Source organism: Rhodobium gokarnense (genome assembly GCF_025961475.1).
Taxonomy (GTDB): domain Bacteria; phylum Pseudomonadota; class Alphaproteobacteria; order Rhizobiales; family Rhodobiaceae; genus Rhodobium; species Rhodobium gokarnense.
This window is the reverse complement of record NZ_JAOQNS010000001.1, coordinates 1-111,197: the sequence shown is the minus strand read 5'-3', so window position 1 is coordinate 111,197 and position 111,197 is coordinate 1. Positions and strand designations below refer to the sequence as shown.

Annotated in this window: 110 protein-coding genes and 1 pseudogene (1 of these 111 running past the window's edge); 63 read left to right on the top strand and 48 right to left on the bottom strand. The window is 66.3% G+C overall.

The features are described 5' to 3' along the window. Window positions 1–715, top strand: the 3' portion of a protein-coding gene (locus M2319_RS00555; RefSeq protein WP_264599481.1) for a PQQ-dependent sugar dehydrogenase. 452 nt of this gene lie to the left of the window's left edge; the window shows 715 of its 1,167 coding nt (coding positions 453–1,167); the start codon falls outside the window, past its left edge; its stop codon occupies window positions 713–715. Window positions 716–1,335: 620 nt separating this feature from the next. Here the strand turns inward: M2319_RS00555 and M2319_RS00550 are convergent. From M2319_RS00550 to M2319_RS00540, 3 genes are all read right to left on the bottom strand, one after another. Continuing rightward, a complete protein-coding gene (locus M2319_RS00550; protein ID WP_264599480.1) occupies window positions 1,336–1,941 on the bottom strand; it encodes a tetratricopeptide repeat protein in 606 nt (201 codons plus the stop codon). A gap of 105 nt (window positions 1,942–2,046) precedes the next feature. Then, on the bottom strand, window positions 2,047–3,276 hold the full coding sequence (locus M2319_RS00545) for a DUF1501 domain-containing protein (protein ID WP_264599479.1): 1,230 nt from the start codon (window positions 3,274–3,276) through the stop codon (window positions 2,047–2,049). Between the two features lie 4 nt (window positions 3,277–3,280). Then, the gene (locus M2319_RS00540; protein WP_264599478.1) at window positions 3,281–4,654 is read right to left on the bottom strand and encodes a DUF1800 domain-containing protein; all 1,374 of its coding nucleotides are present in this window, start codon (window positions 4,652–4,654) and stop codon (window positions 3,281–3,283) included. 485 nt (window positions 4,655–5,139) lie between these two features. On the opposite strand from M2319_RS00540, the gene M2319_RS00535 reads away from it, so the two are divergent. The 5 genes from M2319_RS00535 (at window position 5,140) to M2319_RS00515 (ending at window position 10,315) form a co-directional block, all read left to right on the top strand. Beyond that, window positions 5,140–5,550: a DUF3775 domain-containing protein gene (locus M2319_RS00535; RefSeq protein WP_264599477.1), complete on the top strand. Its 411-nt coding sequence runs from the start codon at window positions 5,140–5,142 to the stop codon at window positions 5,548–5,550. Between the two features lies 1 nt (window position 5,551). Then, complete coding sequence (locus M2319_RS00530) at window positions 5,552–5,902, top strand: hypothetical protein (protein WP_264599476.1); 351 nt, start codon at window positions 5,552–5,554, stop codon at window positions 5,900–5,902. Window positions 5,903–5,911: 9 nt separating this feature from the next. Beyond that, entirely contained in the window at window positions 5,912–6,208 is a 297-nt protein-coding gene (locus tag M2319_RS00525) for a hypothetical protein (protein WP_264599475.1), read from the top strand. A 275-nt stretch (window positions 6,209–6,483) separates the two neighbouring features. Continuing rightward, complete coding sequence (locus M2319_RS00520; protein ID WP_264599474.1) at window positions 6,484–8,706, top strand: transglycosylase domain-containing protein; 2,223 nt, start codon at window positions 6,484–6,486, stop codon at window positions 8,704–8,706. Window positions 8,707–8,818: 112 nt separating this feature from the next. Beyond that, window positions 8,819–10,315, top strand: a complete 1,497-nt coding sequence (locus M2319_RS00515) for a hypothetical protein (RefSeq protein ID WP_264599473.1) — start codon at window positions 8,819–8,821, stop codon at window positions 10,313–10,315. Between the two features lie 6 nt (window positions 10,316–10,321). Here M2319_RS00515 and M2319_RS00510 read toward each other — a convergent pair whose 3' ends face one another. Then, entirely contained in the window at window positions 10,322–11,218 is an 897-nt protein-coding gene (locus tag M2319_RS00510) for a GGDEF domain-containing response regulator (RefSeq protein WP_264599472.1), read from the bottom strand. Window positions 11,219–11,439: 221 nt separating this feature from the next. Between M2319_RS00510 and uvrB the strand changes: the two are divergent. Further along, a pseudogene (gene uvrB, locus M2319_RS00505) lies at window positions 11,440–14,201 on the top strand (excinuclease ABC subunit UvrB). A gap of 677 nt (window positions 14,202–14,878) precedes the next feature. Next, window positions 14,879–15,688 (top strand): hypothetical protein, encoded by an 810-nt coding sequence (locus M2319_RS00500; RefSeq protein ID WP_264599470.1) that lies wholly within the window; start codon window positions 14,879–14,881, stop codon window positions 15,686–15,688. A gap of 78 nt (window positions 15,689–15,766) precedes the next feature. Here the strand turns inward: M2319_RS00500 and M2319_RS00495 are convergent, their stop codons facing one another. Then, on the bottom strand, window positions 15,767–17,059 hold the full coding sequence (locus M2319_RS00495) for an ion transporter (RefSeq protein WP_264599469.1): 1,293 nt from the start codon (window positions 17,057–17,059) through the stop codon (window positions 15,767–15,769). Window positions 17,060–17,437: 378 nt separating this feature from the next. Between M2319_RS00495 and M2319_RS00490 the strand changes: the two genes are divergently transcribed. Next, window positions 17,438–17,809, top strand: coding sequence for a hypothetical protein (locus tag M2319_RS00490; RefSeq protein ID WP_264599468.1), 372 nt, complete (start codon window positions 17,438–17,440; stop codon window positions 17,807–17,809). Between the two features lie 23 nt (window positions 17,810–17,832). Here M2319_RS00490 and M2319_RS00485 read toward each other — a convergent pair whose 3' ends face one another. Further along, window positions 17,833–18,492: a DUF922 domain-containing Zn-dependent protease gene (locus M2319_RS00485; RefSeq protein ID WP_264599467.1), complete on the bottom strand. Its 660-nt coding sequence runs from the start codon at window positions 18,490–18,492 to the stop codon at window positions 17,833–17,835. 154 nt (window positions 18,493–18,646) lie between these two features. Further along, window positions 18,647–19,288, bottom strand: coding sequence for an MBL fold metallo-hydrolase (locus tag M2319_RS00480; RefSeq protein ID WP_319801755.1), 642 nt, complete (start codon window positions 19,286–19,288; stop codon window positions 18,647–18,649). A 248-nt stretch (window positions 19,289–19,536) separates the two neighbouring features. Here M2319_RS00480 and M2319_RS00475 point away from each other — a divergent pair, with 248 nt between their 5' ends. From M2319_RS00475 to M2319_RS00450, 6 genes are all read left to right on the top strand, one after another. Next, window positions 19,537–19,818 carry a cold-shock protein gene (locus M2319_RS00475; RefSeq protein WP_319801754.1) on the top strand — a complete coding sequence of 94 codons (282 nt, stop codon included), beginning with the start codon at window positions 19,537–19,539 and terminating at the stop codon, window positions 19,816–19,818. A 91-nt stretch (window positions 19,819–19,909) separates the two neighbouring features. Next, window positions 19,910–20,758 carry a 23S rRNA (adenine(2030)-N(6))-methyltransferase RlmJ gene (locus tag M2319_RS00470; RefSeq protein WP_264599466.1) on the top strand — a complete coding sequence of 283 codons (849 nt, stop codon included), beginning with the start codon at window positions 19,910–19,912 and terminating at the stop codon, window positions 20,756–20,758. Between the two features lie 109 nt (window positions 20,759–20,867). Then, entirely contained in the window at window positions 20,868–21,305 is a 438-nt protein-coding gene (locus M2319_RS00465; protein ID WP_264599465.1) for a hypothetical protein, read from the top strand. A gap of 8 nt (window positions 21,306–21,313) precedes the next feature. Beyond that, on the top strand, window positions 21,314–21,988 hold the full coding sequence (locus M2319_RS00460; protein WP_264599464.1) for a ribonuclease T2: 675 nt from the start codon (window positions 21,314–21,316) through the stop codon (window positions 21,986–21,988). A 48-nt stretch (window positions 21,989–22,036) separates the two neighbouring features. Next, window positions 22,037–23,089 (top strand): DUF1176 domain-containing protein, encoded by a 1,053-nt coding sequence (locus M2319_RS00455; protein ID WP_264599463.1) that lies wholly within the window; start codon window positions 22,037–22,039, stop codon window positions 23,087–23,089. Window positions 23,090–23,169: 80 nt separating this feature from the next. Further along, window positions 23,170–24,009, top strand: a complete 840-nt coding sequence (locus tag M2319_RS00450; RefSeq protein ID WP_264599462.1) for a polyphosphate kinase 2 family protein — start codon at window positions 23,170–23,172, stop codon at window positions 24,007–24,009. 472 nt (window positions 24,010–24,481) lie between these two features. On the opposite strand, the gene M2319_RS00445 is transcribed toward M2319_RS00450, so the two are convergent. Then, window positions 24,482–25,489: a mitochondrial fission ELM1 family protein gene (locus M2319_RS00445; RefSeq protein WP_264599461.1), complete on the bottom strand. Its 1,008-nt coding sequence runs from the start codon at window positions 25,487–25,489 to the stop codon at window positions 24,482–24,484. A 239-nt stretch (window positions 25,490–25,728) separates the two neighbouring features. On the opposite strand from M2319_RS00445, the gene M2319_RS00440 reads away from it, so the two are divergent. From M2319_RS00440 to M2319_RS00415, 6 genes are all read left to right on the top strand, one after another. After that, window positions 25,729–26,697: a calcium/sodium antiporter gene (locus M2319_RS00440; protein WP_264599460.1), complete on the top strand. Its 969-nt coding sequence runs from the start codon at window positions 25,729–25,731 to the stop codon at window positions 26,695–26,697. 79 nt (window positions 26,698–26,776) lie between these two features. Then, complete coding sequence (locus M2319_RS00435; protein WP_264599459.1) at window positions 26,777–27,562, top strand: SDR family NAD(P)-dependent oxidoreductase; 786 nt, start codon at window positions 26,777–26,779, stop codon at window positions 27,560–27,562. 161 nt (window positions 27,563–27,723) lie between these two features. After that, window positions 27,724–28,089: a dihydroneopterin aldolase gene (locus M2319_RS00430; RefSeq protein ID WP_264599458.1), complete on the top strand. Its 366-nt coding sequence runs from the start codon at window positions 27,724–27,726 to the stop codon at window positions 28,087–28,089. Window positions 28,090–28,342: 253 nt separating this feature from the next. Beyond that, window positions 28,343–30,487, top strand: coding sequence for a methyl-accepting chemotaxis protein (locus M2319_RS00425; protein WP_264599457.1), 2,145 nt, complete (start codon window positions 28,343–28,345; stop codon window positions 30,485–30,487). Between the two features lie 164 nt (window positions 30,488–30,651). Then, complete coding sequence (locus M2319_RS00420) at window positions 30,652–30,873, top strand: hypothetical protein (RefSeq protein WP_264599456.1); 222 nt, start codon at window positions 30,652–30,654, stop codon at window positions 30,871–30,873. Next, the gene (locus M2319_RS00415; protein ID WP_264599455.1) at window positions 30,863–31,150 is read left to right on the top strand and encodes a type II toxin-antitoxin system RelE/ParE family toxin; all 288 of its coding nucleotides are present in this window, start codon (window positions 30,863–30,865) and stop codon (window positions 31,148–31,150) included. Before M2319_RS00420 ends, M2319_RS00415 begins: the two co-directional genes overlap by 11 nt. Before the next feature lie 34 nt (window positions 31,151–31,184). On the opposite strand, the gene M2319_RS00410 is transcribed toward M2319_RS00415, so the two are convergent. Next, window positions 31,185–31,415 carry an addiction module protein gene (locus M2319_RS00410; RefSeq protein ID WP_264599454.1) on the bottom strand — a complete coding sequence of 77 codons (231 nt, stop codon included), beginning with the start codon at window positions 31,413–31,415 and terminating at the stop codon, window positions 31,185–31,187. A 163-nt stretch (window positions 31,416–31,578) separates the two neighbouring features. Here M2319_RS00410 and uvrC point away from each other — a divergent pair, with 163 nt between their 5' ends. The 3 genes from uvrC to M2319_RS00395 are packed head-to-tail and all read left to right on the top strand — an operon-like array spanning window position 31,579 to window position 34,343. After that, a complete protein-coding gene (gene uvrC, locus M2319_RS00405) occupies window positions 31,579–33,504 on the top strand; it encodes an excinuclease ABC subunit UvrC (RefSeq protein WP_264599453.1) in 1,926 nt (641 codons plus the stop codon). 41 nt (window positions 33,505–33,545) lie between these two features. Continuing rightward, a complete protein-coding gene (locus M2319_RS00400) occupies window positions 33,546–33,935 on the top strand; it encodes a hypothetical protein (protein WP_264599452.1) in 390 nt (129 codons plus the stop codon). 21 nt (window positions 33,936–33,956) lie between these two features. Continuing rightward, complete coding sequence (locus tag M2319_RS00395; RefSeq protein WP_264599451.1) at window positions 33,957–34,343, top strand: hypothetical protein; 387 nt, start codon at window positions 33,957–33,959, stop codon at window positions 34,341–34,343. On the opposite strand, the gene M2319_RS00390 is transcribed toward M2319_RS00395, so the two are convergent. Next, entirely contained in the window at window positions 34,330–34,860 is a 531-nt protein-coding gene (locus tag M2319_RS00390) for a GNAT family N-acetyltransferase (RefSeq protein ID WP_264599450.1), read from the bottom strand. The genes M2319_RS00395 and M2319_RS00390 overlap by 14 nt on opposite strands. A 418-nt stretch (window positions 34,861–35,278) precedes the next feature. Between M2319_RS00390 and pgsA the strand changes: the two genes are divergently transcribed. The 3 genes from pgsA to M2319_RS00375 are packed head-to-tail and all read left to right on the top strand — an operon-like array spanning window position 35,279 to window position 36,585. Continuing rightward, window positions 35,279–35,872: a CDP-diacylglycerol--glycerol-3-phosphate 3-phosphatidyltransferase gene (pgsA, locus tag M2319_RS00385; RefSeq protein ID WP_264599449.1), complete on the top strand. Its 594-nt coding sequence runs from the start codon at window positions 35,279–35,281 to the stop codon at window positions 35,870–35,872. Continuing rightward, entirely contained in the window at window positions 35,869–36,120 is a 252-nt protein-coding gene (gene moaD / locus M2319_RS00380) for a molybdopterin converting factor subunit 1 (RefSeq protein WP_264599448.1), read from the top strand. The genes pgsA and moaD overlap by 4 nt, the downstream gene beginning before the upstream one ends. Window positions 36,121–36,126: 6 nt before the next feature. After that, window positions 36,127–36,585: a molybdenum cofactor biosynthesis protein MoaE gene (locus M2319_RS00375; protein ID WP_264599447.1), complete on the top strand. Its 459-nt coding sequence runs from the start codon at window positions 36,127–36,129 to the stop codon at window positions 36,583–36,585. 157 nt (window positions 36,586–36,742) lie between these two features. On the opposite strand, the gene M2319_RS00370 is transcribed toward M2319_RS00375, so the two are convergent. Further along, on the bottom strand, window positions 36,743–37,366 hold the full coding sequence (locus M2319_RS00370; protein WP_264599446.1) for a LysE family translocator: 624 nt from the start codon (window positions 37,364–37,366) through the stop codon (window positions 36,743–36,745). Window positions 37,367–37,445: 79 nt separating this feature from the next. Continuing rightward, window positions 37,446–37,880 (bottom strand): tautomerase family protein, encoded by a 435-nt coding sequence (locus M2319_RS00365; RefSeq protein WP_264599445.1) that lies wholly within the window; start codon window positions 37,878–37,880, stop codon window positions 37,446–37,448. A 107-nt stretch (window positions 37,881–37,987) separates the two neighbouring features. Between M2319_RS00365 and M2319_RS00360 the strand changes: the two genes are divergently transcribed. Continuing rightward, entirely contained in the window at window positions 37,988–38,848 is an 861-nt protein-coding gene (locus tag M2319_RS00360; protein ID WP_264599444.1) for a LysR substrate-binding domain-containing protein, read from the top strand. Between the two features lie 64 nt (window positions 38,849–38,912). Here the strand turns inward: M2319_RS00360 and M2319_RS00355 are convergent, their stop codons facing one another. Continuing rightward, a complete protein-coding gene (locus M2319_RS00355; RefSeq protein WP_264599443.1) occupies window positions 38,913–39,524 on the bottom strand; it encodes a hypothetical protein in 612 nt (203 codons plus the stop codon). 220 nt (window positions 39,525–39,744) lie between these two features. Then, the gene (locus M2319_RS00350) at window positions 39,745–40,647 is read right to left on the bottom strand and encodes a branched-chain amino acid aminotransferase (protein WP_264599442.1); all 903 of its coding nucleotides are present in this window, start codon (window positions 40,645–40,647) and stop codon (window positions 39,745–39,747) included. A gap of 247 nt (window positions 40,648–40,894) precedes the next feature. Here M2319_RS00350 and M2319_RS00345 point away from each other — a divergent pair, with 247 nt between their 5' ends. Genes M2319_RS00345 through M2319_RS00335 form a run of 3 tightly spaced genes read left to right on the top strand, consistent with a single transcriptional unit; the run spans window position 40,895 to window position 43,575 of the window. Further along, the gene (locus M2319_RS00345; RefSeq protein WP_264599441.1) at window positions 40,895–41,428 is read left to right on the top strand and encodes a MarR family winged helix-turn-helix transcriptional regulator; all 534 of its coding nucleotides are present in this window, start codon (window positions 40,895–40,897) and stop codon (window positions 41,426–41,428) included. A 34-nt stretch (window positions 41,429–41,462) separates the two neighbouring features. Continuing rightward, a complete protein-coding gene (locus tag M2319_RS00340) occupies window positions 41,463–42,167 on the top strand; it encodes a response regulator (protein ID WP_264599440.1) in 705 nt (234 codons plus the stop codon). Between the two features lie 10 nt (window positions 42,168–42,177). Beyond that, window positions 42,178–43,575, top strand: coding sequence for an ATP-binding protein (locus M2319_RS00335; protein WP_264599439.1), 1,398 nt, complete (start codon window positions 42,178–42,180; stop codon window positions 43,573–43,575). Window positions 43,576–44,157: 582 nt separating this feature from the next. Here the strand turns inward: M2319_RS00335 and M2319_RS00330 are convergent. The 5 genes from M2319_RS00330 to M2319_RS00310 form a co-directional block, all read right to left on the bottom strand. Next, window positions 44,158–44,514, bottom strand: a complete 357-nt coding sequence (locus tag M2319_RS00330; RefSeq protein WP_264599438.1) for a tRNA-binding protein — start codon at window positions 44,512–44,514, stop codon at window positions 44,158–44,160. A 25-nt stretch (window positions 44,515–44,539) separates the two neighbouring features. Beyond that, window positions 44,540–45,196 carry a TetR/AcrR family transcriptional regulator gene (locus tag M2319_RS00325; protein ID WP_264599437.1) on the bottom strand — a complete coding sequence of 219 codons (657 nt, stop codon included), beginning with the start codon at window positions 45,194–45,196 and terminating at the stop codon, window positions 44,540–44,542. An 83-nt stretch (window positions 45,197–45,279) separates the two neighbouring features. Continuing rightward, entirely contained in the window at window positions 45,280–46,089 is an 810-nt protein-coding gene (gene proC / locus M2319_RS00320; RefSeq protein WP_264599436.1) for a pyrroline-5-carboxylate reductase, read from the bottom strand. Continuing rightward, window positions 46,086–46,586 (bottom strand): type III secretion system chaperone family protein, encoded by a 501-nt coding sequence (locus tag M2319_RS00315; protein ID WP_264599435.1) that lies wholly within the window; start codon window positions 46,584–46,586, stop codon window positions 46,086–46,088. Before M2319_RS00315 ends, proC begins: the two co-directional genes overlap by 4 nt. 353 nt (window positions 46,587–46,939) lie before the next feature. Further along, window positions 46,940–47,260: an accessory factor UbiK family protein gene (locus tag M2319_RS00310; protein ID WP_264599434.1), complete on the bottom strand. Its 321-nt coding sequence runs from the start codon at window positions 47,258–47,260 to the stop codon at window positions 46,940–46,942. A 235-nt stretch (window positions 47,261–47,495) separates the two neighbouring features. On the opposite strand from M2319_RS00310, the gene lgt reads away from it, so the two are divergent. The 5 genes from lgt to M2319_RS00285 all read left to right on the top strand — a co-directional run bounded on the left by lgt (window position 47,496) and on the right by M2319_RS00285 (window position 52,202). Next, a complete protein-coding gene (lgt, locus tag M2319_RS00305; protein WP_264599433.1) occupies window positions 47,496–48,347 on the top strand; it encodes a prolipoprotein diacylglyceryl transferase in 852 nt (283 codons plus the stop codon). Further along, the gene (locus tag M2319_RS00300) at window positions 48,344–49,459 is read left to right on the top strand and encodes a class I SAM-dependent methyltransferase (protein WP_264599432.1); all 1,116 of its coding nucleotides are present in this window, start codon (window positions 48,344–48,346) and stop codon (window positions 49,457–49,459) included. Before lgt ends, M2319_RS00300 begins: the two co-directional genes overlap by 4 nt. A 25-nt stretch (window positions 49,460–49,484) precedes the next feature. Beyond that, window positions 49,485–50,249: a peptidoglycan editing factor PgeF gene (gene pgeF, locus M2319_RS00295; protein WP_264599431.1), complete on the top strand. Its 765-nt coding sequence runs from the start codon at window positions 49,485–49,487 to the stop codon at window positions 50,247–50,249. 73 nt (window positions 50,250–50,322) lie between these two features. After that, window positions 50,323–51,474 carry a M24 family metallopeptidase gene (locus M2319_RS00290; protein ID WP_264599430.1) on the top strand — a complete coding sequence of 384 codons (1,152 nt, stop codon included), beginning with the start codon at window positions 50,323–50,325 and terminating at the stop codon, window positions 51,472–51,474. A gap of 215 nt (window positions 51,475–51,689) precedes the next feature. Then, window positions 51,690–52,202 (top strand): hypothetical protein, encoded by a 513-nt coding sequence (locus M2319_RS00285; RefSeq protein WP_264599429.1) that lies wholly within the window; start codon window positions 51,690–51,692, stop codon window positions 52,200–52,202. 15 nt (window positions 52,203–52,217) lie between these two features. Here M2319_RS00285 and M2319_RS00280 read toward each other — a convergent pair whose 3' ends face one another. After that, window positions 52,218–52,670, bottom strand: coding sequence for an Lrp/AsnC family transcriptional regulator (locus M2319_RS00280; RefSeq protein WP_264599428.1), 453 nt, complete (start codon window positions 52,668–52,670; stop codon window positions 52,218–52,220). Window positions 52,671–52,789: 119 nt separating this feature from the next. Between M2319_RS00280 and M2319_RS00275 the strand changes: the two genes are divergently transcribed. Then, the gene (locus M2319_RS00275) at window positions 52,790–53,767 is read left to right on the top strand and encodes a nucleoside recognition domain-containing protein (protein WP_264599427.1); all 978 of its coding nucleotides are present in this window, start codon (window positions 52,790–52,792) and stop codon (window positions 53,765–53,767) included. 14 nt (window positions 53,768–53,781) lie between these two features. Here M2319_RS00275 and M2319_RS00270 read toward each other — a convergent pair whose 3' ends face one another. Then, window positions 53,782–54,585: an AraC family transcriptional regulator gene (locus tag M2319_RS00270; protein ID WP_264599426.1), complete on the bottom strand. Its 804-nt coding sequence runs from the start codon at window positions 54,583–54,585 to the stop codon at window positions 53,782–53,784. Window positions 54,586–54,662: 77 nt separating this feature from the next. Here M2319_RS00270 and M2319_RS00265 point away from each other — a divergent pair, with 77 nt between their 5' ends. Further along, complete coding sequence (locus tag M2319_RS00265; protein ID WP_264599425.1) at window positions 54,663–55,262, top strand: LysE family translocator; 600 nt, start codon at window positions 54,663–54,665, stop codon at window positions 55,260–55,262. 22 nt (window positions 55,263–55,284) lie between these two features. Here M2319_RS00265 and M2319_RS00260 read toward each other — a convergent pair whose 3' ends face one another. Continuing rightward, a complete protein-coding gene (locus M2319_RS00260) occupies window positions 55,285–56,142 on the bottom strand; it encodes a DMT family transporter (RefSeq protein ID WP_264599424.1) in 858 nt (285 codons plus the stop codon). Between the two features lie 419 nt (window positions 56,143–56,561). Between M2319_RS00260 and M2319_RS00255 the strand changes: the two genes are divergently transcribed. The 6 genes from M2319_RS00255 (at window position 56,562) to M2319_RS00230 (ending at window position 61,458) form a co-directional block, all read left to right on the top strand. Then, on the top strand, window positions 56,562–57,494 hold the full coding sequence (locus tag M2319_RS00255; protein WP_264599423.1) for a ribose-phosphate pyrophosphokinase: 933 nt from the start codon (window positions 56,562–56,564) through the stop codon (window positions 57,492–57,494). 174 nt (window positions 57,495–57,668) lie between these two features. Next, on the top strand, window positions 57,669–58,346 hold the full coding sequence (locus M2319_RS00250; RefSeq protein ID WP_264599422.1) for a 50S ribosomal protein L25/general stress protein Ctc: 678 nt from the start codon (window positions 57,669–57,671) through the stop codon (window positions 58,344–58,346). A 33-nt stretch (window positions 58,347–58,379) separates the two neighbouring features. Beyond that, window positions 58,380–59,144 (top strand): aminoacyl-tRNA hydrolase, encoded by a 765-nt coding sequence (gene pth / locus M2319_RS00245; RefSeq protein WP_264599421.1) that lies wholly within the window; start codon window positions 58,380–58,382, stop codon window positions 59,142–59,144. Between the two features lie 40 nt (window positions 59,145–59,184). After that, window positions 59,185–60,282, top strand: a complete 1,098-nt coding sequence (ychF, locus tag M2319_RS00240) for a redox-regulated ATPase YchF (RefSeq protein ID WP_264599420.1) — start codon at window positions 59,185–59,187, stop codon at window positions 60,280–60,282. 101 nt (window positions 60,283–60,383) lie between these two features. After that, a complete protein-coding gene (locus tag M2319_RS00235; protein WP_264599419.1) occupies window positions 60,384–60,737 on the top strand; it encodes a CidA/LrgA family protein in 354 nt (117 codons plus the stop codon). Window positions 60,738–60,741: 4 nt separating this feature from the next. Further along, window positions 60,742–61,458 carry an LrgB family protein gene (locus M2319_RS00230; RefSeq protein ID WP_264599418.1) on the top strand — a complete coding sequence of 239 codons (717 nt, stop codon included), beginning with the start codon at window positions 60,742–60,744 and terminating at the stop codon, window positions 61,456–61,458. A gap of 4 nt (window positions 61,459–61,462) precedes the next feature. Here M2319_RS00230 and M2319_RS00225 read toward each other — a convergent pair whose 3' ends face one another. Next, window positions 61,463–61,753: a DUF4282 domain-containing protein gene (locus M2319_RS00225; RefSeq protein WP_264599417.1), complete on the bottom strand. Its 291-nt coding sequence runs from the start codon at window positions 61,751–61,753 to the stop codon at window positions 61,463–61,465. A 129-nt stretch (window positions 61,754–61,882) separates the two neighbouring features. Here M2319_RS00225 and M2319_RS00220 point away from each other — a divergent pair, with 129 nt between their 5' ends. Then, the gene (locus M2319_RS00220) at window positions 61,883–62,335 is read left to right on the top strand and encodes a MaoC family dehydratase (RefSeq protein WP_264599416.1); all 453 of its coding nucleotides are present in this window, start codon (window positions 61,883–61,885) and stop codon (window positions 62,333–62,335) included. Then, a complete protein-coding gene (locus M2319_RS00215) occupies window positions 62,332–62,808 on the top strand; it encodes a MaoC family dehydratase (protein WP_264599415.1) in 477 nt (158 codons plus the stop codon). The genes M2319_RS00220 and M2319_RS00215 overlap by 4 nt, the downstream gene beginning before the upstream one ends. 9 nt (window positions 62,809–62,817) lie before the next feature. Here the strand turns inward: M2319_RS00215 and M2319_RS00210 are convergent, their stop codons facing one another. From M2319_RS00210 to M2319_RS00200, 3 genes are read right to left on the bottom strand one after another with little or no spacing between them, the layout of a single operon-like run. After that, the gene (locus M2319_RS00210; RefSeq protein WP_264599414.1) at window positions 62,818–63,165 is read right to left on the bottom strand and encodes a helix-turn-helix domain-containing protein; all 348 of its coding nucleotides are present in this window, start codon (window positions 63,163–63,165) and stop codon (window positions 62,818–62,820) included. 15 nt (window positions 63,166–63,180) lie between these two features. Beyond that, the gene (locus tag M2319_RS00205; protein ID WP_111432288.1) at window positions 63,181–63,732 is read right to left on the bottom strand and encodes an adenine phosphoribosyltransferase; all 552 of its coding nucleotides are present in this window, start codon (window positions 63,730–63,732) and stop codon (window positions 63,181–63,183) included. 10 nt (window positions 63,733–63,742) lie between these two features. Then, complete coding sequence (locus tag M2319_RS00200) at window positions 63,743–64,621, bottom strand: S-methyl-5'-thioadenosine phosphorylase (RefSeq protein ID WP_264599413.1); 879 nt, start codon at window positions 64,619–64,621, stop codon at window positions 63,743–63,745. A 143-nt stretch (window positions 64,622–64,764) separates the two neighbouring features. Between M2319_RS00200 and M2319_RS00195 the strand changes: the two genes are divergently transcribed. After that, window positions 64,765–65,397: a sulfotransferase gene (locus M2319_RS00195; protein WP_264599412.1), complete on the top strand. Its 633-nt coding sequence runs from the start codon at window positions 64,765–64,767 to the stop codon at window positions 65,395–65,397. On the opposite strand, the gene M2319_RS00190 is transcribed toward M2319_RS00195, so the two are convergent. From M2319_RS00190 to petA, 4 genes are all read right to left on the bottom strand, one after another. Continuing rightward, entirely contained in the window at window positions 65,390–66,394 is a 1,005-nt protein-coding gene (locus tag M2319_RS00190) for a lysophospholipid acyltransferase family protein (RefSeq protein ID WP_264599411.1), read from the bottom strand. The two genes, M2319_RS00195 and M2319_RS00190, sit on opposite strands and share 8 nt — an antisense overlap. Window positions 66,395–66,527: 133 nt before the next feature. Beyond that, window positions 66,528–67,418, bottom strand: coding sequence for a cytochrome c1 (locus M2319_RS00185; RefSeq protein WP_264599410.1), 891 nt, complete (start codon window positions 67,416–67,418; stop codon window positions 66,528–66,530). Between the two features lie 26 nt (window positions 67,419–67,444). Continuing rightward, a complete protein-coding gene (locus M2319_RS00180; protein ID WP_264599409.1) occupies window positions 67,445–68,722 on the bottom strand; it encodes a cytochrome b in 1,278 nt (425 codons plus the stop codon). Between the two features lie 77 nt (window positions 68,723–68,799). After that, window positions 68,800–69,360, bottom strand: coding sequence for a ubiquinol-cytochrome c reductase iron-sulfur subunit (gene petA / locus M2319_RS00175; protein ID WP_264599408.1), 561 nt, complete (start codon window positions 69,358–69,360; stop codon window positions 68,800–68,802). Window positions 69,361–69,605: 245 nt separating this feature from the next. On the opposite strand from petA, the gene M2319_RS00170 reads away from it, so the two are divergent. Both M2319_RS00170 and M2319_RS00165 read left to right on the top strand, forming a co-directional pair. After that, entirely contained in the window at window positions 69,606–70,085 is a 480-nt protein-coding gene (locus M2319_RS00170; protein WP_264599407.1) for a tRNA (cytidine(34)-2'-O)-methyltransferase, read from the top strand. Between the two features lie 227 nt (window positions 70,086–70,312). Next, window positions 70,313–71,215: a hypothetical protein gene (locus M2319_RS00165; RefSeq protein WP_264599406.1), complete on the top strand. Its 903-nt coding sequence runs from the start codon at window positions 70,313–70,315 to the stop codon at window positions 71,213–71,215. 66 nt (window positions 71,216–71,281) lie between these two features. Here M2319_RS00165 and M2319_RS00160 read toward each other — a convergent pair whose 3' ends face one another. Then, on the bottom strand, window positions 71,282–73,132 hold the full coding sequence (locus M2319_RS00160; RefSeq protein ID WP_264599405.1) for an ABC transporter ATP-binding protein: 1,851 nt from the start codon (window positions 73,130–73,132) through the stop codon (window positions 71,282–71,284). Continuing rightward, window positions 73,132–74,985, bottom strand: coding sequence for an ABC transporter ATP-binding protein (locus M2319_RS00155; protein WP_264599404.1), 1,854 nt, complete (start codon window positions 74,983–74,985; stop codon window positions 73,132–73,134). Before M2319_RS00155 ends, M2319_RS00160 begins: the two co-directional genes overlap by 1 nt. Before the next feature lie 482 nt (window positions 74,986–75,467). Between M2319_RS00155 and hemF the strand changes: the two genes are divergently transcribed. Beyond that, window positions 75,468–76,364 carry an oxygen-dependent coproporphyrinogen oxidase gene (gene hemF, locus M2319_RS00150; protein ID WP_264599403.1) on the top strand — a complete coding sequence of 299 codons (897 nt, stop codon included), beginning with the start codon at window positions 75,468–75,470 and terminating at the stop codon, window positions 76,362–76,364. A gap of 146 nt (window positions 76,365–76,510) precedes the next feature. On the opposite strand, the gene M2319_RS00145 is transcribed toward hemF, so the two are convergent. From M2319_RS00145 to M2319_RS00135, 3 genes are read right to left on the bottom strand one after another with little or no spacing between them, the layout of a single operon-like run. Then, window positions 76,511–77,749, bottom strand: a complete 1,239-nt coding sequence (locus M2319_RS00145) for a CCA tRNA nucleotidyltransferase (protein WP_264599402.1) — start codon at window positions 77,747–77,749, stop codon at window positions 76,511–76,513. Continuing rightward, window positions 77,733–78,371, bottom strand: a complete 639-nt coding sequence (locus M2319_RS00140) for a CoA pyrophosphatase (RefSeq protein ID WP_264599401.1) — start codon at window positions 78,369–78,371, stop codon at window positions 77,733–77,735. The genes M2319_RS00145 and M2319_RS00140 overlap by 17 nt, the downstream gene beginning before the upstream one ends. Next, a complete protein-coding gene (locus tag M2319_RS00135) occupies window positions 78,368–78,958 on the bottom strand; it encodes a DUF1285 domain-containing protein (protein ID WP_319801753.1) in 591 nt (196 codons plus the stop codon). Before M2319_RS00135 ends, M2319_RS00140 begins: the two co-directional genes overlap by 4 nt. A 206-nt stretch (window positions 78,959–79,164) precedes the next feature. Between M2319_RS00135 and M2319_RS00130 the strand changes: the two genes are divergently transcribed. Genes M2319_RS00130 through M2319_RS00115 form a run of 4 tightly spaced genes read left to right on the top strand, consistent with a single transcriptional unit; the run spans window position 79,165 to window position 86,060 of the window. Then, window positions 79,165–80,166 carry an AAA family ATPase gene (locus tag M2319_RS00130; RefSeq protein WP_264599400.1) on the top strand — a complete coding sequence of 334 codons (1,002 nt, stop codon included), beginning with the start codon at window positions 79,165–79,167 and terminating at the stop codon, window positions 80,164–80,166. 33 nt (window positions 80,167–80,199) lie between these two features. Then, window positions 80,200–81,162 (top strand): DUF58 domain-containing protein, encoded by a 963-nt coding sequence (locus M2319_RS00125; protein WP_264599399.1) that lies wholly within the window; start codon window positions 80,200–80,202, stop codon window positions 81,160–81,162. Continuing rightward, the gene (locus M2319_RS00120; RefSeq protein ID WP_264599398.1) at window positions 81,159–83,978 is read left to right on the top strand and encodes a DUF4159 domain-containing protein; all 2,820 of its coding nucleotides are present in this window, start codon (window positions 81,159–81,161) and stop codon (window positions 83,976–83,978) included. Before M2319_RS00125 ends, M2319_RS00120 begins: the two co-directional genes overlap by 4 nt. Window positions 83,979–83,987: 9 nt before the next feature. Then, window positions 83,988–86,060: a hypothetical protein gene (locus tag M2319_RS00115; protein WP_264599397.1), complete on the top strand. Its 2,073-nt coding sequence runs from the start codon at window positions 83,988–83,990 to the stop codon at window positions 86,058–86,060. 2 nt (window positions 86,061–86,062) lie between these two features. On the opposite strand, the gene M2319_RS00110 is transcribed toward M2319_RS00115, so the two are convergent. Continuing rightward, complete coding sequence (locus M2319_RS00110; RefSeq protein ID WP_264599396.1) at window positions 86,063–86,599, bottom strand: GNAT family N-acetyltransferase; 537 nt, start codon at window positions 86,597–86,599, stop codon at window positions 86,063–86,065. A gap of 653 nt (window positions 86,600–87,252) precedes the next feature. Between M2319_RS00110 and M2319_RS00105 the strand changes: the two genes are divergently transcribed. Further along, on the top strand, window positions 87,253–88,203 hold the full coding sequence (locus M2319_RS00105) for a metallophosphoesterase family protein (RefSeq protein ID WP_264599395.1): 951 nt from the start codon (window positions 87,253–87,255) through the stop codon (window positions 88,201–88,203). Here M2319_RS00105 and M2319_RS00100 read toward each other — a convergent pair. Continuing rightward, window positions 88,143–89,045: a hypothetical protein gene (locus M2319_RS00100; protein WP_264599394.1), complete on the bottom strand. Its 903-nt coding sequence runs from the start codon at window positions 89,043–89,045 to the stop codon at window positions 88,143–88,145. The two genes, M2319_RS00105 and M2319_RS00100, sit on opposite strands and share 61 nt — an antisense overlap. A 191-nt stretch (window positions 89,046–89,236) precedes the next feature. Here M2319_RS00100 and M2319_RS00095 point away from each other — a divergent pair, with 191 nt between their 5' ends. Both M2319_RS00095 and mtnA read left to right on the top strand, forming a co-directional pair. Then, window positions 89,237–89,716: a YbaK/EbsC family protein gene (locus tag M2319_RS00095; protein ID WP_264599393.1), complete on the top strand. Its 480-nt coding sequence runs from the start codon at window positions 89,237–89,239 to the stop codon at window positions 89,714–89,716. A gap of 24 nt (window positions 89,717–89,740) precedes the next feature. Beyond that, complete coding sequence (mtnA, locus tag M2319_RS00090; RefSeq protein ID WP_264599392.1) at window positions 89,741–90,844, top strand: S-methyl-5-thioribose-1-phosphate isomerase; 1,104 nt, start codon at window positions 89,741–89,743, stop codon at window positions 90,842–90,844. 162 nt (window positions 90,845–91,006) lie between these two features. Here mtnA and M2319_RS00085 read toward each other — a convergent pair whose 3' ends face one another. Continuing rightward, window positions 91,007–91,636: a GNAT family N-acetyltransferase gene (locus M2319_RS00085; RefSeq protein ID WP_264599391.1), complete on the bottom strand. Its 630-nt coding sequence runs from the start codon at window positions 91,634–91,636 to the stop codon at window positions 91,007–91,009. A gap of 191 nt (window positions 91,637–91,827) precedes the next feature. Between M2319_RS00085 and M2319_RS00080 the strand changes: the two genes are divergently transcribed. After that, window positions 91,828–92,361 carry a glycine cleavage system protein R gene (locus tag M2319_RS00080; protein WP_264599390.1) on the top strand — a complete coding sequence of 178 codons (534 nt, stop codon included), beginning with the start codon at window positions 91,828–91,830 and terminating at the stop codon, window positions 92,359–92,361. Between the two features lie 247 nt (window positions 92,362–92,608). Here the strand turns inward: M2319_RS00080 and flhA are convergent, their stop codons facing one another. The 9 genes from flhA to M2319_RS00035 form a co-directional block, all read right to left on the bottom strand. Beyond that, window positions 92,609–94,786, bottom strand: a complete 2,178-nt coding sequence (gene flhA, locus M2319_RS00075; RefSeq protein ID WP_406682054.1) for a flagellar biosynthesis protein FlhA — start codon at window positions 94,784–94,786, stop codon at window positions 92,609–92,611. Between the two features lie 138 nt (window positions 94,787–94,924). Next, window positions 94,925–96,286: a sigma-54-dependent transcriptional regulator FlbD gene (gene flbD / locus M2319_RS00070; RefSeq protein ID WP_264599389.1), complete on the bottom strand. Its 1,362-nt coding sequence runs from the start codon at window positions 96,284–96,286 to the stop codon at window positions 94,925–94,927. Window positions 96,287–96,311: 25 nt separating this feature from the next. Then, window positions 96,312–96,614 (bottom strand): flagellar motor switch protein FliN, encoded by a 303-nt coding sequence (fliN, locus tag M2319_RS00065; protein ID WP_264599919.1) that lies wholly within the window; start codon window positions 96,612–96,614, stop codon window positions 96,312–96,314. An 86-nt stretch (window positions 96,615–96,700) separates the two neighbouring features. Continuing rightward, window positions 96,701–97,399 (bottom strand): FliH/SctL family protein, encoded by a 699-nt coding sequence (locus M2319_RS00060; RefSeq protein WP_264599388.1) that lies wholly within the window; start codon window positions 97,397–97,399, stop codon window positions 96,701–96,703. A 28-nt stretch (window positions 97,400–97,427) separates the two neighbouring features. After that, window positions 97,428–98,477 (bottom strand): flagellar motor switch protein FliG, encoded by a 1,050-nt coding sequence (gene fliG / locus M2319_RS00055; protein ID WP_264599387.1) that lies wholly within the window; start codon window positions 98,475–98,477, stop codon window positions 97,428–97,430. A 10-nt stretch (window positions 98,478–98,487) separates the two neighbouring features. Next, a complete protein-coding gene (gene fliF, locus M2319_RS00050; RefSeq protein WP_264599386.1) occupies window positions 98,488–100,119 on the bottom strand; it encodes a flagellar basal-body MS-ring/collar protein FliF in 1,632 nt (543 codons plus the stop codon). A 392-nt stretch (window positions 100,120–100,511) separates the two neighbouring features. Continuing rightward, a complete protein-coding gene (sciP, locus tag M2319_RS00045; RefSeq protein ID WP_111432259.1) occupies window positions 100,512–100,787 on the bottom strand; it encodes a CtrA inhibitor SciP in 276 nt (91 codons plus the stop codon). Window positions 100,788–101,062: 275 nt separating this feature from the next. Then, window positions 101,063–101,752, bottom strand: coding sequence for a flagellar hook assembly protein FlgD (locus tag M2319_RS00040; RefSeq protein WP_264599385.1), 690 nt, complete (start codon window positions 101,750–101,752; stop codon window positions 101,063–101,065). A gap of 15 nt (window positions 101,753–101,767) precedes the next feature. Further along, complete coding sequence (locus M2319_RS00035; protein WP_264599384.1) at window positions 101,768–103,360, bottom strand: flagellar hook-length control protein FliK; 1,593 nt, start codon at window positions 103,358–103,360, stop codon at window positions 101,768–101,770. A 332-nt stretch (window positions 103,361–103,692) separates the two neighbouring features. Here M2319_RS00035 and mnmA point away from each other — a divergent pair, with 332 nt between their 5' ends. The 4 genes from mnmA (at window position 103,693) to M2319_RS00015 (ending at window position 109,576) form a co-directional block, all read left to right on the top strand. Next, window positions 103,693–104,892 carry a tRNA 2-thiouridine(34) synthase MnmA gene (gene mnmA, locus M2319_RS00030; RefSeq protein ID WP_264599383.1) on the top strand — a complete coding sequence of 400 codons (1,200 nt, stop codon included), beginning with the start codon at window positions 103,693–103,695 and terminating at the stop codon, window positions 104,890–104,892. Between the two features lie 178 nt (window positions 104,893–105,070). Further along, the gene (locus tag M2319_RS00025; protein WP_264599382.1) at window positions 105,071–105,886 is read left to right on the top strand and encodes a MipA/OmpV family protein; all 816 of its coding nucleotides are present in this window, start codon (window positions 105,071–105,073) and stop codon (window positions 105,884–105,886) included. A gap of 135 nt (window positions 105,887–106,021) precedes the next feature. Further along, window positions 106,022–107,026, top strand: coding sequence for a GlxA family transcriptional regulator (locus M2319_RS00020; RefSeq protein WP_264599381.1), 1,005 nt, complete (start codon window positions 106,022–106,024; stop codon window positions 107,024–107,026). A gap of 123 nt (window positions 107,027–107,149) precedes the next feature. Further along, window positions 107,150–109,576, top strand: coding sequence for a GcvT family protein (locus tag M2319_RS00015; protein ID WP_264599380.1), 2,427 nt, complete (start codon window positions 107,150–107,152; stop codon window positions 109,574–109,576). A gap of 171 nt (window positions 109,577–109,747) precedes the next feature. Here the strand turns inward: M2319_RS00015 and M2319_RS00010 are convergent. Continuing rightward, a protein-coding gene (locus tag M2319_RS00010) for an IS5 family transposase (protein WP_264599379.1) occupies window positions 109,748–110,505 on the bottom strand; the annotation gives its coding sequence in 2 pieces (ribosomal slippage) (window positions 109,748–110,181 and window positions 110,181–110,505; 759 coding nt in all). 326 nt (window positions 110,506–110,831) lie between these two features. Between M2319_RS00010 and M2319_RS00005 the strand changes: the two genes are divergently transcribed. Beyond that, on the top strand, window positions 110,832–111,197 hold a 366-nt coding region (locus M2319_RS00005), incomplete at its 3' end, for a helix-turn-helix domain-containing protein (RefSeq protein WP_264599378.1).

The window sequence follows — 111,197 nt, the reverse complement described above, 5'->3', positions numbered from 1 at the left end:
CGAAGTGATCTTCCGACAGCAGCCCAAGACCACCACCAGCCGCCACTTCGGCTCGCGCCTCGTCTTTGCGCCCGATGGAATGCTCTTCGTCACCCTCGGCGAGCGCGGCCAGCGCCCGCTCGCCCAGGACCTTTCCACCCATAACGGCAAAGTCGTGCGCATCGTCCCGGACGGCAGCGTGCCGGACGACAATCCGTTTGTCGGGACGGCGGGCGCCCGCCCGGAAATCTGGTCCTACGGCCACCGCAACCCGCAAGGCGCGGCCCTTAACCCCGAGACCGGCGAGCTCTGGACCGTGGCCCATGGTGCCCGCGGCGGCGACGAGGTCAACATCCCCAAGGCGGGCCGCAATTACGGCTGGCCCGTTATCTCCTACGGCCGCCACTATTCCGGCCAGAAAATCGGCGTCGGCACCCACAAGGAGGGGATGGAGCAGCCGGTCTATTACTGGGACCCCTCGATCGCCCCCTCCGGCGCCGCCTTCTACGACGGCGACCTCTTTCCGGAATGGAAGGGCGATCTCTTCGTCGGCGCGCTGAAGTTCCAGTTGCTCTCCCGCCTCGATGTGGAGGACGGCAGGGTCGCCAGCGAGGAGCGCATGTTCGAAGGGGCGTTCGGCCGCATCCGCGACGTCCGCAGCGGCCCCGACGGCGCGATCTGGCTGCTCACCGATGAGGCCAACGGCCAGCTTTTGCGGGTCGCGCCCGCGGAGTAGGGCAGGTTCGAAGTCGCACGGCGTTGCACCCCTTTGACGTGATCTCGGGCGGCAGACGACCAAATGCGGCGTCGAATACCCGGCTCAAAACGGCATCGCGGCGTGAATCCTAAACGCCGAAACTGGATTGCTTCGCTCCGCTCGCAATGACGATGTTTAGGATTTTCCAAATAATTTCAACGTCATTGCGAGGAGGCCGTTAGGCCGACGCGGCAATCCATGCGGCATCGGCGGCACGACGGGCCAATCCGGGAACGCACTTCCGCCCGCCCGATCCTCAGCCGTCACCCCGGCCCCCGAGCCGGGGCCTATTGCCCGTCACCGCACGGTATGCCGTCCGTTGGTGTAGCGAAGAGGCGGCCCGGGGACGGGCCGTGCCGGGACCCGATGTGGGCTACCGTATCGATGCGGGCAATAGGCCCCGGGTCTCCGCTTCGCTGCGCCCGGGGTGACGGGAGAGTGTGATGGCAAAGTGAGTGCGCAAGCCGCGTGCGTCCCACCGACGGATCGCTTCCGCCAATCGAAACGCATCGATCACACCGGGCAATCATGTGAAAAGCACAAACAAAACGGCCGGGCGTCGTGCACCCGGCCGCTTGTCTTTCCGAAAAAGCTCCCGCTCAGCCCTTGGCTGCAAGAGCCCCTTTGATCACCGTGTCGAGCGCGCGGTATTCCTCGCAACCCGTCCCGCAGCTCCGGGCGATATGGCCAAGCTGTTCCCGGGCCAGGTCGACCCGGCCGATCGCCACATAGCCCTCGCCGAGATATTCGCGGGCGAGGTCGAAGGAGGGATCGATGGCGAGCGCGCGCCGATAATAGGCCAGGCCGGTGTCGAAATGGCCGAGCTTGCGGTTGGAATAGCCGAGCATGTTGAGGACCCGCGGATCGCGCTCATAGGCGATCGGGTCGAGCAACGCGATGGCGTCTTCATAACGCCCGTCATAGGCGAAGAACCGCGCCACCTGGTAGCGGGTCTCCGAATCGCCGTTGAAGGCCTTCACCTCGATGCACTTGCCGGTCTTGCGGTCGCGCACCGTGCCGCGCTTGCAGGCGCCCTTGGCCTTGATGCAGACCCGCGAGACCGGATCCCATGCCATGCCGGGCCCGCAGCTCGACGGTCCCGCGGGACCGCCGCCATCGGCGGCCCGCGCCGGGGCGCCGAGCACCATCATTGCCAGGCCGGCCGCAAGGGCTGCGGCCGCCACAAGGCCAAATCGCGCTGTCATCTTAGAACTTCCCCTCGTTGCTCCGGATATCGGATGCCGCCACGTCCGGTTTCTCCGGCTCTGAATGCGGCGACTCCTTCCGATATCGGAACTTCGCAAGCCAATTCAAGCGATGAGGTCGCGCATGGGCCGTACATCGCGGCTTCCCGGGAACACTTTTTCGCCAAGCGCGGCTTCCGAGACCCCCAGATGGTCGCCGATGACGCCCTTCAGGATCGCCCTCAGATCCGTCGTCGGGGCAAGGTCGCGTCCGTCGTAAAGGGCGCGGTCGGAAAGCCCCGGCCAGTCGGCGATCACCCGCCCGCCGTTGACCGCACCGCCGACGAGGATGGCAAGGGTCGCGGTGCCGTGGTCGGTGCCCGACGTTCCGTTCATGCGCGCGGTCCGCCCGAACTCGGTGACGAGCGCGACGACCGTATCCTTCCAGACCGGCGCCATTTCGCTCTTGAGCGCGCCGATCGTGGCATCGAGCGCTTCGAGCTGGCGCCCGAGCCGGCCCTTGAACGGCCGCTCGTTGGCGTGGGTGTCCCAGCCATTGAGGCTGAAGGCGCCGACGCGCGGGCCGTCGGCATCCGACATCACCTTGCCGGCGACGGTGCCGGTCATCCGATAGGAGCGCACCTTGCCGCCGCCGCCCATCTCGCGCGACTGCCGCATCACCTCGCGGGCGGAGTCCTCGCCGCCGACCAGATCGTCGAGCTCCATGCCCTCGGCAATCGCCGCTGCCAGCGTCGGATCGGCGTGGGTGTAGATGTCGAGGAGACGGAGGCGGGTATCGGCGCTCGCCGTTGCAAAGCCCGGCGGCATCCAGGACAGCACCGGCGCCGAGCCGCGCATCACCAGCGGCAACTGCGCGCCCATGGCAAAGCCGCGCCCGTCGATCGTCTTCTTTGCCGCCGCGATTTCCAGCGCCCGGTTGAGCCAGCCGCTGTCGCCGCGGCCGGAGCGTGTCAGGCCGCTTTCCAGCACGTCCTGACCGTCGAAATGGGAGCGCTCGCGATAGGGCGTCGCCACCGCATGGACGAACAGCGCCTCGCCGTTGCGATAGAGTTCGGCAAGCTGCTTCATGTTCGGATTGAGCGCAAAGAAGCCGTCGAGCGGCAGCCCGGAATTCGGGCCGGAGCGCGCAAAGGCAAGGCCCTCGCGCACATTCTGGTAGTCCGGGTCGCCGACCGGAGCGACGACGGCGAGCCCGTCGACGCCGCCGCGCAGGATGCCGGTGAGGAACCGCGGATCACGGCCGGAGGCAGCGGCGATGCCGGGAAGGAACGGCGAGACGGCCAGGCCGCCGCTGACGGCCAGGAACTGGCGCCGGGAAAGATCGCTGATGGCCATGGAACTATCTCCGCTGGAAGCCCGGGGTCATGAGAAGGAGAGCCAGGGCCTGGCCCTTGTTTTCGGCGCGCGCGATGACCTGGCGCGAATGTTCGTCGAGGGCGGGACCCAGAAGATCCTCGGCCACCCGGTCGACTGGCTCGCGCGGTGCCCGGCGCCGGGCGATGCGCTGCGCCCAGTCCAGCCGCTCGAGCATGGCGTCCGGCGAGACCCAGGCGTCGTCCTCGTCCGGCCAGCCGGCCGGCGACGGCGGCGCCCACATCTTGTGGCCGAGCGCGTTCAGCGCCTTCATCATCTGCCGCTCCTCAGGCCGCCAGCCGGTCGCGCGCGCCGTCGCGACGATGAAGTCATAGGGCGGCAGCAGCTTCTCGGCCGGCGCCTCCCAGGCCTCGTCGGAGGCGATCAGGTCGTAGGTCAACTCGCGCAGATCGCCGTCGGTCTCGCGGAAGGTGGCGGCAAGGCGCCGGATCAATGCATCGGACGCGCTGTCGCCGACGAAATGGCGCGCGAATTTGCCGGCGACGAACCGGGCCGTGGCGGGATGGCGCGCCAGGTCCTCCAGCACCGCCTCGCCCTGGTCGACGCCGCGCCCGCCATAGCGCCGGCCGAGAATGGTGAAGGACCCCGGCTCGTGGACCCTGCGGTGGAACACAAAGACGCCGCCGCGCTCCGAATCCACCTTGCCGACGGACCAGCCGGTCAGGACCCGGGCGAAATTGGTCACGTCCTCCTGGGTGTAGCCGCCATGCACGCCGAGCGTATGCAGCTCCATGATTTCGCGGGCGAGATTCTCGTTGAGGCCGCGCTGCCGCCGGCGCCCGACCGGCGAGTTCGGGCCGGTGGATTTCTGATTGTCGAGATAGAGCAGCATCGCCGGATGCTGGGCGCTGGCGAACAGCATGTCGCGGAACCGGCCGAGCACGTAGGGCCGGATGGCCTCGCGCTCATAGGCCCCGGCCATCGCCCGCACCCGGCCGTTCTTGGCGGCCGAGATGCAGAAATGGTTCGACCAGAAGCCGACCAGCCGCTCCACCAGCGGCGCGTCGGTGTTGATGGCGTGACGGGTCCGGGCGTTGATCTCGCCGCTGTAGTAGTCAAGCGCGGGCCGCGGCCCCATCATCTGCTTCAGATCGTCCATCTGCTCCTTGTTTTCGCGATCGAGGCGGCGAAGCTGTCGCTTGCGCTCCTGGCGATAGGCGATGTGGTCGCGCTGCGCCTCAATGGAAGACGGCAGGCCGGCATCGTCGATCCGCGCCGCATCGGGGCGATCGAGCTGCGCCACCAGCCAGTCGCGCGGGCTGGCGAGCCCGGCTGCCTCGCCGCGGCGCGAACCGTAGCCGAATCTTTTCAGTGCCGTGATTGCGTCTTTCGAAATCATCGGTGCTCCAGATCAGTCCTTTTCGCCGGATTGGACCGGCAATCGCGCCGTTGATGCCCGGGGGCCACTGAACCGGCGATGAATGCCGGTGTCGGTTTCGGTTCAGGGCCCTTCGCCGGGGCGGGCCGCCATGCGGTTGCGCCCCCGTCCCCCGTCGCTGTCATATGGCGCATACCGGGCCTTGTCGGCAAAGTCTTCTTCACGATTGGGACGGAATTTCGTCGCGACGTCTGGGCACTTTCAAAAGCCGGGGAAACCGTACTAAAAAACAGGCACAGGAGAGGATTCGCGTTATTCTTGAGACCGCAGGCACGAGAGCGTCGAACCGAACCGAAGCACCGCGGGAGTGAAAGGTGGGAACCGGTTTTCGAAAAGATCCGATGCTTGAGCAAAAAATTAGCGCGGGAGCGGGATTTGCCATCGGCACATCTCACCCTGACGTCGACAGAACAGCCCGCCGAACGAGAAAGATAAGGAGCTGTGAGATGGCCGTTGAGCTGAACATCGATCCGGACACGGTCCGGCTTTTCGCCCAGAAGGCGCGGCTGATCGAGTCCTCCGTCGATGACTCCTTCGAGGACGGCCACGAGCACGACGTCGAGTTCGATCCCGAATCGCTGTCGGACTCCCATGCCCATGAGGGCCTGCAGGAGGAAGAGGCCGACAACATGACGCGCGACGAGCTGAAAGCGCTGATCGAGGACCTCAATGTCGACGAATCTGCCGAACTCGTCGCCATCGCCTGGGTCGGGCGCGGCGATTACGACGTCGCCGACTGGGACAACGCCGTCGACATGGCCCGCGGCCGCGCCGTCGGCTCCACCGCGCGCTATCTCCTCGGCATGTCGATGCTCGCCGATTATCTCGACGAGGGCCTCGAAGCCATCGGCGCCTAGCATGGCGACCGGAGCGCGGCAGCGGTGGATCACGGCCAGTAAGGCCTCCCGCGCGTGCCCCGCCATCTTTGGCGCGCTTGCCCTCTTCCTCGCCCTATCGGGCGCTGCCGCCGCCGATCCGCGCATCGACATCACCACGATGAGCTGCGCCGAGGCGTCCGGCGCCGTTGAGGCCGCCGGCGCCGCCATCGTCTATTACGGTCCCCGGCTCTACAAACGGCTCGTCATCCATCGCGGATATTGCGAGCGCCTGGAAGGGATCGCTCCGGAATACCTGCCGACGCGCGACGAGCCGTCCTGCTTCGTCGGCTATCGCTGCGAGCGCCGCATGCGCTTTCCCGGACGGTTCTAGGAGGACGGGATGCGGAACGGTGTTGCGGTCGCGATCGGGTTTCTCTCGTGCCTTGCCGCGTCAGGCGCCGCCGCCGCGCCGCGCGCCAACACGACGACCATGACCTGCGCCGAAGCGCAGGCGCTCGTCGCCGGCAGCGGCGCCGTGGTGCTCGCCACCTCCACCTTCCTCTACTACCGGTTCGTCTCCAGCCAGGCCCAGTGCCTGCGCGAACAGGTGACGCATCCGGCCTTCGTGCCGACGTCGGACGACCCCGAATGCCCGGTTGGCTATCGCTGCGCCTCCGCGCTCGGCACCGGCCGCTAGAGCGTATTCCCGCAAAGTGGGCACCGGTTTGCGGATAAGAATACGCGTCAAAACAAAAGTTGGAGCGTTCGGCGCGATTCCGTAATCGCGTGAACGGCTCTAGGCCGGCAAAAACCCGTGCCGCGCCGAAAAGCTGCCGCATTTTGCGCCTTATAGGCTGCAAACGCTGAATGCAGGGCGCAATCCTTTACCACCTCTTAAATTGCCGCAATTAGCCTGCAACGAGGGAGTCGGTGCCGGAGAGGACCTCCGGCCGGGACGCGGGTAAGATCACTATGGCCACTCGGCGCGCCAGGCGCATCGAACCGAAATTCGACGATGTCGAGCAGGCGTCGGCGCTCGACCTGCGCCTCGACGAGAGCGACCGCGCGGCCGCCAGCGGCGCGGCGAAACCGCGCTCCCGTCCCAAGAAGAAAGCCGCCAACAGCAACAAGGGCACGAAGGCCAAGGCGCCCGCGGCCCGCGGCACGGCGGCCAAGAAGCCGGCCTCCGGCCGGCGCGGCAAGGGTCGCCGCAAGAGTTCGCGCGGCGGCGGCAACGGCGGCAGCGGAGGCGGCCTCACCCGGTTCCTGCGCCGCGGCGTCTACTGGACCCTCGTTGCCGGCATCTGGGGCTCCATCGCCTTCGTCGGCCTCCTCGGCTACTACGCCGCGCACCTGCCGCCGACCTCCGAATGGGCCGTGCCCCAGCGCCCGCCCAACGTCAAGATCGTCGCCGCCGACGGCAGCCTTCTGGCCAATCGCGGCGACACCGGCGGCGAATCGGTGCGCCTGGAACAATTGCCCCCGCACCTGCCCGAGGCGGTGATGGCGATCGAGGACCGGCGCTTCTACTACCACTTCGGCATCGACCCGATCGGCCTTGCCCGCGCCATCGCCACCAATCTCTATGCCGGCGGCCTCGTCCAGGGTGGCTCGACGCTGACCCAGCAGCTCGCCAAGAACCTCTTCCTGGAGCCGGAGCGCACGTTCCGGCGCAAGATGCAGGAGGTGGTGCTCTCCTTCTGGCTTGAGGCGAAATTCTCCAAGGATCAGATTCTGGAGATGTACCTCAACCGCGTCTATTTCGGCGCCGGCGCCTATGGCGTCGATGCCGCCGCCAGGCGCTATTTCGGCAAGTCGGCGCGCAAGGTGACGCTCGCCGAGGCGGCGATCCTCGCCGGCCTCCTGAAGGCGCCGTCGCGCTACGCCCCGAACCGCCATCCCAAGCGCGCCGAGCGGCGCGCCCACACCGTGCTGATGGCCATGCGCGATGCCGGCTTCATCACCGACCAGGAAGCCAAGGTCGCGATCGCCACGCCGACCGCCGTCGTCAGCCGGCACAATTCGGCGAGCGAGAACTACGTCGCCGACTGGGTCATGGACCAGTTGCCGAGCTATATCGGCTCGCTTGACGAGGACATCGTCGTCGACACCGCCATCGACGTGAACCTGCAGCACGCCGCCGAGGAGTCGTTGCGCCAGACGCTCGCCGAGGACGGCAAGAAATACCGCGTCACGCAAGGAGCGGTCGTGGTGCTCGACGCCTCGGGCGCGGTCAAGGCGCTGGTCGGCGGCCGCGACTACGGCAAGAGCCAGTTCAACCGGGCGATCGCCGCCCATCGCCAGCCCGGCTCCGCCTTCAAGCCCTTCGTCTACCTGACGGCGCTGGAGCGCGGCATGACGCCGGAGACCATCCGCGTCGACGAGCCGGTCTCCATCAAGGGCTGGCGGCCGAAGAACTACTCCAAGGAATATCGCGGCCCGGTGTCGCTGACCCGCGCGCTCTCAAAGTCGCTGAACACGGTCGCCGCCCGCCTCGCCTACGAGGTCGGCCCGAAGCGCGTGGCAAGAACCGCCAACCGGCTCGGCATCACCTCAAAGCTGAAGGCCAACCCGTCGATCGCGCTCGGCACCTCCGAGGTGACGCCGCTGGAGCTGACCGCCGCCTATGTGCCGTTCTCCAATGGCGGCTTCGGCGTCGTGCCCCACGTCATCAAGCGCATCCACACGGCCAGCAACAAGCTGCTCTACGAGCGCAAGGGCTCCGGCCCCGGCCGGGTGATCTCCGATGCGGACGTCGGCATGATGAACCACATGCTGCGCGAGACGGTGCTGAGCGGCACCGGCCGCAAGGCCTCCCTCGGCGACCGGCCGGCCGGCGGCAAGACCGGCACCAGCCAGGATTTCCGCGACGCCTGGTTCATCGGCTACACCAGCTATTTCACCGCCGGCGTCTGGCTCGGCAACGACGACAATTCACCGACCCGGCGCGCCACCGGCGGCAACCTGCCGGCCAGGATCTGGGCCCGCACCATGCAGACCGCCAATGAGGGGCTCGCCGTCGTCGACCTGCCCGGCAACTACCGGCCGGAGCCGGAACCGCTGCCCGAGGCCGTCGCCATGGACGGCAATGGCTGGGGCAACGACGCTCCCCGTCGCCGGCCCGGTGGGCGCGAGGAAGTTCTTCCGCAAAAGCAGCGCGGGCCCGGCCTTCTGGAACAGCTCTTCGGCGGCTGACGCGGCCCCTCGCCTCACGGACACGTGAACGCCCGGGCGAGCGTGCCGGTTGCAGCGCGCAGTCCTGCCTTTAGGCTTTGACGTCCTGCGTTTTGACCCTTGGAGCCCGGCCGTGACCCGTCTGTCGATCGCCCTTGCGCTTGTCGTCGCCCTCGCGGCGCCCCTCGATGCTGCGGCCCAACAGGAGACCGCTCCGGCCGAGCCCGCAGCGCCGGAAGCCCCCGATCCGGGCGTAATCGCCCGGGATTTCTGCCACGCCGTTGCCGCCGCCTCGCGCTGCCGCAAGGCCGTCACCATGCCGGACGGCACGGAAGCACGGCTCACTGACGAGGCCGGCGCCCGGCTGCGCGGCGACGCCTCGCCGACCAAGGCCGCCTGCAGCGCCGGCTATGCAGCGTTCTTCGCCGATTTAGGCCGGCTCGGCCGCGACGAGGCCTGCAACGGCGTTCTGGCCCTCTTCGGCCCGGACGGCGGTCGCCGCGCCGGGCTTCTTGCGCCCCGCGACAAACCGAAGCTGATGCTTCCGGAAGACGAGGTCGCAGCCATCGCCAGCGACCTCTGCTATGCCGATCAGGTCGCAAAAAGCTGCTCCGGCTTCGCCCTGACGGACGGCCTGGACGCCCGCCTGGCCGGCCAGACCGGCGTCGATCTGCGCGCCGAGGGCAGCTACTTCGAGCCCGAATGCAGCGCCGGCACCTTCGCCGCCTCCATGGCGCGCGGCCGCTCGGCGACGGAGACGTTCTGTGCCGACGGCCTTGCCAGGTTCGGCCCCGCCGGCACGGACCGCGCCGGCTTCTTGACCGGCGATGCCCCCGACGTTCCGGCGACGCCGGTCGCCACCAGCCCGGCGGCGGACCCGACGACCGGCCGACCGCGCCAGGCGCTCGTCGTGCTGACCGCGCTGCCGCCGCTGCCGATCGGCAAGACCGCCGAGGACGTTCTCGGCTTTGTCCCCGGCGGATTGCCCGAAGAGGCTTGCGCCGAACGGCTGGCCGCGCGCGCGCAGAACATCGCCGCTCTTGGGGAGGCCAAGACCCTTGGCGAGACCACCCGGCTCGCCGTCCGCATCGCCGCCGACATCAAGCTTACCGAAGCGGTCTGCGGCGGCGCGCCGGCGGAGATGCCCGACGCGGCGGCCGCCGCCGTCGCGGCCTCCGGCCTGGAGGCCTGCCATATCGTCTTTGAGGAGACGGAGGCCCTCGACGGCGCAATCGCCGGCTATCTCAATGACAAGCGCTATCGCGCCATGCTGGCGGTGGAAGAGGCCCGATTCTGGGCCCTTGAGGCATTCGCGCCCGCCTGTTCCACGCTCACCGAGCGCCGCATGACGTCCGCGCAGCGCTTCGCCCGCACGCGCCTCATCCGCGACCAAAAAACCTATCCGTGCCTTGCCTGGCAGAACTTCATCCGCGACGAACAGGAAGCGGTGCGCGCCCTGAAGGCGGACGGCGACTGGATGGCCGCCATCGAGCGTCTCGACAACCGCCTCGCACCGGCGATCCACGGCCTCGACGCCGCCTGCGACAAGCAGAACTATGTGGAATCCAACACCAAATACTGGCTGTTCCAGCGCCGCCAGATCCAGGCGGAAATGGCCGAGGCGGAGTGACGGCCGCTATGCCGTCAAAAGCTGCGGCGGCTTTGCCAGGCGTGTGCTGACCCGGTTGCGGCCGGACTCCTTGGCGTCGTAGAGCGCCTCGTCGGCGCGCCGCGACAGGTCCTCGACCGTATCGCCGGCATGGTGCTGGGCGACCCCGAGGCTGCTGGTGAAACGGATCGGCCCCAGCGGGCTCGGCACCTCGCCGGCCTCGATGGCGAGGCGAACCTCCTCGGCCATGTCGACCGCCAGCGACAGTGGGCAGCCGGGCAACGCCCAGCAGAACTCCTCACCGCCAACCCGCCCGAAAATGCCGGTGCGGCCGGTGAAATGCGCTGCCAGCGCCTGGATCACCTTGTCGCCGATATCGTGGCCGTAGCGGTCGTTGATGCCCTTGAAGCGGTCGATGTCGAGCATGACCAGGGACAGCGGGTCGCCGCTGAGACGCTCGATCTCCTCGCGCAGCAGGCTGAAGAAGCGCCGCCGGTTCGCAACGCCGGTCAGAGAGTCGGTCTGCGACAGCCAGAGCACGTCGCGCTGTGCCTTCAACAGCCGTTCGGCCGAGCGCATGCGCGCGTGCAACTCACCCTCAAGCGGCGGCTTGCGGAAAAAGTCGTTGGCGCCGCTGTCGAGCACCTCCACCAGCATCGAGCGCTCGCGGCTCGACGACATGATGATGATGTAGATGGGTGCCCTCGTCTCGGCCAGGATCCGTGCATCCCAGCACAGTTCCAGGCCGCACACGCCGGGCAGTTCGATGCTCGTCAGCAGCACGTCGATGTCGGGGTTTTCGTGCAGCTCCCGCAACGCCTCGTGGCCGTCGCCGCAGCAATGCACGACGTCACCGCGCCTTTCCAGCATCTCCGCAATCACGCGCCGCCCCAGTCGAGACGTTTCCGCCAGTAGAATTTCCATTTGTCCCTTTCGAATTGCTCGGCTCCCAACGAGCACCTCGTGCAAATACCTTGCGGAACACTATTTGGGGTCCGGGGACCCGAACCCGGACACCGGAGCCGGATTCCCGCCCCTTATAATCGGTCTAAGTGAATAAATCGAATACAGTGCAACCCTCCGTGGACGGGTGCCGTCGACAATGTGACTTGGCCTCCCGACGCGTTTCTTCCATAGTCCGACTCATGCCCCGATCTTCCAAAAAAACCGATAAAACCCGGCAGGATGGCTTTGCCGAGGCCCCCCAGGCGCCGCTGGAAGGCACCCCGCTTTCCGGCTCCGTCAGCGACTGGGCGAAGGAAATCTCAGAGGCCGCCGACGCCGAGACTGCAAAACCTGCGACAAAAAGCCCCAAAAAACGGAAAAAGGCCGAAAAGCCGTCAAAAACCGCCCGCGGCACCTCCATGGGCGGCAAGGCGACGGCGGCCGAGCGCGCCAGGGGCGGCCTCAACCCGGTCGCCGGCCTCGACATCTCGCTGGAAGATGCCGCCGGCCTCACCGACTCGGGCGTCACCGCCACCGTCGACGCGCTCTCAAAGCTGATCGAGCACGGCCGTCCGGAATTCGCCGGCGACGTCTGGACGCCGCACCGCCCGCCGCGGCCGGAGAAATCCGAGGGCGGCATCCCGCTGAAGATCGTCTCCGAGTTCGAGCCGCGCGGCGACCAGCCGGAAGCGATCAAGGAACTGGTCGAGGGCATCAACAACGACGACGACTGCCAGGTGCTGCTCGGCGTCACCGGCTCCGGCAAGACCTTCACCATGGCCAAGGTGATCGAGGCGACCCAGCGGCCGGCGCTGATCCTGGCCCCCAACAAGACGCTGGCGGCCCAGCTCTACGGCGAGTTCCGCTCGTTCTTCCCCGACAACGCGGTGGAGTATTTCGTCTCCTACTACGACTACTACCAGCCGGAGGCCTACGTCCCGCGCACCGACACCTATATCGAGAAGGAATCCTCCATCAACGAGCAGATCGACCGGATGCGCCACTCGGCGACCCGCGCCCTGCTCGAACGCGACGACGTCATCATCGTCGCCTCGGTGTCCTGCATCTACGGTATCGGTTCGGTCGAGACCTATACGGCGATGACCTTCGCCATCGAGATCGGCGACCGGCTCGACCAGCGGCAACTGCTCGCTGATCTGGTCGCCCTGCAATACCGCCGCTCCGACGCCAATTTTGTGCGCGGCACCTTCCGGGTGCGCGGCGACACCATCGAGATCTTTCCGGCCCACCTGGAGGATCGCGCCTGGCGCATTTCCCTCTTCGGCGACGAGGTCGAGGCGATCACCGAGTTCGACCCGCTGACCGGCCGGAAATCCGGCGAGCTGCAGTCGGTCAAGGTCTATGCGAACTCCCACTATGTGACGCCGAAGCCGACGCTGCAGCAGGCGACGAAATCGATCAAGGAAGAGCTGAAGCACCGCCTGGCCGAACTGGAAGCCGCCGGCCGCCTGCTGGAAGCCCAGCGGCTGGAGCAGCGCACCCGCTTCGACCTGGAGATGATCGAGGCGACCGGCTCCTGCGCCGGCATCGAGAACTATTCGCGCTACCTCACCGGCCGCAAGCCGGGCGAGCCGCCGCCGACCCTGTTCGAGTACCTGCCCGACAACGCGCTGGTCTTCGTCGACGAGAGCCACGTCACCATCGGCCAGCTCGGCGCCATGTACCGGGGCGACTTCCGCCGCAAGGCGACATTGGCCGAGTATGGCTTCAGGCTGCCCTCCTGCATGGACAACCGGCCGCTGCGGTTCGAGGAATGGAACGCCATGCGGCCGCAGACCACCTGCGTCTCGGCCACCCCCGGCGGCTGGGAGATGGAGGAGGCCGGCGGCGTCTTCGTCGAACAGGTCATCCGCCCGACCGGCCTCACCGACCCGCCGGTCGAGGTGCGCCCCGCCTCCACCCAGGTCGACGACCTCCTCGGCGAGGTCCGCGAGGTCGCGCAAAAGGGCTACCGTTCCCTGGTCACTGTCCTGACCAAGCGGATGGCCGAGGACCTGACGGAATACCTGCACGAGCAGGGCGTGCGTGTGCGCTACATGCATTCCGACATCGACACGCTGGAGCGGATCGAGATCATCCGCGACCTGCGCCTCGGCGCCTTCGACGTGCTGGTCGGCATCAACCTGTTGCGCGAGGGCCTCGACATCCCGGAATGCGGGCTCGTCGCCATCCTCGATGCCGACAAGGAAGGGTTTTTGCGGTCCGAGACCTCGCTGATCCAGACCATCGGCCGCGCCGCGCGCAACGTCGACGGCCGCGTCATCCTCTATGCCGACCACATCACCGGCTCCATGGAGCGCGCCATCGGCGAGACCGACCGCCGCCGCGCCAAGCAGGTTACTTTCAACGAGGAAAACGGCATCACGCCGGAATCGGTCAGGAAGGCCATCGGCGACATCCTCGACTCCGTCTACGAGCAGGACCACGTCACCGTCGACAAGGGCTTCTCCGAAGACGCCCCCATGGGCCACAACCTCCAGGCCCACATCGCGGACCTGGAAAAGAAAATGCGCGACGCCGCCGCGGACCTGGAATTCGAGACCGCCGCGCGCCTCCGCGACGAAATCAAGCGCCTCCAGGAAACCGAACTCGCCGTCGCCGACGACCCGCTGGCCCGCCAGTCGGACGTCGAAGGCAAGGCCGGCGGCTACAAGGGCGACCGCAAGCACGGCCGCGCGCAAAGGCCCGGCAAGGGATCGGGGTCGCGGGTTCGGAAGAATACGCTGGACGAGATGACCGTGGGCCGGACGGAGAAGCCTCGGAAGTAGGGGCCTTGCCCCCCTCCGGCCTAGGCAGCCACCACCCCGCGGTCATCCCGGGCGGAGCGAAGCGCAGACCCGGGATCTCCTGCCGTCGGACCGCCTCGGCTCGGCGCAATCCGGGAACCGCCGACGCCAATTCAAAGTTGCGCCCGGTTGCCGCAGCCACACTTCCTGATTGACAGGGCGCGCGGCGGGCGGGACGATCGCGAGCCATTTGAAACGGATTAAGCCAAACGGATTGCCTTTCCCGGGGCGGGAGCGCCGTGATCGTTGGCGACATCCGCGCACAATACGCAATCGTTGACTCACTGGGCGAATGATGACCGAGGGATGGATCAGAAAAGTTTCGCTTCTACACTTCGGACGAAAGATCGCATCAAATACCGCGATCATAATGGTCCTAATAATGATTGCACTGAACTTAAATTACGCAGTTTTCGGCGTCGCTCCAAACGATATAGGTGAATCGATAATCTTATATCTCAGTTTTCTGTTCGCGGCCTTGTCGCTTCTGCGGTTCGCATTCGTCTACCCACGTTTGAAACCCCGCCCCCGCATCGTCATCAGCGCGATTTACATCATATTCATTGCCTGCGCGGTGTTAACAAACCTGTTTTTCGACTTCAGCAGATCAAGTTTCTTTCTAGATAATCTGGACTTTTTTGTTTTTTTTGGTGGCGTGATCTACTTCGTATCGCTCGATGAATTTTATTTGGAGAAATGCTGAACAGCGCCGGGACGCCGGTTCGAGGAACAGGGCAATTGACCAACCACGGTAGGGAGCAAGGATGTTACCGGAGAGACGGGCAGTTTTCAGCACCTGCCGGCAGAAGGAATTGTTTGTAAGGGACGACCCATGAATGAAGCGCGAGTCAGCGAGAATTCCCTGCGCTATTTAAGGAAAAGGTTCGGATCAACGACGGGAGGTCTATTTTTTCTCCCGATCTTCTTGGCGATCATCGCCGCTACGACTTTCGCAAAGTCGGCAGACAATTTCTTCGATTCGGTATTTTCGCTTCTTAGTTTGGTATTGCTTGTACTATCTATTGTCCGGTTCATATTGGTATTTTCAGAGCTGCCAAACCTATCCCGAGGATTCGTAATTCTCGGATATTTGACATTTTCCATTTGCATGGTGATTCCATACTATCACTATGATAGTTCGCCCTATTCTTTAAAATGGAGATTCATTGTTTTCGTTGCCGGTGCGTTTCTTTTCGTCTTATTGGATGTATTTTATTTTGAGAAACGGTTCTCTCAGCTTGTATCAAACGACGAGAAACCGAAGCAACCGACCTCCGGGAGCCAGACCCAAGAGCCTCCCCCCATATACACAAGAAAAGAGCTGGTCGAACATAGCGGCATACTGTTTCTCGGTATGTTCGTTATAGGAATGATGTGGCTGTATAAATACGATGATAGTTCGCATTTTTTCTATTTTCAGATGGCGGCAATAGCCCTGTCTCTGTTTCAGTTCACCCTTTCCTACGCGCGGCTTGAATCCTGGCTTCGCGCAACGATGATCTTTATTTATGCGTTCTTTTTGATTTTTCCATTTCTACCTTACGACCGATGGGATATAGCTTTTAACCAGGACTACATCGTTTTTCTTACGAGCATTATGACTTTCCAACAATGCCAGCACGCGTTTTCGGAGAGGTTGTGAGTTCCAACCACCCGGATGTTTTCCGGTCGCGAGGCCGACGCGATCGCACCGTTGGATCCGCAACGCGACAGCCAATCCTCAGGCCGCGCCCCCTAGCTCCACGCCAAGTCGCTTCATGTAGTCGCGCAACGGCGAGATATCCGCATCGATCTGCGCCGTCCGGCTATGCGATATCGGCTGGTCGATATCGCAGATCACGAAATACATGCCGCCAAGCACATAACAGATCAGGATGATGCTGAGAAAACCGAAAAAGCCTGGGATCGAAATGATCACGGCCAAGGCGTAGAAGATCAGAATTCGCTGCAGGAACTCATCGTAAATGCGCGGTGTTTCGGTCTTCATGCGAAAGACGATGTAAGAGACCTTCTGATTGATCGATGCCCGGATCGGCGCCCCGATATTCGCCTCCTGCATCTTCAGGATCAGCCGATCGTGCACATCCCAGAAACCATCTGGGTTTTCACCCGTCCGGAAATAGGTCTCCAACTGCGCGGTCCATTCCCGGATCAAGCTCCTGTCGACGGTCGTCTGGATGCTCTCCAACAGGCCGATGGTTTCGATCAGGCTGTCTTCGAATTTGTGCAGACGGGTCTGCGCAACGCCGAGCTTCGATCCGAGCAGAACCCCTATGGAGAAGCCGACCACGGCGATCACTGTGCCGAGGTTTCCGATCTCCGGAACCCATTGTTGATCCTCGAACGCAAACACGACGATCTTCAAGGCCATGCCGATCGCCATGTAGGGCGCCGTCTGCGCCAGGACGCCCTTCCAGAAGGGATCCTGCTCGCGCCGGAAACGCACGATCTTCAAAATCCGAAACAGGCGAAACAACCGCATGACCCGGAAGAATCCGGCGCTGACAGCCCCACCGAAGGCAAAGATCAATAGGGACGGAAAGACAGCAAGAAAATCGACGGCCCCATAGAAGCTGAAAACGTACTTTCTCGGATTCTCCGCAAGAACGACCCGAAAAATGTATTCGACTGCAAAAATAGCGATGATCACGTAATCCGCCACGTCGACGAACATCGCCATCTGCGGGCCGATATCTTCCTTGTAGCGAACTTCGACGACGAGAAGGAAAATCGAAAGGAATATCAGGAAGAGAAGAACGTAGTTGAAGACGACATATTCCCGGCTTCCTTGCCTGTTGAGAGCCCTGTCGAAAAAACGCAGCATGCCAAAGGCTTCGACCAGAATTAGAACTTTGGCGATAGTGCGTGCGCGCCTGAATTTGTCAATGAGGCGCGCGGTGCCCGATTGCCGGGCGCGCAGGCAGCGCTTTCCCTTCCCGCCATTGCGAGCGCAGCGACTTAGTCGAGCAACAGTCTTCGCGCCCGCCACCGGCACACCGCTTGGCAAGGGCATTGGATGCCGGGTCTTCGCCCGGCATGACGGGAGCAGGAGCTCGGAACGGGGGCGGCACGACCTCTGGCGATGCCACCCTCCCCGGCGTCATTGCCGTGCTTGACACGGCAATCCATGTGGCGGTCGTTCCAATCGCTCCCATTGCAGATGACCGCTAGGCATCATGGACCACCGTGTCGAGCACGGTGGTGATGCGGAGGCTGGGGGACAGCGGAGCCAGAAGCCGCGAGCCCAACCGGAACAGCCGATGCCGGCATGCCGGGAGCGGCAGTTTCATTCCAGCACGGCACAACGGCGACGGCACTGGCCGCCGGATGACTTGCCCATCTCCCCACACGCCCCCTTGACCTCACCTCCCCCACCCCCGATCCTCCTCCCATGTCCGTCCGCCCGCCCTCCCTCTACGCCCCGAGGGGCCTGACCGATCCGCTGACCGCGTCGATCGACCGGGAGGTGATGGAGGAAAAGGCCGGCACGCTCGGGCGGCTGCTGCGCGAGCTGGAAAAGCGCCTGAAGCGACTCAAGGACTTCGAGGCGGAGCTGCCCGCCCCCCACCTTGCCGAGGACGACCCGCGCCGGCAGGAGCATGCGGCGTTGATCGACGCCGCCGGCGAGACGCTCTGGTACACCGTCATCCAGCGAGACCTGTGCGGTTTCACCCGCACCGACCAGTTCCTGAAAGACATGAAGGTGCCGAAATCCGTGCGCCTGCGCATGGGCGTCGTCGCCCGCGCCGCCGCCAGCAAGTAGTCGGGCAGCCACCAAGCAGCCGCCTACTTGTTCTCCATCGCCCTGTTGTGACGGCGCAGCAGCACGGCGGAGGAGGAGAACGCCCCGGCGTCACCGGCAAAGACGTTGATGCGGCCGGTCGACAGCCGCGCGGCCTTCAGCGCCTCGGTGTCGGCGAGTGCCTGGCGCAGCAGCGGCAGCCGCGCCGACTTGGCGTATTCGCGCTTGTCGAAGGCAAGGTTCTCCGCCCGGCAACGCAGGCTCTCCAGCTTGGCGATCCGCGTGATCACCCGCCGCGCGGCCGCGCAGGAGCGCTGCGGCGTCATCTGCCGGACCGAGCGCACGAACCGCTGCATGCATTTCTGGTAGATCGCCCGGTGGGTGAGTTCGTGCTGGCGCGCGTTCTTGACGAAGGAGCGGTAGAGCCGGCGCGTGCGGGGCTTCAGCCGGCGCTCGCCCACATGCCGCGGCAGCGTCACGACATAGGTCGTCTTGACCGAGAAATCCTTGACCCTGCACGTCTTTCCGGACTGCAAGTGGCCGCTCGGCTCGACCGAGGTCTGGATGCTGGCGATGGAAAAGTCGCCGCGATTGACCCGCCGCTGGCGCCAGATGTCGACGATGATCTCCGCCGGCGTCTCGCCGCGCACCGCGTAGTGCTTGTAGACGGTTTTGCCCGCGACCGGGGCCGCACCGGCAGGCATCGCCAGCACTGCGACGGCTGCGATCCCGATTGCGATCCTTTTCGCCCGGCCTGCCATGCCCAGCCCTTTTCGTCCGTTGCCGACAGGTACTATAGCGCCGATCGCCGCCGGCGCCACGCCTAACCGGCCATGCCAAACCACCCCGGGGCGGCCCCTATTGCAGGAACGGGTTGGTCTTGCGCTCCTCGTCGATGGTCGTCATCGGCCCGTGGCCGGGCAGGACGGAAACGTCGTCGCCGAGCGGAAAGAGCTTGTCCTTGATCGAGGAAATCAGCGCCGGATGGTCGCCGCGCGGAAAATCGGTGCGTCCGATCGAGCCCTGGAAGAGAACGTCGCCGGCGATCAGCAGCCGCACGGGTTCCAGGAAGAACACCACATGGCCCGGCGTATGGCCCGGGCAGTGCAGCACCTTGAAGGTCAGCTCGCCGACGCTGACCGTGTCGCCCTCGGCAAGCCAGCGGTCCGGGGTGACGTTGCGCCCTTCCGCCGGCACGCCGAAGTCGCGGCCCTGCGTCGCGAGGCTTTCCAGGAGGAAGGTGTCGTCCACATGCGGCCCCTCGATCGGAACGCCATAGGCTTCGGCCAGCTCCGCCGCACCGCCGGCATGGTCGAGATGTCCGTGGGTGAGGAGCACCTTTTCCGGCGTCACGCCCTTGTCCGCGATCACCTGCTTCAGGCCCTCCACGTCGCCGCCCGGATCGACGATCGCCGCCTTCATCGTCGCGGTACACCACAGGATCGTGCAGTTCTGCTGGAAGGCGGTGACGGGCACGACGATGGCGTTCATGGGCTGCATGACGGGTCCTTTCGGGAGATCAGGCCGGGCGGATCGGAGGCGCCTCGGCGGCGCCACGATACACAATGCGGGGCCGGATGCACCAGCCGCCTGCGGACCGCCCGCCCCAATGACGCCATCAAGGTCTCACCAAACGGTCATAGAGCGCCGTTATCCTTTGAAGTCGCATTGCCCGCGGCAGGAGGCATCCGCGGGAGAGGAAGTCCGGCCGCATCCGGCGGCCGACAGGAAAGACGGCGACAAGCACAATGAGCGACTACGGATTCAGCGAGCGCATGTCGCGCCGCCAGGACGACGGCCCGGAGGAACGCGGCCCGCGGCAATACGGCACGGTGAAATTCTTCAAGGCGGACAAGGGCTTCGGCTTCATCAAGCCGGACATGGGCGAGGCCGACATCTTCGTCCACATCTCCGCGGTGGAGCGCTCCGGCCTCGGCACCATCGATTCCGGCCAGCGCATCTCCTTCGAGACCGAGCCGGACCGGCGCGGCCGCGGCCCCAAGGCCGTCGGGCTGAAGCTGGAAGACTGAGCCGACCGAGAGCGCGGCTTGCATTTGCCGCCGCGGCGCGGCAGGTAGGGGCGGATCGCGGCACCGGAGCGCCGCAGCTAAAGGCCCCTTCATGAACTACCGCCACGCCTTCCACGCCGGCAACTTCGCCGACGTCGTCAAGCACGCAACGCTCGCCCGCATCCTCGACTATCTGAAGAAGAAGCCGGCAGCGTTCAGGGTCATCGACACCCATGCCGGCCTCGGCGTCTACGACCTTTCGTCCGACGAGGCCCTTCGCACCGGCGAATGGCAGGGCGGCATCGGCCGGCTGATCGAAGCCGAGATTCCGGAAAATATCGCCGCGCTGCTGGAGCCCTATTTCGAGACGATCCGCGACCTCAATAGCGACGATGCCGTTGCCGCCTATCCCGGCTCGCCGGAGATCGCCCGGCGCCTCACCCGCCGCAACGACCGCCTCACCCTCGTTGAACTGCACACGCGCGACTACGAGGCGCTGTTTGCGCTCTATTCCGGCGACCGGCGCATCAAAACGGTGGAACTGGACGGCTGGCTGGCGCTGGGCTCCTTCGTGCCGCCGAAGGAAAAGCGCGGCCTCGTCCTGGTCGATCCGGCGTTCGAGGAGACAGACGAGTTCGCAACGCTCGCCGACGGCCTCGCAAAGGCCCACCACCGCTGGTCGACCGGCATCTATTTGCTCTGGTACCCGATCAAGGATGCAACGAAGGTCCGCCATTTCCACGAGGACATCAAAGCCTCCGGCATCCGCCGGATCCTGCGCGTGGAGTTCCAGGTCGCAAGCGGTGACAAGGACGGCCCGCTCACCGGCTGCGGGCTTCTGATCGTCAATCCGCCCTATACGCTCGCCGACGAGTTGAAGCTGCTTCTGCCCTGGCTGCAGAAGACGCTGTCCGCCGGACCCGGTGCCGGCCATCGCCTCGACTGGCTCGTTCCCGAATAGCCACACCATCCGGCCATTTGGCGCCCGCATCCCCCCTTCGGCTTGACGCCGCACGGCCGCTGGCCCATCGTCGCCCCAAACTCTGCAGAAACGTTGCCAGGGGCCCGTCATGAGCCGTATCGCCCGCCTTGTCCTTGCCGCCGCGCTCCTTGCGCTCGGCGCCCTTCCGGCCTCGGCCTTCTTCTGGAACCACTCGGACGATCCCGATCCGGACCGCCACGTGCCGGCCTGCGACAGCCCCGGCGTCTTCCGCTCCATCACCCATCGCTTCGCCCATGCCGACCGCGAGCTCTACAGCAATATCCAGTCGATCGAAGAGATCGACGAGGTGCAGCAGCTCGCCCTCGTTGCCAACCGGCCGAGCCCGCTGGTGCGCCGCTATTGCCGTGCCCGCGTGCGCCTCTCCGACCTCAGTCACCGGAAGATGTACTACATGATCGAGGAGGAGGCCGGCTTCGTCGCTTTGTGGCGCGGCGTGGAGTTCTGCATAAGCGGCCTCGATCCCTGGTACGTGCACGACGCCAAGTGCCGCACGGTGCGGCCATAACGCTTCCCATGTGTCGCGCCCTTTCGGCCGCCATTCTCGCCGCCGTCGCCGTCCTGGCGCTGCGGCCGGCACCGTCGCTCGCCGACGGCCGGCCTGGCGTCTTCGACTACTATGTGCTGTCGCTGTCCTGGTCGCCGAGCTACTGCGAGGCCGAAGGCGCCCGCGCCAACCGCTTCCAGTGCGGCTCCGACCGCCCCTATGCCTTCGTCGTCCACGGCCTCTGGCCGCAATTCGAGCGCGGCTGGCCGGACTACTGCCACATGAGGAATTTCCGGCGCCTGACGGAGCGCGAGGTGACCGGCATGCTCGACATCATGCCGAGCCGCGACCTCGTCCGCCACGAATGGAAGAAGCACGGCACCTGCTCGGGCCTCTCGCCCGTCGGCTACCTGGAGCGCATGCGCGCGGCCGCAAAGCGGGTCGTCGTGCCGCCGGCCCTCACCCATCTGGACGACTACCGCATGGTCGATCCGGATCTGGTGGAAAAGGCCTTTCGCGCCGCCAATCCCGGGCTCCAGGCCGACGCCATCGCCGTGACCTGCGACCGGCGCCGGCTGCGCGAGGTCCGCATCTGCATGACCCGCGAGCTGGACTTCCGGCCCTGCCGTGCCGTCGACCGCCGCGCCTGCCGGCGCGACCGGGTGGTGATGCCGCCCTCGCGGCGGACCGGACGCAACCGTTGAGCCGTCCGGAACGTTGTGCCGGACGCCAAACGAAGGGGAGGACTCCCGATGACCAGGACTTTTTTTGCCGCTGCCGTTGCAGCGCTGATCTACACCGCCGCCTCCCCCGCAAGCGCCGAGGAGCGCGACTTCGACGACTGGTCGGTCGTCTGTGAGGACGAGGACGGCTGCATCGCCTCCAGCCTCGTCGGCAAGGCGAGCGGCGGCTACGACGCCCGCTTCGCCCTCCGGATCGGCCGCACCGCCAAGGCGGAATCGGCCTGGACGATCTCCATCTCCACCATCGCCGTCCTCGCCGACCGCGACCGCCCGGCGGAGGTCCGCGTCGACGACAACCCGCCGCTGACCCTGAAGCCCGAGCGCGGCTATGCGCCCTTCGGCACGGTCAACGACTTCTTCATCGTCGACGACGGGACGCTCAACATCCTGATCGGCCAGATGCTCGCCGGCGAGAGCCTGCGCTTCACGTTCCTCGACGTCTCCGGGACGCCCCATGACGTGGATTTCCCGCTGACCGGCATGTCCGCCGCCCTGGTCTGGATCGACGAGGCGCAAGGGAGGCTCGGCAGTCCGCTCGTTGCCGGTCCGCCGAACCACCTGCAGCCGGCGCCCAAGATCGACAACGCCGCCGCCATCGCCCGCCTCGGCGTGCCGCCGCACCTCCTCGCCCGCCATCGCGCGGCGAGCACCTGCGAGGACCCGAACTCCGAGCATATGAGCGACTTCGACCCGCTCATCGGCGCCGTGTCGAAGACCGCAACCCTCTACGCGCTCGCCTGCACCACCAGCGGCGACAATGTCGGCTACCGGCTTTACATCGTGGAAACCGGCGAGATCGGCGGCATCGAGCCGCTCTACTTCTCGGTCTTCAACCGCGACTACGGCTGGGTCGGCACCGACACGCTCTTCAACATCGCCTTCAACGAACAGACGAAAAGGCTGACCAGCCTCTATGCAGGCCGCGGCGGCAGCGATTGCGGCCATTCCGGCACCTGGGTGTGGAAGAACTACGCCTTCGCCATGGAGCGGTTTTCCGCCCCGGGCCGCTGCACCGGCGGCGGCAGCGCCAAGGACTGGCCCGTGGTTTATCCGGCAAAGTGACGGACGCCCTTGCGCCCCGCGCAAAATGTCCCGATGATTTTGCCGACCACACAGATATCCGGGGGCGAAACGAAGCGACGATGGCGACCAGGAAGAACAGCGGCGGCAAGGGACATCTTGCGTCCCTCGACATGACGAAGACGATCAAGAAGAAGAAATACCACCACAAGCTCGGCAAGCTTCAGGAAGAGCTGCGGCAGATCCAGCAGGCGTACCTGTTTTCCGGCGACGCCGCCGTCATCGTCTTTGAGGGCTGGGACGCCGCCGGCAAGGGCGGCACGATCCGCCGCATGATGGCCCTGCTCGACCCGCGCGGTGTCAAGGTCTGGCCGATCGCCGCGCCGCGCGACTACTACCGCGAGCGCCACTACCTGACCCGCTTCTGGGAACGCTTGCCGCCGAAGGGCACGATCTCGATCTTCGACCGCTCCTGGTACGGCCGGGTGATGGTCGAGCGCATCGAGGGCTTCGCCACCACCACGGAATGGCAGCGCGCCTTCGACGAGATCAACGATTTCGAGCGGCTTCTGGTCGAGGACGGCACCAGGGTGCTGAAATTCTTCCTCCACATCACGCCGGAGGAGCAGCTCCGCCGCTTCGAGGAGCGCCTGCGCGATCCGATCAAGCGCTGGAAGCTCGGCTACGAGGACTTCCGCAACCGCAAGCGCTGGCCGGAATATATCGAGGCCATCGAGGAGATGCTGGATAAGACCTCGACCAAGATAGCGCCCTGGCACCTGGTCCCGGCCAACGACAAGCGCTATGCGCGGATCGAGATCATTTCCACGATCTGCAAGGAGCTCTCCAGGGGCGTCGAACTCGGCCCCCGCCCGCTCGACCAGAAGACGCTGCTGGAAGCCAACAACATCTTCGACCTCGACCCCGACCTCGTCGACAATCTTGCCGGCCGGACGGAGTAGGGGCAGCCACTGTCGCCCTCACTCCGGCCGATGGACCGGCGGACGACGGCAGTCACACACTCGGTCGTCACCCCGGCCCCCGAGCCGGGGCCTATTGCCCCTGTCTAAACGGTACGCCGTTTATTGAGTAAACTATGCTTTCGTGCGCATGTCGGCCGCGCCGCCGAACCTCGACGGCATACCGTGTCGATAAGGGCAATGGATCCCGGGTCTCCGCTTCGCTCCGCCCGGGATGACGACAGAGTGAAACGGCAATAGGTAGAGCGTATTCCCGAAAAGTGGAAACCGGTTTTCGGATAAGAATACGCACAAAAACAACAATCTAGAGCATTTCGGGCGATTCCGTAATCGCATGAAATGCTCAGTGTGAGCAGCAAGCGAGAACCATCGAAGCCGCAAGGCTTCGCAAGGCCGACCGGCCGCCGGCGCTGTTGCGCCGCCCCCGCAGAGCCGTGAGCGACACTCAAACCCATCAAAGCGCCAGCACCGGCCGCAACTTCTCCGCCAGCGCATCGAGCGGATTGTCCGCAAGCGGCTCGGCGGCATGGACCGCGTCCCCGAACCGCGCCCTGTCCGCCTCGGCAATCGGCAGGCGCACCAGGCGCCGCGCGCCTTCAAGGGCATCGATCGCCTCGTCGTCGCGGGTTTTGCCGCGATGCTCCGGCACCAGCGCGATGACCGGCCGGCGCGCCGCCACCGCTTCCATCAGCATGGTTGCCGAATCCTCCGTCACGGCAAGGATATCAGCGCCGAAGAGCTCGTGCGCCGAGCCGGCCCCCGCCGCGCGGATGTCGACGAAGCCGGCAACGGACGGCTCCTCGGCGGCAAGCCGCTGGAGCCTGTCCGATGCCGCATCGGGCGTGCGCCGCGAATTGGTCAGCGTCCAGGAGAGCCCGGCCCTGCCCGTTTCCCGCACGAGGGAGTCCAGCCGCTCCCAGTCGGCCGGCCCCCAGGAATGGCTGCCCGAGGGCCCGCCGACGAACAGCGCCGCCGTGAGCCCGGAGAGATCCGTCCCCTGCGGCCGCGTCGGCGCGGGAAGATCGTCGGGCTCGAAGGGCGGCGGCTTCAGGGTGAGGATGTGGTTCGCCCGCACCGCCTCGCTCGGATAGATGGCGAGCACCGCCGAAAACCGGTCCTCCTTCATCTCCCGAAGCGAGCCGATGAAAATGTTCTTGCAGCCGAAATGGCGGGCGAGCAGCGCATTGGCGGCCATCGTCTCCGCCCCGGCCGAGACGATGATGTCGGGCCGCGCGATCGCGGCAAGGTCGAGCCCGTGGGCGAGCCTGAGGGCAAGCGCTGGCGAAAACGACAGCAATGACACCAGTTGCCGCTGGCGCCGCCCGCGCAGCCAGCCGGGGCTTTTCACCTGAATGCGCTCGACCGAAACCGGCGCCAGCCGCTGCAGCGCCCGGATCGCGCCCTCGCTCTGGTGATAGTGGCCCGGCCGGGAATCGCTGAGGAAAAGAATTCTTGCCGTCATGGCAATGGCGATAGCACAGGCCCGATCGCCGCGACAGCACCGGCGCGCCGCCGACGACGCCCGGCCCCGCTTTGCGGTTGCAGGGCAGTCCGGCACGGGAAACCGAAGCCGGGGTGGTTTCTATCGGCCACCGCGACGCCTATATAGGCCATCAATCAGGCCGCACAGGCCATCCACGCAACGCACCCTCTCCGGCATCCATCAGGACCCGATGCGGGGCGACAGCTCGAACGGGTTTGATGCTCCTCGATCTTGCCAGTCTCTTCGGCGGTCTCGCTATCCTCCTGATCGCCGGCGACGTCCTCGTTCGCGGCTCCGTCAGCCTGGCACAGCGTCTCGGCATTCCATCCCTGATCATCGGCCTGACCATCGTCGCCTTCGGCACCTCGGCGCCGGAATTCGTCATTTCGGTCCGCGCCGCCCTCGACGGCGCCGGCGGCATCGCCATCGGCAACGTGGTCGGCTCCAATGTCGCCAACGTGCTCCTCGTCCTCGGCCTGCCGTCGATCCTCGCCGCCACCTATTGCGGCGACGAGGGCGTCACCCGCAGCGCCGTCTTCATGATCGCGGTGTCGCTGGTGTTCGCGCTGTTCTGCTATTTCGGCGTCATCGACCGGGCAGCCGGCGTCATGCTCCTCGCCCTGCTGGTCGTTTTCCTTACCGCCTCGGTCCGGGTCGCCCGAAAGGCCCGGCGCGACAGGCGCCAGAACGAGATAGATGCCATCGACGACGACGTCGGCGGCGTGCCGAGCCGGCTTGCCATTGCCGCCTTCTTCCTCGTTGCCGGCCTTGCGGCGCTGCCCGTCGGCGCGCAACTGACGATCAACGGCGCCGTCTCCATCGCCCGCGCCTGGCACGTCTCCGACACCGCCATCGCGCTCACCATCGTCGCGCTCGGCACCTCGCTGCCGGAACTCGCCACCACGCTGATGTCGGCCGTGCGCGGCCACACCGGCGTTGCCGTCGGCAACATCGTCGGCTCCAACATCTTCAATCTCCTGGCGATCATCGGCGCCACCGCGCTCATTGCGCCGATCGCCGTGCCGGCCGAGATCGTCAGCTTCGACATCTGGGCGATGCTGGCGACGTCCGTGCTGATCCTCCTGTTCGCCGCCCTGTCGGTCACCATCGGCCGCATCACCGGCATCGCCATGACGGCCGGCTACGCGCTCTACATCTTCATCGTCTTCCAGATCGGCGCCGCCTGAGCGTCCATGCCGGGCGATTGATTAACCCGGCACGCCCCTTATTTTAGAGCCCTCGAACACGAACGGGGGGAACCGCTTGATGGCAGAAGACGCAAGGGCGCCCGGCCATATCCTGATCACCGGCGCCGCCAAGCGCATGGGCCGGGCCTTCGCAAAGACCTTCGCTGCGGCCGGCTGGTTCGTCACCATCCACGTCAACACCTCGCTCGGCGAGGCCGCGGATACGCTGGAAGAGGTGAAGAAGGCCGGCGGCGACGGCCGTATCCTCGCCCTCGACCTCACCGACTTTACCGCCTACGACGCGTTCTTCGAAAAGCTCGTGGCAGACAGCCCGCCGCTCACCGCGCTCATCAACAACGCCTCCATGTTCGAATATGACGAGGCCTGGACGTCGGAGCCGGCAACGCTGGAAAAGCATTTCCACGTCAATGCCGCCGCCCCGATCCTGCTGTCGCGCCGCTTCGCCGAACTGGTCCGCGAGCGCGGCGGCGAAGGCGTCATCGTCAACATGCTGGACAACAAGGTGTTCGCGCCCAACCCGGACTATTTCTCCTATTCGATCTCCAAATACGGGCTGATGGGCGCGACCGAGCTGATGGCCATGGCCCTTGCCCCCCATGTCCGCGTCTGCGGCATCGCCCCGGGCGTCACCTTCGTCTCCGGCGTCCAGAGCGACGACGACTTTGAGGAGACCAGGGCGATGAACCCCTTGAAACGGGCGATCGAGGTGGAGGACATCTGCCGCACCGCGCGCTTCATCGTGGAATCGCGCACCCTCAACGGCGAGATCATCACCGTCGACGGCGGCCAGAAGCTGATGAAGCTGGAGCGCGACGTCGCCTTCATGACCGAGCGGCAGAAATGAGCGCGCCCGAGCCCACGCAGGCCAGCGAGCGAATGCGAGCGCTCGGCCGCGAGCGAAAACCCGAGCCCGAAGGGCTCGCAAGGGCGACCGCCCGCCGGCGCCTTTGCGCCGCCCCGTCGGAGGCCCGAGCGCAAGCGAGGAACAGCCGTGAGACATAACAAATGACCACGCCCCGCGTGATGCTCTTCCTGGAAGACTTCGAGGTCACCATCGACATCGGCATCCACGACCACGAGATCGGCACGCCCCAGCGGGTGCTGATCAACGTCGATATCGAGGTCGACGCCGTCGTCGACGGCACCAGGGGCGACGAGATCGACCACGTGCTCGACTACGACTTCATCCGGGGCGGCATCCACGGCCTCGTCGAGAGCCGTCGCTACAACCTCCAGGAAACGCTCTGCCGGGACATCCTGGCGATGCTGTTCTCGCGGCCCGAGGTGCTGGCCGCCACCGTGTCGACGAGGAAGCTCGACGTCTATCCGGACTGCAAGTCGGTCGGCTGCCGGATGGACGCCCGGCGCTGAGGGATTGGCGTCCATTGCACGCGGCAGGCTCTCGAAGACAAGCTCCCGGGGTTTCAACGCCGTTGCCAGCGCGCGACAGCAAGCGTGCTCGTTAAATAAAGATTCACCAGCCATATTTGTATAAATAGTATAGATTCTGTTTTTCTCAATTTGAATCCGAATAGAAGCGCATTTGAACTGTCTGTTAAAGGGTTCGACAACAATATTGCCGGAAAAAGACGCGCAATCCTGCGTTCGGTCTGGAGTATATGCGTTGATACCGACATCCTTCCAGCGTCTGGCTTTCCGGATTCCCGCCCTCGTTGCGGTCTCTGCCCTCATTCTCACCGTCGCCGTCGGCACGGCGAGCTATTGGGCTGCCTCGACCAACGCCCACGACATGACGATGGAACGGCTCGACGCCGTTGCCGGCTCGCGCAAGGCGGAGCTGACCCACTATCTTGAGGCCGTCGACGAGGATCTGAAGACGCTGGCGGCAAGCCCGATGACGATCGACGCCCTGCAGGCCTTCGCCAAGGGCTGGCAGGAGATCGCTGCGGACCAGACGGCGGCCCTGCAGAAGGCCTATATCGAGGACAATCCGCACCCGACCGGCAAGAAGGACGAATTGGACAGCGCCGGAACGACCTCCTATGACGGCGTCCACGCGGCCTATCACCCCTGGTTCCGCAAGTTCCTGCGCGCCCGCGGCTACTACGACATCTTCCTGTTCGATGCCGAGGGCAATCTCGTCTACACGGTGTTCAAGGAACTCGACTACGCGACCAACCTGAACACCGGCGCCTGGAAGGACACCGACCTCGGAAATGCCTTCCGCAGCGGCTTCGGCGCGCCGGCGGACGGTGTCACCTTCTTCGACTTCCGGCCCTATGCGCCGAGCAATGACGCTCCGGCCGCGTTCCTGTCCGCGCCCATCGTCGCCGACGGCAACACCATCGGCGTCCTCGTTTTCCAGATGCCGATCGACAAGCTCAACGCGATCCTGGGCGACCAGGAAGGCCTCGGCAAGACCGGCGAGACCGTCCTGGTCGGCCCCAACGGCCTGATGCGCAACGATTCCACGCGGACCGCCGACACCAACGACATTCTGACGACCCGGCTTGAGGGTCCGGTCATCAGCGAGGCGGTTGCCGGCGAACGGTCCGAAGGGACGCTCGACGGCTATCGCGACATGGAGTTCCTCGCGGTCGCAACGCCGATCGCCTTCCATGGCACCAAGTGGGCGCTCGCCGCCCTGCAGGGCAGCGGCGAGGCGGCCGCGCCGGTCACCGCGCTTGGCCGCATGCTGCTGATGGTCTGCATTCCCCTGTTCCTCGTCGTCCTTGCGGTCGCGTTCCTGGCCGCGCGCTCCATCACCCGCAAGATCACCCGGATTGCCGGCACCATGCGCCGGCTCGCCGACAACGACCTTGAGGTCGAGGTGCCGGACTACGAGACCAGGGACGAGATCCGGGAGATGTCCGAGGCCGTCGTCGTCTTCAAGGAAAACGCGGTGGAACGCGAACGCAACCGCGCCACGCGCAAGGTCGAGCAGGCCGAGCGCGCCGAACGCCAGGCCCGGATCGAGGGGCTGATCGGCGATTTCCGCGAGCACTCGCAGACGATCCTCGGCGCGCTCTCCGGCCGCATGGGCGACATGCAGGAAACGGCCCGGGTCCTGTCCTCCGTCGCCGAGGAGACGTCCGAGAAGGCGACCGGTGCCGCCGCGTCCTCTGAGGAGGCCTCGGTCAACGTCCAGACGGTGGCCAGCGCCGCCGAGGAGCTCGACGCCTCGATTGCCGAGATCGCCCGCCAGGTCGGCGAGACGACCGCCGTCGTCCAGGAGGCCAGCACCACCACCCGCACCGCCAACGAGCGCATTTCCGGCCTTGCCGATGCGGCCCAGCGGATCGGCGAGGTGGTCAATCTGATCCAGGACATCGCCGCCCAGACCAATCTGCTGGCGCTCAACGCCACCATCGAGGCGGCACGCGCGGGCGAGATGGGCAAGGGCTTTGCGGTCGTCGCCTCCGAGGTGAAGACGCTGGCCTCCCAGACCAGCAAGGCGACCGAGCAGATCGCCCAGCAGATCGGCGAGATCCAGGGCTCCACCGACGAGGCCGTCGGCGCCATCCAGTCGATTTCGGAAATCATGGAGCGGGTCAACGGCTACACCAGCGCCATTGCCGCCGCGGTCGAGCAGCAGGGCGCCGCCACCGGCGACATCTCCCGCAACGTCCAGGAGGCCGCGGCCGGCACCCGCGAGGTCGCCGCCAACGTCTCCGGCGTCACCACAGCCGTCTCCAAGACCTCCGAGTCGGCCGACAGCGTCGCCGACACCTCGCGCAGCGCCGCCGACCAGGCCGAGGAACTGCGCGTCGCCGTCGACCGCTTCCTAGACGGCGTCGCCGCCGCCTGACCGACTTCCGCGGTGTGCCCGCCGCCCGTTCTTCCTCCCGACTGCCCGGCGGAGCCAAAGTGCTCCGCCGTTTTTTTGGGTTTTCGAAACGAGACATCAACGTCAAACAACGCGCCGGCCGCTGCAGACATGTCCCTGTGGGAAAAAACTGCTAGGATGGCGCGATGACGGAGACGTTTCTGAACGGCAGGATCACGGTGTCTTCCCTCGCCGCACCGACGGCGGCGGATCTGGAAAAACTGCGCGCGCTTTCCGAGGAGGACCGCAAGGCGCTCATCGCAGAGGCGATCGAGCGCGGGGCCAAATCACCGCCGAGCGGCAAGACCGCCGACCAGATTTTCGAAAGCGCTCGGGCGAAAGCCATTAAACGGGCCAATGCCGTATAGGCTAACCGAACGGGCTGCAGTCGACCTGGAGGATATTTTCCTCGAAGGCATTCTCACCTTTGGCGAACGACAAGCGCAGAAATACCAAGAATCGCTCACGCGAATATTCGAGCTCATCGCATTCCTGCCGGAAATCGGGAGGTCACGAGACCCGGGCACGGGTGATCGCCGCCGCTTCGTTCACGGTACCCACATAATTTACTACCGCGTCCACGCCGGCATGATTGTTGTCGAGCGGATCATCTATGGACCGCTGATCGCCGACCCTTGGGAATAAGCGCGAAGGCCTGTGAAAAGCAATCGAGCGTGCTTCACCGATCCGAGGGACGCCGATGTTTCGCGACCACGGCGTCGAAATCAGCATACGCGATCTCGCCGCGACGATACGCGGTCAACCGGTCATTCGATTCTTCGGCCCACAGGGCATCGAGGCGCGGGTCCGTCGCATCGAGGCTTTCGAGCACGCCTTCGACGAGTTCCACCCGCTCTTCGGGCGAAAGCTCCTTGGCCGCGTCGACCAGTTTTTTGAGGCGCTCGTTCATGGTGGTGATTTTAGCAAATGCCCCACACGATTGCGCCCGATTTTCCCGCTCGAACGTTGACGCGCCAAACGCCTTCCACCGCCGCCCTCCTCCTTCGCGCCGGAAATGTCCTATATCTGGGGCAAGCAACAGCACCGAACCGAATCGCCAGACCAAAAGCCACGTGACCCAGCAAGCCGAACAGCAGCCGCAAGAGACCGAGGCCCCCGCCCCCCGCGGCGTGGAGGTGATCGCCGATTTCGTGAAGCGCCTGCCGAATGCGCCGGGCGTCTATCGGATGATCAATGGCGACGGCGATGTGCTCTATGTGGGCAAGGCGCGGAACCTGAAGAAGCGGGTGACGAGCTATACCAAGCTCGCGGGCCAGTCGAACCGCATCGCCCGGATGATCCAGGCGACGGTGACGATGGAGTTCGTCACCACGCGGACCGAGACCGAGGCGCTGCTGCTTGAGGCCAACCTCATCAAGCGCCTCAGGCCGCGCTTCAACGTGCTCCTGCGCGACGACAAGTCGTTTCCCTATATCCTCCTCACCGGCGACCACGAGGCCGCGCAGATCGTCAAGCATCGCGGCGCCCAGAAGCGGAAGGGCAAGTATTTCGGCCCCTTCGCCTCGGCCGGCGCCGTCAACCGCACCATCAACGCGCTGCAGAAGGCGTTCCTGATCCGAAGCTGCTCCGATGCGGTCTATGACAGCCGCACCCGGCCGTGCCTGCTCTACCAGATCAAGCGCTGCGCCGGCCCCTGCACCGGCGAGATCGACGCCGAAGGCTACGACCGCCTGGTGAAGGAGGCCACGGCGTTCCTCTCCGGCAAGAGCAAGACGGTGAAGGCGGAATTAGCCAGCGCCATGGAGACGGCCTCGGACCGGCTCGACTTCGAGCAGGCCGCCGTCTACCGCGACCGCCTGGCGGCCCTCTCCCACGTCCAGTCGCACCAGGGCATCAACCCGCAGACCGTCAGCGAGGCCGACGTCTTCGCGCTGCACCAGGAGGGCGGCCAGACGGCAATAGAAGTGTTCTTCTTCCGCACCGGCCAGAACTGGGGCAACCGCTGCTACTACCCCAAGGCCGACAAGACCCTTGAGGCCGACGCGGTGCTGGAGAGTTTTCTCGCACAGTTCTACGACGACAAGCCCTGCCCGAAGCAGATCCTTCTCTCCCACGATTTCGCCGAGCGCGAGCTTCTGGCAACGGCCCTCACCGAAAAGACCGGCCGCAAGGTGGAAATCTCCGTGCCCCAGCGCGGCGAGAAGAAGGAGCTGGTCGACCACGCCCATGCCAACGCCCGCGAGGCGCTCGGCCGCCGGCTCGCGGAATCCTCGTCCCAGGCGCGGCTGCTGGAAGGCGTCGGCGAGGTCTTCGGCCTTGAGGCCATGCCCCGGCGCATCGAGGTCTACGACAACTCCCACATCATGGGCACCAATGCCGTCGGCGGCATGATCGTCGCCGGGCCGGAAGGATTCGTGAAGGGGCAATATCGAAAATTCAACATCAAGTCGGACGACATCACGCCGGGCGACGACTTCGGCATGATGCGCGAGGTGATGACGCGCCGTTTCTCGCGCCTGCTGAAGGAGGCCGGCCCGCGCGGCGGCAACGGAGATGGCGAGGAAGACCGCGACACCGTCGGCGCGTGGCCGGATCTCGTCCTGATCGACGGCGGCCGTGGCCAGCTCAATGCGGTGCGCGAGACGCTCGCCGAACTCGGCATCGAGGATCTGCCGCTGGTCGGCGTCGCCAAGGGCCCGGAGCGCAATGCGGGCCGCGAGACCTTTTATCTGCCGGAGCGCGACAGCTTCATGCTGCCGACCCGCGATCCGGTGCTCTATTTCATCCAGCGCCTGCGCGACGAGGCCCACCGCTTCGCCATCGGCTCGCACCGGGCCCGGCGCAAGAAGGACCTGACCAAGAACCCGCTCGACGAAATCCGCGGCGTCGGCCCCGGCCGCAAGCGCGCGCTGCTGCGCCATTTCGGCACTGCCAAGGCGGTCAGCCGCGCCGGCATCGACGATCTGCGGGCCGTGCCCGGCATCTCCGAAAGCATCGCCCAGATCGTCTACGACTTCTTCCATGAGGGCGCCGGATAGGCTAGGCAAGGCGTCATCCGTTTCCTGGTGTTTCGGCTGCCATGGTCCACCGCCTCATTCTGGCGCTTGTCGTCCTTGCCCTTGTGCCGGCCGGCCCGGCCATGGCCCAGGGCGGCGGCTGCATCTGCCTGAAGGAGCCGCGCGAGACGATCCTGAAGGAGGCCGACGTGGTCTTCGTGGGCAAGCCGACCAAGGTCTCCAAGGCCGACGAGGACGGCGTTCAATGGGAGACCACGATCTTTGCCGTCGACAAATGGCTGAAGGGCCGGCAGGGCGACGCCAACGGCGCGGAGATTTCCATCCCGCCCTCGGTCTGCGCCGTGCGCTTCAAGCCCGGCACAGGCCCGTTCACCGTCGCCGCCTTTCTTGACGACAAGGGCCGGCTGATCACCAATAGCTGCATCATGCTGAACATCTCCCGCAAGCAGTAGCGGCGACATCAGGAGACGGCCATGCGCAACGGCAAAATCAATGCGATCCTCCTTTCCGGCCTTGTCGCCACATCGATGCTCGCCGCGACCACTCTTAAGGCCGACGCCTGCTCCTGCCGCCGCGTCAGCCAGGCCGACGCCATGGCCGCTGCCGACATCGTCTTTGAGGGCGAGGTCACTGATGCGCGCCTCGTCGGCGGCCGCAAGCGCGAGACCACGTTCCGCGTCGACCGCGTCGTCAAGGGCGAGGTCGGCGGCACCGTGCGGATCGTCACCAACCGGCAGTCGGCGACCTGCGGCGTCGATTTCGGAGAGAGCAATTACGGCCCGTTGATCGCGGCAAAACGGGGCGACGACGGCAGCTACCGCACCAATTCCTGCCTGATGTGGAACGTCAATCGCGAGTAAGCGATGGAGGGGTATCGACGGCAGTAGCGCCAACATCCAGCACGAAGCGCTGCTCGGTGACCGGCGTGCCCCAGCTCGTCGCCTCGTGCTCCTCGGTCAGACGGAAGCCTGCGGCTTCGTAGAGATGCCGGGCGGCATCGAGCCCCGCAAAGGTGTCGAGATAGCAGGAGGTGGCGCCCGAGGATCTGACGAACCGGACGGCCTCGTCCATCAGCCGGCGCCCGAGCCCGCGGCCGCGCGCAGCGTCCGTGACGACGAACCAGCGCAGATGCGCCCTCCCCGGAGCCAGCTCCGGATCGCTGCCGTCGATGGCGACGGAGCCGAGAAAGGTGTCCCCGCCATGGGCGTGCACCAGCCGGTCGCGAACAGGGTCGTAGCGCTCCAGGAACGCGGCCAGCCCGCCTGCGACCTTCGCCTCGAACACCGGCCCGAAATCCCATTCCCGCGCATAGTAGACGGCATGGGCGCGGACGATCTCGCCGACGATGCCCGGCACCCAGCCATAGCCGATAGCCATTCCCGACCGACCCGAACCTTCCGCCATATGATCCCCCGATACGCCTTCATCCCTGACGCCGCGATTGTAGAGCCCGCGCGCATCCGCCGACACCCGATAACGGACAAGCCCACCCCTGCCGCAAGGCCCAACGGGCATTGACGACCTTCGCGTCCAAATGCATGGAGGATTTGGAATGCGAGGCTTGTCCAAGGACACCACGGTTGCGGTCAATGCCCCTTCCAACAGGCCCAGCAACCGCGCTGTCACAAACAGGCCTTAGGCTTACCCGGCAAACGAGAAACCCGTTGCGGGATTTCGCCTGCGCGACCTTGCCGCCGCGTTTCGGTCGCGTTCCCGCATTGACCCGAAAAGCCGGGCATGGTGTTGTCGCACCGCAAAGGCAGCATCCCAAGCCTTAAGCCGCGCCCAGAGCCTCATGCCGCGATCACACGCCTACAGCCTTCCGAATATCCTCACCTATGGCCGCATCGCCGCGGTCCCGATGGTCGTCGTCTGCTTTTTCGGCGAGGGGAAATTCTCCGGCAGCGACGCCGCCCGCTGGACGGCGGTGTTCCTGTTCCTGATCGCCAGCATCACCGATTTCCTCGACGGCTACCTCGCCCGTGCCTGGGACCAGCAGTCGTCCATCGGCCGCATGCTCGATCCGATCGCCGACAAGCTGCTGGTCGCGGCCTGCCTGTTGCTGCTGGCCGCCGATGGTACCATCGCGGGCTGGTCGCTGTGGGCCGCCATCGTCATATTGTGCCGCGAGATCCTGGTCTCGGGCTTGCGCGAATATCTTGCCGAGTTGAAGGTCAGCGTGCCCGTCACCCGGCTCGCCAAGTGGAAGACCACGGTGCAGCTCGTCGCCATCGGCTTTCTTCTCGCCGGCCCCGCCGGCGAGCGCTACCTGCCGGGCACGACGCTGATCGGCCTGACGCTTCTGTGGAGCGCGGCACTCGTTACCCTTTATACCGGCTACGATTATTTCCGCGCCGGTATCGGCCACCTGTTTGAGGACGAATCGTGAAGCTTCTCTATTTCGCCTGGCTCCGTGAGCGCGTCGGCAAGCCCGAGGAAGAAATCGACCCGCCGGCCGACGTCGCCACCGTCGCCGACCTGATCGCCTGGCTGAAAGGCCGCGGCGAGGAGTTCGAATACGCCTTCGAGGCGCCCGAACTGATCCGCGTCGCCGTCGACCGGGTCCATGTCGAGCACGAGGCGGCGATCACCGGCGCCCGCGAGATCGCCATGTTCCCGCCGATGACCGGCGGCTGAGCCTCAATGGCTGCTACGATCCGTATCCAGGCCGAGCCCTTCGACCTTGCCGCCGAGAGCGAAAAGCTGCTCGAAGGCCGGGCCGATATCGGCGCGCTCGCCAGCTTCACCGGCTATGTCCGCGACGAGGACGGGCGGCTCTCGGCCTTGGAACTGGAGCACTATCCGGGCATGGCCGAGGACGAGATCGGCCGTGTCGCGGCAAAGGCGGAAGCGCGCTGGGAGCTCCTCGGCCTGACCGCCATCCACCGCTACGGCAAGCTCGCTCCGGGCGACCCCATCGTGCTGGTCATCGCCGCCGCCTCCCACCGCCGCGCCGCCTTCGAGGCGGCCGAATTTATGATGGATTACCTGAAGACCCGCGCACCGTTCTGGAAGAAGGAACATCTGAAGGACGGCACGACCGGCGGCTGGGTCGAGGCCAAGGACGCCGACGACAGCGCGCTGCTGCGCTGGGAGGAGTAGGGAGTTCCAAGGTCGGCCTCCTACCGCCAACGCCCCCTCGATTGCCGCGTCGACCTAGCAGCCTCCTCGCAATGACGTTGAAACTGTTGGCAAATCCGTCATTGCGAGCGCAGCGAAGCAATCCAGAACAGCGGTTCGACCCGCAACACCCTCGCCCCTACTGCTCCGCAAGCAACAGCCGGCCCCCGAGCAGCACGAACGAGCCGGCGAATGCCCGCCGCATCCAGGCCATCACCGATGGCCTTGAGATGACGTGGCGGCGCACCGTGGCCGCAAAAACCCCGTAACCGACGAAGACGACGAAGGTCATCGCCATGAAGATGGCGCTGAGGAACACCATCGACGCGGTTGCGCCGGCGGCATCCGGATCGATGAACTGCGGCAGGAAGGCGAGGAAGAAGATCGAGAGCTTCGGGTTGAGGATGTTGATGAGGATCGCCTTGACGACGATCCCGCCATGCCGCGCGGCCTCTTCGCGCGCCTCCTCCTCCGGCGGCACGGACAGCGCGCCGCGCTCCTTCAGCATCGTCCAGGCGAGATAGAGCAGGTAGATCACTCCGGCGATCTTCAGCATCTGGAAGGCCGTGGCGCTGGCATGCAGCAGCGCCGCCAGCCCGAGGATCGCCGCCGCCATATGCGGCACGATGCCGAGCGTGCAGCCGAAGGCGGCGGCAATGCTGGCCCTCACCCCCTTCGACAGCCCCATCGCCAGGGTGAAGAGCACGCCGGTGCCCGGCGCCAGCACGACGACGAAGGAGGTGACGAGGAATTCCGGGCTCATGGCGGCTCATCCGGCAGGGATCATTTTTCGCGCGGCACTATGCGCTCCGGCGACACGCCTATCAAGATATCCATCGGGCTCACGGCGCTGTCAGTTCGGTGGCCGGCTCGACCCGCCGGCCGGCGATGAAGCGGTGCTCCTGGGTTCGTCCGCCGAAGCCCCAGTTCGGCGCCGGGACCTCGTCGACGACGATGTAGCTTTCCGTGCGCACCGCGCCGGTGAGCGCGCCCATCGCAGCGAACACCGCATCGATATAGGCCGAGATCTCCGCCTTGGTGTTGGTGCCGGCCGTCACCTTGACGTCGAGGGCGAAGCTGGCCCGCGCGCCGGCGTCATCGGCGAGCGGCCGGGCGCCGATGTACCAGCGGGCGGGATCGTGCTCGTTGACGAGGACGGCGGTGACCTCCGGCGCCTTGCCGAGATGGCGGGCGGTGAGATCGGTGAGGATCCGGGCGGCCTTGCCGGCGCGGGTGCGGTCCGGCGCGGCGGAAAGGGAAAGCGTCAGCAGCGGCATGGGACAAATTTCCTTGCAGTGAGGAGAAGCGATGCCCTGACCATGCGCGACGAATTGATTTGATAAAATCGAATTGTTCTTCATAAAAGATTCGATAGTATTGAATCATGAAGCCGTTCGATCCGACCCTGCTGCAGGCCCTCGTCGCCTTTGCCGATGCCGGCACGCTCGCCCGAGCCGCCGATATTGTCGGCCGCACGCCATCTGCCGTCACCGCCCAGATGCAGCGGCTGGAGGCGGCGGCCGGCGTGCCGCTGCTGAGGGACGACGGAAGGCGCAAGGTGCTGACCGATGCCGGATCGCGCCTCGTCGCCCATGCGCGGCGTATCCTCGCTGCCAACCGCGAGGCGCTGATGAGCGTTGCCGGCGCCGCCGTCGACGGCCGGGTCGGCCTTGGCATCACCCAGGATTTTGCCAGGGGCCCCCTGACGGAGGTGCTCTCCCGCTTCGCCCGCACCCACCCGCGCGTGCGGCTCGACCTGCGCGTCGGCGGCACGGCCGATCTTTCCGAGGCCTACCGGAGCGGCCAGGTCGACCTCCTGGTCGTCTTGAGAAACGCCGTGGAGCCCGACGAGGTCGCCGTCTTTGCCGAACCGATGTGCTGGCTCGCCGCGCCGGGCGGCCTCGCGGCCGCGGACCAGAAAGACCTGCCGCTCGCCCTGATCGATCCGCCCTGCGCGTTCCGGGCCGCGGCCCTTTCGGCGCTCGATGCGGCGAACCGCAGCTACCGGATCGCCGCCACCAGCCCGTCGCTGGCCGGCTGCCTCGCCGCCGTCGCGGCGGGCGTTGCCGTCACCGCCCGCACGCCGCGCTGGGCCGCAGGGGATCTTGCGCCCGCGCCCGCCTCCCTCGACCTGCCGGCCTTGCCGAAGGCGGAATATTCCATCCGCATGCGGCCAGACGCCGGCGACGCCGCCCGGCGCCTCGGCGCGGCCCTTGCCGAAGACCTGCCCGACCGGCGGACATGACAGCGGCCAGGGGATCGCTCCCCCGGCCGGCCATGTCATGTCCATCCTTGAAAGCCGGTCCCGGTCAGTCCGCGGGATAGACCTTGCCGCTCTTCAGGACGAATTTCAGCGCCGGATAGCAGCCGTCGACGTATTTCTTCCAGCTCCGCTTGGCGTCGCCGCTGTCCTTCGACAGGCAATAGCCCTTGCCGTTGGAGGCACCGAAGTCGACCCGGTTCCCCTTGTTTTCCTCGTCGTGGTATTCGACCTCGTCCATGAAGAAGCCATCCTTGCCGCTGGTGCGCATGATGAAATGGGTCGGATTGCGCTCCTTGCCCGCTTCGTAGCCGCCGCCGGCGGGGAACTGGTTGGGATCGGAAATGTAGACGGCCCATTGATTGGAATCGCATTTCGGCGGGCCCTCCGTGAATTCCGGATATTTGAAAATGGCTTTGAAGGCGCTCCAGACTATGGCGGTTTCGGTGGCGTAATTAGCGGTCGTCTCGTAGAGCTTCAGGTCGTCGCGCCAGAATTCGACCGTGACCGTGTTCTTGGTCTCTTCGTTGTCGATCTTGCTGTGATCGCAGTTCACCTGGACGATATGGCGCTGGTGCGTCGATTCCTTCGCAAGACCCGGCGCCGCCGCGACCGCCGACAAACACAAAGCCCCGATTGCCGATGCCAGAAATGCCCTCATTGTCCCCTCCTGTTTTGCTTCCGATTTTTGATACTGGTAATCAATTGCATAAAATATTACCGACAATCAAACATTTTAATTCTACGAAGCATCTCGTTTTGCGCGCGCAATCCCGCCACACGGACAACTCGGCCCGTTGCGCCCCGCCGAGCCACGCACGCAAAACGGCCGGGAGATCGCTCTCCCGGCCGCTGATAATTTCAGGAGGTAACGCGCCGGCTCAGCCGACCGCGGCGACCTTTGCCGGCTCCTGCGGCAGCACCGCCGCCATGTAGTCTTCCATCAGCGTCTTGGTGATGTCGCCGACGGCAAAGCTGTAGGGGCCGATCTCGGAGACCGGGGTGACCTCGGCCGCCGTGCCGGTCAGGAAGCACTGCTCGAAGCTTGCCATCTCCTCCGGCATGATCGCCCGCTCCACCACCTCGATGCCGCGCGCCTTCGCAAGGCCGATGACCGTGCGCCGCGTGATACCGTCGAGGAAGCAGTCCGGCTTCGGCGTATGGATGACGCCGTCCTTGACGAAGAACACGTTGGCGCCGGTCGCCTCGGCGACCTGGCCGCGCCAGTCGAGCATCAGGGCATCGGCATAGCCCTTGGCCTCGGCCGCGTGCTTGGAGATCGTGCAGATCATGTAGAGCCCGGCCGCCTTCGACTTCGACGGCGCCGTGCGCGGATCCGGCCGGCAATATTCAGCGATGTCGAGGCGGATGCCCTTCAGCCGCTCTTCCGGCTTGAAGTAGCTCGGCCACGGCCACACCGCGATCGCCAGATGGATGGTGTTGGCCTGCGCCGACACGCCCATCATCTCGCTGCCGCGCCAGGAGATCGGCCGCACATAGGCGTCGGAGAGGTTCGCCCGGACCAGCAGGTCGTTGCAGGCGTTGTTGATCACCTCGGCCGAATAGGGAATCGAAAAGCCGAGTACGCGGGCCGACTCGATCAACCGGTCAGTGTGCTCTTCCAGCTTGAAGATGGCGCCGCCATAGGCCCGCTCACCTTCGAACACGGCGCTGGCGTAATGCAGCCCGTGCGTCAGCACATGCACCTTGGCGTCGGCCCAGGGGACATAGGCCCCGTCATACCAGATCTCGCCATCGCGCTGATCGAAAGGAATTCCCGCCATAATTTTCTCCACTGGCGCTTGCTCTCGCGCCTTTCTTGTTGCTGCGTCGCCGACCGTCCGCGGGCCGCCGGGTTGTCCCCCGGGAAAGGGGCCGGTGGCTTTTGCGTCGCGATAAAACAATCGATATCGTGCACACCGCCGGGAACGGACCTGCCACGCAAGTTCGTATGCCTCGAAATGGGGCCTTGCGACCGATCATTTCGTTTCGACGGGCATATGGGTAACAATCGGCACGAAATAAGTCAATATGGCTGACATAAATTCTTCCTCCGCGAAAATACGCACGGCTGGACAGGATGGCGCCGGCGCCGCCGACGGCGTCCGCGAACCCGATCTCGACTTCGAACTGATCGAACTTTTGTTCTTTGCCTATCGCGACTTCGTCAGCGATCCGGACACCATCCTTGCCGAATACGGCTTCGGGCGCGCCCATCACCGGGTGCTGCATTTCGTCAACCGGAATCCCGGCATCACCGTCACCGAGCTCCTCGATATCCTGAAGATCACCAAGCAGAGCCTCGGCCGGGTCCTGAAGCAGCTCGTGGAAAGCGGCTTCATCGAGCAGCAGACCGGGTCCTTCGACCGCCGCCAGCGCCTCCTCTTCGCGACGACGGCCGGCCACGAGCTGGCGATCCGCCTTGCCGCGCCGCAATCGCACCGTATTCTTGCCGCACTAGAGAAACTCCCGGCCGGGAGCGAGGCCGCCGCCCGCGACTTCCTCCTGCAACTCGTCAACGACACCGAACGCGCCGAGGTCCGGCGGCTGACGGCGAAACGCTAGAACGCGCTGCATCCGCGCGTGGAATGAAGACCCCATGGAGACCCAGGCAGTTCACCCGCCGGACGATGCCCCGCACCTTCTGGTGATCGACGACGACAGCCGCATCCGCGACCTGCTGTCGCGCTATCTCGGCAATCACGGCTTCCGCGTCACGGTCGCCGATTCCGCCGCCGCGGCGCGGCGCAAGCTGGAGGCGCTGACCTTCGACGCCCTCGTCGTCGACGTCATGATGCCCGGCGAAAGCGGCCTGGAGCTGACCTCGGCCCTGCGCGAGGCCTCCGACGTGCCGATCCTGATGCTGACCGCCCGCACCGAGGTCGAGGACCGCATCGCGGGCCTGGAAGTCGGCGCCGACGACTATCTGTCGAAGCCGTTCGAGCCGCGCGAACTCCTGCTGCGCCTCGGCAATCTTCTGAAGCGCGGCGACGCCAAGCCCATCGGCATGCCGACGGAGGTCCGCTTCGGCCCCTTCACCTTCCACCTTGACCGGCGCGAGCTGAAGAAGGGCGACGACCTCATCCGCCTCACCGACCGGGAACGCGGCCTCCTGCGCATCTTTGCCGAAAAGCCCGGCGAGACGGTCCCCCGCCACCTCCTCATCGGCGGCGACGGCAATCTCGGCGAGCGCACCGCCGACGTCCAGATCAACCGCCTGCGCCGCAAGCTGGAGCCCGACCCGACCAACCCGATCTACCTGCAGACGGTGCGCGGCGTCGGCTATCGGCTGATGTGCGACTGACAGGCCGGCGATGGCGACCAGCGACACCTCTCCGGCCGTCCGCTCCCGCCTCGCCCGCCTCTGGCGGCTCGTCCGCGGCGGCTACAACCTCATCACCGGCACCCTCCACAACTACATGCCGAAGGGGCTCTACGGCCGCGCCCTCATCATCATCGTCGCGCCGATGGTGCTGCTGCAGTCGGTGCTCGCCTTCGTCTTCATGGAGCGCCACTGGGAGACGGTCACCAACCGCCTGTCCGACGCCACCGTGCGCGACATCGCCGCGCTGATTTCCATCGCCGAGCGCTATCCCCAGGACGACAACTACGAAAAGCTCTCCGAGATCGCCCGCGACGACCTCCAGATCATCATGGTGATGATGCCGCCGGGTCCCTTGCCGCCGCCGGCGCCGAAACCCTTCTTCTCGCTGCTCGACCGGGCGCTCAGCCGCAAGATTTCCCGGCAGGTCGGCAAGCCGTTCTGGATCGACACCGTCGGCCGCTCGGACCTTGTGGAGATCCGCGTCCAGCTCGACCATTCGATCATGCGCATCTTCGCCAAGCGCAGCCACACCTACGCCTCCAACTCCTACATCTTCGTCATCTGGATGGTCTCCACCTCGCTGGTGCTGATCATCATCGCCATCCTGTTCCTGCGCAACCAGATCCGGCCGATCCAGCAGCTCGCCAACGCCGCCGAAAGCCTCGGCCGCGGCCACGAGGTGGCGGACCTCAGACCGCGCGGCTCGCGCGAAGTACGGCTGGCGACCGAGGCATTCCTGGAAATGCGCAACCGCATCGCCCGCCATATCGAGCAGCGCACGGTCATGCTCGCCGGCGTCAGCCACGACCTGAGGACCGTCCTCACGCGGTTCCGCCTGGAACTGGAGCTGATCGGCGAAGGCCCGGAGATCGACGCCCTGAAGCGGGACGTCGACGAGATGCAGGCGATGCTGGAAACCTACCTCACCTTCGTGCGCGGCGACGGCGACGAGACCGTCACCCCCACCGACCTGGCGGCGATCGTCGAGGATCTTGAGATCGAGGCCGAGGCGCTCGGCGCCACGGTCACCTCGCGCATCGAACTGGCCAGCGACGTGGCGGTGAAGCCCAACGCCTTCAAGCGGATGCTGCTGAACCTGGTAACGAACGCCGCCGGTCACGCCGACCACGTGGAGATCGCCGCCCGCAACGCCGGCAACGCCGTCGTGCTGGTCATCGACGACAACGGTCCGGGCATCCCCGAGGAGGAGCTGGAGACGGTGTTCCGGCCGTTCTACCGCCTCGACACCTCCCGCAACCAGGACCGCGCCGGCACCGGCCTCGGCCTCGCCATCGTCCGCGACATCGCCCGCGCCCATGGCGGTGAGATCAGCCTCTCCCGCTCCCCGCTGGGCGGCCTCAGGGCGACGATAAGGATTCCGATTTGAGGGGCAGGAACGTGCAATGGCGTTGGAGTTGTCGAGGAATTCGTCATTGCGAGCGCAGCGAAGCAATCCAGAGCAGCGACGCGTGCAATCGATGCGGAGAGCTTTTCTCTGCCCTCATCCGACGACAAGAGCCGGGCCTCGTGCCCAACGCAACACGACAGACCGCCGCGACCGTTCGCTGGATTGCCGCGTCGGCCTAGCGGCCTCCTCGCAACGACATTGGAATCATAGGAGATTCCATCATCGCGAGCGAAGCGAAGCGATCCAGAGCGGCGTTTCGTGGATGCTATACGACGAGCCTCCCTCTCCCGTCACCCCGGCCGGAGCGAAGCGGAGAGCCGGGGCCTATTGCCCACCTCGATGCGGTAGCCCGTCGCGGATCGTGGCACGGTCGACATCCGCGCAAACGCTTTGTTCCCTCAACACCCGACATACCGTTTGGAGAGGGGCAATAGGCCCCGGGTCAAGCCCGGGGTGACGACAGTGTTTGGGTCAAGCGGGAGTGGCAGAGTCGCGTGTGTCGACCCGATGGGACTGGTCCGGCGGTCATCGGGTCCGGAGCAACAAGAATGCCCCACCCACTCAATAAAGCCGGCCGCCATTTGCCACCGGCCGCTCGACGGCCGCCAGCACCACTTCGCCGTTCTCGTCGGGAAAGCCCATGGTCAGCACCTCGGACATGAACTTGCCGATCTGGCGCGGCGGGAAGTTGACGACCGCCATCACCTGCCGGCCGACGAGGTCGTCGAGCGTGTAGTTGACGGTGATCTGCGCGGAGGATTTCTTGATGCCGATGTCCGGGCCGAAATCGATCTTCAGCTTGTAGGCGGGCTTGCGCGCTTCCGGATAGGGCTCGGCCGCAACGATGGTGCCGACGCGGATATCGACCTTCAGGAAATCGTCGAACGTGATTTCTTGCGCCGGGGCACCGTCGCTCATGGAAAAACCTTTCGGAATGTGCCGGTCAGGCGGCCGTTGCGTCGGCGCCCTCTGGGGGGAAGTCCTTCAGATGATCGTCGTGGCGAACGGGACGCCGACCGCAGCGCCGGGACACCCGGTCGAGCCGGGAGACGACCTTCTCGCCGCGCCGAAGCTCCTTGTCCAGCGCCGACATGGTGCGGGCGAGCCCCGGGTCGTCGTCCTTCAGCCAGGTGCGGAACACCTTGGCATAGGTCAGGACCATGCCCTTGACCTTGGCAAGGCCAACGATGCCCGAGGTGTCGATCCCGGCCCCCGTCAGCATCCAGTTCTGGGAGACGGAGGACAGCCGTGCCAGCGCCAGCGTCAGGAACGGGTCGCGCCGTGCCGAATGGCGCAGCGAGGCGAGCGCGCCCTTGTACGGCGCCAGCGCATCGAAGCGTCGCATGACGACGTCGAACAGCCGGTCGCGCGGCGTCTCGTCGGCCGCGCCCTCCTCCTCGCCCTTCAGCACCGCCATGTCGATACGGCGGAAGAAGTCGGCGAGGATCGCCAACTTGCCGTCATAGGCATCGCGCAGGGTAGCGAGGTCTACCTTCGCCTCTTCGGCGATGGCGACGAGCGAGATCTCTTCGAAGTCGCGGGTCTCGGCCAGCGACATGAAGGCATCGATGATTTTCTTGCGATTGCGGTCCGTAGCCATGGATCACCTCTCCTTTGCCGCCAAGATAGGACGCCGCGGCCGCGGGAAAAAGGGTAGACGGGTGGCGGGTTTTCCTGCCGGCGCTAGCCGGCAAGCTCGCGCGAGCGCTTCGTTGCAGCCGCAACCGCCTCGCGCATCAGCCCGGCAAGCCCGCCCTCCTCGGCCATCAGCACGTTCAGCGCGGCGGCGGTCGTCCCGCCCGGAGACGTGACGTTCTGCCGCAGCGTTGCGGCATCGAGATCGGAGCGGTGCAGCAGTTCGCCCGCCCCGGTCACGGTCTGGCGGGCAAGCGTCATGGCGAGATCGGCATCGAGCCCGGCCGCGCGCCCGGCCTCCGCAAGGGCCTCGACAAGGAAGAACACATAGGCCGGGCCGGAGCCGGAAACGCCGGTGGCGGCATCGATCAGCGCCTCATCGTCGACCCAGCCGACCTTGCCGACGGCGGCAAGGAGGTCGGTGACGACCGCCCGCTGCGCCTCGCCCACCCTGCCGGTGGCAACCGCAACGGTCATGCCGCGGCCGACCTGGGCCGGCGTGTTGGGAATGGAGCGCACGACGCTGTCGGTGCCTAGGCCGTCCGAAAGCGTTGCGATGGTCGTCCCGGCGGCGACGGAGACGACGACGGTCTCCGGTCCAACGACCGGACGGAGAGTTGGCAGCACGCCGCCCATCATCTGCGGCTTGACGGCAATAAGGAGGACAGCAGCGGTGACGTCGGGCGGCACCGAGGCCTCGGCCCGGATGCCCTTTTCGGAAATCTCCGGCGGCGGCCCCGGATCGATGACCGTGACGCCCGCCGGATCGAGCCCCCTGTCGAGCCAGCCGGCGAGCAGCGCCCCGCCCATCTTGCCGGCGCCGGCAAGAACGAGCGGCGTTGCCGCGGCAAGGCTCATGCCTCGCCTGCCGTCTCGAACAGCGCGGTGTCGAGCGCCTCGTTGGCGCTGCGGCCGGCCCAGACGACGAACTGGAAGGCCTGGTAGTAGCGCTCGCAAGATTCGAGCGCGTTGCCGAGCATGCCCTCGACCTGCTGGCTGGTCGCCTCCGCGCCGCCGGCAAGCAGCAGCGACTGGCGGAACATGACGAAGCCTTCCTGGTTCCACAGGTCGAAATGGCCCATCCAGAGCTGTTCGTTGACCAGCGCCAGGAGACGCATGACCTCGATCTTGCGCTGCTCGGTGACCTTCAGGTCGAACGCGCAGGCCAGGTGCAGCGCCTCGATGTCCTCCAGCCAGGAGAACGAGACGTGGTAGTCGCACCACTGCCCGGAAATTGAGATGGTAATTTCATCGTCGCCGGAACGCTCGAAGGCCCAGTCGTGGAACGAGGCAATCTGCTCGATCATGTCGACGGGGTTGTTGTGGCGTTCGATCTCGAAATCGATGAGGCTCATGGCGACCTCGCACGTATGAAAAGAACCCGTTTGGCACCGCAAAACGCCGACGCCAATAAGAACGATCCGATCTGCCCCGAAAACGACCGACTCGAACGGGCACCCGGCGGGATCGTGGGTACCGATTGCGTCACCACTGTGACGCCCGCCACGAATCCCCTTTGAGAATCAGTATAGATGCCCCGATGTGTATATTGAAAGGCCCTGCGTCCGTGGGGCCGAAGCCATCTGTGGATTAGCGGTATTTCCGGTATCCGCCCGCCATGCCGCGGCGCACACAATGCACCTGTCACCGACGGCGCCACCCATGCGGGTGCACGCCGAAACGGCCGTTTCTCGTGGATGTAAGGTCGTCAGGCCTTGCTTGCGGGCTTTGCGGCCGGCTTTTTCGCGGGCTTCTTGGGTGCCGCGCCCGAGCCTTCCAGCTCGGCAACCCGGGCTTCCAGCGCGCTCACCCGCTCGGCGAGGCCGTCGGCCTCCTTGCGGGCATTGGCGGCAAGCTCCATCGCCGCATCGAAATCCTCGCGCTTGACGATGTCCATGTCGGCGAGGAACCGCTCGGCCTGGCCGCGCACCATGGTCTCGACCTCGCGGCGCATGCCCTGGGCAACGCCGGAGGCGTCGGTCATCAGCTTGGCGAATTCGTCGAAAAGCTTGTTGTTGGTCTGCGTCATTGTCGGGATTCCTTGCGCACCACGGCGTTTCTGCTGTCCTATCAGGTAAGCGGGTTTGCATGCGGTTTCAACTGCGCCGGGCCAACCCCGCGCATTGCCGCATGGCGGAGCCAGACGTCGGAGAACACCCGCGTCATCTTCCTGCCATGGCATCGTGGCCGAGTGCCCGCCGCGCTTGACGTTGCCGCCATCGCCCGGCAAGGCTGCGCCGACGCCGACCGCAAAAAGGCCCCGCATGCCGACCCTTATCCTTCCCTATCCGGCCATCGACCCGGTGCTGATCTCCATCGGCCCGTTCGCGATCCGCTGGTACGCCCTCGCCTATATCGCCGGCATCCTGCTCGGCTGGTGGTATGCCCGCCGGCTGGTGGCGCGCGAGGAGCTGTGGCGCGGCAGGCCGGCGATGACGCCGACCGACATCGACGATTTCGTCGTCTGGGCGACTCTCGGCATCGTGCTGGGCGGCCGTCTCGGCTACGTGCTGTTCTACAAGCCCGCCTTCTACCTCGCCAATCCGCTGGAGATCTTTCAGGTCTGGCAGGGTGGCATGGCGTTCCACGGCGGCTTCCTCGGCGTCGTCGTCGCCATGGTGCTGTTCGCCCGCAACCGCGGCATCCGCATCTGGAGCCTGTTCGACGTCATCGCCGCGAGCGTTCCCTTCGGGCTCTTCTTTGGCCGCATCGCCAATTTCATCAATGCCGAGCTGTTCGGCCGACCGACCGACGTGCCCTGGGCGATGGTCTTTCCGACCGACCATTTCCAGCTTCCGCGCCACCCGAGCCAGCTCTACGAGGCCGCCCTTGAGGGCGTGGTAATCTTCCTGCTGCTGCGCCTCCTCACCCACAAGGCCAAGGTGCTCGACAAGCCCGGTTTCATCGCCGGCGCCTTCGCTGCGCTCTATGGCTGCACGCGCGTCATCGGCGAATTCTTCCGCATGCCCGACGCCCATATCGGCTTCCTGGCCGGCGGCCTCACCATGGGTATGATCCTGTCGCTGCCGATGATTCTGGCCGGCATCGGCGTGATGGTCTGGGCCGCGCGGCGCAAGCGCGGCAACGCCGAAGGCGCGGGGGCGCCGCGCGAATGACCAATCCGCTGCGCGAGAGGCTCATCGCCCGCATTCGCGAGACCGGGCCGATCACCGTTGCCGCCTATATGGCCGAATGCCTCGCCGACCCGGCCGACGGCTACTACATGGGTGGCGATCCCTTCGGCGCGGCCGGCGACTTCGTCACCGCCCCGGAAGTGAGCCAGATGTTCGGCGAACTGATCGGCGCCTGGACCCTTGCCCTCTGGTACAGGATCGGCGCGCCGGACCCGATCCGCCTCGTGGAACTCGGTCCCGGACGCGGCACGCTGATGGCCGATTTCCTGCGCGTTGCGAGCCTCGATGCGGCCTTCCTGAAGGCCGCCTCCCTGCACCTCGTGGAGATCAGCCCGGCGCTGAAAGCCCGGCAGGCCGAGACGCTGAACGGCGCACCCTTGATGCCCGAATGGCACGACCGCTTCGAAGACATCCCCGATGGCCCGGTGCTGGTCGTCGCCAACGAATTCTTCGATGCCCTGCCGGTCCATCAGTTCGTCCGCACCGAGACCGGCTGGCAGGAACGCCTCGTCGGCCTCGACGGCGACGGCGCCCTTGCATTCGTCACCGGCCCGACCCGCCTGCCCGACGCCGCAGTGCCGCCTTCCTGTCGCAGCGCCGGGGTTGGCGCCATCCTGGAAACCTCGCCGGCAAGCACCGCCGTCATGACCGCCATCGCGGATCGCATCGTAAAGGATGGGGGAGGCGCCCTCGCCATCGACTACGGCCATTTCCGCGCGGCGCCGGGCGACACCTTCCAGGCCATCCGCGGCCATGCCTATGCCGACCCGCTCGCCGAGCCGGGCCGTGCCGACCTCACTGCCCATGTGGATTTCGAGGCCCTTGCCGCGGCGGCGGAAGCGGCCGGAGCCGTCGCCCATTCCGGCCTTACTCAAACCGATTTTCTCCTCAAACTGGGTCTCATTGAGCGCGCCGGCCGGCTCGGCAATGGCCAGGAGGAGCGGGTGCAGAACGACATTCGCGATGCGGTGGAGCGCCTTGCCGGACCCGATGCCATGGGCCATCTCTTCAAGGTGCTGGCGGTCACCGGCCCCGGAATCCTGCCGGAACCGTTTGACAGCCGGCCCGCTGCGCCGCACGATCCACAAGAATGATGATTTGCTAATGAAACGGGGACCCATGATCGAAGCGCCGGACCTCGCCGCGCTCACGGGCATTCGCCACGGCTTCTTCACGCGCAATGGCGGCGTTTCCAAAGGGGTTTATGAGAGCCTCAATATCGGCCTCGGCTCGAACGACGACCGCGAGGCGGTTCTGGAAAACCGCCGGCGGGTCGCGAAAGGCCTCGACGTTGCCGCCGACCGGCTCGCGCTGCCCTACCAGATCCATTCGCCCGACGTCGCCGTGCTCGACGCGCCCTGGGGCACCGAGGAACGCCCGCGCGTCGATGCCGTCGTCACCGCAACGCCGGGCATCGCCGTCGGCGTGACGACCGCCGACTGCGGGCCGGTGCTCTTTGCCGACGCGGAGGCCGGCGTCGTCGGCGCCGCCCATGCCGGCTGGAAAGGCGCCATCGGCGGCGTCCTGGACAACACCATTGCGGCGATGGAAGCAAAAGGCGCGCGGCGGGAGCGTATCCGCGCCGTCCTCGGACCCACGATTTCGGTGAAGAACTATGAGGTCGGGCCGGAATTCGTCGAAAGGTTTGTCGGCGAGGATGCGACCAATCGGCGCTTTTTCGGCGATGCGGAACGCGACGGCCACAAATACTTTGACTTGCCGGGTTACATTATGCAGCGGCTTGAAAGATGCGGCGTGAAGGCGGCGATGCTGGGGCTTTGCACCTACGCGGACGAGGCCCGTTTCTACTCCTATCGCCGGGCGACCCACCGCCGGGAAACCGACTATGGCCGGCTGGCCTCGGCAATCGTCATCGCCGGCTGAGCCGACAGCAAGGGGCGGCACCGATCGCTCCATAAAGACAGAACGGCCGGTGCGGCCGACGAGGGAGAGAGACATGGCCCTTCATTTTCCGCTGGAAGAATACGACGACCGACGAGCACAGGTGCTGGAGAAGATGGACGAGCGCCATCTGGATGCCCTGCTGATCTTCGCCCAGGAGAGCATGTACTGGCTGACCGGCTACGACACCTTCGGCTTCGCCTTCTTCCAGTGCCTGATCTTCACCCGCAAGGACGAGTTCGTGCTGTTCACGCGCGCGCCGGACCTGCGCCAGGCCAAGCACACCTCGCTGATCGACGACGTCCGCGTCTGGCAGGAGCGCGGCGCCCGCAATCCGGCCGGCCCGCTGCGCGACCTCCTCGACGACCTCGACCTCCTCGGCGCCCGCATCGGCGTCGAATACAACACCCACGGCCTGATCGGCAGCAATGCGCGGGTGCTCGACGAGATGCTGCGCTCCTTCGCCCGCGCCGAGGACGCCTCGGACCTGATCCCGCCGCTGCGCGCCGTCAAGTCGCCGGCGGAGATCGCCATCGTGCGCCAGGCCGCCGCCTATGGCGATGCCGCGCTCGAGGCCGGCATCGCGGCGATCGAGCCGGGCGCCGCCGAGGGCCACATCCTCGCCGCCATGCAGAGCGCGGTCTTTGAGGCCGGCGGCGACTATCCCGGCAATCCCTTCGTCATCGGCTCCGGCCCGGACGCCCTCCTCTGCCGCTACAAGTCCGGCCGCCGCAAGCTGGAGCCCCAGGACCAGATCACCATGGAGATCGCCGGCGTCGCGCATCACTATCACGCGGCCCTGATGCGCACGGTCATCGTCGGCGAGCCGACCAAGCGGCACCTGGAACTCTATGAATCGGCGCGCGAGACCATCGCCGCGATCGAGGAGGTGCTGAAGACCGGCACCAAATTCGCCGATGTCTTTGAGACCTATGCCCGCGAATCCGATTCCCGCGGGCTTGCCCCGCACCGGCTGAACGCCTGCGGCTATTCGCTCGGCGCCCGCTTCGCGCCGTCCTGGATGGACTGGCCGATGTTCTACCGCGACAACCGGGCCGAGGTCGTGCCCGACATGGTGCTCTTCGTCCACATCATCCTGGCCGACTCCTCGAGCGAGACGGCGATGACCCTCGGCCGCACCTATCTCACCACCGACGGAGCGCCCGAGCCGCTGTCGAAGCTGAGCCTCGACCTCGTCACCAAATAGCCATGGGGCCGGGATAGGGCCGGGGCGCTTGCGATCTAAAGGCGCGTGCTCCCAGAAGGCGGCAACCGGCCTTGAATAAGAAATCGCGTTAAAACAAATACCTGACGCATGTTGCGTGTTTCAGTACGAACGCGCCATGGGTTAGGGTCGTGCGACTGCCTTGCCGGTGCCGGCTGGTGGGACGACGATGTGTGACCGACGGGGACATTGAACGAATGACGACGCGGCTTTTCCTTCCGATTGCCCTGGCAGTGACGACGCTCCTTGCCGGCTGCGGCCCGAACGGCACCCCGCCGACGCCGGGCGCCCTTGGCTCGGCCCCGGCGCCCGCCGCCGCGCCGCCGCCGGTGCCGGCGAGCGATGCCACCATCGCCTTCGAGCCCTTCATCGGCATGCCCGGCAACCGCGCCGACGAACTGGCCAAGCGCATCGGCGCCGAGGCCCAGCGCCAGAACCTCAAGCTGGTGCGCCGGCTCGACGCCGAGGCGACCTACCGGGTGCGCGGCTACCTGACCGCCGTCGGCAGCGATTCCGGCGTCACCATCGTCTATGTCTACGACATCTTTTCCGGCAACACCCGGGTCCACCGCATCTCCGGCCAGGAGGTGTCCGAAGGCTCCGACGGCGATCCCTGGAACGGCGTGGAAAACGAGGCCCTGAAGAACATCGCGGCCCGCACCGTCATCGAGATCAAGTCGTGGCTGCAGGCAGGCGGCCGCCGGGCTTAGTTACTGACGGCATCATCAAAGCGGGATCGCCGTCTCGTCCTTGGCCGTGCGGATGACCATCATCGTGTAGAACCGCGCGACATTGGTCCGGTCGCGGAACAGTCGGTCGCAGAGGCCGTCGAACTCCTCCATGTCCTTCAGCCGCAGCACCAGCACCACATCGATCTCGCCGGTGACCGCATAGGCCTGGGCGACGGCCTCCTCGGCAACGGCAAGGTCGAGGAAGCGGCGCATGTGCTGTTCGCCGTGCAGTTTGAGTTCGACCGTGACCAGCGCCTTCAGGACGCGCCCGGCCCGCGCGGGATCGAGGATCGCGACGATGCGCGCGATGATCCCCGACCGGCCGAGCCGCCGCACGCGCCGGAGGCAACTCGACGGCGACAGCCCTACCTCTTCGGCCAGCGCCACATTCGTCCGCGACGCATCGCGCTGCAGAAGGTTCAGGATCTTCTTGTCGAGCCGGTCCATGCGCGCCTCCCCAAGGCCTCGCCCACTTTGCAATAAAATTGCATATTACTGCAATATTAGACCACAAATTCGAACCGGCCCAGGATACCCAAAAAGGGCAATCCCGAAGGAGGCCGGCAATGGCAATTCTCGACGTCGCCCGACTGAAGACCCTGGAAACGCTGCAGATCTACTGGGTGCTCGCCCGCATCATGGTCCCCGTGGCCATGCTGACGGAGGTGCTGTCCCGGCTCGGCGTCATCGAAGCGGTCGCCCCGTTCTTCGCGCCCGTCATGGGCCTCGTCGGGCTGCCGCCCGAGCTGGGGCTGGCGTGGCTGACCGGCCTGCTGGTCGGCGTCTGGGGCGCCGTCCCCCTGGTCTTTGCCCTCGTTCCAGCGGGATCGCTCAGCGTCGCCGACATCACGGTGTTTTCAGCGCTGCTGGTGATCGCCCACGGCCTGCCCATGGAGCAGAAGATCATTGAGAAGGCCGGGCCGGCGATGCTCCTGACGACGCTGCTGCGGCTCGCCGGCGCCCTCGTCTACGCATTCCTTTTGCACCGCCTTTACGCTGCCACCGGCTGGCTGTCGGCCCCCGTGGCGCCGGCCTGGATCCCGATGGGCGCGCCCGCCGACTGGACGGACTTTGCCGTCGGCCTTGTGGAGACCATGGCCTCCATGCTCGTCATCCTCTTGGCGCTGTCCTTCGGCCTGGAAATCCTCAAACGCATCGGACTGCTCGACCTGATGATGGCCGCGCTCGCGCCCTTGCTACGCCTTGCCGGAATCCGCCGAGAGGCCGGCGCATTCGCCGCCGTCGGCCTCTTTCTCGGCATTTCCTATGGCGGCGGCCTCCTGATCCGCGAGGCCCGGTCGGGCGCCGTCTCCCCGCGCCAGGTCTTCATCGCCTGCATCTTCATGGGCTTTGCCCACAGCATCATCGAAGACACCCTCATCGTCCTGGCGCTGGGCGCCGATGTCGGCGGCGTCCTTATCGGCCGCCTGGCCTTCGCCGTCGCCGCAACCGCCCTCGTTGCCGCGTTCGTGAGAAAGGTATCGGAGGAGACGTTCTACACGTGGGTGTGCCGCTCCCCTGCTCTCGATGCGCAACGCGCCTGAAGCGCAGCCCGTCCTTATCCCACCAGCCGCCGCCACACGCCGGGCGTCACCCCGAAAGCCTGGCGGAACTGGCGGGTCATGTGGGCCTGGTCGGCAAAGCCGGCGGCGAGCGCGGCGTCGGCAAGGCTCGCGCCGGCGCGGATGTCGGCTTGCGCCCGCTCCAGCCGCCTCAGCACCAGGAAGCGATGCGGGCTGACGCCGAAATGGCAGCGGAAGCCGCGGGAGATCGCAAAACGGTCGAGGCCGTGCTCGGCCTCAAGCTCCGCCATGGAAACGCCCTCCTGCAAGCCAGCCAGCAGATGATCGCGGATGCGCCGCATCGCCGGCCAGTCGGCCGCGCCGTCACGCACCATCCCTCCGGCCATGCGCGCAAACACATCGGCAAGCCGGGTGACCGACGCGGCGGCTCCGAGGTCGTCCCCGGCCGGATCGGCGGTGGAAAAAAGCTCGCGTAGCGCCGCAAGCAATTCGGCGTCGCCGTTGACCACATCGCCGACGAAGGGCAGCGGCCGGCCGCCGAGCGCCTCTGCGATCAGGTCCGGCGCGAGATAGGCGGTCAGGTAGCCATAGGCGGCCTCCGTCCCCGGATGGCCGTCATGCTGTTCGTCCGGGTGGATGACGAAGGCCTGGCCGGGCAGCGACGCCCGCGCCTCGCGCCGGTAGCGAAAGCTCTGCACCCCGTGCGTGGTGATGCCGACCACATAGGCATCGTGCCGGTGCGGCGCGAAGGCATAGCGCAAGGCGGAGGCCTCGAAGACCTGCAGCCCCTCGCTAGCTGCCAGCGGCCGTATCGTGCCGATGTCTTCCGTCCCGCACATTCGTTCAAGACCCGCGCGTCGATTATCGGAATGCTTGTCACAAGCACTGCCCCCCAGAATTGACCAATCCGGCGACGATGACAAACGACCTCCTGCTCCTCTGGCTGACCGCCCTGCCGCTGATGGCGAGCCCCGGCCCGGCGACCCTCAGCCTTGCCGGTATCGGCACCGCCTACGGCTTCCGCCGCGGCCTGCCCTATTGGGCCGGCATCATCCTCGGCACCTGGGCGATCCTCATATTGGTCGCGAGCGGCGCGACGGCCCTGATCCTCGCCGAGCCGGCGCTGGTCGTGCTCCTGACCGTCGCTGCCGCCGCCTACATCCTCTATCTCGCCTGGAAAATCGCCACGGCCCCCGTCGGCGCCCGCAAGGCTGGCAACGACACCCCGCCCGCCTTCGGCCCGGGCCTCATCCTGGCGCTCGCCAATCCCAAGGCCTATGCGGCGATCGGCGCGGTCTTTACGAGCCATACACTGATTGCCGGCGACGCCTTTGCCGATGCCGCGGCCAAAATCCTCGCCCTCGGCCTCGCCATCGTCGTCTTCGCGACCCTGTGGCTCGCCTTCGGCTCGGTCTTTTCCCGCTTCCTCGGCGACCCGACGCTCGGCCGCATCGTCAACATTGCCTTCGCGGCAATGCTGCTCATCTCCGTCGCGTTCGCCCTCATCGGGATATGACAGAACGCGCCTTGCGGGTTCCTCAGCCCGAAGAGGCCAGTACGACCACGCCGGCAAGGATCACCGCCGACCAGCCGAGTCGGTGACGCAGATTGCCTTCGCCGAGGAGAAGACTTCCCATCAGCACGGTGACGAGAACGCTGATTTCGCGGATCGGCGCGACGAACACCACCGGCGTGAAGGTCAGCGCGACGAGGACGAGGATATAGGCGAGCGAATTGAAGACCGCGATGGTCAGAACCCCGCCCCGGTGCTCGCGCCAGTGCCGCGCGACGTCGGCCCGGCGCCTGAACGCGAGTGGCGCAAGGACGATGCTGCGCCCGACGCTGGAGGCATAGTCCACCAGGAGGGGCGGCACCGCGAGAACCGAGACCGTGTAGGCGTCCCACGCCGTATAGCAGCCGATGAGGAGGCCCGCGCCGACGCCGAAGCCGAGCGAGACCGCCGCGTTGCCCGCCGACCGCCTGAGGCCGCCGGTCAGCATGAAGACGCCGAAGACGATGACGACGGCACCCGCCGCGATCTGCCAGGAAAGGGCCTCGCCGAGGACGACGACGGCAAGGCCCGACGACAACAGCGGACCGGTCGCCCGCGCGGTCGGATAGACCAGCGACAGATCGCCGTTCCGGTAGCCGGCCTGCAGGACGATGAAATAGAGAAGATGGAAGACGGTGCTGCCGGCGATGAAGCCGAGCTGGACGAGGTCGAAAGCGGGAGAGCGGATCCAGATCGTTACCGCCAGCGGCAGGTAGAGGAGCGCCGAAAGCACCGAAAACAGCCAGATCAGCTCCGCGCCGCCATTGATCCGCTTGACGAAGAAATTCCAGGTCGCGTGGCAGAGCGCCGCCGCCAGGACGAGAGCGAAACCGAGAGATGTCATGAAAACCTCAAAGGCGGGTGTGAACAGACGTGCCAAAGCACGCCCTTCCATCCCCCCTAGTTTTTTCGCCTTTAAGGTGTCTGCCCGATTTCGGGCTCGTAACGGCGCTCGGACCGGACCCGATCTCGGCCAGCGATATCTGGCGGATCGGCGGAACCCTAGCCGCACATGGATGGGCGGGTGAAGCTTAGCCGTCCAAGCAGCGTTGTAAAGATGGACGCACTGACGCGGGGCAATGCCCGGTGCACGACGGCGCCGCCTCCGGCAGACCCCTGTTGTGCGTCCGCGACAGCGTTGCTAGAAGAAAGCCCTCAGCGCCGCAGCGAAAAGTCGTGCGCCCGGCGTGGTTTGCAGTCCCCAGCGCACTGAGCGCTCGCCCGTCGAGCGAAACCAGTGTCCAGATAGAAACGTGCCCGCCCATGATGCTCGTCGCCGGAAATTCCAACCGGGCGCTTGCCGAAGAGATTTCCGCCTATCTCGAAGTCCCGCTCTGCAAGTGCCAGGTCCGCCGCTTTGCCGACCAGGAAATCTATGTGGAGATCCTGGAAAACGTCCGCGGCCAGGACGTCTTCGTCATCCAGTCGACGAGCTATCCGGCGAACGACAACCTGATGGAGCTGTTGATCATCATGGACGCGCTGCGGCGCGCCTCGGCCCGTCGTGTCACCGCGGTGCTGCCCTATTTCGGCTATGCCCGCCAGGACCGCAAGCACGGGCCGCGCACGCCGATCTCGGCCAAGCTCGTCGCCAACCTGATGGTCGGCTCCGGCGCCAACCGGGTGCTGACCCTCGACCTCCATGCCGGCCAGATCCAGGGGTTTTTCGACATCCCGACCGACAACCTCTATGCCGCGCCGGTGATGACCCGCGACATCAAGGAGCGCTACCAGAGCGACAACCTGATGGTGGTCTCGCCGGACGTCGGCGGCGTGGTGCGCGCCCGCGCGCTCGCCAAGCGCATCGATGCGCCGCTCGCCATCGTCGACAAGCGCCGCGACAAGCCGGGCGAGTCGGAAGTCATGAACATCATCGGCGATGTGGAAGGCCGGCGCTGCATCCTCATCGACGACATCGTCGATTCCGGCGGCACGCTGTGCAACGCCGCCAATGCGCTGCTGGAAAAGGGCGCCACCGGCGTCATCGCCTATATCACCCACGGGGTCCTCTCCGGCGGCGCCGTCGCGCGCATCACCGCCTCGCGCCTGGAAGAGCTGGTGATCTCCAATTCCATCGAGCCGACGGCGGCGATCAACGCCGCGCCCAACATCCGGCTGCTCTCCATCGCGCCGCTTCTCGGCGAAGCGATCAACCGCACGGCCCTGGAAAAGTCGGTCTCCAGCCTGTTCGACTAGGACCGGCCGGACGGCGATACGAAAAACGGCAAGAAACCGGGGCGCCGAGCGCTGGCGCCATCTTGCCCTTTGCCGCGCCGTCCACTATAAGCGGCGCGCGGCGCTTGCACCCCTGGAGGCGGCGCCGGATCAGGCACGCATGTTATGCGGCCTTTTTTCTTTAAGGAGACACCGATGAGCGAGAGCTACGAGATAGCGGCCACGGTGCGCGAGCGGGTTGGCAAGGGGGCCGCACGTGCATTGCGCCGCGAGAACAAGATTCCTGCCGTGATTTACGGCGACAAGAAATCCCCCGAGCCGATTGCGGTCGACCTGAAGGACATGACCATGCGCCTGCATGGCGGCGGCTTCATGACCACGGTCGCCACCGTCAATGTCGACGGCAAGAAGTCCCGGGTCATCCCGCGCGACTACCAGCTTCACCCGGTTCGCGATGAACTCCTGCATATCGACTTCCTGCGCATCACCAAGGGTGCCAAGCTGACCGTCGAAGTGCCGGTGACCTTCATCAACGAAGAGTCGAGCAAGGGTCTGAAGCGCGGCGGCGTCCTCAACGTCGTGCGCTATACCGTGGAACTCGACTGCCCGGTCGACGCCATTCCGGACCATCTGGAACTCGACCTTGCCGGCCTCGATCTCGGCGACTCCATCCACATTTCGGCGGTCACCCTGCCGGAAGGCGTCGTCCCGACGATCACCGACCGCGACTTCACCATCGCCACCATCGCGGCTCCTGCCGGCCTCCAGGAGGAGGACGAGGAAGAAGCCGAGGCTGCGGAAGCAGAGGCCGAAGCCGAGGGCGACGGCGAGGAAGGCGATTCCGAGAAGCCGGAAGAGGGCTCCGACCAGTAATCGGTCCCGGACGGCAAGCCGGGAGGGCCGGCCATGTTCATACTCGTTGGCCTCGGTAATCCCGGCTCGGACTACGCCGACAATCGCCACAATATCGGCTTCATGGCCGTCGACGCCGTGCACCGCCGCCATGGGTTTTCGCCCTGGCGGCGGAAATTCCAGGCGGAGGTCGCCGACGGCCATCTCGGCAGCGAGAAGGTGCTTCTCGTCAAGCCGATGACCTATATGAACGAATCCGGCCGCGCCGTCGGCGAGGTCGTGCGCTTCTACAAGCTCCAGCCGGAAGACGTGGTCGTCGTCCATGACGAGCTCGACCTGCCACCGGCAAAGACGCGGATGAAGACCGGCGGCGGCCATGGCGGCCACAACGGCCTCAGATCCATCACCTCCCAGATCGGCGACCGCTACCGGCGCCTGCGCCTCGGCATCGGCCATCCCGGCCGCAAGGAGCTGGTCCATTCCTACGTCCTGAAGGATTTCGCCAAGGCCGACCTCGACTGGCTGGAGCCGCTTCTGGACGCCATCGCCGACAACGCGCCGCTTCTTGCGACCGGCGCCGATTCCGCCTTCGCCAACAAGCTGCACCTGGCCCTCGGCGGCAGCCCCACCGGGCCGAAAAAGCCGGCAAAGGGCAAAAAAGCCGCGAAGAAGGGCGACCAGCCGGAGGCAAAGGACGACAAGGAAAAGTCGGCCGACGCCGCACCTGAAAAACCGGCGGACGCGGCAAAGCCGGCAGAGCCGCAAAAGCGCGGCGCGCTCGCCGAGGGCCTTGCCCGCCTGTTCGGAAAACACGATTGATCAAGGGCTTTGAGCGCCCAACCGGAAAGACGAAAAGACCATGGGTTTCAAATGCGGGATCGTCGGTCTGCCGAATGTCGGCAAGTCGACGCTGTTCAACGCCCTGACCAAGACCGCGGCGGCCCAGGCCGCCAACTATCCGTTCTGCACCATCGAGCCGAACACCGGCGAGGTCGCCGTGCCCGACCCGCGGCTCGACAAGATCGCCGAATTCGCCGGTTCGGCCAATATCGTGCCGACCCGCATCACCTTCGTCGACATCGCGGGCCTGGTGCGCGGCGCCTCCAAGGGCGAGGGTCTCGGCAACCAGTTTCTCGCCAACATCCGCGAGGTCGACGCCGTCGTCCATGTGCTGCGCTGCTTCGAGGACGGCGACGTCACCCATGTCGACGGCCGCATCGATCCGGTCACCGACGCCGAGACCGTCGAGACCGAGTTGATGCTCGCCGACCTGGAAAGCCTGGAGCGCCGCGTCGTCGCGCTGCGCAAGAAGGCGCAGGTCGGCGACAAGGAGGCAAAGGCCATCCTTCCGGTGATGGAGGGCGCGCTCGCCCTCCTCCAGGACGGTAAGCCGGCCCGCATGCTTGAGGTGGCCAAGGACGACGAAGCCATCTTCAAGGCCCTCAACCTCCTCACCTCCAAGCCGGTCCTCTATGTCTGCAATGTCGACGAGGAATCGGCGGCAACGGGCAATGCGCTGTCGGCGAAGGTCGAGGAAATGGCGGCGTCCCAGGGCGCCGGCGCCGTCGTCATCTCGGCTGCCATTGAGGCGGAGATCGCCCAGCTCTCGGCGGACGAGCAGGCGGAGTTCCTGGAGACCATCGGCCTTGAGGAGCCGGGCCTCGACCGGCTGATCCGCGCCGGCTACGACCTCCTCCACCTCATCACCTTCTTCACCGCCGGCCCGAAGGAGGCGCGCGCCTGGACCGTCTACCGGGGCGCCAAGGCCCCCCAGGCCGCCGGCGTCATCCACACCGACTTCGAGCGCGGCTTCATCCGCGCCCAGACCATCGCCTATGACGATTTCGTCGCCTGCGGCGGCGAACAGGGTGCCAAGACCGCCGGCAAGGCCCGCGACGAGGGCAAGGAATACGTCACCCAGGACGGCGACGTCATGCTCTTCAAGTTCAACACGTGAGGCGGCACGCGCGCTGACGCGCCGCCGCTTCAGACCGCCCGCTTGACCTTGCCGGCGCCAGCGGCTCTCCTCTCGGCATTGCCGAAACCACGGGCCGTGCCATGCTCGCCTATCTGACGCTCATCTTTTCCTGCCAGCTTGCCGGCGAACTGATCACCCATTTCCTCGGCCTGCCCGTGCCCGGCCCGGTCGTCGGCATGGTGCTCCTGTTCGCCTTCCTCGTCCTTCGCGGCAGCGTCCCCGCCGACCTCGCCAAGGTCGCCGACACGCTACTTGCACACCTCTCGCTGCTGTTCGTGCCGGCCGGCGTCGGCGTCATGCTGCATTTCCGGCTGATCGCGTCGGAAGCCCTGCCGATCGGAGCGGCGCTTATCGTCAGCACGATCCTGACCATCGCGGTGACTGCGACGATCATGGCCTGGTTCGGCCGGCGCGGCGACGCGGAAAAGGGCTGAGGCGATGGACGATCTCCGCGACATCTGGGTCTATCTGAGCGCCTCGCCGCTCCTCCATCTGACGCTGACCCTTGCCGCCTTCCTGATCGGAACGCTGGTCTACAAGAAGAGCGGTTCGAACTCGCTCGCCAACCCGGTGTTCCTCGCCGTCGCGCTCCTCGTCGCGCTGCTGCTGGTCACCGGCACCAGCTACCAGGACTATTTCGACGGCGCCCAGTTCGTCCATTTCCTGCTCGGCCCGGCGACCGTCGCGCTTGCCGTGCCGCTCTACCGCCAGTTCGAGCGCATCCGCCGCTCCGCCGTCGCCATCGCCGTTAGCCTCCTCACCGGCTCGCTGACGGCCATCCTTTCCGCCCTCACCATCGGCTATCTGCTCGACGGCTCGCGCGATGCCCTTGCCTCCCTTGCCGCCAAATCGGTGACGGCGCCGGTCGCCATGGGCATTTCCGAACGGCTCGGCGGCCTGCCCTCGCTGACGGCCGTGCTGGTCATCGTCACCGGCATCTTCGGGGCGATGGTCGGGCCCCTTGTCCTCACCCTCATCGGCATCCGCGATCCCGCCGCCCGCGGCCTCGGCCTCGGCACGGCGAGCCACGGCATCGGCACCGCAAGGGCCTTTCAGGAAACGGAGATCGCCGGCGCTTTTTCCGGCCTTGCCATGGGCCTCAACGCGCTGGCGACCGCCATCCTGCTGCCGCTGATCTGGCGGCTCGTGACCTGAGCGGTTACATCCGTCCGCCGCGATCGCGAATGTCGCCGAGCGTATCGTTGATCTTGAAGACGACGAGGATCATCTCGGCGGAAATCCGAGCCAGGATGATGCCGATGACGGTGCCGATCAGTGCGAACAGGATCGTCACCAGCCCGCCGCCGAAGCTGTACCGGAACATCACGAAGAGCCCGTTGAAGATGCCGGCAAGGCCGCCGAGCACGACCAGAGCGATGGCGAGAAGGAAGAACACATGGATGAGCTTCGGCGTCAGAAACTCATGCCATTGAAAGAGCTTTGCGAACATGACATTTGTCCCCTGTCGTTCGATGTTGCCCGGCCCCGGTGAAAATCATGCCAGCCGGACCGGCATTGACACAATGCCTCCCCGTCCCCGAAGCATCCGCTTCCGGTAGCAACATCCGGCAACCGGCCCATGACAGACTTCCGCTATTTCGAGGATTTCGTTCCCGGCGAGGAGATCGACCTCGGCAGCTACGAGCTCGGCCGCGACGAAATCATCGATTTCGCCAAAGACTTCGATCCCCAGCCCTTCCATCTCGACGAGGAGGCAGGTGCCGCCTCGCTGCTCGGAACCTTCTGCGCCTCCGGCTGGCAGGCCTGCGGCGTCACCATGCGGCTGATGGTCGACGGGCTCCTCGCCAACACCGCCTCCATGGGCGCCGGCAGCATCGACAGGGTGCGCTGGCTGAAGCCGGTGGTGCCGGGCCCGCTCTTTGCCCGGCTCCTGGTGCTCGATGCCCGCGCCTCGCGCTCGCGCCCGGAAATGGGCATCGTCCAGTGTCGGGCAACGCTGATGGACGCGGCTGGCACCGCGCTCCTTGAGATGGAATTCCCGATGCTGCAGGGCCGGAGGGCGGCCCCATGAGGCGCTTCGAGGAGATCGAGATCGGCCTGGAAATGGACCTCGGCCGCCGCATTGTGACGGCCGAGGAGATCGTGGCGTTCGCGAAAAAATACGACCCCCAGGCGTTTCACCTTTCCGACGAAGCGGCCCGCGAGAGCCATTTCGGCGGCCTCTGCGCCAGCGGCTGGCACACCACGGCCCTGTGGATTCGCGCCTATGTGGACTACTGGGCAGCCGAGGACGCGCGCCTTAAGGCCGCCGGCATTCCGGTCGTCGCCATGGGCCCCTCGCCGGGCATCGAGGATTTGCGCTGGACGAAGCCGGTCTATGCCGGCGACACGCTCACCTTTTCCTCAAGAGTGACCGACAAGCGCATCTCCCGCTCGCGCCCCGACCTCGGCATCCTGACGTCGGAAAACGGCGCGGACAATCAGGACGGTATCCCGGTCATGCGCTTCACCGGCCGCATTTTTTTGCCATTGGGGTCGGCCTGAGGCAGCGGGTTACGCATCCGGTTCCGGCGCCAGAACGCGGATGCGGGCCGGCCGGCTGTCGTCGTCGCGCGGGCCGATGCGGATGTCGATGTCCTGGCCGAGCGCGGTCAGCGCCCGCATCAGCCGTTCCACCGACACTCCGCGAAGCTGCCCGCGCAGGAGATTGGAAAGGTCCGGCTGGGCCATCCCGATCAGGTGAGCCGCCTTCGTCTGGGTGAGCGCGCGTTCGACGATCAGCCGCTTCAGCCGCACGACGATTTCTGCCTTCAGAAGATGCTCGTCCGCATCGGGCAGACCGAGATCGGCGAAGACGTTGCCGCTTCCGGCCACGACCGTATCCGTTTTCTCTTCCGTCATCGGCTTCCCCGCTCCTCAATCCCCCTCGAATTCCATCAGCGTGTGAACCGCGATGCCCTTGTCGCGCAGGCGGGCGGTGCCGCCGAGGTCGGGCAGGTCGATGATGAAGGCGGCGGCGACGATCTCGCCGCCGGAGCGGTGGATCAGCTCGGCGGCGGCAACCGCCGTGCCGCCGGTGGCGATCAGGTCGTCGATCAGCAACACCCGGTCGCCGGGCTTGATGGCGTCGGCGTGGATCTCGATCGTGTCGACGCCGTATTCCAGGCTGTAGTCCTGGCCGATGGTCTTGTGCGGCAGCTTGCCCTTCTTGCGGATCGGCACGAAGCCGCGGCCGAGTTCGTGGGCGACGGCACCGCCGAGGATGAAGCCGCGGGCCTCGATACCGATGATGATGTCGATCTGGGCCTTGGCCTTGAAGAACGGCCAGACGATCTCGTCGACGGCCGCGCGAAGGCCCGCCGGATCGGCGAACAGCGTGGTCAGGTCGCGGAACATGATGCCGGGCTTCGGATAATCCGGGATCGTGCGCACCAGCCGCTTCAGGTCCATTCCGTTGCGAAGTTCCATGGCAGCCTCCTCAGGACCTGTTGAGGACGCGGCCGGCGACCGCATCGAGCTTGGCGACGAGCGCCGGATCGCGCGCATCCGGCGCCGTGATCATGGCGTAGTCGAGGGCGGTGTCGGAGCCGATCGGACAGGGCTGGTGCTCGCGTGGGAAGTCGCTCGCAAGCCGACCGACGAGCTGCTGGGCGTGGTGGGCGTTTTCCTTCAGCACCTTCAGGATCGCCGTGATGTCGACCTCGCCGTGGTCCGGATGCCAGGAATCATAGTCGGTGACCATCGCCACGGTCGCGTAGCAGAGCTCCGCCTCGCGGGCGAGCTTGGCCTCCGGCATGTTGGTCATGCCGATGACGTCGCAGCCCCAGCCGCGATAGAGGTGGCTTTCGGCGAGCGAGGAGAACTGCGGGCCTTCCATGGCGAGATAGGTGCCGCCGCGCCGGTAGGCGATCTCCTCGGCCCTTGCTGCCTTCTCGATCTCGTCGACAAGGCCGGGGCTGACCGGATAGGCCATGGAGACATGGGCGACGCAGCCATTGCCGAAGAAGCTCTTCTCGCGCGCGAACGTGCGGTCGATGAACTGCTCCACGAGCACGAAGGTGCCCGGCGCTAGCTCTTCCTTCAGCGAGCCGCAGGCCGACACCGAGACGAGGTCGGTGACGCCGATCCGCTTCATGGCATCGATATTGGCCCGGTAGTTGATGCCGGTCGGGCTCAGCCGGTGGCCGCGCCCGTGCCGCGGCAGGAAGGCGATCGGCAGGCCTGAAACCTCGCCGATGCAGATCGCATCGGACGGCTCGCCCCAAGGGCTTTCCACCGTCTCCCAGCGCGCGTTTTCCAGACCCGGCAGATCGTAGAGACCCGACCCGCCGATTACGCCAAGCATTGATTTCGTCATCGAGGACCCTCGCCCATGCTCCGGCCAGGACGCGAGGCAAAAGGCCTGACGCCGCACTCGGCCGCCGCCGCCAATGGCGGTCATTGAAACTCCCGGCCGTCCGCACTATCGTCCGCCCGATCCCCACGCAATGAGGTACCGGATTGGACAAGAAATTCAAGGTGTTCGGCGTCGGTCTGCAAAAAAGCGGCACTTCGACGCTGCGCGAATGCCTCGGTCTCCTCGGTTACGACATCGCCCGGCTGCACAAGCGCGTCTTCTTCGACGCCCGCGCCGGCCGCATGGAGGGTGTCCTGCCGCACCTCGATGCCCACGAGGCGTTCACCGGCCTTGCCCCGCCCTATCTCTACGAGGTCGGACTGGAGCGCTACGGCAAGGCGATGCGCGCGGTGCTGACGACCCGGCGCTCGCCGGAGAAATGGCTGAACAGCCTGATCTCCCATTTCGAGCGCCGCTCCGTGTTCGGCAACAAGCTCAACCTCGACGTCTACGGCTATCTCTATCCCGTCGGCCGGGAAGAGGAGTTCATCGCCTATTACGAGGCGCATAATCAGCGCGTCCGCGATTTCTTCGCCCGCGAAGGCGCCAGCGACCAGTTCCTGGAGGTCTGCTGGGAGACGGGCGACGGCTGGAAGGAGCTCTGCGACTTTTTGGGCGAGCCGGTACGGGATGGCGGCGTGCCCCACTCCAACCGCACGGCCGACCTCGGCAAGAAACCGATCCGGATCGCCGCCAATCGCATGCTGATGAAGGGCTACGCGACGCTCGTCAGGTAGTGTCGCGCCGCAGCGGGTCCATTTCCGCGCCCTCGACCGCGCCCGCCGCGACGCCCGTGCCCTCGCCGTGCCGGCTCTGGCGCCGCCGGCTGCGGCCGGCCCACCATTTGCGCTGCACCCACATCCACTGCGCCGGCGTCTCGCGGATCCAGCCCTCGAACACGTCGTGAATCGCCTGCGTCGCCGCGGCGACATCGGCGGTGCGGTCGCCGGTCACCGGATAGTCGATCGGCGCCGTATCGATGCGGAAATGGACGCCCTCGGTGCGCACGCAGCGCCCGGCGACCAGCGGCACCCGGCAATGGCGCGCCAGCATCGCCGGGAAATAGGTCGCCGAGGCCGTGTGGCCGAAGAAACTGACATCGATCCCCTTCGACTCGCGAAGATCGCCGACCAGCGCCACCGACCCGGTGCGGCGCAAATGGCCGAGCAGGGTCTGCGCCGTGTCGTGCCCCTTGGAGAGGAGCCCGTGCGGGAAGACGAGCATGCGCTTGCGGCGCAGATAGTCGTCGACGAGCGGGTTCTTGACCTCGCGATAGACGCCGACCGGCTTTACGCCCGCCGCCACCGCCGGCAGGATCACCGCCTCCCAGTTGCCGAGATGGAGCGAGACCAGGACGATATGGTCGCTATCGGTCCCGAAGCGGTTCGCAACGCCCTCCTCAGACCAGGAAAAGCGGTTTTCCTTGTCGGCGACGATGCGGTCGAGCTGAAGAGTCTCGGCGAACACCCGCCCGAGATTCTCCCAGGCGCCGAGGGCAATCGCCCGGCGCTCCGCCGCGCTCTTTTCCGGCATCGCCAGTTCAAGATTGCCGAGCACCCGCTGCTGCCGCCGGCTCAGCGGCGCCAGCACCCGCCAGGTCCGCCCCATGACCGCAGAGGCCATGTCGAGCGGCATCAGGCGCAAGAGGCCGACGACGACGAGGAAGAGGCCGTATTCGATGCGGTATTTCAGGCGTCTCAACGGGCCGGGGCGGTCGGGCTGTCGGTGCGGCATGGCGGAGGGTATCGGGTTGCGGTCGGGCCGGCTCCTGCCGGCGGCATGTCGGTGTCGCCGCGAATGGCACAAAAAGCAAGACCCCCGCCCTCCGGCAGGAGAGCGGGGGCCGCAATTCGGCGTGAGAAGGGCGCTAGTGGTCGATGTTCGCCCAGAGCTTCTTCTTCACGAAGTAGAGCATGCCGGCCAGCACGATCATGTAGATCATGGCCATGAAGCCGATGCGCTTGCGCTGCTCCAGCTTCGGCTCGGCCGCCCACATCATGAAGGCCGCGACGTCCTTGGCGTACTGGTCGACGGTCGTCGGCGTGCCGTCCTCATATTCCACCAGTTCGTCGAACAGCGGCGGCGCCATGGCGATATAGGTGCCGGCAATGGTCGACTGGCCGCCTTCCTTGCAGCCTTCCGGAACGCCGCCGACGGTGAACGCGGTGTTGTAGTAACCGTCGAAGTCGGCGCCGCATTCCGGCGACTCCTCATAGCCCGTCAGGATGGCATGGATGTAGTCCGGGCCGCCCTCCTGGTACTGGGTGAAGATGTCGAACAGGAACCACGGGAAGCCGCGATGCGGACCGCGGGCCTTGGCCAGCAGCGAGAAGTCCGGCGGATGGGCGCCGTTGTTGGCATATTTGGCCGCTTCCACATTCGGGAACGGAGACGGGAACTTGTCCGCCGGCTTGCCGGGCCGCTCGAACATCTCGCCCTCTTCGTTCGGGCCGTCCTTGATGGTGTATTCCTCGGCGAGCGCCTTGACCTGCTCCTCGGTGAAGCCCAGTCCGCCCGGATCGGAAAGGTTGCGGAACGACACCAGTTCCATGGAGTGGCAGGCCGAGCAGACCTCCCGGTAGATCTTGAAGCCGCGCTGGAGCTGCGCCTGGTCGTAGCGACCGAACGGGCCGGAGAAGCTCCAGGAGAGCTGCTCCAGGTGGTGGCCTTCTTCGGCCGCGCTCGCCGGGACGCTGGCAAGGACGAACGCACTGGCGAGGCAGGCGGCGGCGACGGTGGATTTGATCATCGTCTTCATTGGAAAAACCTCCTGTTTCGCCCGCGTCAACCGCGCGTTTCCGGTGCCGAGGTCGCGTCGGCAGGATGTGCCGAGCCACCGTTCTTGGCCAGAACCGCATCGGAAATGCTCGCCGGCAACGGTTTCGGTTTCTCAAAGAAGCCGAGCAGCGGCAGGATGATGAAGAAGTAGCCGAAATAGTAGGCGGTGCCGAACCTTGCGGCCATGACGTAGACGCCCTCCGCCGGCTGCGATCCGAGCCAGCCGAGGATGACGCAGTCAACCGCGAACAGCCAGAAGGCGGTCTTGAACCACAGCGACCGGTAGGCGCCGGAGCGCACCTTGGAGGTATCGAGCCACGGCAGGATGAACAGCACCAGGATGGCGCCGAACATGGCGATGACGCCGCCGAGCTTGTCCGGGATCGCGCGCAGGATGGCGTAGAACGGCAGGTAGTACCATTCCGGCACGATGTGCGGCGGGGTCACCAGCGGGTCGGCCTGGATGTAGTTGTCCGGGTGGCCGAGATAGTTCGGGATGTAGAACACGAACCAGCCGAAGAAGATGCAGAACAGCATCAGCGCGAAGGCGTCCTTCATCAGCACATGCGGTGCGAAGGGCGCCATGTCCTGGCGCGACTTCGGCTCGACGCCCGTCGGGTTGCCGTTGCCGACCACGTGCAGCGCCCAGATATGCAGGATGACGACCGCGGCGATCATGAACGGCAGCAGATAGTGCAGGGAGAAGAACCGCTGCAGGGCCGGATTGCCGACCGAGAAGCCGCCCCAAAGCCACTGCACGATGCTCTCGCCGACCAGCGGGAAAGCCGAGAACAGGTTGGTGATGACGGTGGCGCCCCAGAACGACATCTGGCCCCACGGCAGCACGTAGCCCATGAAGCCCGTCGCCATCATCAAGAGATAGATGATGACGCCGAGGATCCAAAGCACCTCCCGCGGTGCCTTGTAGGATCCGTAATAGAGGCCCCTGAAAATATGGATGTAGACGGCGATGAAGAACATCGATGCGCCGTTCGCATGCAGGTAGCGCAGCAGCCAGCCATAGTTCACGTCGCGCATGATGTGTTCGACCGAATTGAACGCCATGTCGACATGCGGCGTGTAGTGCATGACCAGCACGATGCCGGTCACGATCTGGGCCACCAGCATGAAGGTGAGAATGGCGCCGAAGGTCCAGAAATAGGAAAGGTTCTTCGGGCTGTAGAACCCGAAGGTCTCGTTATAGGCAAGGCTGACGATCGGCAGCCGCGCTTCCATCCACTTCACGAAGCGGTTCTGCGACTGGAACTTCGAATATTCGGACATCTATATTTCCTTCAAGCTTCCCCTTTTATCGGCGATGGCCGATATTCCTCGTTCCGGCTTATGCCGTTGTTTCGGCTCTAGCCGATCTTGATATTCGTGTCCGACAGGAACTCGTAGGGCGGGATGTGCAGATTCTCCGGCGCCGGGCCCTTGCGGATGCGGCCGGCCGTGTCGTAGTGCGAGCCGTGGCAGGGGCAGAAATAGCCGTCATAGTCGCCGGCATTCATCAGCGGGATGCAGCCCAGATGGGTGCACACGCCGATCATCACCAGCCAGGGCTCCTTGCCGGTGGCAGCGCGGTTTTCGTCGGTCGCCTGGGCATCGCCCGGCAGGTTGGCGTTGCGGGCGTTGGTGTCCGGCAGCTCGTCCATCGGCACCGCGTTGGCTTCCTCAAGCTCCTTCTCGGTGCGGTTGCGGATGAACACCGGCTTGCCGCGCCATTTGACCTTGATCGACTGGCCGACCTCGACGGCGCTGACGTCAACCTCGATGGAGGCGAGTGCGAGCGCGGAGGCGTCCGGATTCATCTGGTCGACGAAGGGCCAGGCGACGGCGGCGATGCCAACGGCGCCGACGGCGGCCGTCGAAATGTAGAGCATGTCGCGACGGGTGGGTTCGGCAGTGGCAGAAGCAGACATGGCGTGTCCTCTTTTCGCATGCGATGCGCGCGATATGCGGTCGCACCTGCTGTAGTCCGCGGGCAATATGTTATTCACCAAGCGAGATACTTGGCCTCATTGGCGTTCTTAGGGGGAGGTGCGTCGACTGTCCAGACCGACTTATGTCAAAACGACTGTTTGTCGCAATCACCGCCCCCTCTAAAAGCCGTCCCCGAAAGCCTTTTAGCGCATGGCGCGGGAGAGGTCGATATCGGAAACCACGAATGAGACGAAACGTGCGTATCGCCTTGTATCAACCGGATATTCCACAAAATACCGGAACTATTCTAAGGTTGGGAGCATGCCTCGGCGTCGCCGTTGACCTCATCGGCCCGACCGGGTTCAGAACCGACGACCGGGCCCTCAGGCGTGCCGGGCTCGACTATCTGGACCGCGCCGCCCTGACCCTGCATGCCGGCTGGGAAGATTTCGACGCGGCACGGCAAAGCATCGGCGGGCGCCTCGTACTGTTTACCACGCGGGCAACGCAATCCTTCCTCGACCTGACATTTGAGGAAAGTGACACTCTTCTTTTCGGCCGGGAGTCCGCCGGCGTGCCGGACGACATCCATGCCGGAGCCGACATCCGCACGACGATCCCGATGGTCGAGGGCACGCGCTCGTTGAACCTCGCCGTCTCCGTCGCCATGGGCGTCACCGAGGCGCTCCGGCAGACCGGCGGACTGCCCCACCCGGCATCGTGACGCGAGCCTGCGGCCGACCGCCGACACCGCCCGGGGCCGGTCTGCAGCGGGCGCCAAAGCGGCACTTGCGATACGTGGATGTCCGGAATCTCCGCCTGGCCCCCGCATTGCAACGCCCGGATACACGACTTAAAAGAGAGCACAATAAAATATACTCGTATTAATTGTTTTTGCTTTATGCTGCACCCCGCAGGGCAACGCCGTCCGACGGCCGTGGGGGAGAGCACATGAAAATCCGATCCGTCGTCGCCGGAGTGATCCTGGCCCTATCCGTCTGCGCCGTGGCAAGGGCCGAGGAGGAGCTGCCCCAGGTCGCCCGGTTCGAGGGCAATTTCGAGGTCAAGGTGGCCGGTACGACCTTCAATGTCGACGAAACCGGCTGCGGCCACATCGACACCCGCGACATCGACGTCGGCCTGCCGCGCAAGGCGCGGATCGAAAAGGCCTTCCTCCTGTGGTCCGGAACCGGCAATCCGGACCGCACAATCAATCTGAACGGCAATACCGTCAACGCGGCCAGCATCTCCAATGTCAGTTTCGGCGGTTTTCGCAAGACATTCGAGGCCTATGCCGACGTCACCGACATCGTGAGGAGGAACCGGCGCCGGCCGTTCACGGTCTCCGGCCTCGTCTGGTCGCGGGCGGGCATGTATTGCAGCGCCAAGGCCGCCTACGGCGGCGCCACCCTGATCGTCGTCTACGAGAACAAGCGTGCGCCGCACCGGGCGATCTACGTGCATCTCGGCGGCGCCGGCGGCTGGCTCAAGAACCATACGCACCATTTCACCATCAAGCACGTTGCCGTGCCGCGCAATTGCTGCGGCTGCCAAAGCTGCTGCGGCTCGACCTGCGGCCGGGTCGTCATCATCCTGATCATCTGGGAAGGCGACAATTACAAGGGCGAGCGCCTGTCCATCAACCATCTGGACTTCGGCGACAACACGTTGAACGGATCGACCGCGCCCAACCTCGATATCGACGAATACGACATCACCGATATCGCCCACCGCGGCAAGGACACGTCGATCTATGCCGACGTCCTCACCTACCCCTCCGGCTTCGCCACCTTCGAGGCCATCGCCATGCAGGGGGCCGTCACCGTGGTCGATACCTGCGACCGGGCGCAGTAGCGATCGGCTCCGAACGGGAACGGGTCGAGAGCAGCGGGAAGCGCGCCGCCCTGTTGGTCCCGCCCGCTACTGCGCGGCGTTCTCGGCCTCGTCCTCGCACAGGAAGCCACCCGACTGACGCGCCCAGAGGCTCGCATAGAGGCCGCCGAGGGCGAGCAGTTCCTCGTGTCGCCCCTCTTCCACGATCTGGCCCCTGTCCATGACGACCAGCCGGTCCATGGCGGCGATCGTCGACAGCCGGTGGGCGATGGCGATCACGGTCTTGCCCTCCATCAGCGTCCCGAGGCTCTTCTGGATCGCTGCCTCGACCTCCGAGTCGAGCGCCGAGGTCGCCTCGTCGAGGACGAGGATCGGCGCGTTCTTCAGGAGCACCCGGGCAATGGCGATGCGCTGGCGCTGGCCGCCGGAGAGTTTTACCCCGCGCTCGCCAACATGGGCGTCGAACCCCTGCCGGCCCTTCGGATCGACGAGGTCGCGGATGAAGCCGTCCGCCTCGGCCATCTCCGCGGCGCGAAGGATCGCCGCATCGTCGGCCCCGGGCGCGCCATAGGCGATGTTGTCCCGGACAGAACGGTGCAGCAGCGATGTGTCCTGGGTGACCATGCCGATCGCGGCGCGGAGCGACTCCTGGGCGACCCTGGAAATGTCCGTGCCATCGATCAGGATGCGCCCGCCCTCAAGGTCGAACAGCCTGAGCAGGAGATTGACGAGCGTCGACTTGCCGGCACCGGACCGGCCGACCAGCCCGACCTTCTCGCCGGGCGCGATGGTCAGCGACAGGTCCTCGATGATGTCGGTGTCCTTGCCGTAGTGGAAGCTGATCCGGTCGAATTCGATGCGGCCGCTCGTCGGCACCAGATCGACGGCATCCTCGCGGTCGATAATGTCGTGCGGCTTGGCGATCGTCTCCATGGCGTCCTGGATGGTGCCGAGGTCGCGGAAGATGTTGGAGATGGAGAACATCATCCAGCCGGACATGGTGTTGAGCCGGAGCACCAGGCCGAGCGCCAGCGCCACGGCCCCCACCGTCAGCGTCCCCGCCTGCCACAGCCAGACGCAGAGGAAGCCGGACACGGTCAGGAACAAGCCGTTGAGCGCCACCAGCGAGAACCGGATGGAGGAGATGATCCGGGTCAGTGCACAGAGCGCCTGCCACATCCAGGTGAGCCCCTCGCGCGCAAACGCATCCTCATGGCCGGTGGTGTCGAACAGCTTCACGGTATGGATATTGGTGTAGGCGTCGACGATGCGCCCGTTGAAGACCGAGCGCATGTCGGCGAGCCGCCGCGCCGCGCGGCGGATGCGCGGGATCAGGATGCCGCCGATGGCGATATAGCCGGCGATCCAGACCCCGACGACGATGCCGAGCCGCCAGTCGAGGTCGAGGAAGATGGCAAAGGTCGAGATCGCGAAGATCACGAAGTACCAGAGGCTCTGAAAGATGTTGATGAGGAAGTCGCCGAGCGCCTGCCCGGCCTGCATCACCTTGGTCGCCAGCCGGCCGGCAAAGTCGTTCTGGAAATAGGTGAAGGACTGGCCGACCACGTGGCTGTGCGCCTGCCAGCGGACGAGGTTGAAGAAGCCGGGCACGATGATCTGCTGTTCCAGGAGCGCGCCGGCAACCTGGGCCACCGACCGCAGCACCAGAACGACGAAGATCATCCAAAGGAACGTCGATCCGTGCTCCTGCCACAGCGTTGCCGGCTCGGCCGTACCGAGCAGATCGACGATGTCGCCGACGAAGGTGTAGAGCATCAGCTCGGTCGCCGCGATCAGCGCGCCGTTGAGGAAGAAGAAGCCGAACCACCATTTCGCCTGGCGCGCATAGTGCCAGATAAACGCGCCGAGGCGCGCCGGCGGCTCCAGTGCCTCCGGCGGCCTCAGCGGATCGACGATGCGTTCGAACCGTCCCAGCATTATTCCGCGACCGCGGCCGCCTCCTCGTCCTCGCACAGGAACCCGCCCGACTGGCGCGCCCACAGGCTGGCATATAGGCCACCCTTTGCCAGAAGCTCCTCGTGGCGGCCCTCTTCGACGATCTCGCCCCTGTCCATGACGACGAGCCGGTCCATGGCCGCGATCGTCGACAGCCGGTGGGCAATGGCGATCACGGTCTTGCCTTCCATCAGCGCGCCGAGGCTCTTCTGGATCGCCGCCTCGACTTCCGAGTCCAGCGCCGACGTCGCCTCGTCGAGGACGAGGATCGGCGCGTTCTTCAAGAGCACCCGGGCAATGGCGATGCGCTGGCGCTGGCCGCCGGAGAGTTTTACCCCGCGCTCGCCCACATGGGCGTCATAGCCGGTGCGGCCGAGCTGGTCGGAAAGGCCCTGGATGAACTCGTCGGCCTCGGCCTGGCGGGCGGCTTCCCGCACATCCGCCTCGGTGGCATCGGGCGCTCCGTAGAGGATGTTCTCGCGCACCGAGCGATGCAACAGCGAGGTGTCCTGGGTGACCATGCCGATGGCGGCGCGGAGCGACTCCTGGGTGACGGTGGAAATGTCCGTGCCGTCGATCAGGATGCGCCCGCCCTCAAGGTCGTGGAACCGGAGCAGCAGGTTGACGAGCGTCGACTTGCCGGCGCCGGAGCGACCGACGAGGCCGACCTTCTCGCCGGGCGAGAGCGTGAGCGAAAGGCTCTCGATGACGCCGCCCTCCTTGCCGTAATGGAAGCGGATGTTGTCGAAGTCGATCCGCCCTTGGCGCACCTGAAGCGGCTTTGCCCCGGGGATGTTGCGCACCGCCTGCGGCCGCGACAGCGTGCCGATGCCGTCCTGCACCGTGCCGATGTTTTCAAACAGCGCCGAGACCTCCCACATGATCCACTGGGACATGCCGTTGAGCCGCAGCATCATGCTGATGGCAATGGCGATCGCCCCGAGCGTCACGGCATCGAACCGCCACAGCCAGATCGCGACGCCCGCAATGGCAAAGAGCACCAGCGAGTTGAGGAAATAGAGTGCCGACTGGAACAGGGTGACCAGCCGCATCTGCCGGTGCACCGTCTGCAGGAACCGGTCCATGCCGTCCCGCGCATAGGTGGATTCCCGCCCGGCGTGGGAGAACAGCTTCATGGTCGCGATGTTGGTGTAGCTGTCGACGATCCGCCCGGTCATCACCGAGCGGGCGTCGGCCTGGGCCTGCGAGACCCGCTTCAGCCGCGGCACGAAGAACCACAAGAGACACACATAGGCGACGATCCAGGCGACCATCGGCGCCGACAGGCGGATGTCGGACGAGGCCATCAGCACCACCATGGAGACGAAATAGACGCCGACATAGACGAGGACGTCGAGCACCTTGGTGACGGATTCGCGCACGGCAAGCGCCGTCTGCATCACCTTGGTGGCGATGCGGCCGGCGAATTCGTCCTGGAAGAAGCCATAGCTCTGGCCGAGCAGGTAGCGGTGCGCCTGCCAGCGCACGATCATCGGAAAGTTGCCGAGGATCGACTGGTGGATGATGACCGAATCGAAGAACACGATCGCCGGCAGCAGGACGAGGATGACGACACCCATTCCGGCGAGCTTCCAGCCGTGATCGGCAAGGAACGTCGCCCGGTCCTGGTCCGCCAGCCAGTCGACGAGATTGCCGAGGAAGCCGAAGAGGAGCACCTCGCCGACGGCGATGATCGCCGCGTTCACGCCCATCACGGCAAGCAGCGGCCCCACCGGCTTCGCATAGTGCCAGAGGAAGCGCAAAAGGCCCTTGGGCGGCTCGCCCGGAGGGGCGGGCGGGAACGGATCGATCAGTTTTTCAAACCAGCCAAACATGGCCAAGCTCCGAATTGGGGTCGCGGCGACGCGCTTTTTTCGGGAAGCCCGGAAAGGCGGGCGGGCGCGTCGCCATTGGGGCAACGCAGCGAACGCCCGGCGAGCGGCATGGTCCGGTGACGGATCCACGGCGCGAACGCGGCGACAAAAGCGGTATTCAGGGATGAAGAGGAACGCTAAAGGGCGCTTTGGTGTCAGGCGGCTCGCATACGTGGGATGCCGGGCGGATAACATCCGAAACGGATTCTCATCGGCATCTCCAATTGCGCTGACGGAAAGCGCCGCGCACAACGAGCGCGCAGCATCAGGCTTCCTTATAGCCGAACCTTCCCGGTTTGGGAATGCCTCTCGCGGCGCCTCTCGCCCGCCTGTGGCCGGCCGGCCACATCGAACGGCGGTTGCCGATCCCCCGTATCATTGCGTATGCAAGGAGGAGAGAGCGGCGGACGAACGCGCCGGCATCAAGAAGCGGGACAGAGACAATGAGCGAGCTGCCGGCCGACATCGAAGAGCGCAAGGAACGCGCCCGCGCCTGGTTCCGCGAGCTGCGCGACAGCATCTGCGCGGCTTTCGAGAAACTGGAAGACGACCTGCCCGAGGATGCCCCCGGCGCCAACAGGCCCGCCGGCCGCTTTGCCAGAAAACCCTGGCACCGCACTGATTCCACCGGCGCCGATGGCGGCGGCGGCGAAATGAGCCTCATGGGCGGGCGGGTCTTCGAGAAGGTCGGCGTCCACATCTCCACGGTCCATGGCGAGTTCTCGCCGGAGTTTCGCGACCGCATCCCCGGCGCCGACGAGGATCCGCGCTTCTGGGCCTCCGGCATCTCGCTGATCGGCCATCCGCAGAACCCGAACGTGCCGGCCGTCCACATGAACACCCGCATGGTGGTGACGACAAAACAATGGTTCGGCGGCGGCGCCGACCTGACGCCGGTGCTGGACCGCAGGCGGACGCAGGAAGACCCGGACACCCAAACCTTCCACGCCGCCATGAAGGCGGCCTGCGAGGCCCATCCGGCTGCGGACTATCCCAAATACAAGAATTGGTGCGATGAGTATTTTTTCCTGAAGCACCGCAACGAGCCCCGCGGCATCGGCGGCATCTTCTACGACTACCACAATTCCGGCGACTTCGACGCCGACCTCGCCTTCACCCGCTCGGTCGGCGAGTCCTTCCGCGACGTCTACCCGGCGCTGGTTCGGCGCAACTTCGAAACGCCCTGGACCGAGGCCGACCGCGACGAACAGCTCGTCCGCCGTGGCCGCTACGTGGAGTTCAACCTCCTCTACGACCGCGGCACCATCTTCGGCCTGCAGACCGGCGGCAATGTGGAGTCGATCCTGTCGTCGATGCCGCCGCTGGTGAAATGGCCATGAGCCGCAGAATGCCCGGAAAGGCCGCATGGATTGCCGCGTCGGCCTGACGGCCTCCTCGCAATGACGCTGAAAACACTGAGAAAACCGTCATTGCGAGCGCAGCGAAGCAATCCAGAGCGGCATAGCCCAAACTCTCCGACGTTGCCCTACTCCACCCCGTCGGCAATCAGGCCCCTCGCATAATCCAGCGCAGCCTCGCGCCCCGGCGCGAACCCCTCGCCGATCCACCAGTCCTCGACCTGCGAAAGCAACGTGCCCACGGCCGGCCCCGATGGAATGCCCAGCGCCACGAGGTCGCGGCCGGAGACCGGAAAGCGCGGCACGGGCCAGCGCCCGGCGAGCCCGAAAAGGTCGCGCCAGCCCGCATCGTCGCCGGCCGCGTCCGACCAGGCCCAGGCAAGCAGCACCGCGCCGCGGAACGTCTCCGCATCGCTGCGGTAGAGCGCCAGCCTGGCCGCCGCCTCGTCCATATCCGCGGAAAGCCTCGGCGCCAGCCGCAGCACCTTGACCATGCGCCGGCGCACCTCGTTGGAAAGCCTGAGCCGCTCCGCGACCCGCTCCGCGTCCTCCGGAATGCGGGCGCTGAGGGCCGCATGGGCGAGCGCGGCATCGGGCGAGGCAGAAATGGTTGCGGCAAGGGCCGTCAGCCGGCCGAGGGTTTCCGGATGTCCGATGCCGCCAAGGACGATCTGCAGGATGCCGCTGTCGGCCATGATCCGCGTCGTCGCCGCCCCGCCCGGCGCGAGCGCCAGGCGCCGCATCTCCTGGCCGATGCGCTCCGCGGACAGATGCCGGAGCCCCGATCGGCCGCGCACGGTCGCGAGCAGGCCCACCCGGTCGATCGGCCCGTCGCCATAGCTGGCATGGAAGCGGAAGAAGCGCAGGATCCGCAAATAGTCCTCGTGGATGCGTTCGTCGGCGTTGCCGATGAAGCGAACCTTGCGCGACAGGCAGTCGGCCCGCCCGCCGACCAGGTCGTAGACCGTGCCGTCGGCGCCGGCATAGAGCGCGTTCATGGTGAAGTCGCGCCGCCGCGCGTCGGCCTCCCAGTCGCGCCCGAAGCGAACCGTGGCCTTCCGTCCGAATGTCTCGATGTCCTCGCGAAGGGTGGTGACCTCGAACGGCGTGTGGTCCACGACGAGGGTGACGGTACCATGCTCGATGCCGGTCGGGACCGCCCGGAACCCGGCCGCCTCGGCCCGTTCGACGACCGTTTCCGGCCGCGCCGTGGTGGCGATGTCGATGTCGCTGACAGGAACGCCGAGGAGCGTGTTGCGGATCGCCCCGCCGACGATGCGCGCCTCGTCGCCCTCAACGTTCAGCGCGGCGAGCACCCCTTGCAGCTTGTCGTCGACAAGCCAGCCCGCCTCAAGCCTCGTCACCATAAAGCCGCTCATAGATGCGCCGGAGGATGCCGGCCGTCACGCCCCAGATATAGCGGTCACCATAGGGCATTTCGTAAAAGATGCGGTTAAGCCCCTTGTAGCGCTTCGACGAGCGCCGGTGGTTGGAGGCCGTCATCAGGAACGACAGCGGCACCTCGAAGGCGTCAGCCACCTCATTCTCGTTGATCGTGAGGGAAAACTCCGGCGCCACGACGGACAGAACCGGCACGATCCGGAAGCCGGAATTGGAGACATAGGGCTCCAGTTGCCCGATCGGCTCGATGACGGCGGCGGACAGCCCGATCTCCTCCTCCGCCTCGCGCAGGGCCGCATGGAGCGCGGAATGGTCGTCGTCGTCGATCTTGCCGCCGGGAAAGGCAATCTGGCCGGCATGGGACGGCAGGTGCTCGGTGCGGACGGTCAGCAGCACCGTCGCCTCCGGCTCGCGTGCCACCACCGGCACCAGCACCGCGGCGTCACGCAGGTGCTTGTCGTGCAGCCGGTCGAGGCTTGGGTCGATCACATGATCCCCCGCCTCGTCAGTGCCATGTTCCCCGAGCCGCGCCACCCGCGCCCGGAAGTCGGCGACGCTGAACGGCCGGATCTCTGCCGAAAGACTCATTGCGCAACCCGCTCCAGCTCGGCGGCGGGAAGGATCGGGAAAAACGTTCCCCCGCTCCACACCCCGAAATGGGCAACGCCGTCGACGTCGCGCGTCGCCCCGAGATCGACGAGCTGGTAGAGCAGCGGCCGCGCGAACAGCGCTTCCAGCCGTCCACGCACGAGGACATAGGGCTTCACCCCGCCGGTCCCGTCTTCCACGGCAAAGCGCAACGGATGCTCCGGCCCGGCCGCAACCACATCGCCCACATTGGTGCGCACCGTGATCTGTTGCGACTCACCTTCCCCCTCGGCATGGAGTTCCACGGCGACGAACGGCGCGTCCTCCACCTCGATCACGATTTTTTCAACGGGCGTGACCAGGTAATAGTTGTCGTTCTCCTCGCGCCGCAGCACGGAGGCAAAAAGCTCGACCAGCGGCTTCCGGCCGATCGGCGTTCCCATATAGAACCACGTGCCGTCGGCGGCGATGCGCATGTCGATGGGCCCGCAATCGGGCGGATTCCATTTCTCGATCGGCGGTTTCCCGCCCTTCAGGCCGCCGGCCCGGCGCACCAGCGCATCGAGCGGGCTTTCTGCGTCTGCCATTCTGCTTCCCAAATATTGCCTGTATATGCGCGTCGCCGGGCGTCATCATTCCGCCGGAAACGCCGCTTTCTTTGGTCTCGCGTCGCTTTCGATGGTGACGCGGCGGGGTCCCTCCCTAAATGACCCCATAGGGATGCGTGACAAGCTGAATGCTGTCAAACTTCCAGCGACTCGAGCCTTTCCAGGAACAGCCAGGCGGGACTGACGTGACCACCGACATCAAGGAAATCGACGACACCGACGTCGTGCGCGAGGCCGATGCCGCCGTCGAGCGCATCGTCGCCGCGCGCCGCGCCATCGAAACCGTCATCTTCGGCCAGCGCGAGGTGGTGGAAAAGGCGCTGGTGACCGTGCTTGCCGGCGGCCACGGCCTGCTGGTCGGCGTGCCGGGCCTTGCCAAGACCAAGCTGGTGGAGACCATGGGCACGGTCCTCGGCCTCGACGAGCGCCGCATCCAGTTCACGCCGGACCTGATGCCCTCCGACATCCTCGGCTCGGAGGTGCTCGACCAGTCGCCCGACGGCACCCGCTCCTTCCGCTTCGTGCGCGGCCCGGTATTCGCCCAACTCCTGATGGCCGACGAGATCAACCGCGCCAGCCCGCGCACCCAGTCCGCGCTGCTGCAGGCCATGCAGGAATACCATGTGACGGTCGCCGGCGCCCGTCACGACCTGCCCTCGCCGTTCCACGTGCTGGCCACCCAGAACCCGCTGGAGCAGGAAGGCACCTATCCGCTGCCGGAAGCCCAGCTCGACCGGTTCCTGACCCAGATCGACATCCACCACCCGGACCGCGACGCGGAACGCCGCATCCTCATCGAGACCACGGGCGCGGCCGAGACGGCGCCGGAAGCCGTCCTGAATTCGACCGAGCTGATGCGCTTCCAGCAACTGGTGCGCCGCCTGCCGGCCGGCGAATCCGTCGTCGAAGCGATCCTCGACCTCGTCCGCTCGGCCCGTCCGGGCGACGGCGAGGATCAGGAGGCCCGCCTCATTTCCTGGGGCCCCGGCCCGCGCGCCAGCCAGGCATTGATGCTGACCGTGCGCGCCCGCGCTCTCCTCGACGGCCGCCTGGCGCCTTCTGTCGACGATGTGGTGGCGCTTGCCGAATCCGTGCTGCAGCACCGCATGGCGCTGACCTTTGCCGCTCGCGCCGACGGCCACACCGTGCGCGAGGTGATTGCCCGCCTCGTCGCCCGGCTCGGCTGACCCGGCACCTTTTGACGGACACCGCCTGACCGCATGGCAACGAAGAAGCCGACGAAAACCGAAACGGACGCGCCGATCGATGCCCATTGGCCGGCGATCCTGCGCGATTCGCGCACCGTCGCCTCGAGCCTGCCCGACCTCCTGGTGGAGGCGCGGCGCATCGCGGTGACCGTTGCCGCCGGCTGGCATGGCCGCCGCCAGCCCGGCCCCGGCGAGACGTTCTGGCAGTTCCGTCCCTTCGTTCCCGGCGAGCCGGCGAACCGCGTCGACTGGCGCCGCTCCGCCCGCGACGACCACCTCTATGTCCGCGAGCTGGAATGGGAAGCGGCCCACACGGTCTGGCTCTGGGCGGACCTGTCGCCGTCCATGGCGTTCCGCTCCAACCTTGCGCCCGTGTCGAAGCGCGACCGGGCGCTGGTCCTCCTGCTGGCGCTGTCCGACCTCCTGGCCGCTTCCGGCGAGCGCATCGGCCTCCTGGACCTCACCCGCCCGACCGCGAGCCGCGGCGCGGCGGAGCACATCGCGTCCACCCTCAGCCATTTCGCCGAGCCGATCGCCCTGCCCCGGACCGCGGCCGTGAAGCGGTTTTCCGACGTGGTGCTGTTCGCCGACCTGCTCGATCCCATCGACGTGCTTGAGGACTGGGTGCGCAAGCTCGCCGCCAATGGCGCAAGGGGCCATCTGGTCCAGATCCTCGATCCGGTGGAGGAGACCTTCCCCTTTGCCGGGCGCACCGAATTCCTCGATCCGGAAAGCGGCCTCAGGGTCGTCGCCGGCCGCGCGGAGACCTGGCGCCAGGCCTATATCGACAGGCTCGCCGCCCGCCGCGAGCGCCTTGCCCGCATCGTCGATCCGCTCGGCTGGACCCTCATCATCCACCACACCGACCGGCCGGCGGCCGAGCCCCTGCTCGCGCTGCACCATAGACTTACCGAAAGCGACCACGGCCACGTGGTGCTGATGAACCGCAGCGACACGGCGGAGGCGGCGCGATGAGCTGGCTTCCCCTCGGCTTCGGCGCCCCGGCGATGCTCGCCGCCCTGGCGCTCTTGATCGCCATCTGGTGGCTCCTGAAGCTGGTGCCGCCGCGCCCGCGCGAGATCGACTTTCCGCCGACGCGGCTGCTCGCCGAAATCGCCCACCGCGAGGAGACCCCGTCGCGCAGCCCCTGGTGGCTGACGCTGTTGCGCCTTGCCGCCGCCGCCGCGATCATCCTGGCGCTGGCCGAGCCGATCTGGCGCCCGGCGCTGGAGCGCACCTCGGCCGACGGCCCGATGTGGATCGTCATGGACAATGGCTGGCCGGCCGCGACCGGCTGGGACGCCCGCGTGGCGGTCGCCGAACGGGCCATCGACAAGGCCAAGGACGGCGAGCGCCCGGTGCTGCTCGTCGCCACCGCGGACGGCGCCCGCCAGGAGATCGTGACGACGGCGCCCGAAGAGGCCCGCAACCGGCTCCGCGCCATCGCCCCGCGCCCCTGGTTCAGTGACCGCGGCAGCCTTGTCGAAGCCCTCAACGAAGCCGCATCCGAAACCCCGCCCGGCGAGATCGTCTGGCTCGCCGACGAGGTCGACGACGGCTCGGGCGCAGCGCTCGCCACGGCCCTTGCCCGGATCGCCGGCGACGCGCCCGTGACCATCTATGAGCGCGAGGGCACCTCGCCGGTCGGCCTTGCCGGCGCCGCCAACGACCCGGACGCGCTGACCGTCAAGGTCCTGCGCACCGGCGGCCTCGGCCCCGACACCGGCCTCATCGAAGCCCGCGACCGCAAGGGCTTCGTGCTCGGCACCGCCCCGTTCCGCTTCGAGACCGGGGACAACCAGACCACGGCCCGTTTCGACCTGCCCGTTGAACTCCGCAACGAGATCGCGCGCCTTGCCGCCGTCGACGCGGCGACCGCCGGCAGCGTCCAGCTCCTTGACGAGCGCTGGCGCCGGCGCACCGTCGGGCTCCTCGCCAGCGACGCCACGGAGACGGCACAGCCCCTGCTCGCCTCGCTCCATTACCTGACCCGCGCCCTCAATCCCTTCGCCAATGTCCGCATCCCGGAAAAGGACGACGTCACCGCGGCGATCCCGGAACTCGTCGATGCCGGCATCTCGGTCATCGCCATGGCCGATATCGGCACGCTGGTGCCGGCGGCCCGCGACCCGCTGGAAAAATGGGTGCGCGGCGGCGGCGTGCTGGTCCGCTTCGCCGGCCCGCGCCTTGCCTCCAGCACCGACGACCTGGTGCCGGTGCGGCTGCGCTCCGGCGACCGCAGCCTCGGCGGCAGCCTGACCTGGGAGCAGCCCCAGGCGCTCGCCAATTTCTCCGAGAACGGCCCCTTCGCCGATTTGCGCCTGCCCGAAGACGTCACCGTCACCCGCCAGGTGCTGGCCGAACCCGATCCGGACCTTCCCGACAAGACCTGGGCGAGCCTTGCCGACGGAACGCCGCTGGTCACCGCCGCCCGCCACGGCGACGGCTGGCTGGTGCTCTTCCATGTGACCGCCGACACCGACTGGTCGAACCTGCCGCTCTCCGGCGTCTTCGTGGAGATGCTGCAGCGGATCGTCGCCTTTTCCGCCCGCACCGAGGCCGGCACCCCTGCGGACGGCGCGGAAGCCGCGGTGCTCGCCCCGCTGCAAACCCTCGACGGCTTCGGCACCCTGTCGTCCCCGCCGGCCGAGGCCGAACCGATCGGCGAGGCCCAGCTTACAACGGCCGTGCCGGGCCGCACCCACCCGCCGGGGCTCTATGGCGCCAGCGAGGCCTTCTTTGCTTTCAATCTCCTGAAGCCGGACGCGAGCCTTGCCCCGCTCGACCTCGGCCCGCTCGGCGGTACCGCGAACATCGCTTCCTATGATGTCACCGGCCCGCAATCCCTGCGTGGCATCCTCTTCGGCATCGCGCTCGCACTCATCCTGATCGATACCATCGCCGTCATCCTGATCGCGGGCGGCCTGTCCACCTTCTGGCACCGCCGCCGCGCCGCCGGCATTCTCCTCGCGGGCGCCACCGCGATGATGCTCGCCATGCCGCGCCCCGCATCGGCCCAGGAACTCTCCGCCGCCGACCAGAAGGCGCTTGAGGCGACCCTTTCGACCCGGCTCGCCTATGTCATCACCGGCAACGAGACCATCGACACGGTCAGCCGCCGCGGCCTGATGGGCCTGACCCAGTTCCTCACCCAGAGGACGGCGCTGGAGCCGGGCGAGCCCATGGGCATCGATGTCGCCAGCGACGAACTCGCCTTCTATCCGCTGATCTACTGGCCGATCGATCCGGAGGCCGAGGCTCCGACCCAGCAAACCATGGCAAGGGTCGATGCCTATATGAAGAATGGCGGCACGGTGCTGTTCGATACCGGCGACGCCTACACCCAGCCGGCCGGCGGCAACGCGCCGGGCATCACGCCGGCGACCGCCAAGCTGCGCGAGATCCTCGCCAATCTGGACATCCCGCCGCTGGAGCCGGTGCCCTCCGACCACGTGCTCTCCAAGGCCTTCTATCTCCTGCAGACCTATCCCGGCCGCTGGGCCGACGGCCAGCTCTGGACCGAGGCGACGCCGAAAGGCGAGGCCCGGCCCGACCGCCCGGTCAGCACCGGCGACGGCGTCTCGCCGATCCTCATCACCTCCAACGATTTCGCCGGCGCCTGGGCGATCACCGACGACGGCCGCTTCTACCTGCCGATGTCCGCGCCCGACCCGTTCCAGCGCGAATGGGCGTTCCGCGTCGGCGTCAACATCGTCATGTACACCCTGACCGGCAACTACAAGGCCGATCAGGTGCACATCCCGGCCCTTCTCGAACGGCTCGGGCAGTAGGAGGGCGGCATGACCTGGTCGATCGACACCGCCCCGCTGCTGCCACTGCCGCTGATCCTGGCGGCCGCCGCCGTCGCGCTCGTCCTCATGGCCGTCGCCTTCTGGCGCCGCCAGCGCGGCGCACCGCTGCGCGCGGCCGCGCTCGTCCTCTTGATCCTTGCCCTCCTCGATCCCTCGATCCAGCGCGAGAACCGCGAGCCGCTGACCAGCATCGCCGCCATCGTCGTCGACCGCTCCGAGAGCCAGGCCCTTCCCGGCCGCACCGAGGCGACGGACGAAGCCCTTCAGGCCCTGACCGAAAGGCTCTCGCGCCTGCGCAATGTCGAGACCCGGATCGTGGAAGCCGGCCGCGATGACAGCGGTACCGCCGACGGCACCGAACTCTTCGACAAGCTGGCCGAAAGCCTTGCCGACGTGCCGCCGGAACGCTTCGCCGGCACGCTGATGATCACCGACGGCCAGGTCCATGACGTCCCGAAGAGCGCGGAGAGCTTCGGCTTCGACGGGCCGCTCCATGTGCTCCTGACCGGCAAGAAGGACGAGCAGGACCGGCGCATCGTCGTCGAACGCGCGCCGCGCTACGGCCTTGTCGGCTCGGAACAGACCGTGGTGCTGCGCTATGTCGACGAGGGCGGCGACCAGAGCCCCGCCCGCATGGTCATCCGCCGCAACGACGACGAGGTCGGCGCCGTCGTCATGGTGCCCGGGGAAAAGACCGAGGTGCCGGTCGAGATCACCCATGGCGGCAAGAACATATTCGAGTTCGAGATCGACGCCCACCCTGAGGAGCTGACGACCCAGAACAACCGCGCCGTCGTCGCCGTCAAGGGCATCCGCGAGAACCTGCGCGTGCTGCTGGTCTCCGGCGAGCCCCATTCCGGCGAGCGCACCTGGCGCGACCTGTTGAAGTCCGACGCCTCGGTCGACCTCGTCCACTTCACCATTCTAAGGCCGCCGTCCAAGCAGGACGGCACGCCGATCAACCAGCTCTCGCTAATCGCCTTCCCCACCCGCGAGCTGTTCTCCGAAAAGATCGATGAGTTCGACCTCATCATCTTCGACCGCTACCGCCGGCGCGGCGTCCTGCCCTCACTCTATTTCGACAACATCACGCAATATGTGCGCAACGGCGGCGCCATCCTGATCGCCGCCGGCCCCGATTTTGCCGATCCCGGCAGCCTGTCGCGCACGACGCTCGCCGAGGTGCTGCCGGCAACGCCGACCGGCGTCGTGCTGGAACAGCCCTACCGGGCCCATGTCAACGAGCTCGGCGAGCGCCACCCGGTGACCCGCGGGCTGCCGGGCGCGGCGAGCGACCCGCCCGACTGGAGCCGCTGGTTCCGGCTGATCGCAGCGGAAACGGCCACTGGCCAGACGGTGATGACCGGCGCCGACAACCAGCCGCTGCTGGTGCTGTCGCGCGTCGACAAGGGCCGCGTCGCGCTCCTCCTGTCCGACCATGTCTGGCTGTGGGCGCGCTCCTTTGAAAATGGCGGCCCGCACGGCCCTCTTCTGAGGCGCCTTGCCCACTGGCTGATGAAGGAACCGGACCTCGAAGAGGAAGGCATCACGCTGGAGGCCCGCGGCCGCGACCTGGTGGTGCGCCGCCAGACGCTCGGCGAGACGGTCGATCCGGTGACGGTGACCACCCCGACGGGCAAGACCGAAACGGTCGACCTGCAGCGGCTCGATCCGGGACTTTGGGAAGCCCTCGTCCCGGCGACCGAGATCGGGCTCTATTCGGCAAGCGACGGCACCCGCACCGCCCTCGCCTCCGTCGGCCCGGCCAATCCGCGCGAATTCTCCGCCATGCGCTCCACCGACGAAAAGCTGCGGCCGATGGCCGAGGAAACGCACGGCAGCGTCCGCCGCCTCGCCGAAGACGGCGGAAACATCGACGTACCGAACGTGGTGGCCTTGAAGGGTCGGACGTCCTTTGCCGGCTCCGGCTGGGTCGGGCTGAGGACGACCGACGCCAGCGTGCTGAAAGGCATCGACCGCTTGCCGCTTTTCGCCGGCCTCCTCGGCCTCGCCCTGCTCCTGGGGATCCTGTCGCTCACCTGGTTCCGCGAGGGCCGGTAGCCTCAGGCAGCAGATCCGCGCGCCAGCATCCGCCCCGACGTCACCGCGCCGTGCGCGGCATCGGCCGCACCCTCTTCCAGTTCCGCCAGCAGCAGCCGGTTGGGATCGACCGGTCCCGGCAGGCTCAACGCGCCCGGCCGCGCCCGTTTGAAGCCGAGCGGCCCGTAATAGGGCTCGTCGCCGACGAGGAGCACCAGCCGGTGGCCGCTTGCCGCCATCCCGACCTTTGCCGCCGCCACCGCATGGCGCACCAGCGCCTTGCCGATGCCGTTGTTCTTGAAGGCCGGCAGCACGGCGAGCGGGCCGAGCAGCAGCCCCGATACCCCGCCGATATCGATCGGCGTCAGCCTGACCGACCCGACAAGGCCGCCGTCCCGGCGCACGACGAAGGAGAGCGCGGGATCGCGCGGCACGCCCTCGCGCAGCCGGAACGCGGTCCGCGCGAAACGTCCCGGCCCGAAGGCGGTTTCGTGCAGGGCTTCGATATCGGCGTCGTCGCCGGGGGATTCCAGCTCTATCTGGGGGCTCTGTATCGACATGATCATGGGGTCCGCAAAGTGCGATTTGGCGATCCGGCCGGCCGGCGCCAAGGGATCATGCGATGATTTTGCTCTCGATCCGGGACGCGACGGTCAGCAGGCGTGAACGGCTCGTGACGCAGCGTCACAAGACCGGTTTCGTCGTCGCAGTCGGGCCAGAGCGGTTTGCATTGCAAGGGTCCATTGATGGAATGGGCGAGGCGATTAGCACACCCCCGCAGGGCCGTCCAGCAGGATTTGGATCGGGAAAAACGCCGCCAGTATGTCCTAAGAGCATACCTGTATGAAAATCCGGTAACTGAGCCATGCGTTTTGGGCGGGTCTGACCTGCCTCGCGCCCCCTAACCAATCAGCAATAGAATGCCTATTAAGTGGTCATCCTCTGCATAGAAATTAATCGTCGGCGCCGAGAGCCCGGCGATTTCGTCGTCTGAAAAAGGAAAGACCAATGTTCAGCTTCTTACGTCGCCGTCGTCGCGACCACCGTTATGTGTGGAGTCCGGCAGTCGACTTTTCCAACCGTCGCGTCGCCGCGGCGCTGATGACGTTCAGCTCCAACTGAACGACGGCTCCGGGCACTGCTCGTGCCGGTCCGCCTGGCTCCCCTTGACCAAAGGGTAGACGCCGGGCGACCCAGGCACTAGATGCGGGGCATGTATCGCCTCGCCCATCTCTCAGATCCCCATCTCGGCCCGCTGCCGGACGCGCGCATCCGCGAGCTGATGTCAAAGCGCGTCATCGGCTACGTCAACTGGCACCGCAACCGGTCCGGAACCCATACGGCCGACCACCTGATGGCCCTCCTCGCCGACATGGCGAGCCAGCAGCCCGACCACATCGCGGTCACCGGCGATCTCGTCAATCTGTCGCTGAAGGCCGAGATCGAACCGGCAAAGGCCTGGCTGGAAAGCCTCGGGCCGCCCCATGACGTCACCGCCATTCCCGGCAATCACGACGCCTATGTGCCCGGCTCGGTGAAGCGGGCGATAAAGTCCTGGCGCCCGTTCATGACCGGAGACACCCCGGCCCTCGACGGCAACGACTTTCCGTTCGTGCGCCGGCGCGGTCCGCTCGGCATCGTCGCGCTGTCCAGCGCCAATGCCTCCGCCCCCTTCATGGCGACTGGCGTTTTCGACACCGGTCAGGCCCGCGCCCTCTGCCGGGCGCTGGAGCGCCTCGGTGCGGAAGGCCTCTTCCGCGTCGTCCTCATCCACCACCCGCCGGTCCGCTCGCGCAAATACTGGCACCGCCGCCTCATCGGCACGGGCCATTTCAGTCGTGCCATCCGCGAGGCCGGCGCCGAGCTGGTGCTGCACGGCCACACCCATGTGGACAGCCTCGTATGGACCGACGGCAATACGCGCCCGGTGCCGATCGTCGGCGTGCCGTCGGCCTCCAACGCCCCCGGCGACAAGCGCCCGGCGGCCCGCTACAACCTCTTCGATGTGGAGCAAACGGACGATGGCTGGACCTGCGCCATGACCGAGCGCGGGCTCACCCTGCCCGGCCGGCCGGTATCGCAAATCCGCAGCCGGCGCCTCGTCTATTCGCCGGGCGCCACCGTTTCCGAAGACATCTCGGAACCCGTCGCCGCCTCAGGCTGAGACGTCGGCGCACCGGCCAGTTCCGGGATGCTGCCGGTTTCTTCGGGCGCTTCCGCCGCTTCTTCGTCGCCCGCCGCCGGTTCCTCGGCTGCCGTTGCCGTCTCTGGTGCCGGCTCGGCCGTCAATTGCGGAAACGAGGCCGTGTCGCTCGTCTGCAGGAACTTCAGGTGCTGGCGGAAATCGTACTGCCCGGAGGCCTGCATCCAGACCGCCAGCGCCGCGCAGCCGAGAATGAGGCCGAAGAGGAAGGCAAAGCCGGCATGGCCCCGCTCGCGCGGCCTTCCCGCCGGCCCGTCGAGCCGCGGCGTGTTCGCAGCGTCCGCTTTCTCGTCCCGCGCCTTTGCCTCTGCCGCCTTTTCCTCGTCGCGCTTCTGGGCTTCCGCCGCTTCCTTCTGCGCCTGCTCGTTCAGCCGCCAGATCTGCCAGTCGGCCTCCACCGCCCGCTCCAGGTCGACGACCCGCTCCGCGATATAGACCGTGACGCGGTCAGCGAGTGCGCCGGTGTCGTCCGTCTCGGCAAGGACGATGCGGCCGAGCCGCGTGTCCTTCAGGAACCGGTAGGTGTGGATGTCGCTCGCCATCACCACGTGGGAGGTGGCGTCGATCCACAGCCGCGGCGTCGCGCCGGCGGAAATCTCGCAGATGAACTGGTCGCTCTTGTCCCGCGCCTCGGCAAAGACGCCTTCAAGCTCGCGCGCCACGAGTTCCAGGCGCACCTGTTCCGTCTGCCGGCGCTGTTCCAGCGCATCGGAGCGGTCGGCCTCGGCAATGCGCGCCTGCTGCACGGCTTCGCGAAGCGTGCGAATGCGCTCGTGCGGCACCACGTTGTCTTCCATCGTCATGACCCGGTCCTTTGCCCGATCGGCCCCCCCTGCTTAAGGAATTGTTAACAGAATTTCGACGCCTTGGCACGTCCGCCGCACCGCTGTCCCCATCTGGCAGGCAAGCCCCGCGACCCGCCGCGCCCTTGCCATTGGATACACGCTCAGCCATCTTCGCCCATCGAATGACGTGGGGATGGGAGCGGGCAGCCATGACCGAATTGCCGAAAAGCGCACAGCTCGTCAGCGAGGCCGCCGCCAATGCCGGGCTCGACGTCACCGTCATGGAAATGCCGGCCTCGACCCGCACCGCCGAGGAAGCGGCCGCCGCCTGCAACTGCACGGTCGCCCAGATCGTCAAGTCGCTGGTGTTTCGCGGCAAGACCTCGAAAAAGCCCTATCTCTTCCTCGTCTCCGGCGCCAACCGCGTGAACGAAAAAGGCGTCGCGAAACATCTCGGCGAGGCCCTGACCCGGCCCGACGCCGACGACGTGCGCGCCCTCACCGGCTTTGCCATCGGCGGCATCCCGCCGCTCGGCCATGCAACGCCCCTTCAGACCTTCATCGACACCGACCTTCTCGGCTTCGACGTAGTCTGGGCGGCGGCCGGAACGCCGAAATGCGTCTTTTCCTGCGATCCCAACGCCCTTGTCGATGCCGTCGGCGCGACGCCGATCGACGTCAAGGGATAGCCCCTTTTTCCGGAGCATTTTGAGATGAAAGTCGACGGCACCCATTACCGCACGATCTGGCTCAACGACGACGGCTGGAGCGTCGGCATCATCGACCAGACCCGCCTGCCCCACGTCTTCACCACCGTGGACCTGAAAACCCTCGACGATGCCGCCCGCGCCATTCGCGACATGTGGGTGCGCGGTGCGCCGCTGATCGGGGCGACCGCCGCCTACGGCATCGCCCTGGCGCTGCGCGACGACGCCTCCGACACGGCGCTCGCCACCGCGACCGATGTGCTGCTTGCGACCCGCCCGACGGCCATCAATTTGCGCTGGGCGCTGGAGGAGATGGAAAAGGTGCTCTCGCCGCTCGACCCCACCGAGCGCGTCGCCGCCGCCTACAAGAGGGCTGCGGAAATCTGCGACGAGGACGTGGAGATCAACGCCGCCATCGGCAGGGCAGGCCTGGCGCTGATCGAGGCAATCGCGGCCAAGAAGCCGGAAGGTGAGGCCGTCAACGTCCTCACCCACTGCAACGCCGGCTGGCTCGCCACCGTCGACTGGGGCACGGCGACGGCCCCCATCTACATGGCCCACAATGCCGGCATCCCGGTCCATGTCTGGGTCGACGAGACAAGGCCGCGCAACCAGGGCGCCTCGCTGACGGCCTGGGAGCTCGGCCACCACGGCGTGCCGCACACCGTCATCGTCGACAATGCCGGCGGCCACCTGATGCAGCACGGCAAGGTCGACCTCGTCATCACCGGCACCGACCGCACCACGGCGACCGGCGACGTCTGCAACAAAATCGGCACCTATCTGAAGGCGCTCGCCGCCGCCGACAACGGCATCCCCTTCTATGTCGGCCTGCCCTCGCCGACCATCGACTTCCGGGTCGAGGACGGGGTTTCGGAGATTCCCATCGAGGAGCGGGCGATGGAAGAGGTCTCGCGCCTCACCGGCCGCACCGACGCCGGCGAGATCGCGACGATCACCATCCTGCCGGACGGCTCGCCGGCGGCCAATCCCGCCTTCGACGTCACCCCCGCCCGCCTCGTCGCCGGCCTGATCACGGAGCGCGGCATCGTCGATGCCAACAGGGAGGCGATCGCCAGGGCGTTCCCGGAGCGGGTCGAGATCTCGTGAGGGTCGCGGCTTTCTGGATTGCTTCGCTCCGCTCGCAATGACGATTTTCTCAATAATTTCAAAGTCATTGCGAGGGTCCGAAGGACGGGGAGCGGCGCGTGACGCGAACCTGAAAAGGCCGACGCGGTAATCCATACGGCGTTGGAAGCTAAGTACAGGCGCCTACCCGCTCTTCCCCGGCAGTATCACCGGGATATGGCCGGCCGCGTCGCGGCGGAGGACGCCGGTGAGGCGGGGGTCGTCGACCACCTCGATGGAGCGCCGGAACGGCCGGAAGCCGGAGCGGATGTAGAAGGGCAGCGCCGCCGGATGGTCGAGCGTGCAGGTGTGCACCCAGAGCCGGCGCGGGCCGGTCGACCAGGCGATTTCCAGCGCCTTCGTCATCATCCAACGCCCGGCGCCCTTGCCGACGAATCCGTCACTCAGCCCGAAAAAGGCAAGCTCCACGTCCGGCGCCCGGCGCCGGTCGAGTTCCACGATCCCCTCCGCCCGGCCGTCCGCCATCAGCGCATAGACCTCGATGTCCGGATGATCGAGGATGGCGGCGAGCGCATCGTCGGGAAGTTCCAGCCGGGAAAACCACAGCCAGTCCTCGCCGATGCGCCGGTAGAGCTCCCGGTACCAGCCGATATCCGGCGCTCCCGACGGCCAGTCCATGAGGACGAGGGCGAGGTCGTCCCGGCCGGGCGCATCGCGCGGCTCCGGCGGTGCCGTCATTTCCAGCGAGGTGACGATGGAGGCGACCTTGCCGGCTGGCAGGTCGGTCATGCCGTTGAGGTCCAGATAGGTCATGCTGTTGCCGGATTCCGGGACGTGTTTTTTTCCTCGATAGCCGATCGCCGCGGCGGCGCCAACCACCCCCGCGACCATTCAAGCCTTGCGATAGGCGCGCGGGCAAGCGAGACTCGTCCGGCCAGTCCCGGCCGCGCCTGTCGGCGTCGGGACAAGACAACGACAAGATCCGAAGGGACGTCCGACCAACGATGCCGCAACAGCTTATCCTTACCGTCATTGCCCGCGACCGCCCCGGCGTCGTGGAGGCCGTCGCCGAAGCCGTCTCCTTTTCCGACGGCAACTGGATCGACAGCGCCATGTCGCGGCTCGGCGGCGAATTCGCCGGCATCGTGCGCATCCAGGTCCCGGACGACCATGTGGAAGGCCTGACGCGGGCGCTCTGCGACCTCGCCGGCGAGGGCATTTCGGTGACCTGGCGCCAGGCCGAGACCGGCGACGCCACCACCGGCAAGGCCGCCCACCTCGCCGTCACCGGCCAGGATCACGCCGGCATCGTGCGCGACGTCAGCCGCATCCTCGCCTCGAACGGCGTCAGCGTGGAGGATCTCAGGACCGAAGTCTTTTCCGGTTCCATGAGCGGCGAGGCGATGTTCTCCGCCGATGCGGAGGTGATCCTGCCCGACGGCCTCGACGTCGACGATCTGCGCGACGCGCTGGAGCGGATCGCCCACGACATCATGGTCGACATCGACCTGAAGGAGCTGGACGGTCAATCCAGCTAGGCGCCGCGAGCCCGGCAACGGTCCGCTTGCAGGCGGACCAGACGACACACGCCCGTCATCGCGAGGGTCCGAAGGACGGGGAGCGGCGCATGTGCACGTGCCGTTGCGTTAAATAAGATCGTCATCGCGAGGAGCCGTAGGCGACGCGGCGATCCAGAGCAACTTGCTCGGAGCGTATGGCCACTGGATTGCCGCACTCGCTTCGCTCGTTCGCAATGACGACGAGCCGATCTGTGCACCATGCGCTCTAGATGCTCGCCACCGTCTTCAGCCGCGCCCGCGGGTGGATCTCGCTCTGGCTCATCACCGTGGTGTGCGAGCGGAAGCGTTCCACGATGGAGCGCACGAAGGGGCGGATCGGCGGCGAAGTCAGGAGCACCGGCACCTCGCCCATGCGCGCCGCCTCCTCGAAGGCATCGCGCACGGCGACGACGAATTCCTGCAGCTTGGAGGGCGCCATGGCGAGCTGGCGGTTGTCGCCCTCGCCGACCAGCGCCTCGCCGAATTCCTGCTCCCATTTCGGCGACAGGGCGATCAGCGGCAGGTAGCCGCCCGGGGCCAGGTACTGGGCGCAGATCTGCCGGGCAAGGCGCGTGCGCACATGTTCCGCGATCGATTGCGGCGAGCGCGTGAAGCCGGTCGCCTCGGCAATACCTTCCAGGATCGACGGCAGGTCGCGGATCGACACCCGCTCGGCGAGCAGCGCCTGCAGCACCCGCTGGATGCCGGAGACGGTGATCTGGCCGGGCACGATGTCCTCCACCAGCTTGCCCTGCTCCTTCGGCAGTTCGGACAGCAGTTTCTGGACGTCGGCATAGGACAGGAGGTCGGAGACGTTGGCCCTGAGGGTCTCCGTCAGGTGGGTCGACATCACCGTCGAAGGATCGACCACCGTATAGCCCTTGATCGAGGCCTCCTCGCGCAACGACGCCTCGATCCAGGTCGCCGGCAGTCCGAAGGTCGGCTCGGTGGTGTGGGCGCCCGGCAGGTCGATCTGCTTGCCCATCGGGTCCATCGCCATATAAAGGTTCGGATAGACGATGCCGCGCCCGGCCTCCACCTCCTTGATCTTGATGATGTAGTCGTTGGCCTCGATCTGGACGTTGTCGAGGATGCGCACCGGCGGCATGACGACGCCGAGCTCGGCCGCGAGCTGGCGCCGCAGCGCCTTGATCTGGTCGGTCAGCCGGTCCGGCCCGTCCGCCTTGTTGATCAGCGGCAACAGGCCGTAGCCGAGCTCGATCCGAAGATCGTCCATCTTCAGGACTTCGCTGATCGGCGGCTCGGCCGGTTCCGCCGGCGCCTGGGCCTTGGCCTCCGCGACCACCTTTTCCGCTTCCTGCACCCGGTTCTTGCGGTCCGACACATAGGCCATGTAGCCGGCCCCTGCGGCGAGCGTCAGGAACGGGATCACCGGCATGCCCGGCAGCGCCGCCATTACCACCATGACGAAGGAGGAGACGCCGAGCGCCTTCGGATAGCCGGAGAGCTGGGCGACCAGCGCCTTGTCGGCGGCGCCCGTCACGCCCGCCTTGGAGACCAGCATGCCGGCGGCCGTGGAGACGATCAGCGCCGGGATCTGGCTGACGAGGCCGTCGCCGACCGTCAGCAGCGTATAGGCCTGGCTGGCGTCGGCAAGCGACAGGTCCTGCTGCGCAACGCCAATGATGATACCGCCGACGATGTTGATGAAGGTGATGAGGAGGCCGGCGATGGCGTCGCCGCGCACGAATTTGGAGGCGCCGTCCATGGCGCCGAAGAAGGCCGATTCGTCCTCCAGGTTCTTGCGCCGCTCGCGCGCCTGGCCCTCGTCGATGAGACCGGCGGAAAGGTCTGCATCGATCGCCATCTGCTTGCCGGGCATGGCATCGAGGGTGAAGCGCGCCGCGACCTCGGCGATGCGCCCCGAACCCTTGGTGATGACGATGAAATTGACGATCACCAGGATGGCGAAGACGATCATGCCGATGACGAAATTGCCGCGCATGACGAAGCTGCCGAAGGCCTGGATGACCGAGCCGGCGGCGTCGGTCCCCTCGTGGCCGTTGGCAAGGATCAGCCGCGTCGAGGCAAGGTTCAGCGCCAGCCGCAGCATCGTCGCGATCAGCAGTACCGTGGGAAAGGCGGAGAACTCCAGCGGCGTCTGGATGAACAGCGCGGTCATCAGGATGAGGACCGAGAAGATGATCGAGATGGCCAGGAACACGTCCAGCATCATTGCCGGCATCGGCAGGATGAGGAGGACGAGGATGGTCATCACGCCGGCGGCGAGCAGGAGGTCGCCGCGCCTCAGCGTATCGATGATGCGCGACAGAGTGATCATGCCGGCGCTCGGGCCGGCGGCCCTGGGCTTGCCGACCTCGCCGGAAGCGGACGGTTGCGCCGGCGCCTGTGCCGAAACGTCGCCTGCCGTCACATCGGTCATCTGAAAGCTTCTCCGGTCACCTGAAGCCGGCCGGGCGCACTCCTGGCGCCAACGGTCGCTAGGCAGAATTTGCCTAGCGTATGGTTACCGGGGAGTTAACGAAGGGGGATTGCGGCACGATTTGATCGACCGGACCGCTCAGGCGCCGTAAGCGCGGGCCTCGCCCGGCGGCGGCACGTCGACGCCCTCGTCGCTGTACTGGTTCAGCTTGTTGCGCAGCGTGCGGATCGAGATGCCGAGGATCTTGGCCGCATGGGTGCGATTCCCCAGGCAGTGGTCGAGGGTGTCGAGGATCAGCGTGCGCTCCACATCCGCCACGGTCTGGCCGACCAGGGTCCGGGTCACCGCCTCCGCGGTCATCGCCGCATGCTCGGCCGGGCCGCGGGCCACCGTTTCGATGCGGCTGCCGTCCGGCATCAGGATGGCGTCGGCGTCGATCTCCTCGCCGCGGGCAAGCAGCACCGCCCGGTGCATGGTGTTTTCCAGCTCGCGCACATTGCCGTGCCAGCGCGCCGCGCAAAGCTGGCGGCGGGCCTCGGCCGCGATCGGGCGCACCGGAACGCCGTTCGCCTCGGAATATTTGCGCACGAAGAACTGCGCCAGCTCAAGGATGTCCTCCGGCCGCTCGCGCAGGGCCGGAAGCTTCAAATTGACGACGTTGAGCCGGTAGAGCAGGTCCTCGCGGAACGTTCCCTCGCGCACGGCATCGGCGAGATTGCGGTTGGAGGTGGCAATGACCCGGATATCGACGGGCACCGGCCGCGAGCCGCCGACCCGGTCGATGACCCGCTCCTGCAGGGCGCGCAGCAGTTTCGCCTGCAGCCGCGCATCCATTTCGGAGATCTCGTCGAGCAGCAGCGTGCCGCCGTCGGCCTCCTCGAACTTGCCGACGCGCCGGGCGACGGCACCGGTGAAGGCGCCCTTCTCGTGGCCGAACAGCTCCGATTCCAGGAGATTCTCCGGGATCGCCGCGCAGTTGACGGAGATGAACGGCTTCTTGGCGCGCCCCGACTTGCGGTGGACGTGGCGGGCGAGCACCTCTTTGCCGGTGCCGCTTTCGCCGGTGATCAGGATCGAGGCGTCGGACGGCGCCACCTGGTCGGCAAGCTGCACCACCCGCGCCATCGCCTGGTCGCGGAAGATCATGTCCGCGGCGTCCTCGGCGACGGCAGCCAGCACCGCGGCGATCAGTTCCGGATCCGGCGGCAGCGGCACATATTCCTTGGCGCCGGCGCGGATCGCCTCGACCGCGGCGCGCGCATTGCTTTCCACGCCGCAGGCCACCACCGGCACGTGGATGCGCTCCTGCTCCAGCTTCTCGATCAGCCCGCCGATGTCGAGCGCCACGTCGACCATCAGAAGGTCCGCGCCGCTCGACCGAAGCACCTTCAGCGCCACCGCGGTGTCGTCGGCATGGGTGACGGTCGCGCCGCCGTCGATGGCGATCTTGGTGGCCATCGTCAACTGGCCGTTCAGGGACCCAATGATGAGGAGTCGCATCGTTCTTCTCCGAAAACCGCCGCGTTCAGCGGTCGGTCTTGATGATCTCGGTCATCGTCACGCCGAGCTTTTCGTCCACCAGCACCACTTCGCCGCGGGCGACGAGCCGGTCGTTGACATAGATGTCGATGGCCTCGCCGACCTTGCGGTCGAGCTCCAGGACCGTGCCCGAGGACATCTTCAGAAGGTCGGCCACCGGCATGCGGGAATGGCCGAGCACGGCCGAGACCCGGACCGGCACGTCGAACACGGCCTCAAGGTCCGACGCCGTCTTCGACTGCGGCTCATCATCGTCCTCGCTGAGGACGCGGTAGCCGGCCTCCGACATTTCCTTAAGGGCCATCGGGTCGGCGCCTTCCAGGCCGTCCTGCTCCGCGGTTTCGGTCTTGCCGCCCGGGATGTCGTCGTCGTCGCTCATTTATCCGTCTCCGTCGCCGCTGCGGCCTGCGCCGCGGGGTCGGCTTCTGCGCCGCCGTCGCGGGCCTTGAAATAGCTCTCGATCGCCGCGTCGATCTCCGCCTCGATGGCCGCCCGGTCGCGGACGATGCCGCCGTCGGCCCATTCGATGCGGCAGTCGCCGCGGGCAAGGTCCGGCTCGCCGAGGACGACGAGGCGCCCGAGGAAGCCGCGCTCATGGGCAATGCGGTCAACCTCGGCCTTGATCGCATCGGCATCGTTCTCCTCGACGCGCACGACGATGTGCGGCGCCTGGCGCAGCGGCCCGAGGCAGTCCTCGATCAGCGCCGCGATCTCGCCGGTCGGCTCGCGCGCGATCAGGTGGTCGACGAGCTTGCCGGCGATCTGGCGGGCAAGATCGGCCGCCTCGCGCTCGATGCGCACCCGGTCGGCGTCGAGGGCACCGAGGATGCCTTGCGCCGCCGATACCAGCCGGCCGGCCTCATCGGCCATGCGCTTGCGCGCCTTGGCGGTCATTTCCTCCATGCCGTCGGCGCGCCCGCGCGCATAGCCGCGCTTTTCGGCTGCCGCCAGCGCGCCGAGATGGTCGGCGAGCGGCGCGTCTCCGGTCTCCTCGAAGACCTCCTCGGCGACGGGTTCCGGTTCCGCCGGGGCGGCGAAATCCGTGTCGAACAGGAAACGTGCCGGGGCTCCCATCTTTTTCTTTCGTCCTGTCGAGGTCGCCTTAGTAGACAAGCTCGTCCTCGCCCTTGTTCTTGGTGATCATGATCTCGCCGCTGGCGGCCAGATCCTTGGCGACGGCGACCATGCCGGCCTGCGCATCGTCGACGTCGCGCAGCCGCACCGGTCCCATCGCGTCCATGTCGTCCTTCATCATCTTCGCCGCGCGCTGCGACATGTTGGAGAAGAAGAACTCGCGCACCGACTCGTTGGCGCCCTTCAGCGCCGTCGCCAGCCGGTCCTTGTCGACCTGGCGCAGCAGGGTCTGGACGCTGCCGGCATCGAGCTTCGACAGATCGTCGAAGGTGAACATCAGGTTCTTGATGTGCTCGGCCGCCTCGCGGTTGTTCTCTTCCAGCGCCGTCATGAACCGCGCCTCGGTCTGCCGGTCGAAACTGTTGAAGATGTCGGCCATCAGCTCGTGGGCATCGCGCCGGCTGGTGGTCGACAGGTTCGACATGAACTCGACCCGGAGCGTCTGCTCGACCTTGTCGAGGATCTCCTTCTGCACCGACTCCATGCGCAGCATGCGGGTGACGACTTCGAGCGCGAACTCGTCCGGCAGAATCGCCAGCACCCGCGCGGCGTGCTCGGAACGGATCTTGGACAGCACCACGGCGACGGTCTGCGGGTATTCGTTCTTCAGGTAGTTGGCGAGCACGTTCTCCTGCACGTTGGAGAGCTTTTCCCACATGTTGCGACCGGCCGGACCGCGGATTTCCTCCATGATCGTCGCCACCTTGTCGGCCGGCAGCACCGACTGCAGGATCCGTTCGGTGGAATCGAAGTTGCCGAGCAGCGCGCCCTTGGCCGACAGCTTGGTGACGAAGTCCTTGAACAGCTTGTCGAGCATGATCGGCGAGATCGGGCCGAGCTTGGCCATGGCGATGGAGATCTGCTTGACCTCCATCTCGTCGAGCGACTTCCAGATCGGCGCGCCATGCTCGTGGCCGAGCGCGAGCAGCAGCACGGCCGCCCGCTCCGCGCCCTTCAGTTCGCGTTCTTCCTGATCCTCCTGGATCTGCAGTTGCTGGATCTGCTGGGCCGGATTCATCTCAAGACACTCATGCCGGGGCTTCGTTGAGCCAGGTGCGGACGATCGAGACCGCCTCGTTCGGGTAGTTCTCGATCAGGCCGCCGACGCGCTCGATGGAGTTGGCGTGGTTCTCGCCCTCCGCCTGGGCGTCGTTGAACCAGTCGGCGAAATTCTCTTCCTCCTGCGGCGCCGGCAGGGCGGGCGTGCCGTCGGCGTTGAGCTGCAGTACTTCGCCGTTCGGCCCGGTCAGCACCTCGACCTCTTCCTTTTCCGGCTCGACGATCTTGCGGACCAGCGGCCGGACGATGAAGAGCAGCGTCAGCAGCGACAAGAGGACGATCACGCCGAGTTCGGAGAAATAGAAGATGTCGCGCTTGGTGAAGTCGAACAGGCCCTCTTCGGCGCCGTCGAGGGGAAGCTGCGAGGGCGCGGAGGCAAAGCGCAGATTGACGACCTCGACCTGGTCACCGCGCTCATCGTCGAACCCGACGGCCGAGCGCACCAGCGCCGCGATGCGTTCCAGGTCATCGGCCGAGCGCGGCGCGTAGTCGAGCGTGCCGCCCTCCTGCGGGGTGTAGATGCCGTCGACAAGGACGGCGACCGAAATGCGCTTGATGCGGCCGGCCTCGACCACCTCGGTGCGCTCGGTCTTGGAGATTTCGTAGTTGGTGATCTCTTCGCTGGTGCTGGACGCCTCGCGCGGCAGGTTGTCATCGCCGTTTGCATTCTGGTCGGCGTTCGGAATCTGGTTGCCGGCGGTGACGCCCTTCTGCTCGTTGCGCACGGTCGAGTTCTCCTCGCGCGACTGCGAGGAGCGCACCACCTGGCCTTCCGGATCGAATTTCTGCTCGGTCTGGGTGATGCGGTTGAAGTCGAGTTCGGCGGCGACCTGCACCCGGGCCCGGCCGGAGCCGACGATTTCCGACACGATGCCCTCGATGCGCTCGCGCAGACGGCGCTCATAGGCGACGGTGCGCTCCTGCAGGTGGGTCGCCAGCAGCCCCTGGGCATCCTCCTCCGTGCCGCTGGCGAGCAGGCGGCCGGTCTCGTCGACGATCGACACGTTGGACGGCTTCAGGCCTTCCACGGCGGTGGCGACGAGGTGCTGGATGGCGGCGATATGGCTGCGGTCGAGGGTGCCGCGCACGCGCACGACGATCGAGGCCGACGGCTCCTCCTTGTCGCGCTGGAAGAGCTGGCGCTCCGGCAGCACCAGGTGGACGCGGGCGGCCGAAATGCGGTTGATCGACTTGATGGTACGGGCCAGCTCGCCTTCCAGCGCCCGCAAATGGTTGATCGACTGCACGAAGCTGGTGGTGCCGAGGGTGTCGGTCTTGTCGAAGATCTCGTAGCCGATATTGCCGCCGCTCGGCAGGCCCTGCTCGGCGAGGCGCATGCGCACCTGAAGCTGCGTGCCCTCCGGCACCAGGACGACGGCGCCGTCGTTGCGCAGCTCGTACTCCACGGCCGTCGCCTCGAGCTGGCGGACGATGGCAGTGGTGTCGGCGAAGGAAAGGTCGGTGTAGAGCGGCACCATCTGGGGGGTCGACAGCCGCGTCATGACGATGGCGAAGAAACCGACCAGGATCGCCGCCACCGCGCCCATGGCGCCGAGGCGTGCCGGTCCGAGCGCTTTCAGGAAATCAACGACCCCATTCACGACTGATATCAACCCTACCGAGGCTCAAGGGCCAGTCCACCCGGACGGATGAGGGTTTGGGACGAGGACGTCCGACCGGGCGGATCTGGTAGGCAAGAATTTCCGGGTTGTCGGTAAATAAGGCGTTAACACCTCCCGGCCGGACGGGGATTTCTTCGCAGCCTGCGACGGTTGCCGTTGCGGATTGCGAATTCGGGGGGCCGCTTCTGCCGCCGCCGGTTAACCCTTGCAATGTGCGGTATTCGGCGCTTCACGGCGTTTTCGCCGCGCGCGCGAGGCCGCGGCATTCGGTTAACCGTGCGGCAAAACGTAAAGGAAAAACGAGAAATGGCCGGCTCAAGGGCCGGCCATTCAAAATGGTCATGTCGGTCGTTTCGAGAAAACGCCGCGGGTCAGTTGCGATACTGCTGTATCCGCGTTGCCCGCAAGCCGGCGAGACCATGACGGTCGATGGAATTCTGCCATGACAGCAGCTCCTCGATCGTCAAGGTGTAGCGCTGGCACGCTTCCTCAAGGGATAGGAGACCACCACGCACCGCAGCGACCACTTCCGCCTTGCGGCGGATCACCCATCGTTTGGTATCGACGGGCGGCAGATCGGCGATGGTCAGAGGACTTCCATCCGGACCAATGACGTATTTAACTCGCGGTCGCACTCGATCGGTCATCGTACTCTCACACTTTACCCTGACCTTCGACGACCGAGCATAGGCCCCGGCTTTTAAAATTTGCCTAAGAGCGCAGCAACAAATCGGTAAGAATTGCCGGGACTTGGCAACCTCTTTATTCACTTTATATCGCCGCCCCCTCCAGCCGCCGCGACCGGGACGCCGTGCGGCCGGCCGAACCCGCGAAAACCCATGCGAAAATGCACCCCCGGAAATGATCCTTCCGGGAGTGCAAAAGATGCCATGACAAGTGGACCGACGCAGGCCTGCCGCCGTCAGGAGGCGTCGCGGATGGCCGTGACGTTGCCGACCGGGACCTTGATGTCGCCGATCTTGAGGACCGCCTCGCCGCCGCTCATGTCGACCTCGTCGACGACGCCGGTGAGCGCGGTCGACACCGTGACGGCGTTGCCGGCGGCGTCCTCCGCCTCGATGTTGATGGTGTACTCGCCGTCCTCGACGGTCCGCCCGCTGGTCGTCTGGCCGTTCCAGACGAACGCGCCGCCGCCCTGCTCCAGGCTCACCTGATCGGTATAGACCGCAGCGCCGGCGGAGTTGGTGATGGTCACGGTCGCCGTCGCCGCCGTCTTGACGTCATAGGTCCACGCCGCCGATCCGTCGCGCAGCACCGTGGTCTCGCCGGTCGCCTCGATCGTCTTGCCGATATAGCTGACCAGCGCACTGGTGCTGGAGGCGGAGATGCCGCTGATGATGTTTTCCAGGTGCTCGTTGGTCTTGATCTGCTGCTCGACCGACGAGTACTGGGTGAGCTGCTCGGCGAACTTGTCGGCGTCCATCGGTTCCAGCGGATTCTGGTTCTGGAGCTGCACCGTCAGGAGCTCCAGGAACATCTCGTAATTGTCGGCAAGGGAGGTCGCATCCTTCGTCGCCTGGGACGTCGACGCCGAGGACCTCGATGCCAGATTGGCCACCGAGGAGGTGGCGCCTGAGGGATCGATGCTCATGGTGCTTTCCTGTCTCTAGATGCGGACGTCGAGGCGCCCGTTATGGGCGGCCCGCATGGTGTAGGTCGCCACCGGGCGTTCCGCGGCGTCGATCTCGTCCATGCTGTCACCACCAAAGAATGACGGCTCGCCGTCCCCGTCCTGCGACGCGGTCTGGCTGCCATTGTCGGAACTCAGCGAGAACTCCAGACCGCCCTCGGCCGTCTTGATGCCCTGCTGTTCCAGCGAGCGTTCCAGCGCCCGCGGATCGCGCATGAACATGTCGAGCGTCTCGGAGCGTTCCACGAAGAGGTGGGCGCGCACGATGCCGTCGTCGCCGACCCGAAGCCGGACATCGACCCGGCCGAGCTCCGGCGGATCGAGGCGGATCTCGAACCGCGTCTCGCCCTGGCGGGCGAACTTGGCGATCTCCACCGCAGCGCTCGAGGCGGCCGTTGCCGCCTGCGCCGCGACCTGAGGGGTCTGCACCACCTGCTGGGCGGTTGCCGCGGCAGAAACGCCCGTCGGCGTCAGGATGAAATTGTTGGGCGTATCGGGCATTGCCATTGCGGCAGGCGCCGCGGCGACCGGAGCGGCGGCTGCCTGGCCGATGGTCTGCGACAGGAGTGCGGACGCCGACGTCTGGGCGTTGGCGCCGGCCGTTGCCGAGGCCGCGGCCTTGCTCCCGCCCTCCTTGCCCGCCAGGTGGCCGAAGAGCTTGGCAAGGTTCGCATCGCCCTCGCCATCGCCGTCGGCCGCCGGCTCGGAGCCGAAGAGGCTCGCCGGCCTGGCATCCGCCGCCTTGGCCGCGTCGTCGGTCGCGGTATTCGGATGTTGCGCGCCCGCCTGCGTACCCTTCGCGTTCGGCTCCGCGGCCGCCTGCTGAGGCCCGGCAGCGCCCTTCGTTGCAGCAGCAGACGCCGCTTCCGCCGCGCCCCTGGCGGCAGCGGGCTCGCCGGCTCCGGCACCGGTCAGGAGCCGCTGCAGCAGCGCATCTTGTTCGGCAAGGCCGGCGATCACCGCGCCGACCGGATCGTCGCTCGACTGGGCGATGAGATTGGCAAGCTCGGTGCCGTCGGCAAGCGTCCTGTCGCCGAGGAGCGCGTTGATCTCCTGAAGAATCTCTTCCGCGCTGCGCGTCGCACCGGAGCCGTTCGCGGCCTGCAGTTCCAGAAGCAGGTCGGCGAGGTGCTCGATATCGTCCGGATCGGTGAGCAGCGGCTCGCCGTCCTCGGTCTTGGCCTCGGTCAGCTTGGTGACCAGTTCCTCGCGCGAGGTCGTGGTGCCGTCCTCGTTGGTGGCGGCGTCCTCAAGTGCAGCGGTGTCCTCGGTTTCCAGCGTGTCAGGCGTGTCCGCCGCGGCATCGGCCGCCGGCTCGCTTTCGACCCTGGGCTCGGCCGGCTTCGTCGACGGCTGCCGCTCGCTCCGTGCCCGGTCCGCCGGCGCTGCGGCCTTGCTGCGCTCCGGGGCAGCGCTGTCCCGCGGCGGCTCCGACGGCCGCTGCGCCTCGCGCGGCTCCGGCCGATCGAGCATGCGCCCGAACGTATCCTCGCCGCCACGGTTTCTCTTCACCAGGACCATCGGATCGCTGGTGCGGACGGAATCGGACGTGAACCCAATGTCGAACAAGGCGGCAACTCCATAAGAAGGCCATGACAACCCGACACCCGTATTGCAAGCCCGGGGCCAACTGCGCGGCGCTAGCAACGGGTTGAAATCGCAGCGCATTTTCTCTAGACCGTCGGCGACAGGGCGGCGCCGATGGGGCAAGCCCTGCCGGGTCGGCAAAAGCTGCCCCTCACGACGGCGCAAAGAGAGCGGCAGGCGGCGGCCGGCGGCGGTTGCGTCCCGACAATGGCTTTTTGGGCAAAAGCGCCTAACTATAGGGCAGCCCGGCACGCGCCTGCCGGGCCGGAGCGCGGCCTGACGGGCAAACGCGCCTTGGAACGAACGGTTTGGATATGCTGGAATCTCTCGATCTCCCCGGACGCCCCGGGGACAACCGGGTCGTCGTCGCCATGTCTGGCGGCGTCGATTCCTCCGTTGCCGCCGGGCTCCTGAAGCGCGCCGGCTACGACGTCGTCGGCATCACCCTGCAGCTCTACGACCACGGCGCGGCGACCCACAGGAAGGGCGCCTGCTGCGCCGGCCAGGATATCCACGACGCCCGCCGCGTCGCCGAGCACCTCGACATCCCGCACTATGTGCTCGACTACGAGGACCGCTTCCGCGAGGCCGTCATCGACACCTTTGCCGAGAGCTACATCGCCGGCGAGACGCCGGTGCCCTGCGTCGCCTGCAACCAGACCGTGAAATTCCACGACCTGCTCGACACCGCGCGCGACCTCGGCGCCGCGGCGCTCGCCACCGGCCACTATGTGAGGAGCCGCAAGACCGGCGACCGCCGCTCCCTCTACCGGCCCGTCGACGACGACCGCGACCAGAGCTATTTCCTGTTCGCCACCACGCGCGAGCAGCTCGATTTCCTGCGCTTTCCGCTTGGCGACATGACCAAGGCGGAGACCCGCGAGATCGCCCGCGAGCTCGGCCTTGCGATCTCCGACAAGCCGGACAGCCAGGACATCTGCTTCGTGCCGTCCGGAAAATATTCCGACGTCATCGAGCGCCTGAAGCCCGGCGCGGCGGAGCCCGGCGACATCGTCCATGTGGACGGCCGCGTGCTCGGCCGGCACGACGGCATCATCCACTACACGATCGGCCAGCGCCGCGGCATCGGCGTCGCCACCGGCGAGCCGCTCTATGTGGTGCGCCTCGACGCCGACCACGGCCGCGTCGTCGTCGGCCCGCGCGAGATCCTGGCCACCCGCCGGCTCGCCCTTCGCGACGTCAACTGGATCGGCGACGGAACGCTCGTCGACCTGCCGCCCGAGGGCACCGAGATCTTTGCCCGCGTGCGCTCCACCCGCCCGCCGAAGCCAGCGATCCTGTCCTATTGCGACGGCACCGTCGTCGTCGATCTCATGGACAGCGAGCTCGGCGTCGCGCCGGGTCAGGCCTGCGTCTTCTACGACGCGCCGGAAGGCCCCGCCCGCATCCTCGGTGGCGGCTGGATCGACCGGGTGGCGACGGAGAGCGAGATGGCGAAGGCCGGAATGCCGCTGGCCGGCACCGCCGAGGGCTCTCTCGCCCGTTCCGGCTGACCCGCCCGCCGCCAAGGCCCTGGCCGCAATGGCCGTTCGGCAACAGTCAGGCGAAAAACCGTTGCCCACTTCGCCGAAGCCCGCGATTCCGGGAACGGGGCGGTGCCGCCTTTATTTGATCGAAACCCATTCCGTGCTAGGAGCGGACGACATCAGGAATTGGGGCTCGGACAGGTACATGCGACGGATTTCTCTCACCGGTATCGTTTTCAGCGCAGCGCTCATCGGCGCCGCCCCGGCCCTCGCCCAGGACGCGGACACCTACGCCGCGCCCACCCCTTATGGCGCTGCGACATCGAGCCAGGACGACCTGGTGCTGGAACTGGGCATCGGCGGTCTCGTTTCGCCGCGCTTCGAGGGCTCGGAGGAATACACCTTCAGCCCCTATCCGATCATCAAGCTGGAATACATCCGCATCCCCGGCCTCTACGAGACCAGCCGCGAAAAATCCGCGATCTATTTCCGCCCGTCCTTCCGCTATCTCGGCGAGCGCGACCCGTCTGACGAGCGCATCCTGCGCGGCCTGAAGCATGTCGACTGGGCGCTGGAAGCCGGCTTCGCCGTCGGTTACGAGGCGGAGTATTTCGACGCCTTCGTCGCCGTGCGCCGCGGCTTCGGCGGCCATGAGGGCTGGATCGCCGATCTCGGCGTCGACGGCATCTACCGCCCGGACAACGCCTGGACCTTCAAGCTCGGCCCGCGCCTATCGCTGGCGAGCGAAGACTACATGGACACCTATTTCAAGGTCTCCCGGCGCGAATCCATCCGCTCCGGCTACCGGACCTACGACCCAGACGCCGGCATCAAGAGCGCCGGCCTTGCCGCCACCGCCGAATACAAGCTGACTGACGAGACCACGCTCTACGGCCGCGCCTCCTGGGACCGCCTGGTCTCCGACGCGGGTGACTCGCCGATCGTCAAGGCGGGCGATCAAAACATGTTCGGCGTCGGCATCGGCATTTCCTACCGCTTCGGCCTCGACCTCTACGACTGATCGCCGGCGCCTGCCCCGGCCGACGACACCCGGATTGCGCCCCGAAGGCGGCAATGACGGGGTGGACTGAGCCGTTTCTTCCGCCAGAATGGTCGCCGAGCCCCTTTTCAGGAATCGGTCCGGCGCGGCGGTGAGATGAGCCAGGATGAGAGCCATTCGGCGGGAGAGGATGGCGCGGCAACGCGCGTCGGCTTCCTGTTGAGCGACGATTTTCCGCTCGTCACCTTTTCCGCCGCCGTCGAGCCCTACCGCGCCGCCAACGAGGTGGTCGGCGCGGAGCGCTACCGCTGGCGGATCATGACCGAGGACGGCAATCCCGTCCGTTCCTCCTCCGGCATCGAGGTCAGCCCAGACACCGACTTCCGCGAGCCCGCCGATGACCAGGACGGAGCCGGCTTCGACATGGTCTTCGTCGTCGGCAGCCCGGACTTTCCGTTGAAGAACGAGGCCCAGGTGCTCGCCCGCCTGCGCTTTCTCGCCAGCCGCGGCGTCATGCTCGGCGCCATCACCGGCGGCATCTTCCTCTTGGCCCGCGCCGGCCTCCTCGACGGCTACCGCTGCGCCGTCCACTGGTATTTCGCCTCGTCCTTCCGCGAGAGCTTCCCGAAGGTCGTCGCCACCAACCGCCTTTTCGAGATCGACCGCAACCGCTGCACCTGTTCCGGCGGCACCGCCTCCCTCGACATGATGCTGACGATGATGTCGGACGCCCTCGGCCGCTCCGTCGCCAACGAGATTTCCGGCTGGTTCCTGCACAACCGCATCCGCGACGTCCATGACGAGCAGAGCATCGGCGCCATGGGCGAACTCAGCGTCAGCTCCGCCGTCGTCACCCGGGCCGTCGAGGTCTTCAAGGCGAATCTGGAAACGCCCATCCAGATCGCCGCGGTCGCCCAAAAGGTCGGCGTCACGGTTCGCCAGCTGAAGCGCCTTTTCAAGGACCACCTGCAGATCTCGCCGTCCCGCTATTTCCGCCAGGAGCGGCTGAAGCGCGCCCGCGAGCTGCTGCTCTATACCAACATGCCGGTCTCGGAGATCTCGCTCGCCGCCGGCTTTTCCTCGCACTCCCATTTCACCCGCTGCTACCGCATGCAGTACGGCCGCTCGCCCTATGCCGACCAGAAGGCGCTCAGGCGCTGACCGCGACTCGACCTCTGCCGCGGATCGACGGCAGGATGTGTCGCAAATACGCTAACGACCGGTGGTCGCACCGATAGAGTTCGCCAAAGGCCCGGAAAAAACAAAGCCAGCGAGGAACGCCCGATGAAGTCCCATGCCAAGGCAGTCGTGATCGGCGGCGGCGTCGTCGGCTGTTCTGTCCTCTATCACCTGACCAAGTTCGGCTGGACCGACGTGGTGCTTCTGGAGCGCTCGCAGCTCACCTCCGGCTCCACCTGGCACGCCGCCGGCGGCATGCACACCATCAACGGCGATCCGAACGTCGCCAAGCTGCAGCAATATACGATCCGGCTCTACAAGGAGATCGAGGAGCTTTCGGGCCAGGACATCGGCCTGCACATGACCGGCGGCATCATGCTGGCCGCCACCAATGAGCGCTTCGACTGGCTGAAAGGCATTCTCGCCAAGGGCCGCTATCTGGGCCTTGAGGCCGAGTTGGTGACGCCATCGGAAGCCGCCGCGCTGATGCCGCTGATCGATCCCTCGCAGTTCGTCGGCGGGCTCTACGATCCGGTCGAGGGTCATCTCGATCCCTCCGGCACCACCCACGCCTACGCCAAGGCCGCACGCAGGAACGGCGCGGAAATCCACATCGAGACCCGCGTCGAAGACCTCGTCCAGAAGCCCGACGGCACCTGGCGGGTGATCACCGACAAGGGCGAGATCGTTGCCGAACACGTCGTCAATGCCGGCGGGCTCTGGGCCCGCGAGGTCGGCCGCATGGTCGGGCTGGAACTCCCGCTGCTCGCCATGGAACACATGTATCTCCTGACCGACGACATGCCCGAGGTCGCCGCCCACAACGCGGCGACGGGCAGGGAAATGCTCCACGCGGTCGATTTCGACGGCGAGCTGTACCTGCGCCAGGAGCGCAAGGGCATGCTGATGGGCACCTACGAGAAGGCCTGCGTGCCCTGGTCGGAGATCGACACCCCCTGGGATTTCGGCCACGAACTGCTCGCCCCGGATCTCGACCGCATCGCCCCGTCCCTGGAGGTCGGGTTCCGCCACTTCCCGGCATTCCAGAACGCCGGCATCAAGCAGATCATCAACGGCCCCTTCACCTTCGCGCCCGACGGCAACCCGCTGGTCGGCCCGGTCGCGGGCCTGCCCGGCTACTGGTGCGCCTGCGCGGTCATGGCCGGCTTCAGCCAGGGCGGCGGCGTCGGCCTCGCCCTCGCCAACTGGATGATCGAGGGCGATCCCGGCTTCGACGTCTTTGCCATGGACGTTGCCCGCTACGGCAACTGGGCGACGCTTGCCTACACCAACGCCAGGGTGCGCGAGAACTATTCGCGGCGGTTTTCCATCCGCTACCCGAACGAGGAACTGCCGGCAGCGCGGCCCTTAAAAACCACCCCGATCTACGACCTGATGGTCGCGAAAGGCGCCCAGATGGGCGCCTCCTGGGGCCTGGAACAGCCGCTCTGGTTCGCGCCGGAAGGCGTCACCGACAGCTTCTCCTGGCGCCGCTCCACCGATTTCGAGCATGTCGGGGCGGAGGCCCGCGCCGTCCGCGATTCCGCCGGGATGATGGAGATTTCCGGCTTTGCCAAATACACGGTCGAAGGCTTCGGCGCCCGCGACTGGCTCGACAAGATGCTCGCCGGGCGCATCCCGGCCGAGGGCCGCATGGCGCTCGCGCCGATGCTGAAGGAAGACGGCAAGCTGATCGGCGACTTCACCCTCGCCAATCTCGGCGCCGAGCGCTACTTCCTCGCCGGCTCGGGGATTGCCGAGGAATACCACATGCGCTGGTTCGAGGCGCACCTGCCCGACGACGGCTCGGTCACCGTCGTCCCCCACGGCGTCGGCATCACCGGCCTTGCCGTCGCCGGCCCGAAATCGCGCGAGGTCCTGCAAGGGCTGACCCGCACGGACCTCTCTCCAAGCGCCTTCAAGTTCATGGACATCGCCGAGGCAGAGATCGGCATGGCGCCGGTGATCCTCGGCCGCATCAGCTACACCGGCGACCTCGGCTACGAGATCTGGTGCGCGCCGGAATATCTCCGCTATTTGTTCCAGACCATCCTGGAAGCCGGGGAACCGCACGGCCTGAAACTCTTCGGCCTGCGCGCCCTCAACGCACTCCGTCTGGAAAAGGGCTACGGCTCCTGGGCCCGGGATTACCGACCGGTCTACGGGCCGCTCGAAGCCGGCCTCGAGCGCTTCGTCGCGCTGAAAAAGGAAGCCGACTTCATCGGCAAGGAAGCAGCAACCCGCGAAAAGGAGAGCGGCGAAACGCTGCGCCTTCGCACCTTCATCGTCGAGGCGAACGACGCCGACGTCATCGGCGACGAGCCGATCTGGTTCCAGGGTGAGGTGAAAGGCTGGGTGACATCGGGCGGCTTCGCCCATGCGTCCGGCGTCTCCGTCGCCATGGGTTATGTGCCGAAGGAGATCGCAGACGAGGACGCCGGCTGGGAGATTGAGCTCCTCGGCGAGCGGCTGACGGCACGGCTGCAACCGCGGCCGCTGTTCGATCCGGACGGGGAACGGATGCGGGGGTGAGCGGGCCGAGCAGAGATCGGTCTGAGTTAGGGAACCATAGCGGTCACTCCACCCTCTCCCGTCATCCCGGGCGGAGCGAAGCGCAGACCCGGGATCCATTGCCCCTATCAACACTGTAGCCCGTTGCCAATACCGGTCCGGCCGAAGTCAAGGCCTAGTCCGAATCGACATTCAGCGGAGCCAGATGGCGATTGCCGCAAGGTAGGCAAATCCCTCGAAGTGGCTTTTTCGCCTGTCGTAGCGGGTAGCGAAACGACGGAAGTGCTTGAGCCGATTGAAGCAGCGTTCGATGCGATTGCGGTGGCGATAGGCTTCCGCATCGTGGGGAATGATGACCTTGCGTGAGCGGTTCGAGGGAATGACTGCCTCGGCCCTCATGGCAGCGATCCTTCCGCGCAAGACATTGCTGTCATAGGCTTTATCAGCAAGAACGGCGGAGGCGGACTGTCCTTCCAGCAGGGCTGCGGCCTGGGTGCAGTCGCCGACCTGTTCGGCGGTGACGATGAACCGTACCGGGCGGCCGAGCGTATCGGCCAGCATATGGATCTTGGTGGTCAGTCCGCCTCGGGAACGCCCCAGCGCCTGATCCTTTGCCCCCCTTTTCCGCTCGCCGCCTGCTGGTGAGCACGGACGATGGTGCTGTCGATCATCAGATATTGGTTGTCCCGGTCGGCGGCCAGGACCTCGAACACCCGCTCCCACACGCCAGCGTGGCACCAGCGACTGAAGCGTCGATGCACCGTCTTCCATTTGCCGTAGCGCTCCGGCAGGTCGCACCAATGCGCGCCGGATCGCAGCACCCACAGACAACCGTTGACGAACAAGCGGTTATCGCTCCCCGTCCGCCCTGGATCGCCGGACTTGCCCGGCAAAAGCGCCGAAATTCGTTCCCACTGCGCTTCGTTCAGTTCGTACCGCTTGATCCCCATCGCTCGCTCCGCAGACAAAATGCGGAACCTTATGAATCACGACAACAGCGCCATGGGAATCCTGAATGTCGATCCGCCCTAGTCCGAACCATCCCCGGCATACCGTGTGGAAAGGGGCAATAGGCCCCGGGTCAAGCCCGGGGTGACGACGGAGTGTTGAGCGTGCGGGAGTGCTTTCAATTGAGTGTGGGGGCTACCGCCAACGCCCGATGGATTGCCGCGTCGGCCTATCGGCCTCCTCGCAATGAGATTGAAGGTAAAAGAGAATCCGTCATTGCTGTGCGAGTTCAGATATTCGGTGATGGGATCGCGGAAAGGAGCGACCCATGCGCGACAACAGCTATGACCGGACGATCGAACGGAACTATGTTCAGAAGTGGCGTTTCCTGATCAGGGAATATGAGGAGGTGAAGGCCGGCCGGTCGTCGGACTTTGCCACGGTGGGGGCCTTCTACCGCCACCACGGCACCTGCTCGCAGACCTTCCGCAAATATTACAATCGCTACCTGCAGGAGGGCGGTGCCGATGCGGCGCTGATGCCGTGCCGTCGCGGGCCCAAATGGAAGGGGCGCCGGCTGCCGGCCGAGGTCGCCGAGCTGGCGCTGGCCGAGCGACGGCGGGGGCTGAACCGCTACGAGATCTGTGCTGTACTGGCCGAACGCAAGCTGCCGGTGCCGTCGCCCTCGACCATC

Excerpts from the sequence above, each read along its gene's own strand:
- M2319_RS00235 (WP_264599419.1), top strand. The coding sequence starts at position 60,384 with ATGCTCGCCTATCTGACGCTCATCTTTTCCTGCCAGCTTGCCGGCGAA.
- M2319_RS00300 (WP_264599432.1), top strand. The coding sequence starts at position 48,344 with ATGACCAATCCGCTGCGCGAGAGGCTCATCGCCCGCATTCGCGAGACC.
- M2319_RS00230 (WP_264599418.1), top strand. The coding sequence starts at position 60,742 with ATGGACGATCTCCGCGACATCTGGGTCTATCTGAGCGCCTCGCCGCTC.
- sciP (WP_111432259.1), bottom strand. The coding sequence starts at position 100,787 with ATGACCGATCGAGTGCGACCGCGAGTTAAATACGTCATTGGTCCGGAT.
- M2319_RS00420 (WP_264599456.1), top strand. The coding sequence starts at position 30,652 with ATGACGGAGACGTTTCTGAACGGCAGGATCACGGTGTCTTCCCTCGCC.
- M2319_RS00400 (WP_264599452.1), top strand. The coding sequence starts at position 33,546 with ATGGTCCACCGCCTCATTCTGGCGCTTGTCGTCCTTGCCCTTGTGCCG.
- M2319_RS00470 (WP_264599466.1), top strand. The coding sequence starts at position 19,910 with ATGAACTACCGCCACGCCTTCCACGCCGGCAACTTCGCCGACGTCGTC.
- M2319_RS00410 (WP_264599454.1), bottom strand. The coding sequence starts at position 31,415 with ATGAACGAGCGCCTCAAAAAACTGGTCGACGCGGCCAAGGAGCTTTCG.
- M2319_RS00080 (WP_264599390.1), top strand. The coding sequence starts at position 91,828 with ATGCCGCAACAGCTTATCCTTACCGTCATTGCCCGCGACCGCCCCGGC.
- M2319_RS00315 (WP_264599435.1), bottom strand. The coding sequence starts at position 46,586 with ATGAGCCTCATCGATTTCGAGATCGAACGCCACAACAACCCCGTCGAC.
- M2319_RS00215 (WP_264599415.1), top strand. The coding sequence starts at position 62,332 with ATGAGGCGCTTCGAGGAGATCGAGATCGGCCTGGAAATGGACCTCGGC.
- M2319_RS00335 (WP_264599439.1), top strand. The coding sequence starts at position 42,178 with ATGGCGACCAGCGACACCTCTCCGGCCGTCCGCTCCCGCCTCGCCCGC.
- M2319_RS00340 (WP_264599440.1), top strand. The coding sequence starts at position 41,463 with ATGGAGACCCAGGCAGTTCACCCGCCGGACGATGCCCCGCACCTTCTG.
- M2319_RS00325 (WP_264599437.1), bottom strand. The coding sequence starts at position 45,196 with ATGGCTACGGACCGCAATCGCAAGAAAATCATCGATGCCTTCATGTCG.
- M2319_RS00270 (WP_264599426.1), bottom strand. The coding sequence starts at position 54,585 with ATGTGCGGGACGGAAGACATCGGCACGATACGGCCGCTGGCAGCTAGC.
- M2319_RS00375 (WP_264599447.1), top strand. The coding sequence starts at position 36,127 with ATGGCTGCTACGATCCGTATCCAGGCCGAGCCCTTCGACCTTGCCGCC.
- M2319_RS00095 (WP_264599393.1), top strand. The coding sequence starts at position 89,237 with ATGACCGAATTGCCGAAAAGCGCACAGCTCGTCAGCGAGGCCGCCGCC.
- M2319_RS00125 (WP_264599399.1), top strand. The coding sequence starts at position 80,200 with ATGGCAACGAAGAAGCCGACGAAAACCGAAACGGACGCGCCGATCGAT.
- M2319_RS00450 (WP_264599462.1), top strand. The coding sequence starts at position 23,170 with ATGGCGACCAGGAAGAACAGCGGCGGCAAGGGACATCTTGCGTCCCTC.
- M2319_RS00345 (WP_264599441.1), top strand. The coding sequence starts at position 40,895 with ATGGCTGACATAAATTCTTCCTCCGCGAAAATACGCACGGCTGGACAG.
- flbD (WP_264599389.1), bottom strand. The coding sequence starts at position 96,286 with ATGCGACTCCTCATCATTGGGTCCCTGAACGGCCAGTTGACGATGGCC.
- M2319_RS00170 (WP_264599407.1), top strand. The coding sequence starts at position 69,606 with ATGAGACGAAACGTGCGTATCGCCTTGTATCAACCGGATATTCCACAA.
- M2319_RS00255 (WP_264599423.1), top strand. The coding sequence starts at position 56,562 with ATGATGCTCGTCGCCGGAAATTCCAACCGGGCGCTTGCCGAAGAGATT.
- hemF (WP_264599403.1), top strand. The coding sequence starts at position 75,468 with ATGAGCGAGCTGCCGGCCGACATCGAAGAGCGCAAGGAACGCGCCCGC.
- M2319_RS00520 (WP_264599474.1), top strand. The coding sequence starts at position 6,484 with ATGGCCACTCGGCGCGCCAGGCGCATCGAACCGAAATTCGACGATGTC.
- M2319_RS00535 (WP_264599477.1), top strand. The coding sequence starts at position 5,140 with ATGGCCGTTGAGCTGAACATCGATCCGGACACGGTCCGGCTTTTCGCC.
- M2319_RS00475 (WP_319801754.1), top strand. The coding sequence starts at position 19,537 with ATGAGCGACTACGGATTCAGCGAGCGCATGTCGCGCCGCCAGGACGAC.
- M2319_RS00540 (WP_264599478.1), bottom strand. The coding sequence starts at position 4,654 with ATGATTTCGAAAGACGCAATCACGGCACTGAAAAGATTCGGCTACGGT.
- M2319_RS00060 (WP_264599388.1), bottom strand. The coding sequence starts at position 97,399 with ATGGGAGCCCCGGCACGTTTCCTGTTCGACACGGATTTCGCCGCCCCG.
- pth (WP_264599421.1), top strand. The coding sequence starts at position 58,380 with ATGTTCATACTCGTTGGCCTCGGTAATCCCGGCTCGGACTACGCCGAC.
- M2319_RS00480 (WP_319801755.1), bottom strand. The coding sequence starts at position 19,288 with ATGCAGCCCATGAACGCCATCGTCGTGCCCGTCACCGCCTTCCAGCAG.
- M2319_RS00545 (WP_264599479.1), bottom strand. The coding sequence starts at position 3,276 with ATGGCCATCAGCGATCTTTCCCGGCGCCAGTTCCTGGCCGTCAGCGGC.
- M2319_RS00510 (WP_264599472.1), bottom strand. The coding sequence starts at position 11,218 with ATGGAAATTCTACTGGCGGAAACGTCTCGACTGGGGCGGCGCGTGATT.
- mnmA (WP_264599383.1), top strand. The coding sequence starts at position 103,693 with ATGCTGGAATCTCTCGATCTCCCCGGACGCCCCGGGGACAACCGGGTC.
- M2319_RS00440 (WP_264599460.1), top strand. The coding sequence starts at position 25,729 with ATGCTCCTCGATCTTGCCAGTCTCTTCGGCGGTCTCGCTATCCTCCTG.
- M2319_RS00465 (WP_264599465.1), top strand. The coding sequence starts at position 20,868 with ATGAGCCGTATCGCCCGCCTTGTCCTTGCCGCCGCGCTCCTTGCGCTC.
- M2319_RS00500 (WP_264599470.1), top strand. The coding sequence starts at position 14,879 with ATGAATGAAGCGCGAGTCAGCGAGAATTCCCTGCGCTATTTAAGGAAA.
- M2319_RS00155 (WP_264599404.1), bottom strand. The coding sequence starts at position 74,985 with ATGTTTGGCTGGTTTGAAAAACTGATCGATCCGTTCCCGCCCGCCCCT.
- M2319_RS00395 (WP_264599451.1), top strand. The coding sequence starts at position 33,957 with ATGCGCAACGGCAAAATCAATGCGATCCTCCTTTCCGGCCTTGTCGCC.
- M2319_RS00205 (WP_111432288.1), bottom strand. The coding sequence starts at position 63,732 with ATGGAACTTCGCAACGGAATGGACCTGAAGCGGCTGGTGCGCACGATC.
- M2319_RS00110 (WP_264599396.1), bottom strand. The coding sequence starts at position 86,599 with ATGTCGATACAGAGCCCCCAGATAGAGCTGGAATCCCCCGGCGACGAC.
- M2319_RS00135 (WP_319801753.1), bottom strand. The coding sequence starts at position 78,958 with ATGGCAGACGCAGAAAGCCCGCTCGATGCGCTGGTGCGCCGGGCCGGC.
- M2319_RS00355 (WP_264599443.1), bottom strand. The coding sequence starts at position 39,524 with ATGAGGGCATTTCTGGCATCGGCAATCGGGGCTTTGTGTTTGTCGGCG.
- M2319_RS00250 (WP_264599422.1), top strand. The coding sequence starts at position 57,669 with ATGAGCGAGAGCTACGAGATAGCGGCCACGGTGCGCGAGCGGGTTGGC.
- M2319_RS00160 (WP_264599405.1), bottom strand. The coding sequence starts at position 73,132 with ATGCTGGGACGGTTCGAACGCATCGTCGATCCGCTGAGGCCGCCGGAG.
- M2319_RS00020 (WP_264599381.1), top strand. The coding sequence starts at position 106,022 with ATGAGCCAGGATGAGAGCCATTCGGCGGGAGAGGATGGCGCGGCAACG.
- petA (WP_264599408.1), bottom strand. The coding sequence starts at position 69,360 with ATGTCTGCTTCTGCCACTGCCGAACCCACCCGTCGCGACATGCTCTAC.
- M2319_RS00460 (WP_264599464.1), top strand. The coding sequence starts at position 21,314 with ATGTGTCGCGCCCTTTCGGCCGCCATTCTCGCCGCCGTCGCCGTCCTG.
- M2319_RS00525 (WP_264599475.1), top strand. The coding sequence starts at position 5,912 with ATGCGGAACGGTGTTGCGGTCGCGATCGGGTTTCTCTCGTGCCTTGCC.
- M2319_RS00350 (WP_264599442.1), bottom strand. The coding sequence starts at position 40,647 with ATGGCGGGAATTCCTTTCGATCAGCGCGATGGCGAGATCTGGTATGAC.
- M2319_RS00190 (WP_264599411.1), bottom strand. The coding sequence starts at position 66,394 with ATGCCGCACCGACAGCCCGACCGCCCCGGCCCGTTGAGACGCCTGAAA.
- M2319_RS00015 (WP_264599380.1), top strand. The coding sequence starts at position 107,150 with ATGAAGTCCCATGCCAAGGCAGTCGTGATCGGCGGCGGCGTCGTCGGC.
- M2319_RS00550 (WP_264599480.1), bottom strand. The coding sequence starts at position 1,941 with ATGACAGCGCGATTTGGCCTTGTGGCGGCCGCAGCCCTTGCGGCCGGC.
- proC (WP_264599436.1), bottom strand. The coding sequence starts at position 46,089 with ATGAGCCTTGCCGCGGCAACGCCGCTCGTTCTTGCCGGCGCCGGCAAG.
- M2319_RS00180 (WP_264599409.1), bottom strand. The coding sequence starts at position 68,722 with ATGTCCGAATATTCGAAGTTCCAGTCGCAGAACCGCTTCGTGAAGTGG.
- lgt (WP_264599433.1), top strand. The coding sequence starts at position 47,496 with ATGCCGACCCTTATCCTTCCCTATCCGGCCATCGACCCGGTGCTGATC.
- M2319_RS00140 (WP_264599401.1), bottom strand. The coding sequence starts at position 78,371 with ATGAGTCTTTCGGCAGAGATCCGGCCGTTCAGCGTCGCCGACTTCCGG.
- pgsA (WP_264599449.1), top strand. The coding sequence starts at position 35,279 with ATGCCGCGATCACACGCCTACAGCCTTCCGAATATCCTCACCTATGGC.
- M2319_RS00390 (WP_264599450.1), bottom strand. The coding sequence starts at position 34,860 with ATGGCTATCGGCTATGGCTGGGTGCCGGGCATCGTCGGCGAGATCGTC.
- M2319_RS00105 (WP_264599395.1), top strand. The coding sequence starts at position 87,253 with ATGTATCGCCTCGCCCATCTCTCAGATCCCCATCTCGGCCCGCTGCCG.
- M2319_RS00365 (WP_264599445.1), bottom strand. The coding sequence starts at position 37,880 with ATGCCGCTGCTGACGCTTTCCCTTTCCGCCGCGCCGGACCGCACCCGC.
- M2319_RS00360 (WP_264599444.1), top strand. The coding sequence starts at position 37,988 with ATGAAGCCGTTCGATCCGACCCTGCTGCAGGCCCTCGTCGCCTTTGCC.
- M2319_RS00280 (WP_264599428.1), bottom strand. The coding sequence starts at position 52,670 with ATGGACCGGCTCGACAAGAAGATCCTGAACCTTCTGCAGCGCGATGCG.
- M2319_RS00265 (WP_264599425.1), top strand. The coding sequence starts at position 54,663 with ATGACAAACGACCTCCTGCTCCTCTGGCTGACCGCCCTGCCGCTGATG.
- M2319_RS00085 (WP_264599391.1), bottom strand. The coding sequence starts at position 91,636 with ATGACCTATCTGGACCTCAACGGCATGACCGACCTGCCAGCCGGCAAG.
- fliG (WP_264599387.1), bottom strand. The coding sequence starts at position 98,477 with ATGAATCCGGCCCAGCAGATCCAGCAACTGCAGATCCAGGAGGATCAG.
- M2319_RS00435 (WP_264599459.1), top strand. The coding sequence starts at position 26,777 with ATGGCAGAAGACGCAAGGGCGCCCGGCCATATCCTGATCACCGGCGCC.
- M2319_RS00275 (WP_264599427.1), top strand. The coding sequence starts at position 52,790 with ATGGCAATTCTCGACGTCGCCCGACTGAAGACCCTGGAAACGCTGCAG.
- M2319_RS00430 (WP_264599458.1), top strand. The coding sequence starts at position 27,724 with ATGACCACGCCCCGCGTGATGCTCTTCCTGGAAGACTTCGAGGTCACC.
- M2319_RS00100 (WP_264599394.1), bottom strand. The coding sequence starts at position 89,045 with ATGACGATGGAAGACAACGTGGTGCCGCACGAGCGCATTCGCACGCTT.
- mtnA (WP_264599392.1), top strand. The coding sequence starts at position 89,741 with ATGAAAGTCGACGGCACCCATTACCGCACGATCTGGCTCAACGACGAC.
- M2319_RS00415 (WP_264599455.1), top strand. The coding sequence starts at position 30,863 with ATGCCGTATAGGCTAACCGAACGGGCTGCAGTCGACCTGGAGGATATT.
- M2319_RS00495 (WP_264599469.1), bottom strand. The coding sequence starts at position 17,059 with ATGCCCTTGCCAAGCGGTGTGCCGGTGGCGGGCGCGAAGACTGTTGCT.
- M2319_RS00310 (WP_264599434.1), bottom strand. The coding sequence starts at position 47,260 with ATGACGCAGACCAACAACAAGCTTTTCGACGAATTCGCCAAGCTGATG.
- M2319_RS00370 (WP_264599446.1), bottom strand. The coding sequence starts at position 37,366 with ATGAGCCCGGAATTCCTCGTCACCTCCTTCGTCGTCGTGCTGGCGCCG.
- M2319_RS00530 (WP_264599476.1), top strand. The coding sequence starts at position 5,552 with ATGGCGACCGGAGCGCGGCAGCGGTGGATCACGGCCAGTAAGGCCTCC.
- M2319_RS00455 (WP_264599463.1), top strand. The coding sequence starts at position 22,037 with ATGACCAGGACTTTTTTTGCCGCTGCCGTTGCAGCGCTGATCTACACC.
- M2319_RS00490 (WP_264599468.1), top strand. The coding sequence starts at position 17,438 with ATGTCCGTCCGCCCGCCCTCCCTCTACGCCCCGAGGGGCCTGACCGAT.
- M2319_RS00120 (WP_264599398.1), top strand. The coding sequence starts at position 81,159 with ATGAGCTGGCTTCCCCTCGGCTTCGGCGCCCCGGCGATGCTCGCCGCC.
- M2319_RS00260 (WP_264599424.1), bottom strand. The coding sequence starts at position 56,142 with ATGACATCTCTCGGTTTCGCTCTCGTCCTGGCGGCGGCGCTCTGCCAC.
- M2319_RS00220 (WP_264599416.1), top strand. The coding sequence starts at position 61,883 with ATGACAGACTTCCGCTATTTCGAGGATTTCGTTCCCGGCGAGGAGATC.
- M2319_RS00225 (WP_264599417.1), bottom strand. The coding sequence starts at position 61,753 with ATGTTCGCAAAGCTCTTTCAATGGCATGAGTTTCTGACGCCGAAGCTC.
- M2319_RS00290 (WP_264599430.1), top strand. The coding sequence starts at position 50,323 with ATGGCCCTTCATTTTCCGCTGGAAGAATACGACGACCGACGAGCACAG.
- M2319_RS00145 (WP_264599402.1), bottom strand. The coding sequence starts at position 77,749 with ATGGTGACGAGGCTTGAGGCGGGCTGGCTTGTCGACGACAAGCTGCAA.
- M2319_RS00485 (WP_264599467.1), bottom strand. The coding sequence starts at position 18,492 with ATGCCTGCCGGTGCGGCCCCGGTCGCGGGCAAAACCGTCTACAAGCAC.
- M2319_RS00115 (WP_264599397.1), top strand. The coding sequence starts at position 83,988 with ATGACCTGGTCGATCGACACCGCCCCGCTGCTGCCACTGCCGCTGATC.
- M2319_RS00040 (WP_264599385.1), bottom strand. The coding sequence starts at position 101,752 with ATGAGCATCGATCCCTCAGGCGCCACCTCCTCGGTGGCCAATCTGGCA.
- M2319_RS00210 (WP_264599414.1), bottom strand. The coding sequence starts at position 63,165 with ATGACGGAAGAGAAAACGGATACGGTCGTGGCCGGAAGCGGCAACGTC.
- pgeF (WP_264599431.1), top strand. The coding sequence starts at position 49,485 with ATGATCGAAGCGCCGGACCTCGCCGCGCTCACGGGCATTCGCCACGGC.
- M2319_RS00025 (WP_264599382.1), top strand. The coding sequence starts at position 105,071 with ATGCGACGGATTTCTCTCACCGGTATCGTTTTCAGCGCAGCGCTCATC.
- M2319_RS00285 (WP_264599429.1), top strand. The coding sequence starts at position 51,690 with ATGACGACGCGGCTTTTCCTTCCGATTGCCCTGGCAGTGACGACGCTC.
- ychF (WP_264599420.1), top strand. The coding sequence starts at position 59,185 with ATGGGTTTCAAATGCGGGATCGTCGGTCTGCCGAATGTCGGCAAGTCG.
- M2319_RS00165 (WP_264599406.1), top strand. The coding sequence starts at position 70,313 with ATGAAAATCCGATCCGTCGTCGCCGGAGTGATCCTGGCCCTATCCGTC.
- M2319_RS00185 (WP_264599410.1), bottom strand. The coding sequence starts at position 67,418 with ATGAAGACGATGATCAAATCCACCGTCGCCGCCGCCTGCCTCGCCAGT.
- M2319_RS00200 (WP_264599413.1), bottom strand. The coding sequence starts at position 64,621 with ATGACGAAATCAATGCTTGGCGTAATCGGCGGGTCGGGTCTCTACGAT.
- flhA (WP_406682054.1), bottom strand. The coding sequence starts at position 94,786 with ATGACCGATGTGACGGCAGGCGACGTTTCGGCACAGGCGCCGGCGCAA.
- M2319_RS00445 (WP_264599461.1), bottom strand. The coding sequence starts at position 25,489 with ATGACGGCAAGAATTCTTTTCCTCAGCGATTCCCGGCCGGGCCACTAT.
- M2319_RS00330 (WP_264599438.1), bottom strand. The coding sequence starts at position 44,514 with ATGAGCGACGGTGCCCCGGCGCAAGAAATCACGTTCGACGATTTCCTG.
- fliN (WP_264599919.1), bottom strand. The coding sequence starts at position 96,614 with ATGTCGGAGGCCGGCTACCGCGTCCTCAGCGAGGACGATGATGAGCCG.